Consider the following 111,636-nt stretch of genomic DNA (forward strand, 5'->3'; position numbering starts at 1 on the left):
TCGTGGCTGCGCGTCGAGGCCGACGCCGTGCTCGACGACCGCCTGGAGGCGCGCGAGGCCGTGCTCGCGGAGTACCCCGAGCTGCAGCCGATGTACGCCGCCGATGACGGCAACTGCGAGGTCTTTGCGCTGGAGAACGGCATTGCCACGTTCTGCTCGTTCACGGCCGACCCGTACACGATCCGCTGGTAGCGCCCCGCGTTACTCACCAAACGAGAAGAGCGCTGCGCCCGAGCCCGCCTCGCGCCACTCCCGCACACGTGCCATGCGCCGGCGTATCGTGGGCGAGAAGGGCTCGGGAAGTGCGTCCGGAAAGAACCAGCCCACCTCGAGGCTCTCGTCATCGGCCACCCGCGGCTCCACGCGCCCGCCCTCGGCAAGGCGGCACACAAACGTGAGGTCCAGGTACTGCGTGCGATCCCCGTTGGCGTAGACGGTCTCGTCGTGCTGCGCGCTCACGCTCGCGAGCGCAACCGGCACAACGTCGACGCCCGTCTCCTCCGCCACCTCGCGGGCCACGGTGTCCGCGGGCTCCTCGCCCGGCTCGTTGATGCCGCACACGAGCGCCCACATGCCGTTGTCCGAGCGCCTGCCCAGAAGGACGCGCCCTTCGTCGTCCTCAACGTACGCGGTCACGCCGATGAGCCAGAGCAGGTCGTGGCCAATCTTCTCGCGCAGGCTCAGAATGAAATCCGGAGTGGACATGCGCCTCTCCCCTAGCCCAGGCGGTTGCGGTCGTTGCGGCCGGGAAACTCGACGTGAATCTTGCCGCCCTTGACAAAGAACCAGATTGCCACCACCACAAAGACCACCGGCAGCAGGCTCAGCGCGCCCGCAACCACGCTCACCACAAACGAGATGACGAGCGAGATGACGGCGGCAACAAGAAAGAGAGCGAGAAGCGCGGCAAGAAGCTGTGGCATGTGACCTCCAAACGATCGATGCGGAGATTGTAGCAGCTGGGTGGCTCGGGGCCCGCGGGCCTCACAGCTCCGCGCGACTGCCCGCGTGCAGGTAGCTCACGCGCGTGCCGAGCGTGTCGCGAAGCAGGGCAAAGGCGTCGGTTCCGGTGCAGTGGAACGTGAGGTAGCGCGCGGGCCGGGCGGCAAGCTCGGACGCAAGGGCTCGTGTGAGCCGGGCATCCTCAACGGATCCGCCGCTTGGGTCCATGAGGTGGAAGCCGGCCACCACCGCGTCGAGCGGCGCGCCCGCGATCTTCTCGGCGGCGTCCATGATGTTGAGGATCCCGCCGTGCGAGCAACCAGAGAAGAGCACGTACCTGCCGTCCTCATGCACCAGAAGGCTTTGCTCGTGCGCAAAGGAGTCTGGCACAAACGCGCCGTCGGCACCGCGCATGAGCAGGCGTTTGTTTGACTGCGCAGAGGGGTGTTCGCGACATGGGGTCGAGAAGAGCGTAAGCCCGGGCGCCACCTCGCACGTTTCCCGCAGCGCGACAACGCGGGGCTCCTCCTCCAGCGCCGGGTCCAGCCCAATGGCATGGTGGCTCTCGAGCGTGCCGGAGACGTGTTCCTCAAAGGAGTGTTTGCGCACGTAGACCGGCACGTCTCGTCGCGCGTCCGCGCAGGCGTCGAGAAACGCACGCAGTCCGCCGCCGTGATCATAGTGCCCATGGGAGAGCACCGCGAGGTCGGCAGTGGTCACGTCCACGCCGAGCGCTCGCGCGTTGGAGAGGAAGGCATCGTCCGGGCCCATATCAAAGAGGATGCGGCGGCCGTCGGCGAGCTCGATCCATAGGGAGAGGCCGTGGCGCGCCACAAGACGGCTCGAGGGCGTGCAGTTCTCCATGAGCACCGTGACGCGCATGTTCTTCTCGCCTCCATGATGAGAAGTGACCGTCACATTTCATCATACGCCCACGGGGTTCTCGGCTGCGCTCGCCGATAGTTTGGGGCGCGCGCCAACCGACGGGTATAACGCCAGTAAGCGTTGCGTTTGCGGCAAGGGAGGTAACCATGTACTTCAAAAACATCCTGGTTCCCTACGACGAGTCCGATCACGCGAGAAGCGCCCTTCACATTGCGATTGGGCTGGCGGGCGCCTACCCCGAGGCAAAGGTGAGCGTGGTGACCGTCATCCCCTCCGCCTCGCTGCCCAACCCAACGCTCATGGGCGAGGGGCTTGAGATTCCGTACGCGATGGGCGATCCGGGCAGCTACGAGCGCATTATGGAGTCCGTGGTGCAGCGAACCTGCGAGGACATCCAAGAGATGGTGCGGCAGTCGATTGATGACGCGCAGTGCAGGGTGGTCGCCGACGCCGTTATCTCAAACTCGCCGGTAGAGGGCATTGCCGACTACGTTCAGCAGCACGACATCGACCTCGTGGTCATGGGCAGGCGAGGCCTGGGTGCCCTTCGCGGCATGCTCGGCAGCGTGAGCTTTGGCGTGCTGCGCTCCGTCGACGTGCCAGTGCTCACGGTGAAGTAGCTCGCTGAGCGCGATAACCCCCCGGCCCCGGACTCCACATGCGCGGGTCCGGGGTTTGTCGTGTCCGCGCGGAAAAAAGCCTTTCGTGTAGCGTACGTAAGTGCCTGAGAGAAAAACCGTCGCTCGTGTAGCGTCAATTGAGGGTGATCAGAGTCATTTGATTCGATTTATTATATCATCAACTGGGAAAACGAATCTGGGCTACTCGAGGTCACCCTCAAAGCACGCTACACGAAGGAGGCTTTTTCCGTCCAGCCACGTTCGGCGCTACACGTAAGCGCTTTTTCCGTTTGCGCTCGTTCGAAAACCCCGCGAAAGCGGGATCTAGCGCACGAGAGGCGTCACGCTGCCCTCGACGAGCGCACATGCGCAGCTCGCGACCTCCGCAAGAGGAACGCTCCTGTCCGAGAGCAGCCACCACCGATACAGCGAGAAGAGTCCGCCAAGGCCAAACGCCAGCAACATCTCAAGCTGATCGTCGGTAAGGTCTCCGCGGACAAAGCCACGCTCGGAGATCTGACGTGTCAGCGGCCGTGTAAGGTGGTCAAAGAGCAGCTCGGAAGGCACGTGCTCGTAGTAGCGCTGCCGAAGCGAGGCGTTTTGGCTCAGGCGCTCGGCAAGAATGTCGAAGAAGGCCTGGAGCGGACGAACGTCCTCGCCTGCCCCAGCGCGAACGCGCATTGCCAGCTCAACCTCGTCGAGCAGCTCCGAGACCACCTCCTCGGCAATGGCGTCAAGGAGCCCGTCAACCGTACCAAAGTGCTGGTAGAAGGTCTTGCGGTCTACGTCCGCCTCGCGCGCGATGGCGCTCACGGATATCTCCTCGAGGGGCATGACGGTGATCAGGCGGTCAAACGCGCCCATCATGGCGCGGCGGCTCCGACGAACGCGACGGTCCACAGGCCGCTCGCTCTTCTCGCCCTGCTGCATGCTCACTCCCCCACCCCACGTGACGCTCCGACAAGCTCATTATGGTTCAAAGCCGGCACCACCTGCACACTGAGCCCGCAACGGGAAAGAGGCGGCACCGCAGCCGGTGCCGCCTCTCGGGGGCTTCTCGTTGCGTGATCCGCTAGACGAGCGGGAGTCGTGCGAGGCCACTCTGAGCAGCGAGCTCGGCGCGCGCCGGGGAGAATCCCTTGTCCTCCTCGAGATGCTTGACCTGAGACTTCGAGTCCTTGGCGAAGAGAATCTCAAACAGGTCGCTGAACTTGCTGCCCATGGTTTCCTCCTTTTTCTTGCCCTCTCTACCCGGGCTGGCAGGGAGGCCTTTGCTATCCACTTTAGAAATCTACTCGAAACACATTAGAAACACGGCAGATTTCTCCGACAAGGCAACTCTTCACTGTTTCTCCATACTATGTTCATGATTTGGTAAAGCATGAACATGTTTTCCCTCACTCCCCCACGATTTTGTGGAGTAATACACGCACCTCTCGTCCTCCATGGAAGAGTCATTTCAGTAATTCCTCAGTTGTGGGTTTTTTCATAGATGGGTATAAGTGACGTCAGCTCGCCAACAGGCGGCTTAGGACGAACGGAAGGACGCAAGATGTCACTCACCCAGACGGTGGAGCGCACCGCTCTCTACAAGCTCATCGACTACGTGGACGAGGACCCCGAGGCCCGCATCCCCAAGATCATGGACGCCATCGACAAGTACACGCCGGCAAACGTCTTCCCCACCCAGCGCGCGGCGTTCAGGGCCGCCATCGACAGCCGCAGCAACTGGTACGAGCTCATCCTCAAGGCCTTCCACCTTAACCCCGAGGTGCGCCGCCGCCTGCTCAAGGCGCTTATCGTGGACGCCAACATTCTCGCCTGGCCCGAGCAGGAGAAGGCACGCGAGAAGTACCGCTGCAACATCCCCTGGGCAATCCTCCTGGACCCCACGAGCGCCTGCAACCTGCGCTGCACCGGCTGCTGGGCTGCCGAGTACGGCCATGCGCTCAACCTCTCCTTTGAGGACATCTGCTCGATCATCGACCAGGGCCGCGAGCTGGGCTGCCACATCTACATCTACACCGGCGGCGAGCCGCTCGTGCGCAAGGACGACCTCATCCGCATCTGCGAGAAGTACCCCGACTGCGTCTTTCTTTGCTTCACCAACGCCACCCTCATCGACGAGGCCTTCTGCCAGGACATGATTCGCGTTGCCAACTTTGTGCCCGCCATCAGCGCCGAGGGCAACGAGCACACCACCGACGCGCGCCGCGGTGACGGCACCTACGCCAAGATCGAGCGTGCGATGGACCTGCTGCGCGAGCACGAACTGCCCTTTGGCATCTCCGCGTGCTGGACGCGCGCCAACGCGGACGCCATCGCCACCGAGGAGAACATGGACTGGATGATCGAGAAGGGCGCGCTCTTCTGCTGGTACTTCCACTTCATGCCCGTGGGTCGCGCGGCGAGCGCCGAGCTCATGCCCACGCCCGAGCAGCGCGAGCGGATGTATCGCTTTGTGCGCGAGATGCGCGGGAAGAAGCCGCTCTTCACGATGGACTTCCAAAACGACGGCGAGTACGTGGGCGGCTGCATCGCCGGTGGCCGTCGCTACCTGCACATCAACGCCGCGGGCGACGTGGAGCCGTGCGTCTTCATCCACTACGCAAACGCCAACATCCACGAGGTCAGCCTGCTCGACGCGCTTCGCTCCCCGCTCTTCATGAAGTACTACGAGGGCCAGCCGTTCAACACCAACCACCTGCGACCGTGTCCCATGCTGGAGAACCCGGACGACCTGCCGCGCATGGTGGCGCAAACGGGCGCGCACTCCACGGACCTCGTGGAGAAGGAGTCGCCCGAAGAGCTTCGCGAGAAGACCGCGCCGGCCGCGGCGGCATGGGCGCCTGTGGCCGAGCGACTCTGGACGGACGAGGCCGACCCCGAGCACGCCAAGCGGACCAGCTGGCGCGAGGGCCAGGCCGAGACCGACGTCTCTCGCCTCGAGCGCCTCGGCCGCGACCTCACGACCCAGCCCGAGCCCGAGCTGTGATGATGACGGTTTCCCCTGTGATGACAGTTTCCCCTGTCACTTTTGTCATCTAGAGCTCAGCCAGCCATTCCAAGGCAAGGTCGAGCCAGCGGGCAAGGTGGGGCAGCGCGTCGCTTGCGTAGTGCGAGGTCTGCTCCGTGGCGAGCGAGAGGCCGTGACGGCCGGCGTGAAAGACGTGGCACTCGTGGTCGACGCCGTGAGCCGCGAGGGCCTCCGCCAGAAGGTAGGCGTTTCGGACGGGAACCGTCTCGTCAACGGACGTGTGCCAGAGGAAGGTGGGCGGCGTGACGCTGCTCACCAGCTCGTGCGCGCGACGAAGGGGCGAGCCCTCCGCGCAGATGCGCTCGGCGTAGGCGGGGTCGGGCGGCCATCCGGCCCCAAGGTCAACGACCGGGTAGCAGAGCACCTGCCAGGCGGCGCGCGCCTCCTCGGCACTCACGCCCGCGCGGGCGAGAAACCCGTCGTCTCGCGCAAGCGCCGTATACGTGGCGCACAGGTGCGCGCCCGCCGAGCAGCCGATGATCCCCAGGCGCGCCGCGTCCACGCGCCACCCGTCGGCGTGCGAGCGCACGAGCGCCAGCGCGCGGGCAAGGTCAATCTGTGGCGCGGGAAGAAGCGGCGTGGCTTCGGCGGGGTCGATTACCGTGTAATCCAGGACAAAGGCCTGGTACCCGCGGGCGAGAAGCGCAAGTGCGATCGGCTCTCCCTCGCGGTCGGAGCAAAACGCGTAGCCGCCGCCCGGACAGATCAGCGCGGCGGGCCTCCGACGCGCGGCCTGGTCCTCAATGTTGTCCTGCACGTAGGCCGTGAGCGTGGCAGCGCCGGTCCCGTAGCCGGAGCTGGGTAGCTCGATCTTCTCGACGCGCATGGCACCCTCCCGTTGTTGATGACAAAGGTGACAGGGCAGATGATGACAAAGGTGATGACAAAGGTGACAGGGCAGATTGTCACCATCAACAAGATGGTGACAATCTACCCTGTCACCTTTGTCATCACCTTTGTCATCACACCCCCGGCGGACCGTCGAGAAAAATTCCCCTTCTCGCTTGCACTGTGTATAGGTGAGTATATACTGTACTTATCGGGTATACACGGTATATCCGACGGGGAGGGGCGAAGACGTCCGCGCCTCCCCGGCCGCCGAGGGGGACGCCCCGGAGCGGCAAACCTCCCCGGGGACGCCCGGAGAGGCGAGAAGGAAGGACACCGACTTGGACATCATCATCTCGAACTCGAGCGGCAAGCCCATCTACGAGCAGATCACGGACCAGATCAAGGCCGCGATCGTCAAGGGCGAGCTCGCCGAGGGCGAGCAGCTCCCCAGCATCAGAGCCCTCGCCAACAGCCTGCGCGTGAGCGCCATCACCACCAAGCGCGCCTACGCGGACCTGGAGGCAACGGGGCTCATCGAGACGGTGCAGGGCAAGGGCAGCTTCGTCGCCGGCGGAAACGCCGACCTCATCCGCGAGGAGCAGATGAGGGAGGTCGAGGGGCTTCTCGCCAAGGCCGTCGAGCGCGGGCGGGCCTGCGGCCTCACCGACGCCGAGCTCACCGAGATGCTCGCCCTCGTACTGGAATGATGTGCAGGGGGCCATCCCCTTGCACGGGAAGGACGTCACCATGAGCGCACTCATCGAGGCGAAGGGCCTCACCAAGCACTACGAGGGGTTCTCCCTCGAAAACGTCAACCTCGCCGTGGAGGAGGGCGAGGTCGTGGGATTCATCGGCCAGAACGGCGCCGGCAAGTCCACCACCATCAAGGCCCTTCTCGGCCTCATCCGGCTCGACGGCGGCGAGGGCCAGATCCTCGGCACCCCGAGCGACGAGCTCTCCCGCGCCTCCGGCGCCGCCGTCAAGGAGCGCGTGGGCGTGGTCTTTGACACCGTCTCCCTCCCCGGCCACCTGCGCGTCTGTGACGTGGGCCGCATCTACCGGAGCGCCTACGCCTCTTGGGACGCGCACGCCTTCGACCGCCTCGCGCGCGAGCTCGACCTCGACCCCAAGAAGGCCGTGAAGGACCTCTCGCGCGGCATGGGCATGAAGCTCTCCCTGGCCTGCGCCCTCGCGCACGACCCGCAGGTCCTCATCCTCGACGAGGCCACTGCCGGCCTCGATCCGATGGCGCGCGACGAGGCGCTCGATCGCCTGCGCGACTTCGTGGCGCGCCCCGGCCGCGCGATCCTCATGAGCAGCCACATCACGAGCGACCTCGAGCGCATCGCCGACCGCATCGTCTGCATAGACGCCGGACACATCGTATTTGACCTGCCCAAGGACGTCATCACCGACGAGACGGGCATCGCGCGCTGCCGCGTAGCGGACTTCGAGCGCGTGGCCGCGAGCGGCGTCGTGCCCGAGCGCGAGCTGCGCTACCTGCGCCACGACTACGGCATCGACGTGCTCGTGCCCGACCGCTTTGCCTTTGCCGAGAACTTCCCCGAGATCCCTTGCGACCGCATGACCATCGACGACTACATGGCTCTCACCCTGAAGGGCGGTGTCCGATAATGAAGCGCGCCTACCTCATCGAGCTCACCATCTTCCGCGACTACGGCAAGCAGCTCCTGGCGCTCGGCTTTCTCGTTGCGGTGCTCGTGGGCTGCGGCATGCAGACCGTGCTCGCCGCCCCCTCGATCATCACCTGCATGTTCTTCATGATGGGCGCCATGGGCGCAGCCGCCTACGACGAGCAGAACGACTGGGGGCGCTTCCGCCTCACGATGCCGCTCTCCCGCCGCGACGTGGTGCTCGGCCGCTACGGCGCCATCGTGACGCTGGGCCTGGGCGGCATGGTGGTTGGCCTGCTCGCCGCGTTCGCAATCAGCGCCGTGGCCTCCGTCGTCGAGCTCCCCGGCGAGCTCTCGCAGGCGCTCACCCTGGACACGGGCACGCTCTCAGCAATGGCCTTCGCCACGACGTTCTGCCTGCTCATCGGCGTCGTTGTGGCCTCCGTCGTGACGCCGATCTACTTCCGCCTGGGCCAGACCAAGGCAACGCAGCTCCTGCCCACGATCATCGTCATGCTTTTCGTGCTGCCGGTGGTCTTCCTCGGCAACAGCGGGCTTCTCGACGGGGCGCTGCCGGGCGCCGAGCAGATCGCGGCGTTCCTCGCCTACATCGAGACCCCCGAGGGCCTGGCCGTGGGCTGCGCGGGTATGGTGGCGGCCGCCGTCGTTGTCCTCTGCACCTCCGCGGCACTCTCCCTCAGGCTCTACGAGACGCGCGAGCTCTAGAGCACAGGCACGGACGACAAGGGCGGGGCGCCGTGGGACCTTCCCCGCGGCGCCCCTCGCAAAAGATTGGAGACAGACATGCTGCGCGCCTACCTCGTTGACATGGCCGTCCTTCGGGACTACTCGCGAGCGCTGCTCGGTCTCGGGTTCTTCGTCGCCGTGTGCGTGAGTCTGGGCATGCGCACCACCGTGATGGTCCCGGGGCTCCTCACGATGATGTACCTCCTGCTCGGCGTGTCAGGGACGAACTCCTTCGACGACGCCAACGGCTGGGGGCGCCTTCGCCTCACGATGCCGCTCTCCCGCCGCGACGTGGTGCTCGCCCGCTACGGCGCCATCGTGACGTTCGGGCTCGGCGGCCTGGCCGCCGGGCTGGTGGCGGCACTCATCCTCGCGGCTATCGCGCTCGTCGTCCCGCTGCCGGGCGGGCTGTCCCCCGCCCTCGCGCTTTCCGGGGATGCCCTGCTGGGCATGCTCCTCTCCGCGGGGGCGCTCTTCGCCGTCGGGTCGCTCTGCGCGGCCGTGGAGACCCCGCTCTTCTTCCGCTTTGGCAACACCAGGGCGACACAGTACCTGCCGCTCGTGCCCCTCGTCGCGCTTCTCTGCCCCATCATCGTGCTGGGCGGGAGCGGCATGATCGACGAGAGCACGCTCACGGTCGAGGGCATCGCGGGGGCCCTGAGCCTCGTCTGGTCGCCCGCGGGCGCGGCGGCGTGCCTCGTCGGGCTGCTCGCGCTCTCGGCCGCCCTTCTCGGCCTCTCCGCCGCAATCTCGCTCAGGCTCTACGAGACACGCGAGCTCTAGGGGGAGGGCGCCATGGACCTCGACCTCACCACCCTCTTTGTGATCTTCCTGCTTCTCGTTGCCATCCCGCTGAGAAACGCGCGACGCCGGTACTGACGCCCCTGCCGCCCCGCGTGACACGGACGCCCGTGCCGCGCGGGGCGGCGTATCATGGAGGGACCATGGCACCGGGGGAAGGGAGTCCCGCCTCATGTCCTTCTCGCTCACTCGCAGGGGAGCGCTCGACCTTGCCGGCGCGCTTCTCGTACCGCTCACCCTCGCCGGCTGCTCGGGAGGGGGTGAGGCGCCCGACGCCGAGAAGGACGCCGTCGCCCGCGGGCTTGACGCCCTCGGCGAGGCCACGCCCGTCGAGCTCGCCCACGCCACGCAGTTCTCGCTGGACTCATACGACGGCGGCTACCGCCTCGCGACCCTCGCCAGCGGCGACCGCCTGCTCATCGTGCCCGAGAACGCCACCGCGCCCGAGGGCCTTCCCGACGAAGTGGCCGTGGTCCAGCAGCCGCTTGAAAACGTCTACCTGGTCTCCACCGGAATGATCTGCCTCGTGGACGCCATCGGGGCGCTCGGCGCAGTGGGCGTCTCATCCGTGCGCGCCGAGAACTCCCCCGCCCCCGCGTTCACCGAGCTCCTGGAGAGCGGCGAGATTGCCTACGGCGGAATCTACCGATCGCCGGACTACGAGCTCATCGCCGCCGCAGCCTGCCCGCTCGCCATCGAGAACACCAACATCGACCACGTGCCCGAGGTACGCGCCAAGCTCGAGGAGCTGGGCGTGGTCGTTCTCATGGAGCAGTCGAGCCGCGAGGAGGACATGCTCGGACGCCTGGAGTGGATCCGCCTCATGGGCACGGTCTTCGGGCGCGAGGACGAGGCGGCGGAGGTCTTCAAGGACGTCGCGGCGCGCGTTGAGGACGCCGCTGCCGAGGGGCCTCTCGGCAAGACCGTCACCTTCTTCTACATCAACGAGGACGGCGCCGCCGTGACGCGCCGCGCCGGTGACTACTTCGCCCAGATGATCGAGGCCGCGGGCGGCGAGTACGTGAGCTTTGCCGAGGAGGGCGCCGCCGACTCCTCCCCCACCACGGTCACGGTCGAGATGGAGGCCTTCTTCGCGGGCGCGCGCGACGCCGACGTCATCATCTACAACGGCACGATCGACGACGGCGTGACCAGCCTCGAGGCGCTCAGCGAGAAGAACTCGCTGCTCGCGGACTTCAAGGCCGTGCGCGAGGGCAACGTCTGGACCTGCGACGCCAACCTCTACCAGCAGATGACGAGCATGGCGGACATCATCGAGGACTTCCGCACGGCCTTCTCCGGCACCGGCGAGCCCACCACCTACATCTGGAAGCTGGGCTAGCGCGTGCGGGCGACGGGCGACAGGAATGGGCGGCCGCGGCGAGCGATTGCCTTCGACCTCGCCGTTCTTCTCGGCCTCGTCGCGCTCTTCGTGGCGAACCTGTGCCTCGGCAGCGTTGAGACCACGCCCGCGGAGGTGGCGCGCATCCTTGCCGCCGGGCCCGGGGACACCTCCACTGCGGCGCAGGTCATCTGGCAGATTCGTCTGCCGCGCGCCATCGAGGCGGTGCTCCTGGGAGGGGCGCTCTCGCTCTCCGGCTTTCTGCTGCAGACGTTCTTTGCCAACCCCATCGCCGACCCCTTTGTGCTGGGCGTCTCATCCGGGGCCAAGCTCGTGGTGGCCGTGATGATGATCGTGGTGCTGGGTGCCGGCCAGGTCATGAGCCCCGCGCTGTCCGTGGGCGCCGCGTTTGCGGGGTCGCTTCTCACCATGGGCTTTGTACTCGCCATCTCTCGGCGCGTGCGCTCGCAGAGCATGCTCATCGTGGCCGGCGTCATGGTGGGCTACATCTGCTCGGCCGTCACCAACTTTCTCGTGGCGTTTGCGGACGACCAGTCCATCGTCAACCTGGACAACTGGTCACGCGGGAGCTTCTCGGGTGCCACATGGTCTGACGTGGGAATTGTTGCCGTGGCCGTGGTTGGAATGGGCGCGGCGGTCTTTGCGCTCTCCAAGCCGCTCGGAGCCTATCAGCTTGGCGAGGCCCACGCTCAGAGCGTGGGCGTCAACGTGCGCACGCTGCGCATGCTGATCGTGCTCGTCTCAAGCCTGCTCTCGGCGTGCGTGGCGGCCTTTGCCGGGCCGGTATCGTTTGTGGGCATCGCGGCGCCGCATCTGGCCCGACGCGGCGTTGGGTCGTCGCGGCCGCTCCTCGTGACGCCCGCGTGCTTCCTCACGGGCGCGGTCTTCTGCTGCGGGTGCGACCTCATCGCGCGCACGCTCTTCTCGCCCGTTGAGCTCTCCGTGAGCGCCGTCACCGCCGTCTTTGGCGCGCCTATCGTGATCGCCCTCATGCTCCGCGGGAGGTCCGCACGATGACTGTCAATTGGGGACATGTTTTTTCTCTCAGAGATAATGGGACAGGTTTGCCACCGAGCCAGGACCAGGCGGGCCAAAACCTGTCCCAACTTTTCAGAGAGAAAAAACGCGTCCCGTTTTCGCTGGAGCTGCGGGGACTTGATGTGGGGCACGGGCGGCGGGCGCTCGTGCGAGACGTCTGCCTTGCCGTGCGACCGGGCCAGGTCGTGGCGCTCATCGGACCCAACGGATCCGGCAAGACCACGATCCTGCGCACCGTGGCGGGCCAGCTGCGCGCGCTCGGCGGCGTGGTGGAGCTCTTTGGGCGCGAGCTCGGGGATATCCCCGCCGCCGAGCGTGCCCGCACCATGTCCGTCATGCTCACCGGGCGCCCGGCAACCGAGCTTCTCACCTGCCGCGACGTGGTTGAGGCGGGCCGCTACCCCTTCACCGGCCGCCTGGGCGTCCTCGGCGAGAAGGACCATGAGGCCGTCACCGCCGCGATGGAGGCGACGGGCGTGCTCGACATCGCTGCGCGCGACTTTGCGCACGTGAGCGACGGTCAGCGGCAGCGCGTTCTTCTCGCCCGTGCGCTCTGCCAGGAGCCGCGCGTGTTGCTGCTCGATGAGCCCACCTCGTACCTGGACGTTCGCGCGCAGCTGGAGATGCTGCAGCTTCTGAGGCGCGAGGCGCGCGAGCGCGGCATCGCGGTGGTGGCGTCGCTGCACGAGATTGACCTCGCGCAGAAGGCCTCGGACCACGTGATCTGCATTCGCGACGGCCGCGTGGCGTTTCAGGGGCCGCCCGACGAGATATTCACCGCCGAGCGCGTGGCGGAGCTCTACGACCTTGCGCCCGGCAGCTACGAGCCGGCCTTTGGCAGCGTGGAGCTCGCGCGACCGGAGGGCGAGCCGAGGGTCTTTGTGATCGCGGGCGGCGGCTCTGGTGCGGCGTGCTTCCGGCGACTCGCCCGCGAGGGCGTGCCGTTTGCCACGGGCGTGCTGCACCGCCACGACGTCGACGGCCTGCTCGCCGCGCAGCTCGCGGCTCGCGTCATCTATGAGCGCGACTTCGAGCCCGTGAGCGAGCGTGCCGTGGAGGAGGCGCGCGAGGTCCTTCTCTCCTGCGAGCGCGTCATCTGCTGCGTGAGCGAGTTCGGCACCGTCAACGCCCGCAACGCCGAGCTTCTGCAATTTGGGGACGTGTTTTTTGATGCAGACAAAAAGGGACAGGCCTAGAACGCCCAATCCAAGGCGCCCGAGGCCTGTCCCAAAAACTCTGAGAGAAAAAACACGTCCCCTTTTAACAGGAGAGGTGCTGGGTCTGCTCGATCTCCATGATCTGGGCCACGCGGCGGGCGTGACGGCCGCCCTCAAACTCGGCGTCCATCCAGGCGTCCACGATCTGCTTGGCAACCTCGGGCCCCACGACGCGCGCGCCAAAGCAGATGATGTTGCTGTTGTTGTGGCGCTTCGAGAGCTCCGCCGAGTACGGCTCGGAGCACACGCACGCGCGAATGCCGTGCACCTTGTTGGCGGCCAGGCTGATGCCCACGCCCGTGCCGCAGATGAGAATGCCGCCGTCGACCTCGCCATCGGCCACGAGGCGCGCCACGCGATAGGCGCTCACGGCGTAGTCGAAGCTCTCCGGCGAGTTGGTCCCCACGTCAACGAGCTCAACGTCACCGCGCTCGTTGAGGTGCTCGATCACCTCGGCCTTGATGGCCAGGGCGGAGTGGTCGTTTCCAATCGCGAGCTTCATGTTTCCCCCTTGGACGGTCGCTGTTCCGGAGGGCCTGCCCTCCTCGCCTCCATTATGCGGCATCGCCGGCTCATGTCGAGTTCCCTTCATGCTTGGACTTCGTGACAGATTACCCTGTCACCTTTGTCAACCTTTGTCACCTACCGACACCGATGCCCCCGACGAGGAACGAGATTCCTCGCGTTGAGCCCTTGCCTGACACGGGCGTCTGTAGACGTTTTGGAGTAGCAAAACGTCCGGGAACCGCCCGCACCCCAAGTACGGGCAAGTTACGGACGGTTTGGGCGAGAAGAACGTCCGGCCGCCCCCCGTACTACTCCGCAAGGGTGTCGAGGGACTGCATCCAGGCGATGTAGACGCTCGGGTAGTGGCCGTAGAGCACCTGCACGGGGTTCACGTCGGCGAGAAGGTCGTGCACAAGCGAGACCACGCCACCAGCACTCGCCAGGTCGTCGGCCGTGGGAATCTCGCGCCCCAGGTCCTCCACCAGCTTGTCCACGTGCTCGCGGTCCTCGGGCACGTAGGGACACTCCACGCCCGTGTTGGCCTCGAAGACCTGGCACGCCTCCGCGTACTTCTCGGCAAATCCGTCGTCACCGTAGCCGGGAAGCCAGAGGTCGTGCCCGTAGCGCTCGTAACCCCAGGACGCCAGCGGCAGGCGCGGGACCATGTCGCTCGGGTTCATGATGTTGAAGATGTTGTCGTAGAGCGCGTCGTGCGCGGTGTCGAAGGTCGTGACCTCAGGCGTCGCAAAGGTGTAGCAGTAGATGCTCGAAAGCGGCGCCAGCACGCGCAGGCCCTGGGACATCTCGTCGGCGTACGCGGCGGCGATGTTGGCCGTGGCCGCCCCGCGAGAGTGGCCGGTGAAGAGCAGGCAGATGTCGTCCGTGCCACCAAGTCCCGCCTCCTCGGTGATGCGCGCCGCAAGCTCGTCCACGATCTCACGCGCGGCCTGGGCAAAGCCCTCGTGCGTGATCTCGTCCATGTCATAGGCGGCGGCGCTGCCCATGTTGAGGTCGCTCAGCCACTCGGATCCGTAGCTGCCGCGAATGGACACCAGAAAGAGGGTCTTCTCGGCACCGTCCGCGCTGGTCACGTGCTTGGTGGCAACCGAATAGGCAACCACGTCGTCCGTGCCAGCAATGAAGTCCACGATCTCGTCGAAGATCTCGCTGCGGTACTGGTAGGACGCCGTGGAGATCTCCTCAAAGCCCAGCGCTGCGAGTGCGGCCTCCATGTACGCCGGCGAGTTCGAGCCCGCCTGATAGTACGCGGACTCCGAGTTGGCCACGGCCGAGAGCACGGAGCACGTGGTGGCAAGCTCGTGGTTGTATGCGGTGGGGTCCTGGAAGAACCACTCGTCATCCCAGGCCACCTCAGTGGAGATGGTCTCCGCGCCGGTGGCCATGCTCGTGAAGTCAATGCGCGTGGTAAACGCACCCGTGCGCCCAGAGGACCCCTCGAGCTCCGCAAACTCGCTCGGCGGCTGGACCACGCCCTCGCCCAGCCGGCGCTGCTCGAGCCGGTGCCACACGCCAATAGCCAGCGCCACGCCGGCCACGATCACGACCGCCAGCAGGGCAAGAAGAACGCGCCGCCCCCAGTGCGGGCGCTTCTCGGCAGCCCCCTCCGTCACAGCTCATCATCCTCAAACGTGGCATCGGCAGCGCCCTCGAGGAACTCCTCGTCCACCTCGACGTTCGCCGCGCGCGCCGCACCGTCCACGCGCGCGGAGTCGTCCGGCGTGATGGTCATGGACTCAAATCGGTGCGCCATGTAATCGTTGTCGTAGCGCTCCGCGTAGAACTGCTCGACGGGCGTGGTCTGCGGGATGCCGGAGAGACGCTCAAACCAACAGTCCAGCGCCTCAAGCGTCATGACACCGTTCACCAGCATGAGGACGGCGCAGAGCGTGGTGAAGGAGTAGCGGATCTTCCAGGGGATGAGGTTGATGAGCTTGAGCATCCACGGCAGGCAGAGCTTGATCCACACAAAGCCGAGCACGCCCCACATGCACATGAAGAGGGCACTCGTGCGCCCGCCAAAGATCACGGCAATGGGGTCCGGGAAGAGGCCAAAGATCGTGGAGCCCGAGTAGTCCCATGCCACGGCGCCAAAGCCCATCTCCATGAACCAGGCCGTCGCCGCCTCAAAGAGGCCGCCGATCACAGCGGAGACCAGGAAGATGATCACCGGGTTGGCCTTGTAGAAGCGGTTGAGCGCCACCGTCATGAGCACGGCGCCAAAGCCGTAGATGGGCGAGAAGGGCCCAAAGAGCAGGCCGGCACGGTCCTGAATTTCTCCGGGGACCACCACCGCGAAGTGATAGACGGTCTCGATGATGAGGCCGAGGAAGCAGCAGATCACGAAGACCCAGAACAGGTTGAAGAAGTTGAGCTCAATGTAGCCCTTACCCTCGAGGTCGCGTCCGAGCATGCCCTCCTCGGCGGCCTCGCGGTCAACCATGTCCTGCATGCGCTTCTTGAGCGCGCGCTCCTGACGCAGCGACGGGTCCACGGTAACGGAGATCGCCACGAGGATGAGCAGCTGGATGGCATCGGAGATCAGTGTGGTGTCGATGCCCTGCAGCATGATCTTCAGCAGAATCTGAATGACCGAGGTGCCGATGAGCACGTGCGACCAGCGCACCGCGTTGCGCCGCTGGCTCTTGCGCAGCGAGTGGCCAAAGACGAGCAGGGCCATCGCGTTTCCTATGGTAACGAGGTAGCTGATGACGAGAAGGACCACGGGCAGCGTGGGGTCGGTGCCCACGATGATCATCGACGGGTCGGCCTGGAGCGCCCATGCCATGAGGGCGGCAAAGACGATGACCGCAAACGCGGTGAACACGCCGAGGACCGAACAGAGAATGCCAAAGAGGCGCATCACGAGCGGAATCTTGCGCTTCTCTGCGGGCTCGTTGCTAGTTGAGGGAGTGGGCGTAGCGTCTGGGATCATGGGGCTCCTTAAAGAGAGCGTCGATGGGCGTGGACCAGTTCAGTGTTACCTGAATGAGAGCAGGCTCAAAACAGGCTTTCCCCTCTCTCCGCCTCTTTCAATATCTAGTTGACTATCGAGGGAGGCAAGGAGCCTAAGCAACGAATACAGCTGGGTATACGCTCCCCAAGAGCAACATATGCCCCCCGCCTCCGCACAGCGCCCTACACTAATTGGTGTTTCTGCCCTCATCGAAAGGCGCGCATGAACATCCGACAACTCAAGTTCTTCTGCCTCGCGGCGAGCACCGGGACCTTCTCCGCAGCAGCCCAGAAGGAGGGGGTCACGGTACAGGCGGTCTCAAAGTCCATCCATGAGCTCGAGGAGGAGCTGGGCGGGCCGCTGTTTGCCCGCGCGGGAAAGGGAATGAGGCTGACCCCTCTCGGCGAGACGATCCTCGGGCCCGCACAAGAGGCCATGACGAGCTTTGAGCTCGTCGAGCGCGCGGCGCGCTCTTGGGACACTGCCGTCTGCGGGCGCAGCGACCTTCGCCTTGCACTGGTGACCCCACCCTTCTCGAAGCACGAGTTCATCTGCGGCGTAATCGCGCGTCTCATGACGCGCTCCCTCGGGATCAGCACGCAGCTCTCCATAAGCGTGGGAAGCAGGGCGTATGCCAACCTGATGGCAGGGGCGCTCGACGCGCTGTTCACCGTTGGCCGCCTGAGCGCCCCTCAGTGCTCGTGCGTGCAGATCGGCTCGGTCATGCCGGGGGTCTTTCTTGGCAGAAACCACCCGCTGCGCAAGAAGCCCATGCTCTCCTTTGCCGACCTCGAGCCCTATCCCGCGCTCTGGTCCGAGGAGGTTGATGGCTTCAACGACACCGTCCTCGTCACCTGCCGAAAGGCGGGGCTTGCGTCCCCCCTTGTACCCATCGACACAAACGAGGGGGTCGTTGACTTCCTGGAGAGTCAGAACGGCTTCATCATGGGCATCAACCTCAAGGCGCTGAGCATCAGGCCCTTTGCGATGATGCACGACGTGGACCCCGCAGACGCCCCCTCAATACCGGTGTGCCTCGTGACGCGCGCGGAGCAGCGACGAGCGGAGGTTGAGCGGCTGCGTCAGTTTACCAGCAGCGAGTTCTCCCTCATGAAGCGCCTGTTCAACGCCGACAAGACGATGTCCGGGTACTGAGTCGGGGCGGGGTTTGGTGGCAGGGGCAGCGAGCGGCAGGCCCGCCAGCATGACGAGGCCGAGCGCTCCTGCCAGTCGGGGCCTTCCCACCAAGCGAGAAACGGGAACAACACCTGTTGATGGACTTTAGTGAGACAATGGGGGAAACGTCTGTCCTGCGCGGAGGTTTCCTGCCATGACCAACATCGCAATCGTCACCGGGGCGTCATCCGGGCTGGGTGCCAAGATCGTGCAGCAGCTCGCCGAGGGCGCCTTCGGCCCGCTCGACCAGATCTGGTCCGTCTCGCGCCGTGCCGAGCGCACCTCCCCACGCGTGCGCCCCTTTGCGCTCGACCTCACGGATCCTGTCTCGTTTGACGTGCTTGAGCGGTCGCTTTCCGAGGCGCCCGGTGCGCGTGTGGCCCTTCTCGTCAACAACGCCGGCTTTGGGACGTTTGGCGACTTTGCGGACATGCCGGCGGCGGACAACGCCAACATGGTGCGCCTCCTCATGCTCGCGCCCGTGGAGCTCACGTATCGCACGCTGCCGTACATGGCCGCGGGCTCGCGCATCCTCAACGTGGCGAGCGTGGCCGCCTTCATGCCGCAGCCGGGCCTTGCCACGTACTCGGCGGCAAAGCGCTTTGTGCTGGACTTCTCGCGCGCGCTCGACGCCGAGCTTGGGAGCGTGGGCATCCACGTGACGGCACTCTGCCCCAAGTTCATGCGCACGGGCTTTCTTGACCACGCCGGGGCGGACGATGTGGCGGCGGACATGGCCGGTCTCACCGGATTTGAGGACGTGGAGCGCGTGGCTCGTCTCGCCCTCGGGGCGGCGCGAGAGGGACGCGCGCTCTGCATCCCGTCTGCGGACATGCGCGCGTTCTACGTTGCCGCAAAGCTGCTCCCCTACCCGCTCGTCCTCAACCTGGAGCGTGCGCTCATGAACCTCGGTGAAATGCGCGGCAGCAAGCGGGTACCCTAGAGGGGCAGGCGCGCCCCGGCGCATAACGAAAGGATGCACATGGACGTTCAGGCAATCATCGCACAGGTTTCCGCCGCCCTTGCGGAGGCTCCGGAGAAGGTCCAGGGCCTTCTCGCCGACCCCAAGGGCACCATCGAGGAGATCACCGGTCTCGAGCTTGGCGAGGGCGACCTCTCGCAGATCGTCGACGGCGTGAAGAGCGGCATCGCCGACGGCAGCCTCGACATCTCCAAGCTTGACCTCGGCAGCATCGACCTCGGCAGCATCGCCGGCAACCTGGGGGGCATGCTCGGAGGGCTGGGTGGCCTCTTTGGCAAGAGGAATTGACGTGCTCGCCCTACACCGAAAGGGGTCGTCATGAGCGATAGCCTCAAGAACGTCCGCGTGTTCACGCAGAGCGCCATCCGCCTGGAGGGAGCGCGCGGCACCGTCGTCTACTTCGACCCCTTTGCGCTTACGGAGGAGGAGGCCGTTCACGACGCGGACTACGTGCTCATCACGCATGCCCACTACGATCACTTCTCGCCCGAGGACTACGCCCGCGTGGCCGGCGAGAAGACCGTGGTCGTGGCGCCAGCGAGCATAGCCGGCGAGATTGCTGGGCTGGATGCGGCAGAGACCCACCTCATGGTTGCCGGCGAGAAGCTCGAGCTGCCGGGGCTTTGCGTGGAGGCCGTGCCTGCCTACAACGTGGAGCCCGAGCGCCTGGGCATGCACCCGCAGGAGAACGGCTGGCTCGGCTACGTGGTGACGCTCGACGGCGAGCCCACGCGCTACTACATCTCTGGCGACACGGACCAGAACCCCGACAACGAGGCCGTGCGCTGCGACGTGGCGCTCGTGCCGATCGGCGGCACCTACACCTGCGACCCGCGCCAGGCAGCAGCGTTTGTGAACGCGCTGCGCCCTGCCGCCGCGGTGCCCACCCACTACGGCAGCATCGTCGGCGCCTATGCCGACTTCGACGCCTTTGCCGCCGAGGTGGACCCCGCGATCGAGGTCGTAAAGAAGCTGGAGCGCTAGCCATGCTCGGCAAGCGAGAGACGCTTGCCCTGCTTGACCAGGATAATATCGCTTACGAGCTTTACGAGCACGAGGCGGTCTTCACTGTGGAGCAGGCGCATGCCGCGGGGATTCCCCATCAGGAGCTTGGCGCCAAGAACCTCTTTCTGCGCGACGACAAGCACCGCGCGTACTACCTCGTCTGCCTGCCGGACGAGAAGGACGTCTCGCTGCGAGAGATCCAGGAGCGTCTGGGCTCGCGCCGCCTCTCGTTTGCCAGCGAGAGAGACCTGGGAGAGATGCTCGGCCTCGTGCCGGGCTCCGTCACGCCCCTCGGTGCGTTGAACGATACCGAGGGGTGCGTGGAGGTCGTGATCGACCAGGAGCTCGTCGACGCCGGGCGCGTGACCGTGCACCCGTGCGACAACACCGCCACCGTGCTTCTCGCCACAAAGGACCTGATTGCGCTGCTGCGCGAGTACGGCCACACCGTACGCGTAGTCGACCTCTCCCCCTTTGCACGACGCAGGCTCACCGACGAGGACCTTCCCGCTCTCCTCGCCCTTTGCGAGAGCAACCCCGCGTACTACGAGCTCTACGGTGAACGGCCGACACTCGAGAACCTAGCCCAGGCGCTCCGCGAGCTCCCTCCCGGATGCCGCGCCGATCAGAAGGAGTTTCTCGGCTTCTTTGCGGAGGGGCTCGTTGCCGTCATGGACGTCATCCGCGGCTACCCCGATGAGCGAGCTGCCTACGTAGGATTTCTCATGGTCGACGGAACGTGGCATGGACGCGGGATTGGTTCCCAAGTCGTGCGGGATGAACTCCACCGGCTACGGACCAAGGGCTTCTCTCGCGTACGCCTGGCCTACATCCATGGCAACGAGCCGGCGCGAACGTTCTGGGCCAAACTCGGCTTTGAGCCTGCCGGAGCGCCCGTGAGCACGTCACACTACATCGCCATTCCCATGGAGCGCGAGCTCTAGCACCTTTTTCGGTTTTCTAGTTGGCGCCCGTCTACAAACAGGTAGACGGGCGCCTGGCGATTATTTCTCCTCTCGCTCCGCCCGAGCCTCCGCAATTGCGCGACGCGTGGGCTCGAGGGCGTCGGTCAGCTCCTCCTCGGTAGGCAGGCACGTGACGTAACTCGACGCAAAGAGCCCCTTGCCGTCGGCGAGCGCGGAGTACTTTGCCACCGTCCGATCGGAACTCGAGCAAAGGATGAGACCGATGGTCGGGTTGTCATCAGGGCCGGCGTACTTCTCGTTGAACAGGCGGACGTAGAAGTCCATCTGACCCACGTCCTTGGCGTTGAGCGGACGAGTCTTGAGCTCGATGAGCACGTAACACTTGAGCTTAATGTTGTAGAAGATAAGGTCGACGTAGTAGCTCGCCTGCTCGCCGTCGAGCCGATACTGTCGGCCCACGAAGGCAAAGCCGCGCCCCAGCTCCAGCATGAACTCCTGCAGCCGCGTCATGAGCGCCTGCTCGAGCTGGTGCTCGTCAAAGTCCGTACGACCGCCCAGGTCTAGGAAGTCCAAAACGTACGGGTCCTTGATGAAGTCGTCCGCAGCGGTCACCGGCTCGGAACGCTGAATCTCGGAGCGTATAAGCTCGCGCTTCTCGCCCTGCGAGGAAAGCAGACGCTCACGGTAGAACGTTGCAATCTGATGGTCGAGCTGGCGGACCGTCCAATGCTCCTCGGCGGCGGCATTCATGTAGAACTCGCGCTGCTCCTGGTTGGGAATACGCATCAACCTGCGGTAATGCGACCAGCTCAATTCTTGACACACTGTGTCAAGAATTGGAAAAGCTTGGTAGAACTTACGCATATTGGTGAGGTTGGTGTAGTCAAACCCCTTCCCGTACTCCGCCGTCAGCCTCTCGGCAAGATACCTCACCAGATGCTTCCCGTACTCCGCACGCTCGCCCGTCGCCCCCACGATCTGGCGCCCGATCTCCCAGTATGCCTCGACCATGGCGCTGTTGACGACACGCTCCACCTTGCCGCGCGCGGACTCCAACGTCTCGCGAACCGACACGTAGACCTGCTCGTCGTTCTTCTCGTCAAACTGCTTTATGGACTTCTCGGCCATAGCTAAACCCCCGTCTCACTCACGGCTTATTAACCTGCGCAGACTGTGAGCTCCGGACTTTGCGGGTGCCGGAAGATGGGCGTACCAACCCACCCGAGACAAACAAGTGTGACCAGTCCCCGTTACCCCTGATCACCTGCCGACACGTACCATTGGGGGCCTCCGTGCCGCTCTTGTCGCCCTCGTACCTTGCTGAGAGTATAGCACAGTTGGAAACGTTTGTTCGCTCGAATCCAATTTGATTTGGTGCGGCATAACTAACCCATCCAAGTTTGTATAACAGCCATATCCAGCATGAACAGACAGGGGCAGCCATGAAGACCATCGACAGCGCCGCGCTCGCCAAGATTCTCAACACGTGCATGCCATCGGAAGACATGGCTCGATTCCTTGCCGACAATCCCCCGTCACCGCACGTTCTCATCGAGCTTGTCCGCGACGCCCCTGTCCCACTGCTCACCAAGATCGAAGCCTTTGAGGCGCTCACCCCCTGCAGCCCGAGCGAGCCGGAAGACGCTCGCTCGGCCGTCTATCAACTAGCAGAGCACCGCCGCGCCTTCGAAGAGGCAACCACGATCAGCGACGACGAGTTCCTCTGCCTGCTCGACTGCTGCGAGCTCACCCCCGACGACGAGTGGGACGAGGACTTCTCTGGCGCGTTTGCCTCAATCGACGATGCTCTCGCCTGGATTGCCGCATACTACGACAAGCCGGACGACCTCGACCCCAGCATCCCCCACTGGTTCGTCCTCGAGAAGTGGCGCCAAGAGCGCGGCAACAACAGCAGGCGCACCTTCACCAACCCTTATACGTTCTACCTCATAGACGACGAGGTCTGCTACTTCGAGAAGAACCGCTTTGATGCCACCTGCCACCGCTGGCGACGCGAGCACGAACCGTTCAGTGACCTCAACCTTCGCACCCCGTACGCAGCAGGCGACGTCGTTGCCTTTCACTGCAGGCCCTTCACCGAAGAGTACGTCGCCGTTATCGTGGAGCCGGAACGAGAGGATGTCACGGACTGCTGCTGGCCCCAGGTTCTCTACCGCAACGCCAAGGGACACTTTGACCTTTGCGCCCTCAAGCACCTAGTCAGAGGTGAGGCCGCTCTCCACCGCTACTCTCCGCTCTACAACATCAGAAGGCTCGATGATCCGGCCAACGAAGCCAATGCCGATTCCGCGCTTCTCGAGGCTGCGGCCCTTCTCAACGGAAGCGCCGAGAAGGGCCGCGAGCTCTGGAACGCGCTCAACGACGTGCAGACGCAGGGAGGCGGCCGCATCAGCGACGAGGCACTGCGCCAGGCGCTCAGCTTCTGCAGCAGATCCGAATGAACTCCTGCTAGATAACCCCAATGTACTCCGTCTCCATCTCCGAGCGAAGCTTTTCTGCCCTGACCTCGGCAGCAACAAGGGCGGCGTTGTTAATCGCAAAGTCGAGGTCTATCTCGCCACGCGCCCACCGGGAGGCAACCTCAAGCAGGCGCAACTTGCCCTCAAGCGGCTCACGATAATACTCAAGATCCAGATAGTTGTGGCAGGCTCCAAAGGGGTCGTAGGCAAGAAAGGCCGGGTCCTCCGCAGTAAGCAGAGAGCCGGGCGTCAGCGACCAGCCCATCGCCGGCATGTACGAATCGTCCTTGGACCCCTCCGCGCGCCAGTTGGCAACGTACCTGTCGATCTTCTCGGCACGCTCCGCGCTGAGCACGTGGCCATGCTCGGCAAGCGTCGCGGAGTCCCAGAACTTCAGGTAGTCGAACACAAACGGCCGCGGGTCGCGCGCCGTGCGGTCGATAACGATGTCCCCGCGCTTGAACGGGATGGGGAGCTCGAGAAACGCACAGCATAGGTGCATGTCGACGTCATCGTAATCGGAGGGGTCGTGGTTGGCCCACGTGACGTCTAGCACGCGAAACCGCTCGTCAAGGGTGACATATCCCGAATCCCCTCCGTCAATTGCGCGCTTCGCGATGCAATAGCGATCAAATTCTGGCGCCCCCTCGAGATCATGACGCAGGCTGTCAACGCACTTGTCAAAACTCGAGAATGGGTCAGGCATCTCCTGAATCCAAAGCGAGTGCTCGTCCCTCCCATATCGAATAGCCGTCTCAGGGGTGAACCGAAATTCATGCGGCATGTAGACGCAACCCTCGCCGTCCATGAACTTCCTCAGCATGAGCTTCATGGTGAAGATGTACTCCCTCAGAAACTGATGCTCGCTCTTGTAGTCCCTTTTGAAGTAGGGATCCAATGCGGAGTGGCACACCGGACAGTCAGGCATCGTGTCCACGATCTCCTGCCAGGCCACAAGCTTCTCGTCGAGGGTCGCCGTATCCGAGAGATAGACGATGTATGCCGCCTCGGCAGCGGTGAACTCGTGCTTCTCGCCACGCAGGTAATCGGCGACGTCACGCGAGTTGAAGAACGAATAGATGTCCATGGGGCTCCTTCCCTCACACCTTGCTTGCGCCCAGCCTATCGCCGGACATGGGTCGAAATTGACGCACACAGCGCTCTATCCTGCAGGCTAAGTGCAGGCATCGAAGGAAAGCGAGAAGGACATGTGCGATGAGAAGCAGACGCCGGACCAGCACACGGAAGACAACGAGGACCACGACATCACCCTCAGTGTCCTCGTCCTGATGCCCGGCCGCTACGAAGAAGAGGCGGATAGGCATGGCTGGTGGAACTACTGGCGCTTGATGGTCGACTCCCTGCGCCGCGGTGGCTTTGACTCCTCGCTCTTTGAGGACATGGCCCTCTTTGCCATCGATGAGCTCATCGAACACGCACAAGAGGAGAGCCTCCCCAAGAGGAGCGCCCATCTCGTGGCCGTGATGAGGGAGTTTGCCGACGCCCCGCTCGACGAGTTCTCCGAAAGGGTCGCCGAGTACATCCGCGCCGCGCAGCTCCTCACGGAGGCAATCTGCATGCAGGCCGTCACGAACTGGGTTCCGGTTGACGGCGAGATCTCCGACAAGAAGATCGTTGTGCTCGACCAGGACAACAACGAGGTCATGATTGACCTCTACGACCCTGACGATATGCTCATGCCGCTGCTCCCCGCCGACTGGAGCCTCGACTGAAGCCGCAAAGGGCGCTCCCTTGTCGTTCTTTGACTTCCCCAACAAGCAGGAATCCAGCGCGAGAAACGGAGCAACGATGCTGGCAATCACGGGAAAGTTCGCCACCGCCGCGTGCTACGCCACTCAAATCGAGGACGCTGCCATTGAACAGGTCCGAACGTTATGTGACCAGGAATTTGCCCTTGGCTCTCACATCGCCATCATGCCGGACGCGCACCCTGGAATCGGATGCACCATCGGCACGACCATGACCATCATTGACAAAGCCGTACCTAACCTCGTGGGCGTAGACATCGGCTGCGGCATGTACACGGTGAGCCTGGGACACCAAGATCTTGACCTGCCGCGCATTGACGAAGCGTGTCACTATGTGCCCTCAGGCTGGAAGATCTGGGACGGGCGTCAGGAACGCTTTCCCCTCACCGTCCTGCGGTGCTATCGCTCACTAAAGGACACGAAGCGTCTCGAGCGGAGCCTCGGCACCCTCGGAGGCGGCAACCACTTTATTGAAATCGACCGCGCGAGCAGCGGCGAGCAGTACCTCGTGGTTCACTCCGGTAGCCGTAACCTCGGAACGCAGGTCGCTACCCATTACCAGAGCATCGCCATCGATCTCAATCGAGGCAAAGGCCAGCTCTTCAAACAGCGCGACGACCTCATTGCGCGCTACAAGGCCGAAGGACGCCGCGATGAGATAAAGCCTGCCCTCAAGGAACTGTACGGCACGTTCGAGGCAAAGCCCCTCACCGTCCCAGAAGAGCTCTGCTGGCTCTATGACGAGTGGCTGAATGACTACCTGCACGACATGGAGCTCTGCCAGCAGTTCGCCCGCCGCAATCGCGAGCTCATCGCTCAAGTGGTGCTGGAGCGGTCTGGCATCACGCCAGGTGAGTCGTTCCACACCACTCACAACTACATCGATACGTCCGAGCGCATCCTTCGCAAGGGCGCCATCGCCGCACACAAGGGTGAGCGAGTGCTGATTCCCATCAACATGCGCGATGGCAGCATCATCGCCACAGGGCGCGGCAACCCCAACTGGAACTGGTCAGCGCCACATGGCGCAGGTCGTCTTCTTTCCCGAACCGAGGCCCGGCAGCGCCTGAGCATGGAAGACTTCAAGGCGTCGATGGAGGGCATCTACACAACGTCCGTCCGCGAGGAAACGCTCGACGAGGCGCCCATGGCATATAAGTCAATTGACGACATCATCGGCCCAATCGCAGAATCGGTAGACATAGAAGCGGTAATTAAGCCCATATACAACTTTAAGGCATAGTGGTCCGACAGCGATGCCATCAGCGATCACTCCTTGTCATGGGACAGATATAATGCGACGTAACGAACTCCCCGTAGAGAGGTTGCGCCGCATGAACCCAAAGCAGCCAAAGAAGATGCTCATCATGGACATCCTCGAAATCTTGCGGAAGTACTCGGACACTGAGCACCGACTCAGCCAGAAGGACATCATCGACCTGCTGGAGAGCAAGTTCGGCATGAAGGCGGACCGCAAGGCCGTTGCCCGCAACATCGCCGACCTCATCGACGAGGGCTACGCGATTGGCTATCGCGAGGTTCCGCGCATAACGCGCGACCCCAAGACCGGCGAGGAGCGCTCGGCAAACATCGTCACCGACTACTACCTCGAGCGCGACTTCACGGACGCCGAGCTGCGCCTACTCATCGACGGCCTGCTGTTCTCCCGCCACATCTCGCCCTCGCAGCGCAAGGACCTGATCGGCAAGCTCGAGGACCTCTCAAGCGTGTACTTTAAGTCGCACATGACGCACGTGAACGCCATGCCCAAGGACCGCACGGACAACAAGCAGCTCTTCTACACCATCGAGCTGCTCGACGAGGCCATCAGCCACAAGCGGAAGGTCTCCTTCAAGTATCTCTCCATCGGCACGGACAAGAAGGCGCACCCGCGCTGCCGCCCCGACGGAACCGAGCGCGTCTACGTGTGCACGCCCTACCAGATGGCCGTCAACGAGGGAAAGTACTACCTCATCTGCAACTACGACAAGTACGACGACATCACCAACTACCGGATTGACCGCATCATGGACCTGGAGATACTTGACGAGCGGGGCAAGCCGTTCAGCTCTCTTGGCAAGGCTGGCGACAAGAACCTCGATCTTGGCAAGTACATGCGCGAGCACATCCACATGTACGCCGGCGGCACCGCACGCGTGACGTTTAGGATCGTGCGGCGCATGGCGGGCGACATCGTCGACATCTTTGGCGACGACGTGCGCTTCTTCAACGAGACGGACAATCACGTGGATGTCGAGGCCTACGTGAACGAGAGCGCCATGGTCCGCTTTGGCCGCAGCAACGCCCCAGACGTGGTGGTGCTATCGCCGCAGCATCTGGCGAACGAGATCGGCCGGCAGCTGCATGCGGCTGCGGAGGTGTATGAGTAGCAATTCAACCATAATCAAAGGAGCATCCACATGAAGGCCGATTTACAAACACAGCTAAACCCGGAACAATGCTGGCGAATCTACTCTCGTCTCGAAGAAATGTCGCTGAAGCTAGCGAAAACCGTCGGCATTGAAGAAAGAGAGCTCGAAAGATACTACGTACCCCTCTGTCAAAACGACGAAGATCCCGGCAACCTCAAGCGTGCAATTTACCCACAGGCCATTACCAAGAAAACTGCAATGAGACAATTTGTACGCTCTCTCCAAAACAGCGGAAGAAAAAGTCGCCTAATCGGACTCGACAAGGCCCTTGAAGAAGAGCTCGGCTCCAAAGCTCTGAATGATTATAACCCGGATGAAATAGCAGGAAAAACCTTTGAAAGGCTGAAGGAAGACATAGCGGAGACAGTCGTCGATTATAGAAACAACAGAGCTGGAAGCAATAAAAGCTCCAAAAATAAGTTAAACGCTACCAATATATCTAAAAAGGAAATGTTCCAAGAGTATGTGAGGGGGATTGCTTGTGCTGCAACGTTTTTAGTGGCCAATAATGGCTCCGGATTAAAATCAGTCAACAAAGCGATAGAGCTTTCATATTATGATTTATGGGACTATGAAATGAACGAGATTCCGAATGATATTCGCATATCAATAAAAGATATATGTAAAGCAATCAATAAAACATCAGACGGAAATAGTGCAGGTCTTGGGCCTGCCCTCGTCCGTGACTTTCTCAAAGAATGCGGCTGTGTCTGGCTGGCCAAACCCGATGTTCACGCAATCGAGATCTTCAAGAGACTTAAGATTCTCGATAAGAATAAAGACACAGCATATTACGGCAGCGTAAAGGGTGCCGACCAGTTTACTGAAAAGATTTTTAATTTCGCAAGGAGCCTCCGCGCAAATAGTACGATGAACCACTCATCGATAACGCCTTATAAACTCGATAAACTGGTATGGCTGTTGTGCACAGGTAACTTCTACCTTCACGAAAAGAAAACAGATATCCACGATCTGATTTCTGTGAATCTCCTGGGCTAGAAGCCTACTTTACTCTTTCAATTCCAAAAACCCGATTGCTCCCCTTGGTTAACCATGGGGAGCAATTATGGCATGCGAGTTCAATCATCGAGGCTTGTCATGAATTGTTCTACGTTGTCGAATGTTTCGCCTATCCCATGCTCTGCCTCAAAACGTGCCTCGAAATTTGATACATGTTTCTTCATTTCGCTAATTTGGAAGCACCCGAAATGGGCAGTGCTGTCACCGGCGGCGCTTTCCTCCCGCACGTCAACATCCGGCCTCCCTCCCAGCGCACGCTCTATCTGCTTGCGAGAGCGCTCCTGCTCCTTTAATGCCGCTTTGAGCTCTTTGCGGCGGGCGACCATGGTGCGGACGACTTCGACCTCGGAGGCGGGGATGTAGTCAGAAAGCACCCTGTCTCCCTCACGATGATTGAGGTAGTAGTACTCGCGCCCACGAATCATCCGAACACGAACGCTCCCCTTTGGAAGCGAGGCAAGCTCCTTCTCCATAAGGTGACCAAGTCGCAAGGAGCGAGCATATTCCTCTCTGAGAACATCTTCCAGGACCGACATAGGCGCCCCTCTGTTACCCTACTTTTTTCTTTTTGTCTACTATTGTAGGGTAACATAGATTGTGCTCAGACCCCATTAATCAAAGAGCCCCGCCCCACCTCCGGCCTCCCAACCAGCGTGAACACGTACACCTCCAGGCTCGGGTTGAGCTTGCCGAGCATGCGAAGAATCTCGTTCAGCGTCGATCCGGACGTGTTGACGTCGTCGACCACCAACACGCGGGCGCCATGTGCGGCGCACAGCTTCTCATACTGTTTGACCTGCTCTTTATTGAACTCAAGGAAGTTCATGATGTAGGGGCGGTACCTCATCTTGACCACCTTTGACAGCGAGAAGTACTCCCCCGCGCGGATTGACGGGAGAAGCTCGTTCTCAACGTAGGTCCTCATCTGGTGGTACCGGTTGTCATAGCCGCGATTGCTCGTGGGCGCGTAACGCCGGTCGAACTTCTCCCAGTCAAAGCCAATCTCCGAGGGAGGTCGCTTCACAAGCTCCAGCGAGACGCCCTCGACCTCATGTGAGGTCCACTCGTCGATCTGCTCGATCATCCTGTTGACGAGCGGGCTCCGCCCCGAGACGGGGTACACAAAGAAGTCGATCGTTGCCAGGTTTACCTGCTCGTTCAGCAGCGCAAGCGGCGCGTTGATGAACTTCCTGAGATAGCCCTCCGGAATGACGTTCTGCCCCAGCCCCTTGATGTCCTCGAGAAACGCCCGACGGTCGAGGGGATGAGAGTCCGGCCTGAACTCATAGCCAAACCAGTAGGCTCTTCCCTTGAACTCGTCCCGCACCAGCGTCGGCGCGCAAAGGTCGACGACGCTCATGAGACTCTCGATGTCCCAGTGGTACTGTTTGACGCCATTTTCCACCGTCACGCGAGCGGCGATGCGATAGTTGTTCCCCTGAGCAGCCATGAGCTCACCTTTCACCCGTCTCTTGACGTACAAAACTGAGGAGCTCCTGATAACCCTTTGACCCAGCGGCAACGCCCACGATGGCGTGGAGAAGGTCGCTCGCAGCGGGCCTGAACGCATACCCCTCCCCGCGGAGAAGCACGCCGAGAAGAAGCGCGCCAGCACGCTTGTTGCCGTCAACGAACGGGTGCTGGGTCACGACCTCGAAGCACAGGCGTGCCGCCTTCTCCTTTGGGGTCGGATAAAGCTCGACGCCGCCGAAGGTTTGCCAGGGCTGTACGAGCGCCGCGTCGAGCAAGCCCGCATCACGTACGCCCCGCGAGCCGCCAAACCGCTCGATAGCGCGCCCGTGCAGAGCCAAGGCAACCTCTCTGGAGAGCGGCCCCGTCATCCGGCCAGCTCCTCAAAGACGTCCACATACTCGTCCATGAAATCGTCCGCAACTTCGATGTAGTCGAAGTTCTTCTCGGCATCTGTGTCGAACATCGCCCGTTCTTCTCGCCAGTAAACCAAGTGCTTCAGGAGAGACGTTACTGAGAGACATGGGACAGAAACGACTCATGCAACCTCATATCCTGAACCGTAGACAGGACACCTTGCACAAAGGAGCAAACATGAATACATTCAACCTGGCAGCTTCTGCAGAGAGCGGGCAACCTCTCGACGTCCTCGACTTTGTCGACTCCCCCGCCGTTCGCGCCCACTGGGAGAAGATCGGCTGGAACCCGTCTCCCATCGAGGCGTCCTTCATCATCTGGAACAGCCATAAGCGCACGATTGCCGAGAAGCACGCCGCATGGCGCAGTCTCATCGAGACCACGCCGGACGCCATCTTTCCCAAGCACATGCTGTATCTCGCGGGCGGGAGCCTCCACGCGTTCCTTGAGGCGTACATGCGAATCGAGGAGCAGCTTCTGGACGACCTCCGCTCATCGGAACCCGGAGAGGCCTGTTGCTGGATCGTCCAGAAGCGCGAGGTCCGCTATAGGTACGACGCGTACGTGCGCCCGTCGTTCGAGAGGGCAATCCGCAAGCTGCGCGACTGCATCGACGAGGAGGACTGGGGGCTCAAGGACGACCGGTTCATCCTCACCAAGCGATACTTTGCCGACGACTCCGACGAAGAGGACTACGACAGCGACGTGAGCGTGCTGGTCTCGCCGGACCTGGAGCCCATTTCCTTTGTCGACGATCGATCGCCCCGTCTGACCCAAGAGGAGAAGGACATACTCTGTCCGGGCTTTGAGGATATGTGGTTCAACTTCACGCTTCCGTTCAAGCGGGGCGACATTCTTGTGCACCATTCCCGCATCTACGGTGACGAGAGCCACTTTGTCCTCGATCACGATGCGACGCTCGACCCGGCGCGGGATGACGACGCAAGGATTCTCCGGCTCCGGAAGGAGCGCGGCGACTACACGGACATGCTGGTCCGCGGGCACTGGGTTGACGAGGTGGACGGCGTCGTGTGGTTCCGCGGCGGCTTTCACGACCTTCTCTCGCTGGAGCCGTACGACGGGGAGCTCGGTGGCTTTGAGCGAAAGCTTGAGCCGCTGAGCCGCTTCTCCCGCGGGGAGATCGACCTCAAACGCTGCCTGCAGGAGTGCGAGGCACTGGACGCCCAGGCGCGCAAGGAGCTCGAAGTCGAGCCCAGGAAGACCCAGCTCGAGCATGTCCGCTGCATATACGGGACATGGTCGCCCGAGCTGCACGACGCCGTGCTGCCGCCCGAGCTTCTCGACCTTCTTGGGTGATCGCCTGGGCGCGGCTGGTCAGGAGGCGGACTGGACCAGCCACTCCTCGTAGGCCCGCTGCATGACGCAGGCCCTGCCCGCCTTGGAGCGCTCGCTCTCCTGCTGGGCCAGCGCAAGCTCGTAGAGCTCGCTTTGCTCGAAGGCACTCGTGTCCCACTGTCCCGCCTGGATGCGCGCCCACACGACGTCAGCGAGCCTTTCGAGGGAGCGAACCTCCTCGTCTGTTGCCGTAACGGAGAGCGGAGGATGGAGCTCGCCTGTGTCCTTCTCGGGCTCCACGTAGAAGTCGCCCATGGAGACGACCTCGTAGCCCTCAAACTGGGGCGAGGACTCCACGAGCAGCTTGTAGAACCTCAGCTGACGCTCGTAGTCATCGGAGACGTTGTAGCTAAAGCCGGTCTTGTAGTCGACGATGCGCACCGTCTTTGCCGCATCATCAATGAGAAGCAGGTCAAGATAACCAAAGAGTGGGGTTCCCGCAGCGGTTGAGGCGGACAGCTTGGCCTCCGTGACCCTTCTGTAGCCCCTTGCGCTCTCAAGGAGCCACGGCACAAAGCTCGTGCAGATTCGCTCGAAGCGCTGCTCGTAACGAGAGACATCCGCAGCGGAGAAGTCCATCCATCGGACCCTATGGCGATGGGCCGCCATGACCTCGTCCAGCGAGGCGCCCTCTGGCCCCATGACCCGATTAGCTATGTCCTCCATCATCGCGTGCACAATGCTGCCAAACTCAAGCTGAATCTGGGGAGCCTCGGGCAGTCGCAGAACCTGGCGCTCGGGGAACGAGAGGCTGTTCGTGCAGCCCTCCTTGTAGCAGACAAAGGCATTGAGGGCAGAGGCCGAGAGATGCCTCACGTCCTTGTTGGCGTCGAGCAGGGTAACGAGCTCAGGAGTGTCAAGCCGGTAGCTGTCATGCCACTCGGTTGCGACGGCCACGTCAAGGGCATGAGGATCCGGGTCGACCTCGCGGGCCTCGACCACACCCGAGAGCTCACGCAAGGTTGACCCGGCGGCGCGATAGAGCTCCAGATGGCGCTTTGCGCGCGTCAGGGCAACGAAGAGAAGGCGCAGTGCGTCATCCTCGTCCTTCTCGTCACCAATGAGCAGGTTTAAGGGGTAGAGGCTCCCTCCGTTGGCCCCCTTGTGCCAGGTGGCGTCGTCGGCGTCGACAAGATAGACGCAATCGAACTCAAGACCCTTGGAGCTATGGGCAGACGTTAGCCGCACGGCCCCGGGAGCACCGAGGCTGACGCTCGCCTCGATGGACACACCATACTTTTGAGCCGCCTCGAGCAAATCCTCAACGTCGGGCAGACGAAGCGCTCGGCCGAGACCACCTGCCTGCGCGAACTCTCCCTCCACAAAGTCGAGCAGGGCCCGCATGCCGGCGTTGAACTCCGCTGCCGCAAGCGGATCCTTCTCGCCCTGATGACGGTAGTGCGTCATCGGGCGCGCCGCCATCTTGAAGAGCAGCTCGCGCACTGGCGAGCTTGACGCCTCCGCGGCCCAGGTCATGAGTCTGTCGTATATGCCACGGATGCGCTCGTTTTGCGTGCGCTCCATGGCGAGCAGCCAGTCTCCATGGAACTCCCTGTGCGCGGCGAGGGCAAAGCGCACCGAGCTCGGATGGTCACCGCCCAGCTCGGGCGCGCACACAATCTGAGGCAGACAGCTCGAGGCAACCTGCGCCTGCCCCCGCGAGAGCGCGCAGACGCAGCGAACCAGCGCAAGCATGGTCTGCATGCGCTCGGATGCAAAGAGATCTTGCGTCTGACGGTACGAGAAGGGAACGCCCTCCGCAACGAGATACGGGATGAGCGCCTTCAGGACGGTGTGTTTGGGTGAGATAACCGCAATGGCCTCGTCGGGATCCTTGCAGGTATTGAGGTAGCCGCCATCGATGCGCTCGCGGATGTCACGCGCCAGGGCGGCATACTCCTCCGCCTTGCTCTGAAAGACGGTCTCGGAGAACTCGGTCTGGTCTCCTCGGGGGCAGTTGGCCCGAATCGCCTTGTCGTCGCTTGCCGCGAGGCGACGCTCAACCTGTACCGCCACTCTCTGGCCAAGCTCGACGATGTCCGGAGTGGAGCGGTAGTTGATCATGAGCACGACGCTCTGCGGGTGGTAGCGATCAACGAACTGGTTGATGCACTCGATGGTCGCGCCCTGGAAGCGCATGATGGCCTGGTCGTCATCACCTACCGCCATGACGTTGGGGCGCTCAAGACCCTCGCAGAGGAGCTCGACGATTCTCATCTGGGCACCATTGGTGTCCTGGAACTCGTCGACCTGAATGTAGGTATAGGTGTCCTGGAGCTCCTGGCGTAGATTGTCGTCATTCTCGACCGCCTTTACGAAGTTGGCAATCATGTCATCAAAGTCGTAAAGATGCTGGTTGTCGAGGGTCTCTTGGTAGCGCCGGGCAACCGCGCAGGCAGCAAGGAGCCGTTCGCTCCCCTTCCGGATGCGGAGGCGCCTCCCCTCTCGGTTGCTTCCCTCGAAGAACGCGTTTCGGACGCTTGTGTAGCCCGCGGTCTTCTCGTTCTCGTCCACGAGCTCGGTGCGTCGGACGGTGTCGCGAAGGCTCGTGATAAAGGGCGCGTAGATTCCAGGAGTGGTGACCACGGGACGCTTGAGCTCGTCAGGGGCGTCCCCGCAGGCGTGCTCGACCTCGGTCTCAAAGCGCTCCGCAACGCGCGCGCTCGCCGTCATGGCAGCAATGTCGCAAAGCGAGGAGTTTTGCTCAAGCCAGTCCGCGGCATGGATGTTCTGCTCGGCAATCTTGGACAGCGCCTCGTAGGAGATACCGCTACGCTTGACCTTTGAGACAAAGGCAAGCATCTCCCGCGAGAAGTGCGCAACGTCTCCCCTGCCGATGCTTGAGAGCGGAGACCCAAACGGCAGCGTCTTGAGCAGCTCGTCCATGATCTCCGCTTGTCGAAGGCTTGTGACGAGCTGGTCGGAGGCGGGGCGGGGAAAGCTTTCCGGATGAGCCGCGCGAACGCTGCTGGCAAACCCGTGGAAGGTACTCACCTGGATGCCGTATGCCTCTCTGCCAATGAGCTCGATCAGGCGGGAGCGCATGGCCTCGGCACCTGCCTCGGTGTACGTGAGGCAGAGGATGTTCTGGGGAGCGGCGTCGCGCTTGATGAGGATGTTTGCCGCCCTCAGGCTCAGGAGCTGAGTCTTGCCCGTGCCAGGGCCGGCAATCACCATCAGCGGGCCATCCAGGCACTCCACGGCACGGCGTTGCTCGGGATTGAGCTTCTCCAACGCAGTCTGGAGCTCGTCGGTCATCTTCATTCCTGGATCCCCTGTTCGCCGCACACCCGTCAAGTGTCTCCATCAGTCTACACACGAGAAGTACGAAAAGATGTGATGAGAAAACGACCCATAGATGCGAATATACTGGATGGTCCAAAAGGGGCTGTCCCCTTTTGGACCATTACCAGTTGCCAGACAAAGGAAAAGCTGTCGACATGCCCTCTGGCACGCGAGCTCGGGCGCAGACCCCGTCTTTGGCGCCGTGCCGGGCGAGCGCTACGCCGACAGCAGCGACGAGTTCACACCGCGCATCGTAAGCGAGCTGTAAAAGGGGGACGTGTTCTTCCTCTCAGAGTTTTCGGGACAGGCCTCGAGTGTTGCTTGAGGCCCGCCCCAGACTCTCTGAGCGGAAGAGCCCGTCCCCCCTGCGGCCTGTCCCGAAAACTCTGAGAGGAAGAACACGTCCCCCTTTTACAGCTCGCGGGCGAGGGAGTAGGCGGTGGCCATTGCGTCCTTGATGTTTCCGGGCTTCTCGGCGTCGCCGATCACGTGAACGCGCGCCCCGGCGGCCGTCAGAGCCTCGGCGAGCGAGCCGTCCGGACGGTAGCCAAGCGCGAGCACCATCGTGTCCGCGCCCTCGATGACGTGCTCCTCTCCGTCCTTCTCGTAGGAGATCGAGTCCTCCGTCACGCCGGTGACGCGTGCCTCCGTGAGCACGTGCACGCCCTTGCTCATCATGCGCGTGATGAGGGCGGCACGGCCGGCGGCACCCTCCGTCGGGTCAAGCGTGGGCCCCATCTCCACGAGCGTGATGTCTCGGTTACCCTTGGCAAGGTCGTTCACCAGCGGCGCAAGGTAGTCGGCCACCTCGCAGCCCACAGATCCTCCGCCCACGACCACGATCTTCTTGCCCGGGAACGCGCGGCCGGCAAGGATGTCGTCGGCGGTCACGGCCTGCTTGAAGGCGCCCGCCCAGGCGGGCACGATCGGCTCCGCACCCGTGGCCAGGACAACCTCGTAGCCCGCAAAGTCGCGCGCCACGTCCTCGGCCGTGAGGTGCCGTCCCAGCCGCACCTCCACGCCAGCCTGCTCGAGGCGGCGCGCCTGGAACTTGATGACGCGCGTGAGATCCTGCTTGGCGATGGGCACCGCGGCGATGCGCATGGTGCCGCCCGGCTCGTCCGCCGCGTCCACGAGAACCACGTGGTGCCCGCGGCGCGCCGCCACAAAAGCCGCCTCCATGCCCGCCGGGCCCGCTCCGACAACCAGCACGTCGCGTTTCTCGGCGGCAGGCTCCACCGCGCCGTCGTCATGCTCCACGTCCGGGTTCACCGTGCAGGCGATGGGCTTGCCAAACATGATGCCCGTGAGGCAGCGGAGGCACCCGATGCAGGGGCGGATGTCATCGGTCGCGCCCATGGCGGCCTTGTTGCAGAACTCGGCGTCACAGAGGTTGGCGCGACCCATCATGCAGGCGTCGGCCACGCCCTCCTCGAGAAGCTCCTCGGCAATCCAGGCCTCGTTGATGCGGCCAACCGTTGCCACCGGGATGCTCACGCAGCGCTTGATCTGGCGCGCCACCTCGGCGTGGCTGCCCTGGCGCGTGCCCGCGGCGGGAATTGCCGAGCCGCGCTTGATGGTGGTGCCGCCGGAGACGTGCAGCAGGTCAACGCCGGCGCGCTCGAGCGCGCGGGCCACGTGGCACATGTCGGTGATGGTGAGACCACCGTCAGAGTACTCGTCCCCGGAGATGCGCACGTCGATGATGAAGTCCTCGCCGCAGCGCTCGCGCACCTCGCGAACGACCTCCAGCGTGAGGCGCAGGCGCGCGTCGATGTCGCCGCCGTACTCGTCGGTGCGCTTGTTGTAGAGCGGCGAGAGGAAGCCGCCGAGAAGCCCGTGCGCGTGCGCGGCGTGAATCTCCACGCCGTCGGTGCCGGCGAGCCTCATGCGCTCGGCCGCGTCACCAAACTGGCGCACGAGCACGGCAAGCTCCTCACGCGTCACGGGGCGCGGCGCCTCGCGCGCGTAGTAGGGGCCAACGTTGGACGGGGCGATCAGCTGCGGCGTGCCGGGAATCGGGAAGGCCATGTAGGCGGGGTGGAAGAGCTGCGGCAGGATCTTTCCGCCGTGCTCGTGGACGGCGGCGGCGAGGCGCTCCCAGCCGGGGACGTAGGAGTCGTCGGCGATGCACATGTCGCCAGGGAGGTAGACGTAGGTGGGCTCAACGGTCACGACCTCGGTGACGATGAGGCCCACGCCTCCCTTGGCGCGCGCCGCGTAGTGGTCGATGAGGGCGTCGGTCACATAGCCGTGGTCGGCCAGGTTGGTCGAGACGGGCGGCATGAAGACGCGGTTTCTCACCTCCTGGGTGCCCACCTTGAGGGGCGAGAACAGCAGCGGGTACTTCTCGGAGCTCGACGCGTGGTGCTTCTTTGATGTCATGGCACTTCCTTCCTGGGCGCACGGGGCACGGAATGGTATTGCATCAACCATAGCGCTTGCGCCCAGCGCGCGGTCCCGGACCCACGAGCGAAACCGCCTACCGCGGCGGGCGGCCGCCTGCGAGCCCGCGGCCCGCCCCGTGAAAGAATGTGGGCAGCCGGGGTAAAGAAGCTACATTTGCACCCCCTTCCACAGAATCGAGATAGCATGCCACGCACCCTCACCCGCATCGCCGCTCTTCTCGCCAGCGCGGCGCTTGCCGTCCTTCTTGCCTGCGTCGTGCCCGGAAGAGCCCTAGCCCAGGCCGTCTCCAAGGTCGTTGACCCCAACACCTCCTCGCGGTGGGAGGAGGTCCTCGGCGGGGGCGCCGGCGGGGGCGGCTACTCCACCGACCAGGCCGGGCGCATCTGGGTCGACAAGTCCGTCTACGGTAGCACCGATGAGGCACGCTCGGCCGGGCTTAACGTCACGCTCGCCGACGAGCGGCACGGATTTGCGGTGGGGCTCTCAGCGCTCTCCTCCGCCGTGTCCGTGCGCCAGGAGGGCGGACCGGCGCATGACGTCGTGTTCGTGGTGAGCACCAACCGGGTCCTGTCCGACCTGTCCTTTGGCGGCCGGCACCAGGCCGCCTACCTCGCCGACGCGCTCAACACCTCCATCGCACGCCTCATGGCGCAAAACGACGGCTCGGCCACTCCAACGCGCGTCAGCGTGATTGGCTACGACTCTGACGTGGTCACGCTCATGCCGCTCGATGTCTACGAGCCGGACCAGGACGGCCACTACGTGCGCTTCTTGCCCGGCTCGGGCGGCGCCGCGGGCTCGCTCGAGGTGGTGGCTACCGCGAAAAGCGGGGCAGAGACCGCGGACGCCGCGCTCGGCAGCGGCTCCTATCTGCAGCGCGCCGTGCACCTGGCGGGCGAGTCCCTCGTGGGGGCGGCCGGTGACGCCGGAGCCGCCGAGCGCGAGCCCGTCCTCGTGGTGATGGGGGTCGAGACGCCGCCCATGGCGAGCGTGAGCCTCTTCGACCCGCCCACCTACACGGGGGACGCCGCCGGCTTCCTGGGCCCGCTGCCCGGAACCCGCGTGACGGGCTACGGCACCGACGCGCTTCTCGCCACGCTGCTCACCATGCGCCACGAGGCGAGCCGTGTGGACAAGGCATGGGGCGAGGGGCGCGGGCTCGCCTTCTACACCGTTGGCCTTGACACGAGCGAGACGGCCGCCTACCTGCTGGAGACCCCGCTCGAGCAGGCGGCCCACGAGCTGCCGGGCTCGGGGGCTGCCACCGGGCAGGACCTGCGTGACAACCTTAAGGAGGCGGCGCGGGCCTATGCCGAGGCGGCTGCCGTGGGCGAGAAGAGCGTAGAGCTCGACCTGTTTGGCTCGGGCAGGGGCGGGCTCACCCCAGCCAAGGTGACGCTTCCCGTCGAGGGGGGCCTGGTCCCAGCCGACGACCCGCTCGCGGTCTCTCCCGTTGACGACTACCTCCCCGCACGCAGCGCCCGGGCGCTCACCTGGGCGCTCGGCTCGGCCGTGGGACGCTCGCTCGGTGTCTCCTACACCGCTCCGGCCTCGGGAGGCCCAGGCGAGGACGCGCCGGGCGGCAGCCGCGTCCAGCTCACCGACCGGATTGGCGCGGGCATGCAGGTCACGCGCGTGGACGGCATCGTCTACGGGTCGCACCTGCTCAGCGGGGCGGGAGCTGCCCAGGCGGTGAAGGTCAGCCTCGAGGACCCGTACAACCCCGACGCCACCCACGAGTTCAGCTACCTCGTGGAGGCCATGAACGCGCGCTACAACCTGGGCAGCGAGACCTACGGACTCTTCTACCAGGCGCTCGTTGACGGCCAGTTCTCCTACGCGAGTGACGACGACTTCTCCAACCACGCCTCCTGGTACGTGAACGAGGCACACGAGATGGTCCCCTCGCAGGGCAGCTCGTACACCTTCGCCACCCAGGCAGAGGTCGACGCCGCGGCGGACGGCAACTGGCAGGAGCGCGCCGACGAGGACGTGCGCGGTCGCATCGAGGCCGCCCAGGCGGCGGGCGCCACCGCCGTGTGCGAGACCTACTTCTACATCGGCGACTACCGCAGTCAGTACAGCGGCGGTGACGTCACGCTCTACGACTTCGTGGTGATGGTGGAGACCAGCCTTGCGACGGGGCGGCAGGAGCTTCTGCTCTCCATCCCCGTGGAGGCCGTGCCCGCCCTGCGCGCGGACGTGAGCGTGCGAGCGGACGGCACCGCCACCATGCGGCTCGACGAAGCGCTCGAGACGACCCCGATCCGGCTCGCCTACCAGGTTGCCCCCACGCCCGCCGTTTCCGCGCTGCTCGAGCGCATGGAGGCCGGCGAGCTCGTGAGCGACGCGGAGCTCGAGGGCGCGCTCGGCGAGAAGGTCGCGCACGGCGGGCTCGCAACCCGTCTGATCTTTGCGAGCGACTTCACCGGCTCGGGAGACTCCGCCGAGGCGGGGGCGACCGCGAATGCCTGGGCCGCCCAGACGAACTCCTACTACGCCTTCACGCGTGACACGCCCCTGCTTGTGCGCCAGGGCAGCGCCTACGTGCCGCTCGCCACGATGCCCGTGGCCGGCGAGACGTACTACTTCGAGAGGACCACGTACTCGGCGAGCTTCCCCTCGCCTGACGACGAGGTGCCGGCGAGCGTCGAGCGGACGTACGCGCCCTACGTGATGGCGGAGGGCGCCGCACAGGCCGAGAGCCGCTTCGTGCTCCAAGACGGGCAGTGCGTGGCACTCGCCGGGACCCCGCGCTACGTCACGGCCGAGACGCTTGGCTCGGTGGAGAAGATCCCCAACGCCACCGCGAGCGCGCCCTACGTGGAGCGCCTCTCCGTGGAGGCGCCCGAGTCCGGGGGCGTCCACCTTGTGGCGAGCCTCGGAAACAACGGCGCGCTCGTCGTGCCGGCCGGGGTCGGGCTGGGCACGCTGCGCGTGAGCAAGGGCGTGGACGGCGGCGCGCCCGGCGCGAGCTTCGCCTTCACCGTCACGCTCCGGGACGCGGACGGCACGTCCCTCTCTGGGGAGGTGGGCTATCGCGTGGGCGACTCCGCGGAGACGGCCGTGCTCGACGACAGCGGGTCCTTCTCGGCAAAGCTCTCCGACGGACAGGAGCTCGTGGTCGAGGGGATACCCGAGGGCACGCGCTACCTCGTGCGGGAGGACGACTACTCCGCCTCCGGCTACCTCTCCCTGCAAACGGGCAGCGAGGGGACGATCGAGGCTGACGGTGAGGCGCTTGTCTCCTTCACCAACGTATGGAGCGCGGGCGGCCTGGGCATCGCCAGCGTGATGGCCGGCAACGACGCCGAGCCCGACCGTGCGGTCTCGTTCGAGGTGGTCGTGCGCGGCCTCTTTGCGGCGCACCCGGGCGAGGACGAGCTCACCTTCGAGGCAACGCGCCACGCGGGCGACCAAGTTAGCAAGGAGCGGCTCGTGTTCTCGCGCGTGGAGGGAGGGACCGACGGCGTGGCACGCGTCGAGGGACTCACGGGAGGGTCGGGGCTGCTCGTGTCCGGACTCCCGGAGGGAGCCTCGTACACGGTGAGCGAGCTTGACGCCGACGCGCTCGTCGCCGACGGCTACGTCATCTACGCGGGAAGCGCCGACGAGGTTGCGGCGGGCAGGGAGGCTACCTCCGCCGAGGGCACCGTCGCGGGCGGGGACGCCGTGAGCGCGGCCTACTTCGTGCACGTGCGCGAGAAGGACCCCGATCCGACGCCCGACCCGGACCCCGATCCGACGCCCGATCCGGACCCCGATCCGAGCCCGGGCACCGACCCGACGCCCACGCCCGACCCGACGCCGGAGCCGGAGCCTGATCCAGAGCCGGATCCCGAGCCGGAGCCTGATCCAGACCCAACACCGGAGCCTGACCCAGAGCCGAATCCCGAGCCGACACCGGACCCGGACCATGACCCGACTCCCGAGCCCGAGGGTGAGGAGGCCAACGGTCAGGCAGATGCCGAGCCCCTCCCCGAGTCCGGCGACGCGACAAGCTCCCCCGGGGTTCTTCTCGCCGTGGGGGCGTGCGGCGTGGCGCTCGTAGCCGCTGGCATCGTGGTCGCCAGGAGACGCGGCGGGCGATGAGCCCGCTGCCGGCGCCCTCGCCCTTTGGCTAGAAGCCCACCTCGATCTGGCGGATGCGCCCGTAGAGCCAGCGGTTGGTGGGGACGAGGATGCCGTGGCTCTCGGCAAGCCGGATGACGGTGCCGGAGAACTCCTCCACCTCGGTGGGCCTGCGGTTGATGCGGTCCTGCGCCATGGAGGGCAGGCCGTCCGGATCGAGGCCCGCCACGAGCTCGGCCATCTGCGCGAGGTCCGCCTCGGTAACGTCGACGCCCTCGGCGCGCGCCACGGCCAGGGCCTCGCGCATGGCGGCCACGAAGCAGCGGTTCTGCTCGCTGCCCGGCTCGCTCGCGGTGCCGTACGTGCCGCCAAAGGCCATGCAGGTCTGGTTGATGCCAACGTTGAGCATGAGCTTCACCCACATGCGGCGGCGGATGTCGGCCTCGACCACATGCGGGATGCCGGCGCGCGCGTAGAGGTCAGCGACGTCGTCCACCACGCCCGCCTCGGTCCCCGGTGCCGCGCCAAAGCGAATCTCGCCAGGGTGGGTGTAGGTCATCTCGCCGCCGATGAAGACGGCGTCCATGCCCTGCGCGACCGAGAGCACGGTGCGCCCCCAGCCAAAGCGCTCCGCCACGCGCTCCTCGCTCGTGACGCCGTTGAGCAGCGAGGCGATCGCCGTGCGCGGCCCGACGAGCCGCTCCATGGTTTCGAGCGCCCGGTCGAGCCCGGTCGCCTTGGTGGCAAGGATCACCAGGTCGACGGGGCCGGCCTCGCTCGCGGGCAGGGTTCGCACGCGCAGCGGCTCCCCGTTGACGGTCGGCACCTCCCCCGCGTGCCGCTCAAAGCGCTCGTCGTCCATCACGAACTCGACGACGCCCGGCCCGAGGTTCTTCTCGGCGATGGAGCCGTAGAGCATCCCCACCGCTCCGCGCCCGATGATGGCCACGCTCTCGATTGCCATGTGCGCCTCCCCGCCCCCGTCGTTCTTCTCGCCGGAATTGTAGCGCGAGGGAGAGGCTGCCGCACTAGTGCGACTCGCCCACGATCTTGAGGCCCACCACGCAGGCCACGAGCCCGACGATCAGCGCGATCTTGACCCAGGAGAACGGCTCGGTGCCCGTGACGATGCCGTAGCCCACCGTGAGCGCTGCCCCGATGCCCACCCACACGGCGTATGCGGTCCCGATGGGAATGGTGCGGACGGCGTGGCTGAGACCCAGCATGCTCGCGGCGAGCGCCGCAAAGAAGATGACGGTGGGAAGCGGTCGGGTGAAGCCCTCCGCGCGGTCGAGCGCCTGGGCCCACACGGCCTCCATCGCCCCCGACGCAACCAGCACGACCCAGTCCATGACGGCCCCTTTCTGCGGGATTCCCCGCGTCGCGCGCCGTCTTTTCGATCCTGGTACGGCTGCCCTCGTCAGGGGCCCGGTGGGCCGTCGAGCAGTGTAGCACGCCGCGAGCGGAAAGAGAGCTTACGCCGACCAGCGCCCGGCATGACCGCGCGCCTTGAAAAACTGGTCGTGCGACCCCGTTCCCACAAAGCGGACAAGGCCCTCGCCTCGGATAACGGCATAGATAAGTATCCAATCCCCCAGATCGGCAACGTGGCACTCGCGCGCGCCACTCCAATTTCCGCGGAGTGCGTGGTCACGATAGTCACGCACAAGAATCGTCCGAGACTGTTCGGTGTCCTCACAGACGAGCCGCATGACCTCCCCCAGCTCGTCCATGTCCCAGTGGCGCCGGGCGCATGCTTTCATGTCCCGCTTGAAGGCCCCGCTGACCGCCGCCTCAAGCATCTACGTCCATCTCGCTGAAGAGCCCGTCGACATCCGCGCGCTCCCACTCGTCCCCGCCCGAGCCAAGCCGACTCGTCAGCTCGACGCTCGGCTCAAAGAGGCGCTCCTCCACGAGCGACCACACCTCCGAGCCGCGCTCATAGGGGATGAGTTTTCCGTTGGCTGTCGTCTGCCAGCACGGAAGGGCATGCGTTGCCTCGCTGAGCTGGCCAACCGTTGGGAAGGAGTCAACAAAGCGAGCAGCCAGGTCAAGCAGGTCAAGGTCATCGGAGGAGAAGAGGTCGGTGACACTCAGCTCGTTGCTCGGGACAAAGAGCAGCCCCAGCCCGTCATCCTCGAGCTCGATGTCCCCCGACTGCTCGAGCGCACGCCGAATCCGTTGATGACCGTCAATGACCGGGCCGTGCGGAGCGCGCGCGTAGCTCAGCCCCAGGAGGGACACCCCGTCCCTCTCAAAGGACAGGAAGTCCGCCACGAAGCAGGCTTTGATGACGCGCGTGTAATAGGGATGTGCGCATAGCGCCGAGAGATAATTCATTGCCGCCGCAATGCGCCCTCGGTCGGGGACCGTGAACCCGCTTTCTGAGGAGGCGTCGCCCAGAGCGTCATGCTGGGGCGAGACGACATCGAGCGCGGCGGCCATTGACGCACGCTGGACGGCTGGAAGCAGCCTTCCTGCTTCCTCGAAGCAGCGACGCATGTACGCCGGGCTCTCGGCGAGTTCAAGCAGCCTGGCATTGGAGGGAGACGGCTCTTTGCCCCCCTCATAGCGCACGATGCTCGGCTCGCTGATGCCCAGCAAGATGCCCAGCGAGCGCTGCGAAATGCCATAGCGCTCCCTCACCGCACGTACCCTGTCCGACCAAGACTTAACTCCCATGCTACACTCCTATCATTTGATAGGAGTGTAGCATGGGGCTATAAGAGGCACCATGAGGGACAGACTCTACCCACTTTCTCCGCAGGCGTCGGAAACTCTGCGAGAGCTTGACCGCAAAACCGAACCAGGCGAACAGGCGGGAGCCCCGGACTAGACGACTTGATTTACTTTGGATGCGCAGAACGTGGCCATGGCGGAGCCGTATCCGTCACCCCCCTTGGTCGTGCCAGACCCAACCAGAACCTGGTACGGCAAGGAGGCGCGATGCGGGCGGGACGGGGCACGCCCCGCCTCCATTCCAATCTGTGGATTCGCCCGGGAGTCGGGCGGCGACCGCATCTTGGGCGGTTTTCCCTCAGAAATACTAGATGTGGTATCCCCGACCCGAAAGGATCGTCGTGCTTCTGAGCCTTCTCGCAATCGTTGTCGGCTTTGGCCTGCTCGTGGGCGGAGCCAACCTCCTCGTGGACGGCGCCTGCCGCCTCGCCGCGCGCTTCGGCATGCCCGAGCGCGTGGCCGGCCTCACCGTCGTCGCCATCGGCACCTCCCTGCCCGAGCTCGTCGTGAGCATCACCTCGGCCGCCGCTGGCCACGCCGACATGGCCTTCGGCAACGTGGTGGGCAGTTGCCTCGCCAACCTGCTGCTCATCCTCGGCCTCTCCGCCGTCATCGCCCCCGTCGCCCTCTCGCGCGGCACCATCCGCTTTGAGATCCCGGTGGGCGTGGCCGCCTGCGCGCTCCTCGCGCTGCTCGCCAACACCGGAGGCGAGGTCACCCAGCTCGAGGGCGTCGTGCTGCTCGCGGCCTTTGCGGCGTTTCTCGTGCGGACCACGCAGATGGGCCTGAAGGAGGGCGCGGACGAGAAGGACGCGGGCTCGCGGGAGGGCGCCGGGGAGCAGGCCGCGGGCGGACGGCGTCCGAGCGTCGCCTGGGCGCTGTGGCTCGTCGTCGTGGGCGCCGTCATGCTCAAGGTGGGCGCCGACCTCGTGGTGGACAACGCCACGCTCGTCGCCACCGCCGCCGGCATCTCCGAGCGCGTCATCGGCATCACCGTGGTGGCGCTCGGCACCTGCCTGCCCGAGCTCGTGACGAGCGTCGTGGCCGCGCTGCGCGGCAACTCCGACATCGCCGTGGGCAACGTCACCGGCTCCAACATCGCCAACCTGCTGCTCGTGATGGGCGGGCCCGCGCTCTTCTCGTCCATTCCCTACGACGCGGCCTACAACCTGGACCTCGCGCTCGTGGCCGTGTTCTCGCTCGCGCTCGTGGGCTTCTGCTACGTGGGCAGGCATCACGAGATGAGCCGCGTGAACGGCGTGATCTTCGTGGTGCTCTACGCCGCCTACATCGCGGCGTCCGTGCTGAGGTAGCGGACGCCGAGGGACATGAGGCGCATCGCCGTCACGGGGAGCCCGGGCGCGGCGTAGACGACGGGAACGCCCGCCCGCAAGGCTCCCGCAGGCAGTCCCGTTGCGCTACGCGCCCATGAGCGAGCCGTTGAAGTGGATGATGAGCAGCAGCATGGCCACGAGGCTCGCGGCAAAGAGCGCGCCGCCCGCGACCATGAGCGCCTTGGCCCAGCGCGGGACGGGCCGGAGCACGCTCTGGCCGCCTATCCCAATCATGAACATCAGAATCGACGCCCCAAGGCCCACCATGGCCAGGCCCTCGCCGGTCGCGAGCGCCGGGACGTCCGCGGGCGCCACGTTGGCGTAGTGGTAGCCGTGCAGGAGGCTCACGTCCCCGGTCGCGATCATGTAGGCGCCCGGCACGAGGCCCATGAGCGAGAGCAGCGCGCCCACCGCCGCACAGACCGCCATCGAGGCGCGCGGGCCCAGGCCGCCCAGGCCCGCCCCGGCGGCCGAAGTCACAAGCCCGCCGTTGTGCCGGGCGATGGTGACCAGCGTCCCCGCAATCCCCACCACGAGCAGAGTCACGCCCACGACCGTGGCCCAGTCCGGCAGGGCGCTCGGAATCATGAGCGCGATGGCCACGGCCAGGACCACCATCCAGACCCCCGTCTCTCGCGCGAGGAGGGGACGTTCCGACTCGGGGGTGGTGGCGTAGTGGTAGCCGTGCAGCAGGCGACAGTCCCCCGTCACGATCATGTACACACCGAGAAGGGCCGTAACCCCCGCGATGGCGACGCCGATGAAGCCCTCCATGACGACCTCCCAACCACAGCGCCCTTCACGCCCGCGGACGCCTGACCATGTGGTGAGAGGATTGTAGTCCCGCGCGAGCCGGGCGCAAGCGTCTTTTGGGCGAGAGGCCAGAGGGGGGCAAGCGGGCTAAGAGGGCCGGCGCACGGCGGGCGCGCAAGGGGTTGCCCTCAGACGTCTCGGCGATTCCCGACGTGAGGCGCCACGAGCGCCCTGACCTTCTCGAGCTCCCCCGGAGCGAGCTCGCGGCCGTCCACGAGCACCAGCTTGTTGTCCCCGCGCCTGAGGTAGAGGTAGTCCCCCATGGTCCCCCACTCCCTAAAGGAGGGCCAATAGCTCACGCCGTGACCGACCTGCGAGTCGACGGTCACGCCGTCGTCGTCGAAGGTGTAGCGCACCTCGCCGGAGCGGAAGGCGTCATCGACGAGCGTCTCCGCGCGCCTGAGCACGAAACGCTGAAACGCCCGCGCCCGCGCGCCGAGCACGATCGCCACACCCCCAAGGACGAGGTAGGCGACGCCGAGGACGTCCGACCCGGAGCCGAGAATCAGCGCTCCGATCGCGACGAGCAGCGCACCCAGAACGACGAGAACGGGCCCGCCGATGCGACGCCGTCGCACGTTGCCGGGGCTCTCCAGCGCAACTTCGATCGCCACGGCACGCCGCTCGTCGTTCAGGTCCATCTGATAAGAGACCATAGACACCTCCCGACTCGGATGGCCTTAGTATAGCCCGCGGGCCGTGGGCCGCCCTCTCGCCCAGGTGCTTCTCGCCGGCTTATGCAAAGCTTACTTGTCATTTTTTGCAAAGCGTACTATGCTTATCTTGCAAAGCGCGCTTGTCATTTTTGTAGCCGACGACCGAGGAGGCGATGCCGTGCGAACAAGGATCAAGGAGCTGCGTCGGGAGCGGAGGCTCTCGCAGGCCGATCTCGCCGACGCCGTGGGCACCACGCGCCAGACCATCACCTCCATCGAGGTGGGCAGGTACACGGCATCGCTGCCGCTCGCCCACAAGATAGCCCGCTACTTTGGGCTCACCATCGAGGAGGTCTTTGACTTTTCCGAGATAGACGAGGAGCTGTGATCAGCATGAGCAAGCTTGACACCCTTCGCAACGCGCTCGACCTCTTTCCTGGCGAGAAGGACCTCGCGCCCGGGCGCTCCCTCGACGCCATGCACGCGGACGCACGGCGGCGCCTGCGCCGCGAGACCGCCTCGGTGGCCGTCATCTGCGCCTCGATCGTCGCCCTGTGCGTCCTCGTGGCGACCGACGGCCTGCCCGCCCTGCGCGGCGACGCGCCCTCCTCGAGCTTTCTCGGGGGCTTCCTCATGGGGCTTTTCTGCGTCGCGGGGGTCGTCAGCGTCCGCCAGGTAGTGACGCTCAGGCGCGCGCTCGCAGACGACCGTGAGCTGCGCCGCTACTACGCGCGCGAGAACGACGAGCTCACGGCCCACATGGAGCGCGAGGTGGCGCGGACGTTCGTGCGGGCCATCCCCGCGCTCGCCGTGGTAGCGATCTTCGCCGGGGCACTCGTGAGCTTCGAGGCGATGGCTGCCGTGGCGGCGACGCTGGTGTTTCTCTCGTTGGCGCTTCTCGCCGTCAAGCTCTCGTACCGTGCGCGCTACCGCGCTGGGGCCGAGGCCGAGTAGCGCGGGCAACGGGCTCACGCGCCGGTGTAGGCATCCTCTGCGGAGTTGGAGAAGTCCTGCTCGGCGAGCCATGCGGCCTCCGCCTCCGTCTCGGGGAGGTCGATGCGCTCGATCTTGAAGACCGCCGGGCGCGTGCCGTCGTTGCAGCAGGCGATCATCACGCGCTCATCGTTGGTCCAGCCGTGCATGATGGAGCCGCCCTGCAACGCCGCGTAGATGTAGCGGCTGACGCAGTCCCACGCCTCGGCGCACGGGAAGGCCGGGTCGAGGTCGCGCCCGAAGTGCCAGAAGTCATCGCGTCCGTCCTCGCGCGAGAACAGGAACTCCTACCCCACCTCAAAGCACGGGCACGGCCCGCTCTTGGGGTCGGCCAGGCAGCGCTCCTGCAGGTCGGGGAAGCACTTCTTGTCCAGGACCGTCACCTTGCACTGATGCCTCATGGGGCCTCCCATTCGTTGACTTGTGCGAGTTATACCCACCGCGCCGGCAAGCGTACCGCTGCGCCCGCGCGCAACGAAGCGTTGCTTGGACCGGGGCCTCCGTTCGGCGATACTGGTGCCAGCAACCAAGCCGAAGGGAGGCCGACATGGCCATCAAGGACGTGCTGCCAAGCCTGCGCCGCGAGCGCGGGCTCACGCAGGAGGAGCTGGCTCGCAGGCTCTACATCACCCGTCAGGCCGTGAGCCGCTGGGAACGCGGAGAGACCTCGCCGGGAATCGACATGACCAAGCTCATCGCGCGCGAGCTCGACGTCCCCGTGACCGAGCTGCTGGAGATGCCCGAGCACTATTGCCAGAGCTGCGGCATGATGTTCACCGGCCCTGACCAGCTCGGGCACGACGCCGACGGCACCGAGAACCCCGACTTCTGCCGCTGGTGCTACGACGGCGGCTCTTACACCTACGAGACCACGATGGACGAGATGATCGAGGACTGCGCTCCGCGCATGGCCGAGGCGATGGGCTGGACCGTGGACGAGAGCGCGTCGCTTCTGGGCGCGGTGCTGCCCACCCTCGAGCGCTGGCGCGACGCGTAGGGCGACGGGGCGAGAAGGACGTCGGGTCGGCTACGCGCCGGCGAAGTAGGGGCACGCGCCCGCGAGGCACGCGCCGTTGCGGTCGGAGACCGCGCAGCGCGGCTCGGAGGCCGCGGGCGCGAGCTCCACGCCGAGCAGGCGCTCGAACCACGGAACCGCACCACGCACGACGATGCGGGCGTCGCGCTTGCAGCAGCGCGGGGCGCCCGCCTCGGCGATCGCCCGCAGCAGGTCGGAGACCATGAGCTGGCACTCGCTCCAACCCTCGGCCCTGAGCGGGGCGTTCTCCAGCAGGATCGCGAGCGCCATGCCGCACGAGGCTGCGGCGCCGCACACGCCCCAGCGCGCGCACGCCGCGCCGGGCACCGCCGCCGAGCGCGCCCGGAGCTCGGCGAGCTGGGCGGCGAGGTCCCCCTCGCCGCGCGCGTTGCGGACGCAGGTGACGAGCGCCGCCCCCGCCAGATAGTGGTGCACGGGCCCAAAAGCGTCACACTCCGGCGCAGCCATGAGCTCCTCAAGGAGGTCGGCGGGGCTCAGCGCGTCGCTCTTCTCGCAGATTCTTGTGGCCCAGGCGTATGCGTCCTGCTGGTCGCTCATTGCATCCCCCACATATTGATAACTATCGATATATTGCTGAGTGTATACTCTGCATCGACGTTTATCAATCTGTTGGGCAGGCGGGCGCGAAGGGGGCCACCATGGGCGTCACGTTGGGGGAAGCGGGCAATCGCAGGCCGCGCGTGGCGTTTGTGTGCACGCACAACTCATGCCGGAGCCAGATCGCCGAGGCGCTCTCCCGGGTGCTCGCCTCGGACGCGTTCGAGGCGTTCTCGGCCGGCACGCACCCCGCAGACGCCGTGAACCCCGACGCGCTGCGGCTCCTTCGCAACGTGCCGGGAGTCGACACGGCAAGGCTTCGTCCCAAGGCGCTCGACAAGCTGCCCCCGGTTGACGTCGTGGTCACGATGGGCTGCGGCGTCCAGTGCCCGATGCTGCCCTGCGCGCATCGCGAGGACTGGGGGCTCGAGGATCCAACAGGCAGGGGCGACGAGGCATTTCTCGCCACCATGGACGAGATTGAGCGCCGGGTGCGCGACCTTGCGGAACGCCTTGCGCATTGCGAAGTCGCCACAACGGACAAGAGCGACGGGCTCTCTGCGGACTTGCTCAAGGCGCTTGCGGACGAGAGGCGCCTCGACGTCCTGCGCGCGCTCTCCCAGGCCGACGAGCTCTGCGCCTGCAAGCTGCTCGAGCGCCTCGACATCAGCCAGCCCACGCTCTCCCACCACATGGCGCTGCTCGTCTCCGCGGGCCTCGTCAGCGCGGAGCGACGCGGCCGCTGGACGCACTACCGGCTTGAGCGCGGGCGCATGGCTCGGCTCGCCGCCGCGCTCGAAGAGCTTGCAAACGCGAAGCCGTCGAACCCGGACGCAGCCGTTCCCGCCTCCGCACGCAAGACTCTCTACCTCGTTGGCGGCCCGATGGGCGTCGGCAAGTCGACCGTCTGCCGCGAGCTCAGCCGCATGCTGCCGCGCTCGGTTCTTCTCGACGGGGACTGGTGCTGGCAGGCGGACCCCTTCCAGGTGACGCCCGAGACCAAGGCGGTGGTGCTCGACAACATCTGTCACGCGCTCGGCAACTTCCTGCGCTGCGACGCCTACGAGAACGTCGTCTTTGGCTGGGTGATGCACGAGCGAGCGATCGTCGAGGGGATTCTCGCGCGCCTGCCAATCGCCGAGTGCGGCGCGGCGGTGCGGTGGGTCTCGCTCGTGGCGAGCGAGGAGGAGCTGCGCAGGCGTATCGAGGGTGACGTGTCCGCCGGGCTGCGCAAGGCGAACGCGGTGGAGCGCGCCCTCGCCTACCTGCCCCTCTACCGGGAGCTTGGCTCCGAGCTCGTGGACACCACCGGGCGCTCGCCCCGCGAGGTGGCGGAGCTCGTCGCGGGCGGTGCGCGGAAGGGCCGCTAGGCCTCAGGAACCATGCGCGCGTCTGCCCACCATCCCGGCACCAGCTCGCCGAGCCGAGCCGTGCGTCGCGACTCGTAGTCGAGAAGCACCTCGACCTCCCGCGCCGCGGGGTCGAGCTGCATCATGAGCTCCCGGCACGCCCCGCACGGCATCCCGGCGCCCCCGCCCGGCATGACGGCGACGATCCTTCGTATCCGCGACTCCCCCGCCGTGACCATGGCCGCGATCGCCGAGCGCTCCGCGCACATCCCGAGCGAGCACGCCGTGTCGATGCAGACGCCCACGTAGACGCTGCCGGCCTCCGTGAGCAGCGCCGCCGCGACGGAGCCCGCCTCCACGAGCGGGGAGATCTCGCGGGGGCGCTGCACGCGCCGGGCAGCAAGGTAGAGGCGGTCCCAGGAGTCGTCGTAGCACGCGAGCGCCCGAGCCTCCAGCGCGCGCACGAAGCGGTCCTTGCCGTCGCAGTAGCCCTCGATGTCGTACGGAAAGCGCCGTGCGAGTGAGCGCTTGAGGGCGGCGTACTCGTCCCGCGCGTCCTCATGGGAGCGCAGGTAGTCGCAGAGCGCCAGGTGACGGACGATATTCTTCCTGTCGCCCGCGTCAAAGACATGGACCTGATGCGTGCGCTCGTCGCCGCCCTTGCGAAAGTAGCGCCGCCCCGAGATGCCGAACTCGCCGAGGCACTCATAGCCCAGCTCGCGCATGCGCGGCTCGACGGCGTCGACCTCCCCGAGGCTGCGCGCCGCCACGAGCACGTCCACGACCGGCTTGGCGGCTAGCCCCGGCACCGACGTGCTCCCGATGTGCCAGATTGCGAGCGTCGCCTCGCCGAGCGCGCCGCAAAGGCGGTCGCGCTCCTCCCGAAAGCGCTGCTGCCAGGACGGGTCGTAGTCAACGACGGTAACGTGTTGGGGCATGGAGGCACCTCTCTCGATCGACGATGCGCCTGTCGTGCGCGCGACCAATTATGCGCCTCTCCCAGACCAGTCCGTCCCCGCGCCACCGCCCCACGCGCTACACTGAGCACACGCCCGCACCACGCGAAGGAGGCACCATGCCGCGCACCCCCATCGCAAAGATGTCGCTTGCCAAGGTCTACCCGCTGCTCGTCCAGAAGGCAGAGCGCAGGGGTCGCACGCGCGAAGAGGTGGACGAGGTGGCCTGCTGGCTCACCGGATACGACGCCGCCGGCCTCGAGCGCCAGATCGCCGAGGGCGTTGACTACGAGACGTTCTTCTCGGAGGCCCCCGCACTGAACCCCAACCGCGCGCTCATCACCGGCAAGGTCTGCGGCGTGGACGTTGCCGCCATCGCCGACCCCGTGGAGCAGAACGCCCGCTACCTCGACAAGCTCGTCGACGAGCTCGCCCGCGGGCGCGCCATGGAGAAGATCCTGCGCTCGTAGCCGCCGAGAGTGTCTCCACGGCCCGATGGATGTCGCCCCTAGCCCCTGTGCCCCGCACCCATCCAGCTTTCGTCGAGCATCCACTCGACCGCGTTGGCATGACGGACACCCCGATAGTCCCCCACCCCAACGCGGTCGAGCGTCAGCACGGTCTTGGGATAGTTGTCCGCAATCGCCTCGAGCGGCGCGAACTCCCGTCTTCGCGTAGACTCGTCCAGCACCGTCTGCGAAACCTGGAAGTATTCCGGCCCGTCGTCTCCCACGGCAACGAAGTCGACCTCCGCCGTCCCGACCTTGCCAACGGAGACGGTGCGATAGCGCCTCAGCAACTCGAGATAGACTGCGTTCTCAAGGCGCCTGCCCAGGTCTCCTTGTTCCTTCCCCAGCAGCCAGAACCTAAACCCCAGGTCGCCCAGATAGTACTTCTCAAGCGTCTCGAGGTACTCCCTGCCCCTCAAATCGTACCGGCTCACCTTGAAGACGAGGTAGTTCTCCATGAGGGTATCGAGGTACGCCCCTACCGAGAGAGGCGAAATCCGCGTCCCCGCCGCTGTGAGCCCTGATGCGATGCGCTTGCGAGAGGTGATGTTCCCCACGTTGTCGGCAACAAACGACGACAGGTCCCTGAACGCCCTCATGTCCATGCGCGGGTGCCGTCGCGCAACGTCCTCAAGGATAATCGTGTTAAACACGCCACCAAGGTAGTCGGCCACCGTCTGGGCGTCTTCGAGCGTCGCCGCGAAGGGCATTCCGCCATAGGTGAGGTACCGGTCAAACGCGTCGTCCGGATTCCCCTTCTTACCCCAGGCCACATAGTATTCCGCAAACGAGAAGGGCAGCATGCGGAGCTCCACATAGCGGCCGGTAAGCAGCGTCGCCAACTCGCCGGAGAGGAAGAAGGCGTTAGACCCCGTGATGTACAGGTCAACATCATCTCGAACCGCCAGCCCGTCCACGACCCGCTCAAATTCTTCGACATGCTGGACCTCATCAAGAAACACGTAGTTAGTGCCCGCTCCAAGCCGCTGAACGACGTAGCGGTACAGTTCCCGCGCATCGAGGGGATAGTCCTCGTCCAGGCTCTCGAAGTTGATGCTCAAGATGTTTTTCTCTGAAACCCCCTGGGCAAGCAGCCGTCTGCGGAAGAGCTCGAACACGCTCGACTTTCCGCAACGCCTCAGGCCAGTGGTCACCTTGATGACATCGCGGTCCCTCCACCGGTCGAGCCATGAGAGATAAAGCGGTCGGTCTATGAGCTCGTTTTTCATGATGTGTCCAAACCGATTATCTGTTTTAGTCTCTTTATCATACTATGCAAAAACCGACTGATTTATCTCAACGGTTTTCTCATTTTTGAGAAAACCAGTTACCTGGTTCAGGAGGATTGTTGCCCGCGGGCGCGCCATGGAGAAGATCCTGCGCTCGTAGCCGCAGGACGCGTTTTCGCAGGTAGATGCCAACTCGCCCAACGGTCGATTGACGTGCGCGGCACCGCGGCGCAGCATCGTGGCTACGTTCCGACCCAGGAGGGAGACCACATGACAGACGACCCGGAATCGCACGGCCCCAAGGCCCCGCAGCTCGACGCGACCACCCTCGGCGCGTTTGTCGCCCGTGTCCGCGCCGAGCGCGGGCTCACGCAGCGACAGCTCGCCGAGCGCCTCTACGTGAGCGACAAGACCGTGAGTTCCTGGGAGCGCGGGCTCAGCCTGCCGAGCGTTCCGCTGCTCGTGCCGCTCGCCGGGGCCCTTGGCCTCTCCATCTCCGAGCTCATGGCCTGCGAGGAGGCCGCGCACGAGGAGAGCCTGGGGCGCGCCGAGGCCGACCGCCTCATCGCCGCCTCGCTCGACCTCTCGGGCGCCGCGCTCACCGGGCGGCAGCGGGCGCTGCGGTGCGCCGCCTTTGCGGCGACGGTCGCCGTCTGGGGCGCGCTCACGGCACGCGTGGTCTTCTCGCGCAATCTGGGCCTGCTCGTCTCGGGCCTCGCCGACCCTGCCGTCTCCGGAGGCCTCCTCATGCTCGTGGCGCTGGCGTGGTTCTCGTTCTTCTGCCATGAGACCCTGCCCGGATACTACGACGAGAACCGCATCTCCTTCGTGGCGCAGGGCCCCTTCCGCATGAACCTCGGCTGCCTCATGCGCGTCCACAACGGCAACTGGCCCGCCATCTGCCGCGCGGCCCGCTGGTCGGCCGCCGCGGCGGCGGTGCTGCTGCCGGCGCTCGAAAAACGGGCGCGCCGTGATGGACGCGAAGGTTCGGACCGCACGCGCGTCGCGCGCGATAAGCGGTGTCAGCCGAAGCGTGGACCGCGTGTTCTTCTCGCCCATAAAGCCCCTCCTGCCGGCTACGCCAGGTAGGACTCGAGCGCGGCGACCAGAAACTCCGTCGCGCCCTCGCCCACCGCCTCGTCGTAGTACGCGCGAAAGCGGTCGTCGGCGAGATACATCTGCGCGAGACTCCGGTGCGCCTCGCGCGAGTAGCGTCCCTCGCCCCAGTGCAGGGCGATCCAGCGCGCGTGCATCCGCGCGAGCTCTCGGGCCGGCTCGCCCGCCGGGTCGCCCGTTGCCATGGCGGCGCGCAGGCGCTCCTTGATTGCCTGCTCGAGCCGGTCCTTCTCGCCCCACTCGTCGCGGGAGAGCGAGGCCAGTCGCTCGTTCGCCGCGTCCACCGCATCGTCCCCGTAGCGCGCTCGCGCCTCGCGGCCGTACGCGCGCTCGTTCTCCTCGATCGCGTGACGCTTGAGCGCCTTGAACGCCTCTCGCTCGCCCATGTCCTCAATCCCTTCCGCCGTAGCAGCGTTCCCGATCACGTCAGAGAATAGCGCGTCTCTCGCATCTCGAAACCGGCTTGCCCTCTCTCGTAAACCTATCGTATACTAGGTTTTAGCGACCACAGGGGGGGAGGCATGGGGCGACCGGCCGGACCAACGAGCGACACCAAGCGCCTCATCTGCGAGCGCGCCCTCGAGGTGTTTGCCGAGAAGGGCTACGCCGCAGCAACGATGCGCGACGTTGCGGCCGCAGTGGGCCTGCGCGAGGCCTCGCTCTACAGCCACTTCCCCGGCAAGCAGGCCATCTTCGACGCGGCTGTGGAACACCAGCTCGACCGCCTGACGCAGGCGCTGCGCTCCCGGCGCGCCCTCGCCCACCCCGCCGACGACGCGAGCGCCTACCTCGCGGACGGGCCCGCGCTCGCCGAGGTGGTTCTCGCCAGCTACGAGCCCCTCTTCGCGGACGCCGGCATCACACGCCTGCGCCACGTGCTCGAGGGGGCGCGCCACACGGACCCCCGCTGCGACGAGCTCTACCGCACCGTCTTCGTGAAGCGCCCGCTCGAGCTGCAGCGCGCGATCTTCTCGCGCCTCGTCGACGCCGGCCTCTTCTCCCCCTGCGACGTCGACCTCGCAGCCCGCCAGTTCCACGGGCCCGTGTTCCTCGCGCTCTGCGAGGGCACGCCCTGGCCGCAGGCGCGCGGGCTCGTGGAGCGCCATCTCGTCGCGTTTCTCGCCCAGCACCGAGCGAAGGAGTGAGCATGAGCACCGCCGTCGTCTACTGCTCGCAGACCGGGTTCACCGAGAAGTACGCCCGCTGGCTCGCGGAGTCGCTCGGGACCAGGGCCGTCCCGTTCGCAGATCGCGCCTCGGCCGGCGTGGCCGCCGCGGAGACGGTCGTCTTTCTCAGCTGGTTCCACGCCGGAGGACTCAAGGGCGCGCGCTGGCTGCGCTCCGTCATGGACGCCCGGCCCGAGCGCCGCTACGTGGTCGTGGGCGTGGGAGCCTATCCCATGCCGAGCGACGAGTGGCCCAAGAGCGAGACCGACGCCGGCTTCGAGCACGCCTTCCCGCACGAACGCTACCCCCGCCTCGCACGCTTCTACTGCCAGGGCGGGTTTGACTTCGACCGCCTGTGCGCCCTCGACAAGCTGGCCATGCGCGCCTTCTTCCGCATGCAGGCCAAGGAGGCCGAGACCGACCCGCGCGCGGCCTTCGCGCTCGACGCCATGCGCGAGGGCTTCGACGGGACGCGGCGCGAGTACCTGCAGCCGGTGCTCGAGCACCTGCGGGGCTGAGCCGGGCAAGGGTCCACGACCGTCACGCGCCGTCGGCGAGCCTCAGGTAGAGCAGCGGGTAGGGTCTGCCGTCGTCGTCCGTGGACGTGCGGCGATAGGCCGAGAAGCCCAAGTGCTCGTAGAACCCCACCGCCTGCGGGTTCTGCTCGTTCACCGAGACCTCGCGCGCGCCGAGAAGCTCCGTCGCCCGCTCCATGAGCAGCCGACCCACGCCGTGCCCGCGCTCCTCGGGGTCCACGAAGAGCATCTCCACGAAGTCCCCGTCCATGCCGAGAAACCCGATCGGCGCGCCCGACCGGCGCGCGACGAGAAGGAGCGGCACGTGACCGATTGCGTCGGGCACCATCGGCCGCATCCGCCCCACCTCGCCGGGCAGGAGGAAGTCGTGCGTCGCGCGGACCGAGCGCTCCCAGACGTCGGCGAGCGCGCGCACCAGGGCCGCGGGGCGCTCGGGGGCCTCGGTGACGACCAGCCCCTCGCGCTCCAGGGCGAGAAGGGCCCGCTTGCACCAGATGCCGCCCGCGTAGCCGGTGAGCGCGCCGTGGGCGCCGAGCACGCGATGGCAGCCCACGATCACCGAGACCGGGTTGCGCCCCACCGCCGAGCCCACCGCCCGCGGTGAGGTGGCACGGCCCAGGCGGCCGCCCAGGCGGGCCGCCAGCTCGCCGTAGGTGACGGTCTGGCCGCTCCCCACGAGGCGCAGCTCGTCCCAGACGGCGCGCTGGAAGGGCGTGCCCGCAAGCGCGAGCGGCGGCACGGAACCGGGATGGCCGCCCGTGAAGTAGGAGTCCAGCCATGCGCGCACCCCATCAAAGACGGGCAGCCCGTCACAGGCGCGAGCATCCGGCGCCACGCCTGCGGCAAAATGCCGCTGCCCCTCGAACCAGAGCCCGGTGAGCGCGGAGCCGTCGCTCGCAAGCAGCATCTCCCCCAGCGGGGAGCGATAGACGGACGTGCGCCTCACGGCTGCTCGCCGAGCCCCGCCCGACGGCGCAGCTCGCCCATCAGGTTGTCGTTGCCAATCACCGAGACCGCGGCGTCGCCGTCCCGGGGCGCCTCTATGAAGACGCCGTCGAGCGCCGCCGTACACTTGTGGCCGGTGAACTGCTCGGACGAGCCCGTGTAGGGCCGCACGCCCGTCACGTGCCCGTACAGGATGATCGTGCGCCCCCAGCCAAAAACGATCTCCAGGCGGTCGCGGTAGAGCTCCACGCGGTTGCGCACCACCGCCGGCCACAGCACGACGGCGCCGGCGACGAGCAGCGCCGCCGGCACGCCGGCCGGCATCCCGGGCTGCAGCGCCAGAATCGCGGCCGCCGCGGCCACAAGACCAGAGAGCGCGCCGTACCACGGAGCCACCTTCCCGCGAAAGACAAGCTCGGGATTACCCCTGTAGATGCGCATGTCAGCTCACCTCGCACGGGACACCCGGCCGGCGCGGCCTCCAGCCCTTGAGCGCCATGAGGCCGAGAAACGCGGCGAGAACCACCACGGAGAGCGCGAGCAGCGCCACGGGGAAGAGCCAGAAGCCCACGCGCTCCGCCGCCACGCCAAAGAGCGGCGGCAACGTGAGGGCGCCCACGTAGGATGCCGCCATCTGCACGCCGATCACGGCCTGCGAGAGGTCGCGACCAAAGAGGCGCGGCGTGAGGTGCAGCATGTTGGGGTAGAGCGGGCTGTTGCCAAAGCCCACGAGAAAGAGCCCCACCGGCGCCGCGGCGAGCGGCAGCGGGGCCAGGAGCACGAGCACGGCCACGAAGGTGACCGCCTGCCCCAGCCCCACGAGCTGCTTGCTGGAAAGCCGGTTGGCCAGCACGCCGGAGAGGAAGCGCCCGGCCGTCACACCCACGTAGTAGACCGTCACCATGCCGGCGGCCTCGCCCGCCCCCATGCCGCGAGAGCTCACGAGATAGCTCGTGCACCAGGTGTTGCACACGCCCTCGATGGCCACGGACGCCATGAAGACGAGGCAGGCCAGGCGGATGTCGCGGCGGCGGACGAGCGCGAGCGGGCTCGCGGCGCGGGGCGCGGGGTCATCGTCCTTCTCTCCCGCCGGATCCTCATCCGCATGGCCGACGCGGGACCAGAGCGGCAGAATCGCAATGGTGGCTGCCATGATGGCCGCCTGGCAGGCCGCCGCCTCAAGATAGCCGTCGCGCCAGGTGCCCCCCGAGAGCGCAAGAGACATGAGGAACGGGCTCACCGTGATGCCCACGCCGTAGGCGCAGTGCAGGAAGTTCATGTGCGTGGCCTTGTAGTGCAGGGCGACGTAGTTGTTGAGCGCCGTGTCGATGGCGCCCGCGCCGAGGCCGAGGGGAATCGCCAGCAGGCAGAGCCACGGAAAGCTCGGCGCCACGGCAAAGCCAAGAAGTGCCGCCGCCGTGAGCGCGGTGGAGACGGCCGTCACGCGCCCGGTGCCAAAGCGGCCGATGAGCGCGGCGGACGAGAGGCTGGAGACAACCGTTCCGCAGCAGGTGACCATCGTGACGAGGCTGCCCCACGAGACGGGCACGCCGAGGTCCGCGTGGAGGGCCGGCCACGCCGCCCCAAAGAGCGAGTCCGGGATGCCCAGACCAACAAAGGCAACATAGATGACAACGAGAAGAACCACGGACATGGAGGCTCCCAAGCGGAAAGGACGTCACTTGACTGGAAACGTTTCCAGCACATGATAGCGGCAGCGTCGAAGCGGGTCAATCCGCTACGGCCGCCCCAAAGAGGAGGGCCCGTCGGGCATGGCAAACCGACGGGCCCCGCGAGGGAATATCAGGTTGGGTCGTGCAGGTGGGGCCAGGCGCCTACGCGTCCTCGTCCTCCTCGATGGGACGCAGGCTCTTCTTGTCCGGCGCGGCCTCGCTGTCGGGCGGGAGGATGGAGTTTAGGATGATCGCCATGACGGCGCAGGGCGTGATGGCGGAGGTGCCAAAGATCGTGGCCAGCCAATCCGGCATGCCGGGGCCGGTAAGCGAGCCGGAGACCTGGGCGATGCCAATGCCAAAGGCCACGGAGATGCCAAAGACGGTACAGGCACGCGGCGTGAGGCCGTCCTTCACCAGGATGCGGATGCCGTTCAGGGTGATGGTGCCAAAGACGCTGATGGTGGCGCCGCCGATCACCGGCTGCGGGATCATGAGCAGGATCGCGGAGAGCTTGGGGCACAGGCCCGCGGCAAGAAAGACTATTGCCGCCGTGCCAAAGACCCAGCGGTTGATGACCTTGTTGGAGACGATGATGCCCACGTTCTGGCCAAAGGCCGAGGTGGGCATGCCGCCCAGTACGGAGGAGATCATGCTCACGATGCCCTGCGCCTTGATGGCGCCACTGATCTCTCGCTCGGTGGGCATGCGGTCCATGCTGCCCGCGCAGGAGGCGGAGAGGTCGCCGATGAGCTGCACGTTCACCATCACGTACACCATGGCCAGCGTGATGCACGCCGCGGGGTTGAAGACGATCTCAAACGGGAAGAGCTCCGGCAGCGAGAACCACGCGGCGCCGGCCACCTCCTCGGCGCTCACCATGCCAAACGGGATGGAGACGAGCACGCCGATGATGATGCCAAAGAAGATGGACCCCAGCTTGAAGACGCCCGTGGCAAAGTTGGAGAGCGCAAAGACCACGGCAAAGGTGATGAGGCCCACGATCCAGTTCTGCACGCCGCCAAAGTCCGCCGCGCCCGAGCCACCGGCCATGTACGTGATGGCCGTGGGATAGAGCGAGACGCCAATGGTGAAGATCACCGTGCCCGTGACGAGCGGCGGAAAGAGCCCGCGCACCTTGGTGTAGAAGATGCCAAAGAGCACCGCCACCGCACCGCCGATGAGCTCGGCGCCCAGCAGCGTGGAGAAGCCAAACTCAATGCCCACCGCCTGGAAGGCCGGCAGAAACGCAAACGAGACGCCCGTCAGGATGGGGAGCCCCGAGCCAATGCGCCCAAAGAGCGGGAACTGCTGGAGCAGCGTGTCTATTGCCGAGAGGATGAGCGCCACCTGGATGATGGCGGTCTCCTGCGCCTCGGTGAAGTTGCACATGGTGGCGATGATCATCGCCGGCGTGATGACGCCGGCAAAGGAGGCGAGCACGTGCTGGAGCGAGGTGGGGATGAGGTCCTTGATCGGGGGGACGCCCTTGCGCCTGAAGAGGGCCTCGTTGAGTTCGTTCTCGACCTGCTGGGCGGGTGCTGCCATGCTGCCTCCCTCGTGCGGGCGACGGCGTGGCGGGCCGTCGCGCGGAGCTGTTGTGCAAAATATTATTCTGTTGACCAAATATTTTGTTTGGTTTTGTCGCTGAGCAGCGCAAACGGCGCTAATATGGTGGCGAGCGGTACTTATCAAAAGGAGTCACCATGATCGACGCAACCGAGGCGCGCGAGCTCACCGCCGCGGCCATCCCGGACCGCCAGCGAGCCGAGGCGGACACCCTCGCCCAGAACGCCATGAGCTGGGCGCTCAGAAACGCGGAGGCCCGCACGGACACCCGCATCCGCATGTACGCCAAGTACGGCAACAGCTCGCTCGCCGTCAAGTTTGCCCCCGGCATGTTCGACGGCAATGGCAACGGCAACTCGTTCTACAACGACCTCGTCGCAAACTCCAACACGGCGGTGGCCGACGCCATCACCTGCATCATCTATGGTCGCGATCAGGACCTCATCTCGCCCATCCAGTCCAAGCGCCTCCTCAACACCTTCAACGCCCGCCTCGTGAAGTTTGTGAGCACGCTGAGGAGACTCGGCTTTGGCGTGGAGGCCGGCGAGGACGAGTACGGCAACGCCAACCTCGACGACAGCACCATCATCGTGAGCTGGGAGTAGGGCCCGCACGCGGCGGGCCCTACGGGGGTGCGCATCTGGCGAGAAGTGCCTCGCCCCTACGCGTTCTTCTCGGCGGGCTCGCCCACCATGCCGTGCACGACCTCGATGGCCTTCTCCACGGCGTTCACGATGTTCTCGTAGCCGGTGCAGCGGCAGAGGTGCCCGGAGAGCTGCTTTCTGATCTCGTCGCGCGTGTAGGTCTTTCCGGAGCGGACCATCTCCTCGGCGCTCATGATGATGCCGGGGATGCAGAAGCCGCACTGCACGGCAAACTCGTCAACAAAGGCCTGCTGGACGGGGTCGAGCGAGCCGTCCGGCGCCTGGAGGCCCTCCACGGTGAGGATCTCCTTGCCCTGCGCCCAGTCCGTGAGGTAGAGGCAGGTGTCGGTGGCCACGCCGTCAACGAGCACCGTGCAGGCGCCGCACTCCCCCACCTCGCAGCCGCGCTTGACGCTCGTGAGGCCAAGGCGGTTGCGCAGCGTGTCGAGCAGGGACTCGCGCGGGTCGTAGCCCACCTGGACCTCGCGGCCGTTGACCGTGCACTTGAGAATCTTCATGTCCATTAGAGCCTCGCCCCTCCCCTCCGCGCGGCCTCGATGAGGGAGCGCTTTGACATCTCCTTGATGAGCTGGAGACGGAACTCCTTTGAGGCGCGCCAGCTGTCGCGCGGGTTCGTGCACGCCGCGGCGAGCTCGCCGATCTTCTCGGCCGCCTCCGCAACGCCCATGCCGCGCACCGCGTCCTCCGCCGCCAGGGCGCGCATGGGCGTGGGCCCGGCAACGCCGAAGGCGAGGCGGATGTCCTCGATGGTGGACGCGTCCGCAGCGAGCTTGACCAGGCAGCAGCAGCCCATGGTGGTGATCTCGAGGGCGCGGCGCTTGCCGTACTTGAAGTAGTGACCCGTGAAGCCCTCGTAGCGCTCGCGCGGGATGCGGATCTTTACCAGCACCTCATCGCGCTCCTTGTGCGAGCGCCCGGGGCCGGCGTACCACTCCTCGATGGGGATGGTGCGCTCGCCGCGCACGCTCCGCACGTCAAGAAGGGCGCCGTACGCAAAGAGCGTGGAGGCGGAGTCGGCCGAGGTCGCCGCCGTGCAGACGTTGCCGCCGATAGTGCCGGACGTGCGCAGCTGCGGGCCTCCCGGGGTGTCGCACGCCTCGCCGAGCGTGGGCACGGTTCCCTGGATGATGGGGCTCACCGTCACGTCGTGGAAGACCGTGAGGGGGCCAATCTCCACGGTGCCGTCCTCGGCGAGAGAGACGCCGGCGAGCTCGCCTCCGAGCTCGTGGATGGAGACGAGGTGCGCGGGCGTGCCCTTGCCCTCGCGCAGCTTCACCAGCACGTCGGTACCGCCGGCGATGATCACCGCGAGCGGGTCCTCGGCGAGGGCGCGGGCGGCATCGTCGACGCTTTGTGCCTCGTAGAGCGATTCGATGTCATACATCAGATGAGCCCCTCCCTCTTAAAGCCCTCGAAGAGACGCTGCGGCGTCATGGGCTCCACATAGAACTTGACGCCGGTGGCGTTGAGGATCGCGTCGCGGATCGCCGCCGCCGGGGAGATGACGGGCGTCTCGCCCACTGCCTTGTTGCCGTAGGGGCCCGTGGGGTCGGGCTTCTCGACAAAGTCCGCCTTGAGGTCGGGCACGTCCATCGACGTGGGGATCTTGTAGTCGAGCAGCGTGGAGTTGAGCACGCGGCCGGTCTTGGGGTCCACCTGGACCTCCTCGTAGAGGCCAAAGCCAATCCCCTGCGCCATGCCACCGTGAATCTGCTGCTCCACAAGCTTGGGGTTGATGAGCGTGCCCGAGTCGTGAACGTTGATGATCTTGTTGACGGTGACCTTGCCCAGGGGCATATCCACGGTCACGTCCGCAAAGGTGCACCCGCCGGCGATGGCGTTGGTGTGCACGTTCACGGTCTCGTGCGCGTGGAGCTGGTCGGCGCGGTCGAGGTTGTAGTAGGCCTCGAGCGCCAGCGTCTTGAGGTCGCAGACGGGGTGCCCCAGCGCGTCCAGCACGTGATGGTCGCGCAGCGTCAGCTCGCCCTGGGCGTTTGGGTACAGGAAGCGCGCGTAGTCCAGAATCTTCCTGCGCAGCGTGAGGCCGGCCTTCTTGACCGCGGTGCCCGAGACGTAGGTCTGGCGCGAGGCGTAGGCGCCCGAGTCGTACGGCGTGACGTCGGTGTCCTGGAAGGAGACGATGTGCACGTCCTCGGTGTCTACGCCTATGGCCTCGGCAGCCATCTGCGAGAAGACCGTGTCCGCGCCCTGGCCAATCTCCGTGGCGCCCATCTGGAGCTGCACCGTGCCGTCCTGGTTGAGCGTGAGCGCCGCCGTGGCGGTCTCCAGCGCAAAGGGCGCCACGGCCGTCTTGTACACGAAGAGGGCCACTCCCACGCCGTGGCGCACGGGCCCGGTCTGGTTGGCATACTCGGCGCGCTTCTTGTCCCACTCGATGTAGGCCTTGCCCTTCTCCACGCATTCGGGAATGGCGCAGGTGTGGGCCGCGATCACGCCGCCGGGGGTGAACTCGTCCACAAAGGCGTCCGTGTAGACGTTCTTGAGGCGAAACTCCACGCCGTCCCAGCCCATGTCGTAGGCGATATCGCCCATCAGGCACTCGGCCGCCCAGTTGCCCTCGGGCACGCCGTAGGCGCGCATGGCGCCGGTGTGCGGGCCGTTGGTGTAGGCGGTGAAGGCCTCGCTCCTCGTGGCAAACTCCTGACCGTGATAGAGCCAGCGGAAGGAGTTCACCGAGTTGAGCACGAGCGCGTGGCCGTGATGGCCGTAGCCGCCGGTGTTGGAGTAGGCAACAATGGAACGGGCGCGCAGGTTCATGTCGTCGTCAACGGAGGCCTCGACGTCAAAGCTCTTGGGCTGCCGTCCGCTCGTGTCCCAGAAGAGCTCCTCGCGTGAGATCTCCAGCTTGACGCAGCGCCCGCCGATCTGCTGGCAGATCCAGGCGTTGAGCGGCTCGTAGTGCACGTCCTGCTTGGTGCCAAAGCCGCCGCCAATGTAGGGCTTGATCACGCGCACCTGGCCCCAGGGAATGCCGAGCGCCTGACCGATGACGCGGCGCACCACGTGCGGAATCTGCGTGGACGTCACGCAGACGATCTTGCCGCCCTCCTCGTAGCAGTACGAGACGCAGGTCTCGATGTGCACCTGGGACTGCTCGCGCGACTCGATGTGCGCGGAGAAGTGATGGTAGCGCGGGTCGGCGAGAACCGCCTCCACGCTGTCATAGCCTTGCTCGGCGAGCTTCTCGTCGGGCGTCACGGCGAGCGAGTGCGCCAGGAGGTTGTCCGGGCAGCGCTCCTGCACGGGGTGCTCGGTCCCCGCGAGGGACTCCTGGGCGTCGTAGACGACGGGCCACTCCTCGTAGGTGACCTTCACCTTGCTCACGCCGCGCGCGCAGGCAACCGAGTCCTCGCCCACCACCACGGCGATGTTGTCACCGTAGATGCGCACGCGGTCGTCGAGGAGCTTGCGATCCGCGAGGTCGCGCTTCTCGGCCTTGGAGTCCGCGTACCACGGGTGGCCGGCCACCGGGAAGCAGATGTCCGGCACGTCAAAGCAGGTAAAGACCGCAACCACGCCGGGCTCCGCAAGCGCCTCGGACGTGTCTATTGAGACCACGCGACCGTTTCCAATGGTGGCGTGAACGAGCTTGGCCTCCAGGCACGGCTTGGGGCACAGGTCGTCGGTGAACATGGCCCGCCCCGTCACCTTGTCAAACGCGTCGACGCGTGGGACAGGCCGCCCGACCTCCCTCAGTTTCTCCATGGCGTCCTTCCTTTCCACAGGTCCTCAGGACACGCATACGAAACAATCACTAACAAAATGTTAGCCACGCAGACGCGATGTTAGACACAAAAGATCGTGAGCGGTATCTCTGCGCTGGTGGACGCAAGCGCACGTCAAGGGAGCTTAAAAACCGCCGCTGAACTGCTCGTTATTTACCGAGAAACGCAACGTGTCCAAAACGTGCCGGGTACGTTTTGGACACGGGGCATCAGTCGAGCGACACCTCGCGCCCGGCAACGAACTTGCGCTCGATGCGGCCACCCTCCTCCGCGAGGTAGACAAAGCGCTCCAGGCGCTCCCATACGGTGAGTTTGCGCGGGGTGCGGATGCCGGAGTCGTTGAGCACGAGCGCGTCGAGCTCGTAGCCCTCCGCGAAAGATCCCACGCGACCGAAGAAGGAACCGCCGCCCACCGTGGCGAGCCACAGTGCCTCCTGCGTGGTGAGCGGGGCGAGGCTCTGGTCAACCAGGCGCCAACGCAGCTTGGAGGCGGCAACGGCGTCCGCCATGCAGCGAAACATCGAAAGGCTGGCACCGCCCGCCACGTCCGTGCCCAGGCCCACGCTCATGCCAAGGTCCAGGTAGCGTCGCACCGGCGCGATGCCGCTTGCGAGCTGGGCGTTGCTCTGGGGGCAGTGCGCCACGTAGGTGCCCGTGCGGCGCAGCAGCTCCACCTCCTCGTCCGTTGAGTGGACGCAGTGCGCCATCACGGTCTTCTCGCCAAGAAGGCCAAAGTGGTCGTAGGCGTCCGCGTAGCAGCTCGACCACGGGCAGAGCTCCTTCACCCAGCTCACCTCGGAGGGGTTCTCCGAGAGGTGGCTCTGCACCGGCAGGTCGTACTTCTCGCGCAGGGCGCCGAGCTCTGCCATGAGGCCGTCGGTCACACTGGGGGTGAAGCGCGGGGTGATGATGGGATGCGTTCGCTCAAAGCGACCGCACACATCCTCCAACCAGCGTCGCGTTGCCTCAGCCGAGCGCGCGCTCGTCTCAACGAGGCGCTCCGGGGCGTTGCGGTCCATGTTGACCTTGCCCACGTACGTCACGAGCCCCGTTGCCTCAAGGCGTTCCATGAGGAGTTCGGTTGCCGGAACGTGGACCGTGCCAAAGACCACCGCGCGCGTGGTGGCGCAGCGGCGCAGGTCGCCCGCGAAGACGTCGTAGGCGCGCGCGGCGTAGTCCAGGTCCGCGTAGCGGGTCTCCTCGGGGAAGGTGTGGGTGTTCAGCCAGTCGAGCAGTTCGAGGTCCATCCCCAGGCCGCGGAAGGCGTACTGCGGGGCGTGGAGATGGATGTCGCAGAGCCCCGGGATGACAAGACGGCCCGTGCAGTCAACGAGCGGGGACGCGGCGTAGCGCTCGGGGAGCTCCTCGAAGACGCCGGCGCTCCTGCCGTCAACGCACACCAGGTAGCCACCCTCGACGCAGCGAACCTCACGAGGGCTCAGGCTGTAGCAGATGTCTCCCCTGAGGACAAACGACTCAGCTCCCATGGCTGCTCCCACCGTGTCCACGTTGTACCCGGTACGTTTTGGGGCAGGGGTGGGCACGCCCAGCGCACCCACCCCCAATCTCAACAGATCACAGATAAGATCTTGCGAGGACTACAGGGTGTCCTCGATGGCCTGGACCTCCTCGTCGGTGAGGAAGGAGTCGGCCTTGATCTGCTCGGCGTACTCGTTGATCTGATCCTGGACCTCGGCCGGGACCTTGTCGGAGAAGGTGCCGAGGTAGACGCCGCCGTTTTCCATGTTGGCCTCGATGGCGACGCCGCCACCGAAGGTGCCGGCCTCAATCTCGTCCATGGCCTGGCCGAACATCCAGTCGGTCACCGTGGAGGTGATGACGGTGGGCTGGCCCTCGCCGACGATGTCAGCGGGCTGCGCGATGTCGAAGTGCGTGTCCGCGCCGGCGGCCTCGAGGGCCTGGCGGGCGCCGTTGTCTACGGCGGAGGCGTCGCCCCACATGACGTCGACGCCATTGGAGTTGATCCACTGCTCGGTGAGCTTGGCGCCGAAGGAGGCGTCGCTGAAGCCGGCCTCAAAGTTGTAGTGGCCCTCGACGTCCGGGTTGACCTTCTGAGCGGCCGCTATGTAGGCGGCGTACTTGGTGAGCGTGGTGGGGATGCGCATGCCGCCGATGAAGCCGATGTGGTTGCTCTCGGTCATGAGGCCGGCCACAACGCCCGCGAGCGCACCGGTCTGCTTGAGGTTGACCTGCACCGTCTCGACGTTCTCCAGGGTCTCGTAGTCGGCGAGGTCCACGGCAGGGTCGGTGTTGGTCATGAGGAACTTGATGTTGGGATAGTTCTCGGCTGCCTCGGCCACGACGTCGCCCCACGCGGAGACAAACTCGTTGCCGGCGGCGATGATGAGGTCGCAGCCCACGTCGACGAGGGACTGCGCGGCGGTGCCGGCGTCGGCGGAGGCGGTGTTCTCCTTGGGCTCGAGCATCTCCCAGTTGTCGCGACCCTCGAGCGCGGCGACGAGGGAGTCGTAGTGGCCCTGGCCCCAGCCGCCGTCAAGGGCGGGACCGCTGATGACGAGGGCGACCTTGTAGGTCTTCTCGCCGTCCTCGCCCGTGCTCTCGCCGCCGCCGTCGCAGGCGGCAAGGCCCAGCGCGGCAGCACCGGCGGCACCGAGCTTGAGCGCGTTGCGACGCGTCATCGAGGGCCCTAGGGCGGACACGTTCTGCTTCTTCATTTCCCAACCTTCCCTTCCCCGCCGAGGCGGGTCCACGCGCCTTGCGGCGCCCTTCCCAGCTTGCTAGTCCCAGTAACCCTCGTGCACGGCCGCAGCCTCAACCTCGAGCTCGGGGAACGGCCCCACGACCTCGATATCCTTCTGGCCGGCGGCAAAGACGGTGCGGCACGGGAGGTCGAAGGTGGGGTTCTGCTCGTTGGAGCCCGTGAGCTCGAGCAGGCGGCGCTCCGTCATGGCGTACACCACGCGGCCCACGTTGGCCCAGTAGATGGCGCCGGCACACATGGAGCAGGGTTCGGCGGAGGTGTAGAGGGAGCAGTCCCAGAGGTAGGCCTTGTCATAGAGCTGCGAGGCGCGTTCGACCGTCTGCGTCTCGGCGTGGCCGGTGCACTTGTGCGTGTCAATCTCCACGTTCTCCTGCTCGAGGAGGATCTCGCCGTCGGGCGAGACGAGCAGAGCGCCAAACGGAGTGTTGCCGTGCTCGCGCGAGGCGCGGGAGATCTCGATCGTGCGCCTCAGGTACCTTACGTCATCCTCGTGCGTGAACTCCTTGCGTGCCACTGCAGCTCCTCTCAGAGAACCGATGGACGGGCTTGCGTTTCATGATACGAGGCGAATCACCGTGCGGCGCGCCTGACATCGCCGCACGGCACGAGAAGCGCGGCAAGCGGCTAACAAAAAGTCATGCGCCCTGCAAAATAATCTGCAGGGCGCATGCATCATCCGAAGTGCCTCAAAAGGGGACGGTCCCCTCTGGCTTACTGGAGACCGGCCTCGATGGCGTCAACCTCCTCATCGGTGATGAAGGTGCCGGCCTTGATCTGCTCGGCGTACTCGTTGATCTGCTCCTGGACCTCGGCCGGGACCTTGTCGGAGAAGGTACCGAGGTAGACGCCGCCGTTGTCCATGTTGCCGATGATGGCCTTGCCGCCGCCGTAGGTGCCGGCCTCGATCTCGTCCATGGCCTGGCCGATCATCCAGTCGGTCACCGTGGAGGTGATGACGGTGGGCTGGTCCTCGCCCACGATGTCGATCGGCTGCGCGATGTCGAAGTGGGTGTCCGCGCCGGCGGCCTCGAGGGCCTGGCGGGCGCCGTTGTCAACGGCGGAGGCGTCGCCCCACATGACGTCAACGTTGTTGGAGTTGATCCACTGCTCGGTGAGCTTGGTGCCGAAGGAGGCGTCGGTGAAGCCAGCCTCGAAGTTGTACTGGCCGGTGACACCCTCGTTGACCTTCTGCGCGGCCGCGAGGTAGGCGGAGTACTTGGTGGTGGTGGAGGGCAGGCGCATGCCGCCGATGAAGCCGATGGACTTCGTCTGCGTCATGAGGCCGGCCACCACGCCGGCCAGCGCGCCGGTCTGGACGAAGTCGGGAAGCACGGTCTCGACGTTGTCCATGACCTCGCAGTCGGTCATCTCGAGCTCGGGGTCGGTGTTGGTGATGAGGAAGTGCACGTTGGGGTGGGTCTCGGCGGCATCGGTGATGACCTCGGCCCACGTGGAGGCAAACTGGTTGCCGTTGCCCACGATGAGGTCAACGTCCATGTCAACGTAGGACTGGGCGGCGGTTGCCGCGTCGGCGTCGGCGGTGTTCTCCTTGGGCTCGAGCATCTCCCAGCTGGGGTGGCTCTCGATGGCGCGCTGGAGGGACTCGTAGTGGCCCTGGTCCCAGCCGCCGTCGGTGATGATGCCGCTCATGATCATGGCAACGCGATAGCTGCTCTTCTCCTCGCCGCCCTCATCGGTGGTGTCGTCACCGCCTTCGGGAGTCTGGCCGCCACCGTCACAGCCCGCGAGGGCGAGCGCCGCGGCGCCGCCGAGGCCGAGCCCGAGCGCGGTGCGCCTCGAGACCATCATGGAGTCGAGCTGGTTCTTGTTGTTCTCGCTCATACCTTGGTCCTTTCCTCGTGACCGTTGCGCCCAACGTCTTTGGGCGCATTCTGTGTCACCCCCCCACGGCCCCCGTTCCCTAAGGGAGACCGTGTTCCAATAACCAATGATAAAGCAAGACGGCCCGCAGGGCCCGACATATTGCGGAGCCTGCGGGCCGCCTGTGAAAGGGTGCCTGCCTAGCGCTGCTCGCGCAGGTACGGCTTGCCGCTCGCCTTGGGGCCGGCGCTCCTGGAGCCAAAGAAGATGAGCGCCACGATGGTGAAGACGTACGGGATCATCTTGAAGAACATGATGGGCGCAGCCTGGAACTGGGCCTGGAGCGCCACGCTCGTGCCGTCGAAGAAGCCGAAGAGCAGGCTCGCGGCAAGGACGCCAAAGGCGTTCCAGCGACCGAAGATCAGGGTCGCCAGGGCAATGAAGCCACGGCCCATGACGATGCCGTCCGTGTAGATGGGCGTGTAGCACAGCGTGAGGAAGGCGCCACCCGCGGCCGCGAGCGCGCCGCACACGACGCAGGCCACGTACTTCATGCGCACGACGTTGATGCCAAGGGTCTCGGCCGCCTGCGGGTTCTCGCCCACGGAGCGGAAGGAGAGGCCGGCGCGGAAGCGGCTGAAGAAGACCGCCACGCAGGGCACCAGAAGGAAGGCGAGGTACGCCACAGGCGTCTGGTTGAAGAGCGCGTCGCCGATGAAGGGTATCTGGGAGAGCCCGGGGATGGCGATGCTCGCCATCTGCTCGCCGGTGGCGTTGGCGGGGTTGGCGCCCACGAAGAGGTTGTAGCCAAAGAGTGCGATGGCGGGTGCGAGGATGTTGATCGCCATGCTGGTGACCACCTGGTCGGAGCAAAGCGTGACCGTGCAGAAGGCGTAGATCATGTTGACGGCGATGCCCGCGAGCATGGCAACGAGCAGGCCCATCCAGAGGTTGCCCGTGACCTTGGCAACGGCAAAGCCGACAAAGGCACCAACAGCCATGATGCCCTCGAGGCCAATGTTGACGAGGCCTCCGCGCTCGGAGAAGAGCTCGCCGAGGGATGCGAGGAGGATGGGCACGGCGCCCATCGCCATTGCCTTGAGAATCGTAGGCAGTGCAGTGATGAAGATATCCATTACGCGTTCGCCTCGACTTTCTTGCTCTTGGAGCCGATAGATGCGATGAAGGCCTTGATGGCGGGAAGCTTGATCATTGCCATACCCGCCACGGCGAAGATGATGATGAGGCCGCGCGTGATGTCGATGATGGCGGTGGGAACGCCGATGACGCTCTGCATCATCGTGCCGCCCGTGGAGAGGATGCCGAACAGAATTGCCACAACGATGGCGGCAATCGGGTTGAGCTGGGCAATGAGCGCGATGGCCACGCCGTCGAAGCCAAAGCCCGAGCCAAAGCCGTCAGCAAGACGGTAGGGCGCCTTGCCCAGAAGCTCGATCGAGCCGCCCATGCCGGCGATGGCACCGGAGATGACAAAGGAGAGCAGGACGAGCCTGCGCACCGGGAAGCCGTTGACGCGCGCCGCCGTCTGGTTCATGCCCGTGGCGCGGATCTTGAAGCCAAAGGAGGTGCGGAAGAGCACGTACCAGATGACGATGCCGAGGATGATCGCCATGAGCACGCCAATATGGGCGCTCAGGAGCTCGGGAAGTCGTCCGTCCTTGGGGATGGCGGGCGTCTTGGGCAGGCCCTGGTCGGAGAAGAGGTTCTTGAAGACGAACTCCATGAAGTACATGGCCACGTAGTTGAGCATGATCGTGGTGATCATCTCGTTGAGGCCGCGGGTGATCTTCATGATGCCCGGCAGGAGGCCCCAGATGCCGCCGACCACGATGCCGGCGATGAGGCCGAGCGCCAGGGCGGCGGGGCCGGTGAGGCCCAAGCCGAAGACGGTGAGCGCGGTGGCGCAGCCACCCATGATGAACTGGCCCTCGCCGCCGAGGTTGAAGACGCCGCACTTGTAGGCAAAGACGGCCGCGAGGCCCGTGAAGATCAGCGGGCAGGCGCGCTCGAGGGTCTTGCCGATCTTGGGCAGGTCGCCCAGCGAGCCCTGGAGCAGGGCGGCGTAGCCCTGCAGGGGGTTCTTGCCAAGACAGGCGATGATGATGGCGCCCACGATGAGGGCGAGAAGCACGGAGGCGACGGGCGTGAGGACCATGAGGGTCTTCTCGCGACGCTCCTCCGCGCTGAGCGTGTGCTTTGACTTGGTCACCTTGCTACCTCCTACTTCCCTGCCATGGCCAGCGAGATCTCCTTGATGGGCGGGTTGGCGCCGGGGTAGGTGCCCATGATCTCACCCTCAAAGAGAACGACGATGCGGTCCGAGAGCTTGAGGACCTCGTCAAAGTCGGCCGAGATGAGCAGCACCGCGCAGCCCGCGTCTCGCTGGGCCACGATCTGCTTGTGGATGAACTCGGTGGCGCCGATGTCAAGGCCACGCGTGGGATAGACGGCCACGAGCAGCGTGGGGGCGCCGTCGAGCTCGCGGGCGAGAATGACCTTCTGCTGGTTGCCGCCCGAGAGGCTACGCGCCGTCTGGTTGACGGAGGTGCAGCGGATGTCGTTCTCCTGGCGCTTCTCCTCGGCAAACTCGGCGATGGCACCCATCTTGAGCCACGCGCCGTGACCGGAGGAGAACCTGTCCGAGGTGGTCTGCTTGAGCACGAGGTTCTCGGCGACGGTCATGTCGCCCACGAGGCCCATCTTGTTGCGGTCCTCGGGAATGTTGCCCACTCCCGCGCCGATGAAGGCCTCGGGCGAGAAGAGCGCGATCTTGGCGCCGTCCGGGCCGGTAACTTCGCCGGACTCCGGGGAGATGAGGCCCGTGACGAGCTCGGCGAGCGGGGTCTGGCCGTTGCCGTCGATGCCCGCCACGCCCAAGATCTCGCCGCGGTGAATGGTGAGCGAGACGTCCTTGAGGCCGCCGTGCTTGACCTCGGGGTGGTAGGAGACGTTCTTGAGCGTGAGCTCGGGGGCACCCGCCTCCTCGACCTTCTCGTACACGCTCTCGGTGAACTTCTGTCCAATCATGAGGTCGGCGAGCTCCTGCTCGGTGGTGTCGGCAACGCGCACCGTCTCGACGGACTCGCCGCGGCGCAGCACCGTCACGCGGTCGGAGATCTGCATGACCTCGCGCATCTTGTGCGAGATGAAGATGATCGACTTGCCCTCGGAGGTGAGCGAGTTCATGATGTCAAAGAGGCCCTGCACCTCGAGGTCGGTGAGGACGGCCGTGGGCTCGTCGAGGATAAGCAGCTCGGCGCCGCGGAAGAGCACCTTCATGATCTCGACGCGCTGCTGCATGCCGATGGACATCTCGCCCACGCGCTCGTCGAGGTCGATCTCAAGGCCGTAGCGCTCCATGAGCTCCTCGACGGTCTTGCGGTCGTCTGCCTTCTGGAGCATCAGGGACTTGTGGCGCTTGTCGCCGAGGATGATGTTCTCGAGGCCCGTCATGTTCTCGATGAGCATGAAGTGCTGGTGCACCATTCCGATGCCCTGCGCGACGGCGTCGGCCGGGGAGGCGATCCTCACCTCTTTCCCGTTGATAGAGATGGTGCCCTCCGTCGGCTGGTAGAGGCCGATGAGGACGTTCATGAGCGTGGACTTGCCCGCGCCGTTCTCGCCGAGCAGCGTGTGCACCTCACCCCGCTCCACTTCCAGGTTCACGTTCTTGTTCGCGTAGAACGAACCGAAGCGTTTGCTGATGTTCGTCATTCTCAGCAACTCGGCCATACCTACCACCTTTCAGGGTCCTGTGCCGTCCCACCTAGCTATAGTACATGCGCCGCGCGATTTCGTCCCATCTTGCCACGCGACGGCAACCCTCGCCTCACCTTCTTGCATACGGCGTGTCTTCGAGCGGCAACCTTGTCTGGAGCCTGCCGGTGAGCGCGCGGTAGGCGTTCTGCACCGCCGGGGCAGTGGGAATCGTAGCGATCTCGCCGATGCCCTTGCCTCCGTAGGCAACCGGAAGCAGCTCGTCCTTCTCGACGTAGATGGCGTGGATGTTGGGGATGTCCGGGGCGCGGAAGAGGCCGAGCGTGCCAAACCTCACCTGCGGCACGCAGTCCTTGAGGTCAAAGCGCTCCGTGAGCGCGTAGCCCATGCCCATGAGCACCCCGCCCTCGATCTGGCCCTGGATGGCGATGGGGTTCACGACCTTGCCCGCGTCGTGCGCAGCGTAGACCTCGCTCACGCGGCCGTCGTCGTCCAGGATCACCACGTGCGTGGCAAAGCCGTAGCAGATGTGGCTCTTGGGGTTGGGCACGTCCGCGCCAAGCTTGTCGGTCCTCTCGAGGTACTCGTAGCCAAACTCGCAGCCCTCGAGCGCGCGGATGGCCGAGGACGGGTCCCTGGGGTGCAGGCCCTCGCCGGCGCGCAGGTGGGCGCCCCAGCCCTCGTAGGGCGTGCCGTCCAGGTACTCCGAGGTGATGCCGTCGCCCTTGGCGCGGACGGGCCCCTCGGGCGCGCCCTCGCCCGCCTCGACGCGCAGCATCGCGTCGCGCAGCAGGAAGGCGGCGCCACGCACGGCCTCGCCCGTCACCACGGTCTGGCGCGAGCCCGAGGTGGTGCCGGAGTCCGGCGCGGCCTCGGTGGAGCACTCGCCGTTGGCGACCTGCGCGCGCGGCAGGCCCGTGGCCTCTACGATGTCCTGGAGAAAGACGGTGTTGCAGCCCTGACCGATATCCGAGGTGGCGGCATAGGCAACGGCCACGCCGTCCTCCACGCGGATGAGGCAGCGCCCGGCGTCCGGCAGGCCAACGCCCACGCCGGCGTTCTTCATGGCACAGGCGATGCCCGCGTGACCGGGGTGGGCGTCGTAGGCGTCCTTGACGGCGAGCAGGGTCTCCTTAAGCGCCGTCGAGCAGTCGGCTATCTGGCCGTTGGGCAGCACCTCGCCCGGCTCGATGGCGTTGCGGAAGCGAATCTCCCACGGCGAGATGCCGACCTTCTCGGCGAGAAGGTCGACGAGGCACTCGAGCGCAAACTCGCTCTGGCACACGCCGAAGCCGCGAAACGCCCCCGCGGGCGGGTTGTTGGTGTACCAGCCGTAGCCGCGAATGTCGGTGTTCTGATAGCGGTAGGGGCCCACCGAGTGCGTGCAGGCGCGCTCGAGGACCGGGCCGCACAGGCTCGCGTAGGCGCCGGTGTCGAAGTTGATCTCGCAGTCGAGGCCGGTGAAGATGCCGTTCTCGTCGCAGCCGAGGGTGAAGGTGCCCTCCATGTAGTGGCGCTTTGGGTGAAAGTTGATGGACTCCTGGCGCGCGAGCTTGCACTTGACGGGGCGCTGGAAGCGATAGGCGGCAAGCGCGGCCAGATGCTGCACGGAGACGTCCTCCTTGCCGCCAAAGCCGCCGCCCACGAGCATGGTCTCCACGACCACGCGGTCCTGCTCGTCGTCCCAGCCAAACATGTGGGCGATCTCGTGGCGCGAGTCATAGGCGCCCTGGTCGGTGGACTGCACCCACACGCCGTTCTTGTACGGGTGGGCGACGGCGCACTCCGGCTCCAGGAACGCGTGCTCGGTGAAGGGCGTCGTGAAGGTCTGCGTCGCCGTGTGGGCGGAGCCCGCGAGCGCTGCGGCAGCGTCGCCGCGGGTCACGTGGCGCTGCTGGCAGATGTTGTTCTCGAGAACGACCTCGTTGCCAAAGGCGTGGTAGCTCTTGTGAAGGATGGGGGCGTCCTCGGCGCGGGCCTCGGAGATGGAGCGGACGGGCTCGAGCACCTCGTAGTCAACCTTCACGAGCTTCTTGGCCTTGGCGAGCGCCGCCTCGCTCTCCGCCACCACGAGGGCGATCGCGTCGCCCACGCAGCGGGTGACGTCGCCCTCGGCGATCATGACGTCCCAGTCCTGGATGATGTGACCCACCTGGTTGACCGGCACGTCACGCGCCGTGAGGACGCCCAGGACGCCCGGCACCGCCTCCGCCTTGGAGGTGTCAATGCGCAGAACGCGGGCGCGCGGGTGGGAGGAGCGCACCGCGCTCGCATAGGCGAGGTCGGGATAGTCGCGCTCGTCGATGTCGTCCGGGTACTTGCCAAAGCCCAGGACCTTGGGGCGAACGTCCACGCGGAATGCCCGCTCGCCCACGCCGTAGGCGTCGCCCCGCTCGAGGCCCTCCTCGATCTGGGCCTCTCCACGCAGCACCCTGGCGGCGAGCAGGATGCCCTCGATGATCTTCTTGTAGCCGGTGCAGCGGCAGACGTTGCCGCGGATGGCTCTCCTGACCTCGTCCTCGGTGGGGTCAGGAACGTGGTGGATAAGACCCGCGCCGCTCATGACCATGCCGGGAATGCAGAAGCCGCACTGCACGGCGCCCACGGCGCCGAAGGCGTAGACGAAGGCCTCCTGCTCCTCCTTGGGCAGACCCTCCACGGTCACGACGTCATGCCCCGCGGCCAGGCGCGTGGTGAGGACGCACGCCTTCGTGGCGCGGTCGTCCACGAGCACGGTGCAGGTCCCGCACGCCCCCTCGGAGCAACCGTCCTTGGCGCTCGTGATGTGGAGGTCGTCACGCAGGTAGCGAAGGAGCGGCTTGTCCTCGTGGGTGACGCGCTCCTCTCCGTTGACGGTGAAGCGGTACTCGGCGCTTGCGCTTGCAGCCATGGTTGTTCCTCCTACCTGCCCGCGAAGAGGCCAAAGGCATCGGCGATGGCGTCGCGCGGACACTTGGTGGCGCACATGCCGCACGAGATGCAGAGCGCGTGGTCAATGCGCGCGCAGCCGTCCGCCACTCGGATGGCGCCCACGGGGCAGGCGCGCTCGCACATGCCGCAGCCAATGCAACTCGTGGCACAGACCTTGCGCGCCACGGGGCCCGGGTCGGGGTTCACGCAGCGCACGGCGATGCGCTGGTCGGGGTCGATCATCTCAATCACGCCCCGTGGGCAGGAGCGCGCGCAGAGGCCGCAGCCGCGACAGGCCTCGCGGTCCACGACGGCAACGCCGCGCTCGCCGATGCTCACGGCGCCAAAGCGGCAGGCCTCGACGCAGGCCCCGCAGCCAACGCAGCCGTGCTCGCAGCACGGCCCGCCCTCGGTCGCGGGAGTTCCGCCGCCGCAGCGCACAAAGGCCACGGGACGCGGCTTGCGCGAGCGCTTCTCTCCCATGTCTCTCCCCTCTTTCCCTCAAGCCCGCAGGCTCTTATCGCCGTCCACCGCATCAGCCGTGTCCACTTTGTACCGGGCACAAAGTGGACACGGCGGGCTGGTCGTTACTTGGCGAGCAGGTACGTGTAGTTGTCGCGGACGGCGCAGATGGTGAGGCGCACGTCCTCGGGAAGGCCGCAGGCGGCGTCGCTCACGTCATAGACGCCCTCGCCGGAGGCGAGGCGCACGCGGAACGTACCATCGGGCAGCGGCAGGAAGCCGTGGTTCTCGCTCGCGTCCATGTCCTCGGCGCTCCAGAAGAGCGTGAGCTTGTCCTTGTAGGGACGGCCGCTCCACGGGCAGAAGACGGCGCAGTTGCCGCACTCGTTGCACATGCCGTCCACGTGAACGACCTGCTGCTGGGCGAGGCCGGGTACCTTGATCGCCACGTTGGCGCGGTTGGGGCAGACGTCGCAGCAGACCTCGCAGACGGTCGCGCAGCCCAGGCAGCGGCTCGTCGTGCAGCCGGCCACGTCAAGGCAGATCTCGCCCTTGCGCGCCATGATGGCGTCGAGCTTGTCGGCGCGGACGTTCTTCTCGGCATAGGCGTTGAAGTCAACGCCGGCCAGGTCGCGGGCCACGGCCTGCGCGTCGGCGATGGCCTCCACAAAGGTGGCGGGGCCTCGGCGGCAGTCGCCGGCGGCCCAGACGTGGTCCACGCCGGTGGCGGTGCCGGCCGGGCGGCCGCGACGGTCAACCTCGACGCCGGCGCCCTCGTAGAGCCCGCGCTCGATCTGCTCGCCCACGGCGCAGATGACGGCCGTCGCGGGAACCTGCGCGGTCTCGCCGGTGGGCTCGGGGCGACGGCGGCCGGAGCCGTCGGGCTCGCCGAGGCGCATGACGTCACAGGTGAGGACGCCGCCCTCCACGGCCTTGGGGGCAAGGAGCTCCATCAGCTCCACGCCCTCCTCGAGGGCAAGCTGCAGCTCCTCCTCGTCCGCCGGCATCTCCTTCTTGGTGCGACGGTAGACGATACGCACGTTCTCAACGCCCGCGGAGCGCTTTGCCACGCGCGCGGCGTCCATGGCGGTGTTGCCCGCGCCCACGATCACGACGTCGGTGCCGAGCTCCATGGGCTCGCCGGCCTTCTCCGCCCTCAGGAAGTCCAGGACGTCGATCTCCTCGCCGCGCTCGAGGCCCACACGGCCCGGCGCCCAGGCACCCGTGGCCACCACCACATCCGTGAAGCCCTCGTCGAAGAGCTGCCGGACGCTCGTGACCTCGCGGCCCATCTGAACCTGCGCACCAAAGGCGAGGCAGAGGGCAACGTCATGGTCGATGTCCTCGTGGGAGATGCGGAACTCGGGGATGACGTGGCGCGCCACGCCGCCGAGACTGTCCGTGCGCTCGATGATCGTGACCCTGGCGCCGGCGCGCGTGAGGAAGAACGCCGTGGCAAGGCCGGCCGGGCCGCCGCCGATCACGGCGACGTTCTTGTTGGCCGCCGCGGCGCTCTTGGCGGGGCCGGCGGCGCGGAGCTTGGCCACGACCTCCTCGAAGCCGCCGCGCGCGGCGTCAAGCTTGTGGCCGCGGATGCGGGCACCGTCGGGCTCGTAGAAGCTGCGCTCGCACTTGGCCCCGCAGGGGTGCGGGCAGAGGTTGCCGGTGATGTGCGGCAGGGCGTTGCGCTCCACGATGATCTGGAGCGCCTCGGCGAACTTGCCCTCGTCAACGCGGGAGAGGTAGGCCGGGATGTCCTGCTGGATGGGGCAGCCGGAACGGCACGGCGCCGTGAAGCAGCTCATGAGCGGGAGCTCGGCGTCGATCTTGTGCGGCTTGGCCGGCTTGATGGGCTTGCGGTAGTCCTTGCCGGAGGCAACGCGGGCGGCAAGCTCGGTCACGGCGTCCACGTCAACGACCTCGGAGCGCGGCGCGCCGGCAAGAAGGCCGGCGATCTGGTAGAAGCGCTCGTAGCCGCCGGGCTTGAGGACGTTGGTCGCCATGGTGATGGGCCAGATGCCGGCCGCGTAGAGGTCGCGGATGTTGCGGGCGTCCGCGCCGCCGGAGTAGGAGATGCGCAGGCGGCCGTCAAACTGGCGGGAGATGCGGCGCGCGAGCTCAACCGTGAGCGGGAAGAGCGAGCGGCCGGACATGTACATCTCCTCGCTCGGCAGCTCGCCGCGGGTCACGTCCACCGGGAAGGTGTTCGTGAGCTTGACGCCAAACGCGAGGCCCTTCTCGTCGCAGAGCTTGATCAGGCGCTCGAACATGGGCACGGCGTCTGCCCACTGCAGGTCCTCGCGGAAGTGCGTGTCGTCGAAGGCGATGTAGTCAAAGCCGAGCTCGTTCAGGCGCTCGCGCGCGAAGTCGTAGCCCAGGAGCGTGGGGTTGCACTTAATGTAGGTGTTCACGCCCTTCTCGGTGATGAGGTAGGTGGCGATGCGCTCGATCTCGTCGGGCGGGCAGCCGTGGAGCGTGGACTCGGTGACGGAGTTGGAGATCTGCGGAGAGACGGAGTTCACAAAGTCGGCGTCCACGTTCTGGAAGCGGTCGAGGTTGGCGAGCGCCCAGTCGCGGCACTCCGCCCAGACCTCGCTCCCGGAGGCGTCCTTCATGCCCTCGATGTACCTGTCGACCTTCTCGGACTTGATGCCGTCGAGGCTGTAGCCCACGGACATGTTGAAGACAAAGCCGTCCGGGTCGCCGAGGCCGTACTCGCGGGCGATGAGCTTGCAGGCCCACCAGGCCTTGACGTACTCGGCAAAGGCCTGCGGGACGGTGAGCTCGGTGGACCACTCGCAGTTGTAGCACTCGTCCTCGGCCACGATGCAGGGCTTGTTCACGCAGGCGGAGAGCTCCTCGCCGTCCATGACCTGGACGGTCTTGAGCTCAAAGAAGCGCGAGCCGGCCACGTAGGACGCAATGATGTTCTGCGCGAGCTGGGTGTTGGGGCCGGCGGCGGGGCCAAAGGGCGTCTCGATCCTCTCCTCGAAGATCCTCTCGGCGCCGCCCTTGTGGACGTAGGCCTTGCGCACCCCAAAGATGCTGCCCTGGGTCTCGTGCTCGGTCAGCACCCAATCCATGACCTGGGCAAACGGAATCGGCCTCATGACGTCGCTCATTGTTGCTCCTCTCCGATGTGACAAAGGGACTGTCCCTTTGTCACATTCCTGCCGGCGAGACCGCGCGCCGGCGTAGAAGTGACTCGGCCCCGCGGAGGCCGTCAGTTCCTAGTACGAGCGCTCGTTGAGCTCCCCCCAGAGCTTCTTTGACTGCTCGAGCGTCCAGGCGTTGATGCGCTCCTCGTCAAAGGCCACGAACTCGCGGTCCTTGTAGAGGACCTTGCCGTTGACGATCGTGGTGCGGCAGTTCTTGCCCATCATGCCAAAGAGCATGTGGCCGTCGATGTTCTCGTCCGAGAAAGGCGTGAAGACCGGGTAGTCCATAACGATGACGTCGGCCGCGGCGCCGGGCGCGAGCAGGCCGATCGTGCGCCCGAAGTACTCGCTCGCCATGGCGGGGTTGTTCTGGAAGAGCATCGTCATGGCCTCGACCCAGCCCACGTTGGGCATGGCCGCGTTGTGGCGCTGGATGATGAGGAAGACCTTGAGGCTCTCCAGCATGTCGTGCGTGTAGGCGTCCGTGCCCATGTGGACGGGGATGCCGCGACGGAAGAACTCGAGCACCGGCGCGCAGCCCACCGCGTTGCCCATGTTGGACTCGGGGTTGTTGACGATGTGGGTGCCGGTCTCCTTGATGATGTCCATCTCGGCGGGCGTGACGTGGATGCAGTGGCCGAGCATCGTGCGCGGGCCGAGAAGGTCGTGCTGCAGCAGGCGCTCGATCGGGGAGATGCCGCCGCGGTTGAGGCGGGAGTCCCAGACGTCGTTCATGCCCTCGCAGACGTGGATGTGGAAGCCGGTGAGGCCGTCATTGGCCTCGGCCATCTTGTCCATCGTCTCATCGGAGAGCGTGAAGGTGGCGTGGCCGCCGAACATCGCGGCGATCATTCCGGAGTCCTGCGTGGCCGCCCAGCGCGCAAACTCGGCGTTCTCGGCAATCGACTGGTCGCGCTTCTCCTCGCCGCGACGGTCGGAGGTCTCGTAGCACAGGCACGCGCGGATGCCCGTCTCCTCGCAGACGTCCTTGATGGCGAAGAGGGAGCCCGGGATCTCGCAGAAGCTCGCGTGGTGGTCAAAAATCGTGGTCACGCCGTCGCGCAGGCTGTCGAGCACGGTGGCGTAGGCGCTCGCGCGTGTGCCGTCGAGCGTGAGGTTGTCGTCGATCTTCCACCACTGCTGCTCGAGGTTCTCGAGGAAGTTGGTGGGGTTGCAGCCCTTGATGGAGAGGCCGCGGGCAAGGCCCGAGTAGATGTGGGTGTGGCAGTTCACGAGGCCCGGCATGATGACGCCGCCGTGTGCGTCAACGTAGTCGGCATCGGGGTTGGCGGCGCGCAGGGCGCTCTCGTCGCCCACCGCCGCAATCTTGTCGCCGTCGATCAGAACGGCACCATGCTCGAAGTAGGGGCTTGCAGGGTCGCGCGTGATGACGCGTCCGTTTCCCACGAGAATCATGTCTCTCCAATCGCCGTCGCATACCCGTGTGAGAAGACGCCAGACATGTCCTCGACATGCGTCGACATGCCCCCGGCGCCTTGTCAGTTCCTATTATGAGGTTGGGATTCTTACAAAATGTCTGCTTACAAGAAAATCTGTTAGACGGTAGGTTGAGAGGGGCGAACGGCATGTTCAGACGTTTCACCGCGGTTATAGTTAAGTTAAAATAACGGTCCTAGACCCACACAGGAGGACCCCATGGAGAGCACACAACTCGACTTCTATCGCCGCCTTGCCAAGGCAATCGCGCTGCAGTTTGGAAGCGGCTGCGAGGTGGTCGTTCACGACCTCAAGTCCGACCCCTCCCACCCCATCGTTGCCATAGAGAACGGCCACGTCACGGGCCGCAAGGTGGGCGACGGGCCCTCGCGCGTGGTGCTCGAGACCCTGCATGCGAGCAAGGGCCGCCACTTTGAGGACCGCATCGGCTACCTCACCAAGACGGCGGACGGCAAGATCTTGCGCTCCTCCACCATCTTCATCAACGACGACGAGGGCAACGCCGTGGGCATCCTCGCCATCAACTACGACATCACCCTCCTGCGCGCCACGCGCGGCCTGCTCTCTGAGCTCTGCGACACCGCGACCGAGTCCACCGAGCGCGAGCCCGAGCCCATCGTCCGCAACGTTGCCGACCTGCTCGACGACCTCATCGAGCAGAGCGTGGAGCTCGTGGGGACGCCCGTTGCCCTCATGACGCGCGAGGAGAAGGTCCAGGCCATCCGCTACCTCAACGACACCGGCGCCTTCCTCATCACCAAGTCCGGCTACAAGGTGTGCAAGTACTTCGGCATCTCCAAGTACACCCTCTACAGCTATCTCGACGAGGCCAAGAACGGCCCCAAGGAGGAGTAGGCGGCGGGCCAAGCAGTCCGGTTTTGGGCAAAACCTTTTATGCCCAATGCGCCCTTGCACGTTATTTCACCCCCGGCGAGAAGAGCGACCTGCGAAAACGTTGTCCCAAAGTCCCCAAGGGCCACTCAAACTCACGCACTTCTCGCGGCGATATAAAAAGTGTTGCCCAAAACCGGATGAAACCCTATGAAAACGACGCCTCTGCAAACGCAAGGACGCAGATTTGGGGTCGCAGCCTCTCCCCAGGCATAAAAAGTTTCAACCACCAGCGCGTGGGCGGGCAAGGAGCCCCCTCTCCGCTCATTCGGGGACATGCGCGAGGCTGCGCGGCCTATGCTACGACCTCGCACACGCCCTTTGGGGGCGCGAGGAACCCGACGCTAGTTGACCCCGCGGAAGCCGCGGCCAATGATCTCCGAGCTGCTCGTGACAGTGATGAAGGCGCCCGGGTCCGTCGCGCGCACAAAGAGCCGCAGCTTCATGGCCTCGCGGCGGGAGAGCACGCTGGTGAGGATCACGACGCGCCTGCCGGAGAACGCGCCCCAGCCAAACTGAAGCGTTGCCGTGCGGCCGAGCTTCTTGACGATGAACTCCTCCACGTCGCGCGGGCGCGAGCAGATGACCTGGCAGACCTTGCGCTGACGGATGGACTCGATGAAGCCGTCCACCACGAAGGTCTTGCCGATGAGCGCCAGCACGCAGTAGAGGCCCACGCGAGCGCCAAAGAGGCCAATCGCCGCCACCACAACGGCCACGTCCACGGCAAAGAGAGCCTTGCCGATCTCTATGTCCGTGTGCTTGCGCAAGATCATGGCCAGGATGTCCGTGCCGCCGGTGGACGCGCCGATGTCAAAGACGATGGCCGAGCCCACAGCAGGCAGCAGCACCGCAAAGCAGACGTCGAGCCAGAGGTCGCCGGTGATGGACTGGGTCACGGGGAAGAGCCACTCAAAGAGCGAGGTGTAGCCAGAGAGCGCAAAGGACGCAAAGGCGCTCCACAGCACCACCTTGCGGTCTAGGAAGATGACGCCCAGAAGCACCAGTACGGCGTTCAGAATCCACATGTAGACCGAGACGGGCAGAGCCGGGATCAACGCGTTGAAGAGGATCGCAAAGCCCGTGGTGCCGCCAAAAGCCAAGTGGTTGGGCGTCTTGAAGAGCACGAGCGCAACGGCGGTGAGGATGAGGCCCACGTTGAGCAGGACGAAGAACTGGGGGAAGCTGTAGGCCATGCGCTTCTGCGAGAGCTTCTCGCCGCGCGCCTCCTCGTCCTCCGTTACGACCTCTGAGACCGGCTCAACTGCCGCCTCGATCTGCTCGTCCATCGTGCTCCCCTCGCGCCGCGTGGCCCCTCGGCTCGGCAGTCTATCAGGTTCGTACGGCACAGTTGCCGAGAAGAACGGGCACTCCGCGGACGGTTTGGACCGGAAAAACGTCCACAGGCCGCCCGCACCTCAAACACGGGCAAGTTCCGGACGGTCTGGACCATCGGAACGTCCACAAGCTGCCCGTACTTTATGTAGGGGCAGGTTCCGGACTGTCTGGCGACAAGAACCGTCCGAATGTTGCCCCACCAGACGCGGCGGCGCCCCACGTGGCTAAGCAGGATCTTCCGCGAAGCGCAGTCCTGCGTGCCACGTGGGGCGCCGCGGCATCTGGTGCGGTCGCTAGCCCTCGAGCTTCTCGGCAAGCATCTTGTTGAACGCCTTGGGGTTGCCGGAGCCCTTGGCCGCCTTCATGCACTGGCCCACGAGGAACCCGAGCACCTTCTTGTTGCCGTCACGGTACTGCTGGACCTGGTCCGTGCAACGCGCGAGCACCTCGTCCACGATGGCGCCGAGCGCGTCCGCGTCCGTGGACTGGCGCATGCCGTGGGCGTCCACGTAGGCCGCCGGGTCCTCCTCGGTGCCGTTGATCGCGTCGAGCACCTCGCGTGCCTGGGCAAACGTGATCGCGTCCTCGGCGAGAAGCGCGGCGATTCCGCGGACCTGGGCCACCGTGAGCGCGTCGTAGCTCGGTGCGAGGTTCACCATCACGTTGGCCAGCGTGCCCACGACCTTCTCGCCTGCGCCCTCGAGGGCCCGCTCGAAGAAGGCTGCGACCTTCGGGTCGCCCGCAAGCTGGGCGGCATCGGCGCGCTTGAGGCCAAAGCTGGCCATATAGCGGTCGCGCTTGGCGTCCGGCAGCTCCGGGATGCGCGCACGGCAGCGCTCCACGAACTCGTCCGTGAGGTCGAAGGGAGCGAGGTCCGGGTCCGGGAAGAGGCGGTAGTCGTCCGCAGTCTCCTTGACGCGCATGACCACGGTGCGGCGGCGGCTCGGCTCCCAGTGACGCGTCTCCTGGTAGACGATGCCGCCCTCCTCGAGCACCTCGGCCTGACGGCAGATCTCGTACTCGAGCGCGTCGTGCAGGCTCTTGAACGAGTTGATGTTCTTCATCTCGGTCTTGGTGCCAAACCTGGTCTCGCCGCGGCGACGCAGCGATATGTTGCCGTCGCAGCGCATGGAGCCGCTCTCGAGCGAGCAGTCTGAGATGCCGAGCGTGAGGAAGGTCTGGCGCAGCTTCTCCATGAAGAGGCGCGCCTCCTCGGGCGTGCGCAGGTCGGGCTCGGTGACGAGCTCGATGAGCGGGGTGCCGCAGCGGTTGTAGTCGATGAGGCTCTCGGTGGCGGCGGTGATGCGGCCCTCCTCGCCGCCCACGTGCACCATCTTGGCGGCGTCCTCCTCCATGTGGATGCGCAGGATCCGGATGGGCGCCACGTAGGAGCCGTCGTCGTTCTTCTCGACGGTGGAGTCCGGGCGCTCCTTGGCGCCGGCGCCGGAGACCTCCAGGTCCAGGTGGCCGTGCATGCAGAACGCCACGGGGCCCTGCGTGGTCTGGAAGTTCTTGGCCATGTCCGGGTAGAAGTAGTGCTTGCGGTAGAACATGGAGTGGCGCTGGATCTCACAGTTGGTAGCCAGGCCCGCCATCACGATCGACTCGATGGCCTTCTCGTTGGGCACGGGCAGCGCGCCCGGCATGCCCAGGCAGACGGGGCAGACGTTGGTGTTGGGCGCATCGTCGTGGGAGAGACGGCAGTTGCAGAACATCTTGGTCTCGAGCGTGGTGAGCTCGGTGTGGACCTCGAGGCCGATCACGGCCTCCCAGTCCTTGAGGACCTCAGCGAGCTTCTTCATGCGAGCTCACCCCCCTTCCCGGCAAACGCGGGCGCAACGGGGGCCCCGCCGTCGGGCGAGAAGGACCGCTCGATCGCACGCGCAAACGTGAGCAGGCGGTCGTCGGCAAAGGCCGGACCCTGCAGCTGTGCGGACACGGGCAGGCCGCTCTGTGCGCCCAGGCCCAGCGGCACGGAGACGCCACCGTTGCCGACAATGTTGTTGGAGATCGTGAACAGGTCGGAGGCATACATCTGCGTGGGGTCGCTGAGCTCGCCGAACTTGAATGCCGTGCGCGGCGCGGCCGGCATGAGGATGACGTCGCACTGCTCGTAGGCGCGGGCGTAGTCCGCCGTGATGAGGGTCCGGACCTGCTGCGCCGGGTAGTAGTACTTGTCGTAGGTGCCGCTGGAGAGGAGGTAGGCGCCCAGCATCTGGCGGCGCTTGGCCTCCTCGCCAAAGCCGTGCGCGCGGGAGAGCGAGGTCTGCTCGGCCAGCGTGGCGCAGCCCTGCTCCTGGTAGCCGTAGCGCACGCCGTCAAAGCGCGCGAGGTTGGAGAAGGCCTCGCACGGCGCGATCACGTAGTAGGCGGCGATGGCGGAGGCGATGTTGGGGAGGTCCACCTCCACGAGCTCGGCGCCCTGGTCCTGCAGGGCGCGGCCGGCGGCGATGACGGCGTCACGGACCTCGTCGGTGAGGCCCGCGGCCTCCATGAGGGCGGGCACGATGCCCACGCGGCGCCCCTCGATGGAATCGTTCAGATGGGCGAGAAAATCGACGTCAACCAGCTGGCTCGTGGAGTCCCATGGGTCGCTCCCGCCCGCGGTGAGCGCGTTCATGGCCAGGGCCACGTCCTCGACGCTGCGGCCGAAGGGACCGGCCTGGTCGAGCGAGGAGCCAAAGGCCACCACGCCGTAGCGGCTGACCGCACCGTAGGTGGGCTTCATGCCCACCACGCCGCAGAGCGAGGCCGGCTGGCGGATGGAGCCGCCGGTGTCGGAGCCCAGGGAGACCGTGACCTCGCCAGCGGCGACGGCCGCGGCAGACCCGCCCGAGGAGCCGCCCGGGACGCGCGCGGTGTCCCAGGGGTTGGCCGTGGGGTGGAAGGCCGAGGACTCGGTGGAGCTGCCAAAGGCAAACTCGTCCATGTTGGTCTTGCCCACGGGCGTGGCTCCGGCGTCGAGCATGCGCTGGACGCAGGTGGCGGTGTAGGGGCTCTCGTAGTTGGCGAGCATGCGCGAGGCGCAGGTGGTGCGGGTGCCCACGAGGTTCATGTTGTCCTTGAAGGCAACGGGAACGCCGGCGAGGGGCCCGAGCTTCTCGCCCGCCGCGCGGGCCTTGTCGGTCTTCTCGGCAGCCTCGAGCGCGAGGTCGGCGGAGACCTGCAGGAACGCCTTGACCTCACCATCGCGCGCGCCCACAGCGTCGAGAGCGGCACGCGCGACCTCAACGGCGGTGAAGTCGCCGTTTGCGACGCCCGCCGCAATCTGGGCGGCAGAGAGCTGGTCGAAGCTGGCCATTAGCGGTCACCCCCCTGGTCGCCGAGGATGGACGGCACGCGGAAGCTGCGCTCGCGGCTGGCACCGGCGTTGGACAGCGCCACGTCCACGGGGAGGTGGCGGACCTCGTCATCGGGCACGTCCTGTGACATGACGTTGGACAGGTCCCCGATGGGATGGAACGTGGGCTCGACCCCCTCGAGGTCGTACTGGCGGATGGGCTCGAGCAGCGCCACGGCCTCGTTCATGTACGCGGTCATCTCGTCGAGCTCCGCGTCCGTGAGGGCGATCCGCGCGTAGTCGGCGATGCTGCCGACGTCTTCTCTAGAAAGCGGCATGGGTCCTCCTGTCGTTTGCTGGGGACATTCTACGACAGGGGCCGGGCGCGGGCGCGACGTGGAGACGCGGCCGCAACAAACGCCGGGGCACGGGCGGCACCGTCACGCTCCGGACCGACCGCTCGGGCACCACGGACGCGCTGCTCACGCTCGACGGGGAGACGATGCGCCTGCGGCAGGACAGCCTCGCCGGGGGCGCCGCACGCTACGCGCTCGTCGACGTCGACGCCTTCGCGCGCCTCTTCGGCCTCGACGCGACGGTAGACGAGAAGGACGGCGTCGTCGTGCTGTCCTAGGGAGACGCCCGGCGAGACGCATGGTCCCGCCGGGCGCCCCAGCCGTGCGCTGTGAGGTTCTTCTCGCCTAGCAGATCTTGACGACCCAACCCTCGGGGCCCTCGACCTCGCCGTCCTGGATGCCGGTCAGCGTCTCGCGCAGCTTGGCCATCACGGGGCCAACGTGCTCCATGCCGCCCTCGCCGAAGGTGACCTCGGTCTCGCCGCTCACGACCTTGCCGACGGGGCTGATCACGGCAGCGGTGCCGCACATGCCGCACTCCACGAAGGCACCCTCGGCCACCTCGGAGAACTTCACCGGGCGCTCCACCACGGTCATGCCGAGCAGGTCCTGCGCCACCTGCACGAGGCTGCGGCGCGTGATGGAGGGCAGGATGGAGTCCGTGGCGGACTGCGGCACCACGAGCGTGCCGTCCTTGTCCACGAACAGGAAGTTGGCGCCGCCGGACTCCTCCACGTAGGTGTGGGTCTGCGGGTCGAGGAACATGTTGTCCGCAAAGCCCTCGGCGTGCGCCTGGACGCTCGGGTAGAGACTCATGGCGTAGTTGAGGCCGGCCTTGATGGCGCCGGTGCCGTGGGGCGCGGCGCGGTCGTACTCGGGGACCTTCACGGCCACGGGCTTGACGCCGCCGGAGTAGTACGGGCCCACCGGCGTCACGAGAATGCGGAACTGGTACTCGTCGGCCGGCTTGACGCCGATGACCTCGCCGGTTGCCACCATGATCGGGCGCACGTAGAGCGTGGCGCCGGAGCCGAAGGGCGGCACCCAGGCCTCGTTGGCCTTGACGACCATCTTGACGGCCTCGACGAACTTGTCCTCCGGGAAGGGCGGCATCACGATGCGACACGCGGAGTCGGCCATGCGGGAGGCGTTGAGGTCCGGGCGGAAGCAGACGATGTCGCCGCTCTTGGTGGTGTAGGCCTTGAGGCCCTCGAAGACCTCCTGGCAGTAGTGGAAGATGCCCGCGCACTCGGAGAGCGTGAGGGTGTGGTCGGTGGTGAGGCCGCCCTCCTCCCAGGCACCGTCCTTGTAGTTGCAGACGTAGCTGTAGTCGGTGGGCTGGTAGGCAAAGCCGAGGCTGCCCCAGTCGATGTCCTTCTTCTCCACTGCCATGGTTGTTGCCCCCTCGTGCCGGGATTGTGTGCTGCGCACACGATAAACCCTCCGCGACGTGGCCGCGCCCACCTTTGCGAGGTTGTAACATTGCCCGGCGAGGCGGGGCGCACCGTCTTCTCGCCGCGCGGTTGCCCCCTCTCAAACCTTCATTTCATGCCTCAGAAGCGAGATTTGAGCGGCGTTAAGCTTTCTGAACCCTCCCAAACCCACATTCTGACGAGAAAAACGTGGGTTTGGGAGGGGTGACGGGCGCCGCGGGAGGGGTGGCGGGCGCGCGGCAGCGTACAATCGAGCCGAGAAAATCGTCGAGAAGAAGAGGCCCGCCATGCGCATGTTCCGCAACGACTACTCCGAGGGCGCCGCTCCCGAGATCCTGGCCGCGCTCGCGGCAACCAACGACGAGCAGACCGTTGGCTACACCGAGGGCGACCCCCACTGCGAGCGGGCGCGCGAGCTCATTCGCGCCGCCTGCGGCCGCGACGACGTGGACGTGGAGTTCTGCGTGGGCGGCACCTCCGCCAACGTCATCGGCGTGACCGGCCTCCTGCGCGAGTGGGAGGGCGCCGTCTGCACCAAGGACGCCCACATCAACGTGCACGAGACGGGCGCCGTCGCCGCGTGCGGCCGCACCGTGCTGCCCACCGACGACTCCGACGGCTTCCTCTCCCCCGAGGCGGCCGAGCGCGTGTGGCGCTTCCAGAACTCGTGCGGGCGCCACATGACGCGCCCCGGCTGCGTCTACATCTCCGACACCACCGAGCTCGGCGGCGTGTGGGACCTCGAGCGCTTCGACGCCATCTGCGACTGGGCCGACTCCCACGACCTGCCCGTCTTCCTCGACGGGGCGCGCCTGGGCAGCGCCCTCACCTCCCCCGCCGCGGGCGGCCTCACGCTGGAGCACATCGCCCGCCGCTGCGGGGCCTTTTACATCGGCGGCACCAAGAACGGCCTGCTCTTCGGCGAGGCCATGGTCATCGCCCACCCGCGCCTGCGCGAGGCCTTCCCGTTCCTGCAGAAGGAGCGCTGCGGGCTTCTGGCCAAGGGGCGCCTGCTCGGCGTGCAGTTTGAGACGGCCTTCGAGCCTGCGGCGGACGGCGGCGAGACGCTCTACTGGAGGCTGGCGAGAAACGCCAACGAGTGCGCGCTGCGGCTGCGCGCGGGGCTCGTGGAGCTTGGCTTCAAGCCCTACGGTGACTCTGCCTCCAACCAGCAGTTCTTTGTCGTGACGCCCGCCCAGCGCGACGCCCTCGAGGCGGCCTGCGGCTGCGAGACCTTCTACGAGCTCAGCGACGAGCAGGTGGTCGTGCGCTTTGTGTGCTCCTGGGCCACCGGCGAGAAGGACGTGGACGAGCTGATTGCCCTGGCCGGCACGCTCGCGTAGGCCACGCCCGGCCCACACCCGCCTCACGAAGGGCCCCGCCGCGACTCGTCCGCGACGGGGCCCCTTTCCTACCCTATGTGCTGGACCTCGTTCCAGCCCGCGCTACCTCGCTGCGCGACGCCTGGAGAGGAGGACGAAAGCTTTGTTTTATTACAGCCTTTTCGCTATCTGTTCTTAATGTCCCAATATGCTCAAATGCTGCTCGCGTCCTTTCTGATAAAACTATTCCGCCCCTTTTACTTTCCGATCAGGCTTTTACGCCTTGTGAGCAGGAAAGCCAGCAGACCAATCAATCCAGCCAGAGAGACGCTGGCGATTCCAACCGAGACATACACAAGGGTTTTCAAATGGGAAATCTCTGTGCTGCCCATAGCAGCCGGCGTTTCCGCTGTCCGGACAATCCCGGCGTTCAATTCGGTGCCGTTGGTGAGGGTAACGATCAGTTCGCCGTTTTCATTGATGGAAACGCCGGAGATACCAACGCCGTCCTCGCCCTTTACCTTGCCGAGATTGTTCTCGGTGCCATCGGTGAGGGTGATAATCAGCTCGCCGTTTTCGTTGAGCTTGATGTCGGCAATTCCAACGCCATCCGCACCGTTTTTACCGTTTGTGCCGTTCTTGCCGTTTGCGCCATTTGTACCTGCGGCCTTAATGCCGGTATCGGTGGTTCCGATCCACCAGTTGCCATTACTGCCAACATAGGGGGTCAGGCCATCTGTACCGTCTTTACCATCCTGGCCATCTTTACCGTCGGAGCCATTGGAACCGTTTGAACCGTCTGTGCCGCTGGCTTTAATGCCGGTATCGGTGGTTCCGATCCACCAGTTGCCATTATCGCCTATGTAGGGAGTATCGCCATCTTCACCGGGATCGCCTTTGTCGCCCTTATCGCCTTTGATGCCTTGCAGGGCAGACAGGGCAATCAGGTTTTGCCAATCGCTGTCGGCGTCATATTTCCATTGGATGTAGCCGCCCTCAACGCGAAGCTCCACCTGTTTGCCGTCTGCACCATCCGAACCGGTAATATCGGAGAGGGCAACCAGGTCTTTCCATTCCGTTTCGCCCTTGTACCGCCACTGGATGCTGGTACCGTTATTTTGTAGTTCCACCTCGCGGCCATCTTCACCGGGATCGCCTTTGTCGCCCTTATCGCCTTTGATGCCTTGCAGGGCAGACAGGGCAATCAGGTTTTGCCAATCGCTGTCGGCGTCATACTTCCATTGGATGTAGCCGCCCTCAACGCGAAGCTCCACCTGTTTGCCGTCTGCACCATCCGAACCGGTAATATCGGAGAGGGCAACCAGGTCTTTCCATTCCGTTTCGCCCTTGTACCGCCACTGGATCTGGCGGGTTTCCTCATTGGTGCGAAGTTCCACCTCGCGGCCATCTTCACCGGGATCGCCCTTCAGGTCGGAGAGGGCCAATAGGTTCGTCCACTGGCTATCGGTATCATATTTCCACTGGATATAGCCGCTGTCCACACGGAGCTGAACTTCTCTACCGTCTGCACCGTCGCCGCCGGTGATAGCGTCCAACGCCACCAGGTCACGCCATGCGTCATCGTCCTCGCCCGCATACCGCCACTGGATATGGGTGTCGTTGGTGCGAAGCTCCACCTCCCGGCCATCCTGGCCGCCGGAGCCGCTCACCAGCTGAACGTCACCCAAATTTCGGATGGAAGCAACACCGTCATTCACGGTGATCGGCACATCCACCGTCGGACTGGCAAAATCGGTGCTTCTACTGTTTTTCTGTTCGGTGTAAAGCCGCAGGGTGTAGTCGCCGTCGGTAACGCCGGTGAGAGGAATGTCGACCGTGCCGCTGGAGGCGGAACTCTCCTTCAAATTGGCCAGGGTGTTGTAATAGAGAATATTGTTGTCTCCGTCGGCGGTGAGGACGCAGGCAAGATACAGGTTTTCGCCGGTGGTAGCAACATAGCCAAAGGAGAGCTTTTCGCCGGTCTGGCTTGCCTGTGTGGGATTGGCAGTCATGGATAGCGCCAGGCTGCCGTCAAAAATGGTGTATTTATATTGCTCATAGTTTTCCAACACCAACGGATAGGGGTTACCGCCAATCACTGCCTTTTTGGCATCTTTTGCAAGGTAGAAAGCATTGGAAATATCCAGATAGAAGGCTGGGCGCACACCGCAGTAATAGCGGGCATAATAAGAATCAACGCTACCATCATTAGCATTCACTGCATAAACAAGATCAGTGCCATCTGGATCTGTTGTACGAAGCCAATAATACTCGAGAAGGTCTATCTCCTCGGCCTTGAGGATCTCGGCGTTGCCAATGCTATCCGCTTCGAATTTCGAGAGGGGCCAGAAGGGCTGGTTTTCCGCAGGATTGCCGGTAATTTCATCTGCCACCGTCAGGGTGCGGGGCACGATAAGGGAGCTTTCTTTGCCGGCCAATGTCAGATTGCTGGCGAAATCCGCCATTTGTTCCTGCAACTCGCTGCCCATATACTCCTGGTCGGTTGAGCTTTGCAGTGGGCTCGAGGGGCTCTCAAACAGAGTGACGGTGTTCTCAGGGCCGGGTACCGAGCCATTTGCTCCCTGACCCACGACATACCACCACTGGCCGCCGAAGGCAACATACTTCAGCTCCGTGGTAGCCGGGTTCGGCTTCTTCGTCAAAGCGGACGCCTTCACATACATTGCGGGGCGGCAATAACGTTCAAAAAATGAGTCTTCTTCAATGATTGAATTCGTAAAACCATCGTAGGCATATACCATCTCGCCCACCGCGGTACGGGTATAATAGTCTAATCCTGTTTTAAAAGTTAGCACAGAAGGAGGAAGGATTTCCAGCTCAGCCTTGCTGAGCGGCCACAGGATTTGGTTCTTGGGGGAGTTGCCCGAAATGCCGTCCAGCGTTTCGCGGACAACGATGTTCGAGTTCCCGCGCAAATTCTCTGCGCCGTCGCTCTCATTTATAGCCTCGTATAACTTGCTGTCAATATAATCTGTACTTTCGCCGCTTGATGCAAACGCAGTACGCCCAAACACATTATCCAAGGCAAACAGGGTATAGCAACCCTCCGGAGCTTTGACGCCTTCCGTTTCAGTGCCGATGATGTACCACTCATACCCGGCAAACAACACCGTGTCTCCAATGTTATACTGGCTTGCGGCGAAGGCCGCCGTGCCCATGCCCGGCATCAGCCCGATTAGCATGCACAGGCAGAGCAGTGCGGCAACGAGTCTTTTCTTCGAGCTGTTGTGCCCCTTGGTCTTCATTTTTCTCAGTTCCCTTCGCCGTTGCCAACGCTGTCGGTTAGAGATGGAGCCTTGCCGGCTCGACCGTGTCCTGGTGGAAAGCCTCTGTCCTTGCCACTCCCAGCATCTTTGGGCCCCTTGGGCGTGATGACTAGGTTCGTCGCTGGGTATTGCGCCCATTTCAATCAAATGGGCGTGCCCACGCGCGGTTTATTGCCCGTATCCAAACACCTATTGACGGAGCCATAGCGAGCACTGGGGCGATGAGGGCAGGGAGCTAGTGAAAATATTAATGCCTGACCCTGCAGAATGCGCTTCATGAGTCAACCTCCTCAAGCCGATGCGGGGCGATCCCGCCGAGGTGCGAAAACGTTGGCATCATTATCCCGTGAGGGCCCTGAGGTGTGTATCACCCGTTTCGTTGGCGAAATGGGTGATACCCATCGTGCCCCTCTAGAATCGCACCCACCACTGCAGCATCCCCCAGCTTGAGGCAGACCAAGGCATCTCGCGCCATCTAGCGCAGCATGTAGTGCTCAAGCCCCTTGCGGCTCCCCACGCCGAGCTTCTCCATGGCGTGAGAAAGGTGCCGCTTTGCGGTGTTGATGGAGACGCCCAGGTGGTCGGCGATCTCTTGGTTGGTCCACCCTCGGGCCGCGAGCATCGCGGAGGCGAACTCCGTGGTGGTCAGGTTGTCCGCCACCTCCTCGCCCGTCACGGGGTTGTGGACGAGCCTCCAGCCGGCGGAAAAGCGGTAGGTGATGTCGATGATGCGCCGGAAGTCGTCCGGCCACCCGCGCTTGATGACCGCCTCGAGCATGCCGCCGAGGAGGCCGTGGTGCTCGCCGAAGGGCTCGATGAGGCCGTCGGGTCGGGCGAGGTCCCACGCAGTCAGCAGGTGCGCGCGGGCAGCACCCACGTCCCTCATGCCGACGTAGCCCATGACGCAGGCGAGGTGCAGGTAGGTGTTGGTGATGGGCCGCGCCTCGCCCTGGACGGCGAGCGCCGCCTCGGCGACGCCCACGCACCGGCCGTGCTCGCCCACGAGGTACGCCTGGTGCGCCAGCACGTAGAGGGCGAAGGGCCGCAGGCCCTCCGGGAGGAGCCCGACGCAATCCTCGAGGGGCGGGACGCGCTCGGGGAGCGGCAGGTGGAGAAGGGTGCGCGCCGTGGTGACGAAGAACGAGGCGACGGCTGAGGCCAGGGGGTCGGCGTCGTCGAGGCCCTCCCCCACCGCGGCCCGGGCGGTGCCGAGCGCCGCGCGGGCGTCGTCGGCCTGGCCGAGCGAGAGGCTCGCGTAACCGAGGACGAGGCTCGCGGAGAGGAGCACAGAGAGGTCGTCGCTCGTCAGGAGCGGGCGCGCCGCGGCGGCGGCCGCCTCGGCCTGGCCGGTGAAGTAGAGGAGCTCGGCGCGGGCAACGTCGCGAGCCGGCCCCTCCGGCATCGACTCGACGAGCTCACGGCACCTCCCCGGCTCGAACGCCGAGCTCAGGAGCGGCATGGGGTCGCACAGGGGGTGTCGCGCGGTCACGGCGCCCACCCCCTAGAGGATGAAGCCGAGATAGCTGTCCACGACCTCGTCAGCGGCGGAGAGGTCCTGCCCGAGCGAGCAGCCCGAGTAGCCGATGGCATGGAGCCCGGCGGAGTGCGCCGAGGCTATCCCCGCCGGCGAGTCCTCCACCGCCAAGGCCTCCCCCGCGCCCACGCCCAGGAGGTCGAGCGCGCGCAGGTAGGGGTCTGGGTGCGGCTTGCGCCTCTCGACCATGTCACCCGTCACCACCACGTCGAAGAGGTCGAGCGCGCGCAGGCGGTCGAGGGCGGTGAGCACGCAGCGCGCGACCGTCGTCGAGACGAGCGCCACGGCGACCCCGCGGCCGCGCAGGGACGAGACGAGCTCGCGAGCGCCCGGCTCGAGGGCGAGCGGGGCCTGGGAGTAGGTCCGGTAGCAGCCGTCGCGGCGGCGCTCGTACTCCTCGATATCGTAGGGGGACCCGTAGCGCTCCAGGATCGGCGGGATGACCACGCGGTCGTCCCCGCCGGCTATGGAGAGGAGCTCCTCGTCGCTCACGGGCGCGTCGAGCTCCACCAGCACCTCGCGGACTAGCGCGAGGTTGTGCCGCTCGGTGTCGCACAGTGTCCCGTCGAAGTCAAACAGGACCGCCCCCAGGGTCTCCGGCCTTGCCATGGCACCCCCTCCCCTCGTCTCGTCCCGCTAGTGTAGCAGAGGGGGCGCCGAGGCAGCCTTCCCCCGCGCAGGCTAGCCCGCCAGGCGGCCTGCGAAGTCCGCGAGCGTGCCGGGGATGTCGATCTGCTGCGGGCACACTGCCGCGCAGCTTCCGCAGCCTATGCAGGCAGTCGGGCGCTTGTCCTCGGGCAGCGCGGAGAGGGCCATCGGGGCGATGAAGTCGCCCTTGCCGGTGACCACGAGCTGGTTGTAGAGCGAAAGCAGGTGCGGGATGTCGAGCCCCATCGGGCAGTGGCTCGTACAGTAGTGGCACGCCGTGCACGGCACGGTCCCTTGCGCGCCCATCTCGTGGGCGATGTCCATGAGGGCGGCGAGCTCCTCCTCGGACAGCGGGCGCTCCTCGGAGTAGGTCTGGACGTTCTCCTTCAGCTGCTCGAAGTCGGACATGCCTGAGAGCGTCACCGTGACCTCGGGGATGCCCTGCAGGAAGCGGAACGCCCAGGCAACGGGGCGCTCGTCGGGGCGCAGGGCGGCGAGGCGCGCCTCGTCCTTCTCGCCAAGGCGCGCGAGCTTGCCGCCGCGGACCGGCTCCATGACCCACACGGGGATGCCCCACTTGCGCAGGAGGTCGACCTTGCCGCGAGCGTCCTGGAACTCCCAGTCGAGGTAGTTGAGCTGAATCTGGCAGAACTCCATCTCCTTGCCGTAAGCCTCGAGGAAGCGCTCCATCACCGGGATGGCGCCGTGCGCGGAGAAGCCCAGGTGGCGGATGCGGCCCGCACGCTTCTGCTCAAGCAGGTAGTCAAGGATGCCGTTGGCGGGGTCGAGGTAGCCGTCTACGTTCATCTCGCACACGTTGTGGAAGAGGTAGAAGTCGAAGTAGCCGGCGCCGGTCTTCTCGAGCTGGCGCTCGAAGATCTCCTTGACCTTGCCCATGTTGGAGAGGTCGTAGCCGGGGAACTTGTCGGCGAGGCAGAAGGAGTCGCGCGGGTGGCGTGCGAGCGCGCGGCCCAGGACGACCTCCGAGTTGCCCGCGTGGTAGCCCCACGCCGTGTCGAAGTAGTTGACGCCGTGCTCGATGGCGTAGTCGACCATCTCGTCCACGGCGGCCTGGTTGGGCTGCGCGTCGTCCCCGTCCACGCACGGCAGGCGCATCGCGCCGAAGCCCAGCCGAGAAAGGCGCTCCCCCTTGAAGTCACGGTACAGCATGCGGGTCCCCTCTCCATAAGCGACGCCATGTCACCACCAGTATACCGCGCCACCCGTCTCCCGGTAAGAGAACCCGCCGCCGCGCCAGACACCGGGGCCCGGCCTTCTAAGCAGGATCTTCCGCGAAGCGCAGTCCTGCGTGAAGGTCGGGCCCTGGCGTCTGGCGGGGCGGTCCCACGCGCGAGACGTTCTTCTCGCTATGCGTCCTTCATGATGATGTCGCGCACAATACCCGAGACGCGGTCGCACGCATCAAGGCAGAGCTCCATGCGGTCAAAGATACGCAGCCAGGTGACCGCGTACTTGCCGCTCGCGTCCTCCTCGTCGGAGAAGAGGCGGCGCAGCGCCTTCTGGTAGACGGTGTCGCCCTCGTCCTCCACGGTACCGATCTCGATGGCCTTCTCGAGCACAACGCGGTCCTTCTTGTAGTCGGGCAGGTGGTCGATCATCTCCTGCATCTCGCGCACCGCGTGAAGCGTGAGCTCGGAGATCTGCTTGGCCTCAAGGCGCAGGTCGCCAATGTTGAAGAGGTCCAGGCGCACCGCAACGCCGTACATGGAGTCCATCACGTCGTCCATGGCAAGCGCCAGGCTGGAGATGTCCTCGCGGTCGATGGGGGTGATGAAGGAGGTGTAGAGCTTGGCCATGATGGCCTTGACGCGCTCATCGCAGGTGGACTCGTAGACCTTCATCTGCGGGATGCTGCTCGTGGACTCGGGGAAGTCGCAGATGATCGTGTTGTACTCCTCCGCCGCCTCGACGATGAGCGCGGAGAACTCCCTGAGCATGGTGTAGAACTCGTCTTCCTTCTTGATGCGGGGCATGTGGACTCCTTTACGTATGAGCTGGGAGAAGAACGTGCGGCCGGGCGCGCGGCCCAAAACTAGAACAGGACGAGGAAGAGCTTGGCGAGCAGGTAGCCGATGATGCCGCAGCCCGGAAACGTGAAGACCCAGGTGAGGACCATCTCCTTGGCGACGCCCCAGTTGACGGACTTGGGGTCCTTGGCGGCGCCGGCGCCCATGATCGCGGCAGTCTTGGTGTGCGTGGTGGAGACGGGAAGGCCCGTCAGGGTAGCGATGAGCAGGCTCGCGGTGGCGCTGACGGAGGCGGCAAAGCCCTGGTACTTATCCAGGCGCACCATCTCCATGCCAACCTTCTTGATGATCTTCTTGCCGCCCACGGCGGTGCCGATGGCCATGACCGCGGCGCAGAGCACCATGATCCAGAGCGGAAAGCCGCCCATCTCGCCCACCGTCATGTTGAGGGAGAGCGCGATGGCGAGCATGGCGGTGGACATGAACTTCTGGCCGTCCTGTGCGCCGTGCATGAGGGCCACGCCGGCGGCGCCGAGCACCTGCATGCGGCCAAAGAAGTTGTTGGCCGTGCGACGGTCGGCGTTCTTGCAGGCAATGGGGATGACCTTGGAGATCGCCCAGCCGGCAAGAAAGCCCAGCACCGTGGAGAGCACAAGGCCGTAGACGACCTTGATCCACTCGCCGCCGTTCACGCCGTCGAGGCCGCCCGAAACCGCGAGCGCGGCGCCCGTGAGGCCCGCGATGAGCGCGTGGCTCTCGGAGGTGGGGATGCCAAAGAGCCAGGCGCCCACGCCCCAGGCGACGATACCGACGGTGGCGGCGGCAAGCGCAATGAGCGCCGCGTGGGTATCTCCGCCAAAGTCCACCATGCCAGAGATGGTGTCCGCAACGGCCGTGGAGATGAACGACATGGCCACGAGGCCCACAAAGTTGCAGATGACGCTCATCAGGATGGCGGAGTCGACGTCGATCGAGCGCGTGCCCACCGGCTCGGCGATGGCGTTTGCCGCGTCGGTGGCGCCGTTGACGAAGATGGTCCCCATCACGAGGAGCATGACGATGATCAGAAAGGGATTGCTCGACAGAACGCCGAGAAACTGCTCAAAGCTAATCAAGGGCGGACTCGCTTCCTTTGGAGGCCGGTCGGGGCGGCCATTTGTCACAGCTTTGTAAACGCTCGATAAGGATAGCGTAAACGCGCGCACGTCAAATGCGAGAAGGGCGAGAAAGACGGGTCCGTTTGCCGTCCCTTACATTGCGCTTACATTTTGTGAACGATGCCGCACGCAAAAGGCCGCCGGGCGAGAAACCCGACGGCCTGCACTTACGCTGGAGCCAGCTACCAGACTCGAACTGGTGACCCCCGCTTTACGAGAGCGGTGCTCTACCAACTGAGCTAAGCTGGCGTAAGCGGCTAACTACTATACGAGAAGCGCGGCGCGCACGCAAGCCTGTTTTTTACAGCAGGCGCAGCACGCCGCGGACGAGACGCTCGAAGTCGTCCGCGTGCTCCCCCGCCGCGGCGAGCACGGTCTCGTGACTGACCGCCGGAGCGCCGGACTCGTTGGCGGCAAGCGTGAGCCCGAGCACGTTCATACCGAGCGCCCGCGCCATGACGACCTCACACACCGTGGACATGCCCACATAGGAGACGCCGAGCGTCCGCAGCGCCGCCACCTCGGCCGGGGTCTCGAAGCAGGGGCCGAGCACCCCGGCATAGACTCCCTCCTCAACGGCGATGCCAAGGTCGTCCGCCACGCCGCGCGCGATGGTGCGCAGGTACGGCGAGTAGGCGTCGTTCATGTCCACGAAGGGGCTCTCCACGTCGCGCAGGCCGTCCCACTCGGCGAGCGGGTTGCGTCCGGTGAGGTTGACCTGGTCCGTGAGAATTCCCAGGCCCGTGTGCGCCCGCCCGGGCACGGCGCCCGTGGCGCACGCAAAGACGATGTCGCGACAGCCCAGGTGGTGCGCGTGACGCACGAGAGCGGTCACCTCGGCGGCGGAGTAGCCCTGGTAGAGGTGAATGCGGCCGGGGTAGACCACCACGGGCACGTCGTCGATCGTGCCGATGGTTGCCTCAAAGCGGTGCCCCGCCACCGGGCGCGCCGAGAGCGGGAAGCCGTCAATGTCACGGTAGTCTATGCGACGCACGGGACGCACAAGCGAGCCAAGGTGACCCAGCCCGCTCCCCAGCACGATGGCCACGGGATGCTCCACGCTCGGCTTGCACGCCCTCACGGTATCCTCGGTTACCACGCAGACCCCCTCCTTCTCGAGCTTTTCGGCAAAGACGCCGTCGCCCGGTACCAGCTTTCCTGAGTAGGTTCCATCGTAGACGAGTCCGACGCCACATGAGGGACTCTTTGCCTTGAGCACGGCCAGCGAGACCGGTGAGCGTCGCAGCGCCTCAAGGCACCTCTGCGCGCCGCGCTCAAAGTCCCCCGTCACGTCGCGCCCGTCGGAAAGAAAGACGCGCCCCTCGCGCTGCTCCGCGGGCGGCCGGGGCACGGGGAGCCCCGAGGCCGTCTCGGGGCACACGCGCAGGACGTCGACCTTTCTCGCCAGCTCGCGAACCTCGTCAGCGGGCTTGGACCCCCCGTCATAGCGAACGGGGGCTCCAAGCAGGCAGGCGCTTATCGCCACGCGCACGGTCACGCCCCCCTACTCAACCAGAGAGCCGATCTGGATCGTGGCGCGGGAGAGCAGGGAGTCGGTGTAGGCGCCCCACTCCTCGCTGAGCTGCGTCGAGGCGTCCTTGTAGGCGCTCTGGGCAACGCTGTAGGCGGCGCTCGCCGCGGCGTAGGTGGCCGCGTCGTTTGAGATCTCGTAGCCGGAGAGCGTGGCGTAGTAGGTGCCGTCCGTGCGGGCCCAGTCGTTGGCCTCGCTGTCCCACTCGTCGCCGAGAAGACCGATCACGTAGCTCGCGTACTCCTCGGTGGGCTCGTCCTCCTCGCCCTCGGCGGGCTCGGACGGCGCCGTGGGCTGCTCGGGGAGCGTGACCGTGGTGACCTCGTCCTCGAGCTTGGTCACCAGGACGTTGTCGGTCAGGATGTCCTTGACCGCCTCCTCGTCCAGGCCAACCTGCTCGGCGATGGCGGCAAAGTCGTTGGTACCCACCGTCGAGGTAGCGTAGTCGGAGAGCTCCTCGTCGCTCACGGTGATGCCTCGCGCAGCGGCGTCGTCGAGGATGAGCTTGTTCTGCACGTAGGCCAGCACGTCCGAGGCAGCGGGCACGGTGTAGGTGCCGTCGTCGTTCGCCGGGAGGTTGGAGCTGCCCTGGACCTCCTCGAGCACCTCGCGCGCCGTCACGTTGGTCGACTGGCCGTCGAAGGAGTACGTCGCAATGGTGCTGTCGAGCTCGCTCGCGGAGAGCGCGGTGCGGCCGTTCAGCGCCACCCCGCTCGGGCCGCCGAGCAGGAAGTGCCCGGCCAGCACGCCCAGAATCACCGCCACGACGCAGATGACCACCCATGCGGCGACCGGCAGGGCGCGCAGGCCCGCGGCGCTCTTCTCGGCGTCCCTCTCGATGTCCTTCTCGGCGTTCATCTCGATGTCCTTCTCGTCCATGCGCCTTCCCTTGGCCAAAGGCCCGCCGCGGGGCGGGCCAGACGTTTCTTCTTCAGGTAATTCTATGCGCCGCCCGACGTCTCCTCGCGGGCGCCACATACCTATGAGAGAGCTTGAAGGATCTCCCCCGAGAGGGCCTTGACGTAGCCGGCGCCGTTCTCGGCGTCAAAGCTCACGCGCGCCGCCAGGGCCTTCTTGGTCTCGTCGGAGGAGGCGCCGCGGGCAAGCTCGAGAAGCGCCACGAGCATGTCGCGGTACTCGGCGTCTCCGTGGTAGCACTGGATGGCCTCGTCGAGCAGCGGCCAGGCCATGTTGGAGCGCTCGGGCGAGCTCGCCGCAAGGCGGGAGAGAAGGATGAACGCCGCCAGGCGCACCGTCGCGGAGCCGTCGTCAAAAAGCGACGCCTCGGCGCCGTCAAAGGCGTCCACGACCTTCTCCGGGTGCTCGATGGCAATCGCGGAGAGGGCGTCCAGGGCCTCCCAGCGCGTCTGCGCCTCGGGACGATAGAGCGCGTCGACGAGCGCGTCCACATACGGGATCACGATGCCCGCGTTTGCGCGCGCGGTGAGGGCGATCTGGTGAGCGACCTCCTGGCGACGGCGCCTGCTCGCACCGGAGAGCTCCTCGATGAGGCCCGCGATCTGCGAGCTTTCGGCTGCTGCCATGAATAAGACCTCCTTGTTACTCGCAGAACCCGTCGACCACGGCCGTGCCGCTCTTGGGGTCCTGGTGAATCTCAATAAAGCCGAGCTTCGACGCCTCTCGAAGCAGCGACGTGAACGAACGATACCCGTAGCTCGCCTCTGAGAACTGCGGGCGCTTGCGCTTCATCGTGTCCTTGAGGCGCGAGGCGAGGATGAAGCTGTCGCTCTCGCGCTGCAGCGCGTCGATCGTCTCAAAGAGCAGCTGGTAGCACTCCTGCTTCTCACGCGGGACCTTGGCAGAGAAGTCCGGGATGCCCGCGCCGCGGGTGATGTCCTCGTAGAAGATGAACTCGTCGCAGACCTCCGTGAGCAGGCTGCTCGTGGCCTCCTTCATGCCCACGCCGATGACGGTCTTGCCAAACTCCTTGAGCTTTGAGACGAGCGGCGAGAAGTCCGAGTCTCCGGAGAGGATGGCAAAGGTGTCGATGTGGTCCTTCGTGAGGCAGATCTCCATGGCGTCCACGGCGAGGCGGATGTCGGCCGAGTTCTTGCCTGTATAGGCGCGGTCCGGGATCTCTATGAGCTCGATGCCCAGCTCGTGCAGGGGCGTGATGGCGTCCGAGAAGCGCTGCCAGTCACAGTAGGCGCGCTTGGCCGTGATGCGGCCCTTGTCCACAAGGCGCTCGAGGATGAGCTTGACGTCGGGCAGGGGCCCCGGCTCCTGGTGGCCGCGGCGGTTGCGCTTCCCGGTGCCCAGGGCGAGGTTCTCAAAGTCGATGAGCACCGCAATGGAGCTCTGCGGCATGTCGGTATCGTTCAAAACTGATGTGTCTCCTTATGGGAATTGGGGGGCAGTCCCCAATTAACGGAAATGCTCGATGCTAGTGGTGGCAGTGGCACTCATGGCCGTCACCGTGGTCGTGGTGGTGGCCGCCGCAGCACTCGTGGTCCTCGCCGTGGTCGTGGCCGCAGGCGCACTCGTGGTCGTGCTCGTCGTCGCCCTGGTCGAGCAGGGACCAGTCAAGGCCCGCCGCGGCGCAGGTGGCCTCCTCCTGGTAGAGCAGGGTAAGCGCCTGGGTGCCCATGCGCGCGCCGCCAATCTGGCAGAGCATGTCAAAGAGCGTGAAGGCGGTCTCGGCGCCCGGGAGCGTGATGTCGAGGTCCTCGGAGCGCTGCAGGGCGAGCGCGATGTCCTTGCGCAGGTGCTCGGCCATGAAGCCGGGCTTGTAGTCGCCGGCGAGCGACTTGGGCGCCAGGGTCTTGGAGGCGCCGGAGCCGCCCGTCCCGCTCGCCATCACCTCGAGCACGCGGTCCACGTCGATGCCGGACTGCTCCGCGAGCGCGATGGCGTCCGCGTAGCCCACCATGCAGGAGGCAAGGCTCACCTGGTTGCAGAGCTTGGCCGTCTGGCCGCCGCCGGCAACGTCAAAGAAGAAGCGCTTTGCCGAGAAGGTCTTGAGCACGGGGAGCACGGGCGCCGCGGCCTCCTCGGAGATGCCCATGATGAGCGTGAGGGTGCCGTCGATCGCGCCCTGCTCGCCGCCCGTGACGGGGCAGTCAAAGGCGTGCTTGTCCTCGACCTCGGCGGCGTCGTGGATGTCGCGCGCGAGCTGCGGGGAGCTCGTGGTGAGGTCGATGAGCCAGGCGCCCTTCTTGGCGGTGCGGATCAGGCCGTCGGTGGCAAGGTAGACGTCCTCCACATCCGTGGGGTAGCCCACCATCGTAAAGACAACGTCAGCGTCCGCGGCGGCCTCGGCGGGGCTGTCCGCCCAGCGCGCCCCCTTGGCGAGAAGCCCCTCGGCCTTCTCGCGCGTGCGGTTGTAGACCGTGACGTCATAGCCGGCATCGAGGATGTGCCCGGCAATGGGCGCGCCCATGATGCCGGTACCGATGAAGGCGATCTTCTTGATCTGCAAGGTCATTCCTTTCCACATGCATGGTTGATGACAAAAGTGACAGGGTAGTTTGTCAGGTTCTTGCGTGGGAACCCCAATCGAGGCAAGCCTGCCAAGAACCTGACAAACTACCCTGTCACTTTTGTCATGTGTCTACTGCCCGCGGACCTTACGGGCAATGCGGTCGGTAAACGAGAGGCTCTCGCGCCGATCCTTGCCCCAGAAGAGCAGCGCCACCATGCCCGGGCCCACGTGCGCGCCGATGACCGGACCCACGGAGCTGTAGATGATGGGCACGTCGGAGCAGCCGGGCTCGCGGCGCACCTGGTCGGCGAGCCAGCGCGCGTCCTTCTCGGCATCGGCGGAGACGATGGCCATGGGGAGCTTCTCGTCCCCGCCCTCGGCGCCGAGGTAGTTGGCCTTGAAGTCCGCGAGGATGGCGCGCAGGGCCTTCTTGCGGCCGCGGCACATGCCGCGCAGCGTGAGGGCACCGTTGGTGTCGTAGGAGAGCTCGGGCTTGATGTCGAGCTTGCCGCCCACCGTGGCCGCCGCCGGCGGGATGCGCCCGCCACGGGCCAGGGCATCGAAGGAGTCCAGCGTGAAGTAGCCGTGGACGTAGTAGCGCGCCTCCTCGGCCCAGGCGACGAGCTCCTTGGCCGTGAGGCCGTTTGCCGCCTGGTGCACTGCCTCGATGGCAAGAAGCTCGGCGGCAGCCGACGGGCACACGTTGTCGATCACATAGATCTCAAAGTCGGGGTGGCTCTCGCGCACCATCTCCGCCGCCTGACGCGCCGCGTCCACGCTCGAGGAGAGGCCGCGCGTGAAGGCGAGGTAGACCGTCGGGGTGCCCTCATCGGCAGCGCGCTCGAAGACCTCGAGGTAGTGGCCGGGCGTCACGGCCGAGGTGGTGGCAACCTCACCGGCGCGCATGCGGTCGTAGAACTCCTTGGCCGACATCGTCTGCCAGAGGTCGTCGGCATACTCCGTGCCGCTCATCACATAGGTGAAGTTCACGATCTCCACGCCCAGGGCGCGCGCGACCTCCGGCGCAAAGTCGGCGCAGGAGTCCACGATGATCCTCACGTTGGACTTGCGGTGATAAGCGCGGCCCAGGCGCGCAGCCTCCTGCGACGCCTGGGCGTTGTCGGCCCCCTCCTGAGCGGGGACCGCCTGCTCTATGTTCTTGTCGGTATCGCTACTGCTCATTCTCTTCCTCGATCTTGGGCTTGATAATTCCGTACCCGCCATTCTTGCGGTGATAGATCACGTTGACAAGCCCCGTGGTGGCATTTGTGAAGACATAGAAGTCGTGGCCGATGAGGTCGGTCTGGACGAGCGCCTCCTCCTCGGTCATGGGGAGCAGGTCGACGTACTTCTCGCGAACGAGCTGATCGTCCTCGGTCTCGTCCGGCGCGGGCTCAATGAGGGCCGCCAGGTCCTCCTGGGTGACGGTGCCGCCCTTTGCGGCCGCCACGCGCTGGCGCCGGTCAATGACGCGGGTCTTGTACTTGCGCAGCTGGCGGGTGACCTTGTCGGCGGCGTCGTCGATGGCGGTGTACATGTCGTCCGAGCTTGCGACCACGCGAACCACGTTGTCGCGGACAAAGACGGTGACCTCGCAGGCCTTGCGCTCCGGGTTGGAGGGGTTCTTGTCAACACGGAGAACCACGTCACAGGTCATGGGCTTGATGTCGAATACCTTGAGGGCATCGCCCACCTTCTCCTCCACGTGCTCGCGCAGGGAGTCGGAGACGCTCACCTTGCGGCCCGAGATCTTGATGTCCACCATGCGAACCTCCTTACGGTTGAACGTGGGTGCGCGCCTTTGCGACTGCGCCCCTACGACACTGATACCCACTTCCGTGGGTGGCAGTCCACCACGAGGCACCAAAAATGCACGCGAGCGGGCGCTCCTACTCGGCGGGCGTAGCGTCGCCGGCGTAGGTGCCGTCTGCCATGGGGTCGGCCGTTCCGTCGGCCGCGCCGCCCTCTGCGCCGTACTCCGCATCGTCGGCCGTGCCGTCCTCCGTGCCCTCGGCCGCGCCGTCCTCAGCCGGAGCCTCGCCGTCCTCGGCAGGCTCCTCCTCGGTCTCGGGCGCGGGAGCCACGATGCCGGTCACCTTGGTCGTGTCTGTGAGCGTTGGGAGGTCGCCCACCCAGTTAACGCGCAGCAGGTCGCCCACGCCGTTGGTCTGGACCTCCTCGAGCGCGGCCTGGACGGGGGCCTGAAGCTCGGCGGACGCGACGGCGATGCTCGTGGGCGCGGGGTCGTCGAGCGTGCCCGCAAAGGTGATGCCGTCATAGGCGGTGGCAAGGTACGCCCCGGAGTAGGCGTCGCACGCCACGTAGCTCACCGTGCCGGCGAGAAGGGCGTCGAAGGCCTCGTTGAGGTTGGAGAAGGTCGTCTCCACGGCGCCGGTGCCCAGCTCGGCGAGGGCGCGCTGCGAGACGGAGCCCTGCTGGACGCCCACGCTCGCCCCGGAGAGCGCCGAGGCGTCGATGGGCGCGGCCGCCCCCTGTGCGGTGAAGATGCCCGTGGCGCCCTGGGCGTAGTTTCCCACGAGCGTGGCGCCCCACGAGTTGTCCGCGGTGACGCCCATGACCACGTCGCAGCTCTCCTGGAGGGCGGCGGCCACGTCGGTCACCGAGACAAACGAGACGCTGCCCAGGCCAAGCTCGTCCGCGAGGGCGTGCGCGAGGTCAACGTCGAGCCCCGTGCGCGAGCCATCGGAGCCCGTGACGGCGAGCGGGGCGCTCTCGATAGCGGGAATGCCCACCGTGAGGGTCCCGGGCTGCTTGAGCGCGGAGTCGTCCACGGCGGGGACGAGCTCGGCCATGCGGGCCGCGCGGGCGTCCGCCACGGAGGTGGTCATGAGAAAGTCGTCGAGGTCGACGGGGCCAATCGAGCAGGCCCCGAGCCCAAGCGCAACGCCCATCGCCGCGCCTGCGGCAACGAGCGACCTGATGTGGATGTGCGGCATGCTGTCCCTCTCCCCAAGGTTTAGGCAGTTGCGTCTCTCCCAGCTGACCTGGTCTTTGCCCCCACACCCGCGCACTGGAGACGTCGCTTGCGGCGCCGCGGCGCCTCCACTCTTGCCCCTCTCGCCCGCGAGGCCGGATGCCTCATGCGTATGACGGGCGGTACGACTTACCTCTAGGACGAGCCATGATCGCTCGGGCGCGCACGCCCGGGCTTACGTGGATCCCTTTGCCCTCGTCTGGCATGGACTTGGGCAACGCGCAGCATCGCCCGCAACCACAGACCTGGTCGAGACTTTTTAAGTATACCTGCCGAGCCCGGCACGTGCGCCCACTTTGTACCGGGTACGTTTTGGACAGACGCGGGCTACCACACGCGAGCCAGGACGCAGGCGGTCACGGACGCGGCGCCCCGGGCGAGAAGCGCACCCGTCGCCTCGTTGAGCGACGCCCCGGTGGTGGCAACGTCATCGAGCAGCAGCAGGCGCGCGCCACGGACGTCCTCGCAGGTGCGCATGGTTCCGGCGAGGTTTGCCGCGCGGTCCTCCTTTCCCAGATCGCGCTGGTCTCGGGCGGCTCCGCGGACGAGCACGTCGGCGAGCGGGAGCCCGGACATGCCGGCGAGCTCGCGCGAGACGAGCTCCATGTGGTCAAAGCCGCGCCGTGCGTAGGCGCTTGCGGTAGCGGGAACAAAGCAGATGCCGTCAACGTCTGCCGCCGAGAAGCGCGGCGCGTCGTCGGGCGCCGGCCAGGCGGAGGCCTCCTCGAGCGCCGTGAGCATGACCGCCGCCATCACGGGGGCCAGGCGCAGCTCGTGGGCGTCCTTGAGGCAGGTGACCATGCGGGCGGCGGTGCCGCGAAAGCCCAGTGCGGCGACCGTGGCGCGCGGCGTCCAGGTGCCGTCGCACTCCGTGCAGGTGAGAAAGCCGTACGGCGCGCCGCAGACCGGGCACGCCAGGCGCTGCTCAACCCACGGGAGCGCGGCGCGGCACTCGTCGCAGATAAGCTCGCCGGGCTGGTCGCAGCTCACACAGCGCGTGGGCCAGAGGACCTCCGCAAGCTCGCCCGCCGCGGCGCGGGCAAGACGTTCGATGCGCATGCGACCCCCTTCCTGTGGCGGATGGGGGTCGCGTAGGTGGAACGAGTGTAGCACGCGGGGTGCACGGGATACGAGTGGAGCGACGTGCCGAGAAAAACCGGCTGCTGTACCAGGCCGCGCCGACCCTTGGATCAGTGCGCCGAGAAAACCCGGCCGCTGTACCACTTTCCCGAAGGCGCGCCGAGAGAATCCGTCCTCTGTACACCGCGCGGGTCCCCCCGGACAGCCGCCCCCGTCACAGAGGGCCGTTTTTCTCGGCAGCGGGGCCGGCAAGTTGGTACAGTCGGCGGCATTTCTCGGCGTGAGAGCGAGCGGATGGTACACTCGGCGGCATTTCTCGGCAACGCACGAGGCGCACCGGTACAGAGGCGGGTATTTCTCGGCGTGCCATTGCAAGAGTGGTACAGAGGACGGGTTTTCTCGGCAACGGTGGGCTCGGAGCACAGGGAGGGCCCCGGCAGCGCCGTGCTACCATGCGAGAAAGTCGACGAGAGGAGCGGGCATGCAGGCAGAGGGTCACCGCGCGGCGCTCATAAACGCCGACCCACCGGCAAGCGAGAAAATCACCCGCTGCCTGCTCGACGACCTCGCCGAGGCGTTGCCCGTCTACGCGCGCCTGGCAGACGTCAGCGTCCCGGAGCTCTTCCAGGCACCGCCCGACAAGAACCTCCCCCGCTGCGACGCGGCGCTTCTCGCCTACGCCCTTCAAGACCCCGCCCCTGCGCACGATGCCGCAACAAGAATCGCACCCGGGACGCGCGTCTATGCCCTCACGCACCTCGAGGGCCGTGCGGGCACCGAGGCGGCAACGTCCTTCTCGCAGCTTGAGGCGCTCTGCGAGGCGGCGGGCGCACGCTGGATGGGAGGCCTCGTTGTCTGCGGCGACGAGCTGGTGCTCCCCGCGGCGGGCTCCCCGCGCATGGGATGGAGGCGCCGCTGGGTCTCCGAGCCCCTTGACCAGCTCATCATTGCCCTTCTCGCCGGCACGGACGCCGGCACCCTCACAGCCCGGCCCGGAGCGCTCCTCTGGACGTGCCGGCACATCTTCCCTGGCCGACGGAGCTAGCCGCCGCCCACCAACAACGGACAACACACGGACGTTCTGCGGGCAGAGACCGTCTAGAACTCGCCCCAGCGAGAAGAACGGGCGGGGTGTGGACGTTCTGGAGACCCAAACCGTCCACACCCCGCCCCATTTTTGGAAGCGGGCGGCTCCCGGACGTTTTAGCCCGGAAACCGTCCGATTGTTGCCCCTTACAGCCCAAAGAAGCCGCAGGCGTTTCTCCACAGCGCGTCATAGGTTGCCTTGCGGCTGCTGCGACCGGCCTTCTCGCGCACGTCTGCTAGGGCCGCCGCCGTGAAGGCGACCATCGCGGGCTCGCACTCCTCGCCGCGCAGGGGAACCGGCGCCATGTAGGGGCTGTCGGTCTCCGTGAGCAGCTTGCGCTCGGCGCAGAAGGTGGCCGCCTCGCGAATGTCCTCGGAGCGGGTGAAGGTGAGCGCGCCGCCAAAGGCGATGTGGCAGCCCATGCTCGTGAAGTTCTCCATGACCTTGAGGCCGGCGGTAAAGCAGTGCAGGTCGCAGCCCTTCTCGGGCACGCCCTCGTCGCGCAGGATGCGCGCCGCGTCAACGTAGGCGTTGGCGATCATGTCGCCGGCGGTGGCGCGGATGTGCAGCTCCGCGGGCAGCTCGAGCTCGTGGGCGAGGCGCAGGTGATAGCGGAAGACCTCCTCCTGGACCTCGCGGGGCACCCTGCTGTAGGGCCCGAGGTCCAGGCCGAACTCGCCCACGCCCACGCAGCGGGGACTGGCGAGAAGCTCGGCGAGGCGGGCCTTGGCGTCGTCGTCAAAGACCTCGGCGCCGTAGGGGTGCGCGCCGGCCACGATGTGGATGTTGTCGAGCAGGTCGGGAGCGTCCACGCCCTCAAAGGCAGGCGGCACGAAGCCCTTCTCGGCGCACTCGGCGAGGCACGCGCGAGCGAGCTCGACCTCCTCGTCCAGCCAGGAGAGGAACGCGCCCACGCTCTCCCACCGGCGCGGGATGTCGTCGATGGGGTCCACGGGCACGACGAGCAGACGCACACCCGCGAGCGCCGCGCGCGTGAGAGCCACGGCCGGGTCGTGCTCGCGGAAGCTCGTGAGGTGGCCGTGTGTGTCCGCCAGCGGGGCCAGCGGCGCGGGCAGCGGGCAGACCTGGCCCTTGTGGTCGTGGAAGAGCTCGCCGTCGGCGAGCGAGAGGTCATCGAGTGCGATCAGCTTGGACATGGTTGCTCCTAGGAAAGCGCGTTGGAAAGAAGGGCGAAGTCGGCCGGGGCGAGCGTCTCGGCGCGACAGGTCGGCGATATCCCGCAGGCCGCAAAGGCCGCGTCGAGCGCGTCCTTGGCAAAGCCGGAGGCGGACATGGAGTTGCGGATGGTCTTGCGGCGCTGCGCGAACGCGGCGTCGATCACGTTGGCGGTGGCGGCAAGGCGCTCACGCGAGAGCGGCTCGCCCGTTGCCGGGTCGAGCATTGGGGCGCGCTCGATGCGCACCACCGCGGAGTTCACGTGCGGGGGCGGCATGAAGTTGCCGGGACCCACCTCAAAGCGGCCGCTCACGCGCCCGTAGAGCGCGAGCTTGGCCGTGTAGGCGCCGTAGGTGCGGTTGCCCGGCTCCGCGCAGATGCGGTCGGCCACCTCGGCCTGCACCATCACGACGGCGCGTCGCAGCGCCGGCATGGTCTGGAAGAACGCAAGGATGATGGTGGCGGCCACGTTGTAGGGCAGGTTGGAGACCAGCATGGTGGGCTCGCCGCCCGCGGCCCCCGCGATCTCCTCCGGCGTCACGCGCAGGGCGTCGCCCATGATGAACGAGAAGTTCGCGTGCGCCGCGGCGTGCGCGGAGAGGACCGCCTCGAGCTCACGGTCCATCTCGATGGAGACCACGCGACCCGCCTCGGCGAGAAGTGCCAGCGTGAGCGTGCCGATGCCCGGCCCCACCTCGAGCACCGTCTCCTTGGGGCCAGGCTCCGCCAGCGCCATGATCTTCTCGATCACGGCGTTGTTCACCAGGAAGTTCTGGCCGAGGCTGTGCTTGGTGGCAAGGCCGTACGCCTCGAGAAGCGCGCGCGTGGCACCCGGGCTTGCGAGAGGAGATCCGCCCACGCTTGCCTACTTCTTGGTGTCCAGGCGCGGGAAGAGCGCGTCGCCCTTGGTCACGGCCACGCCGCCGGCAAGGCCGCCCCACGCACAGGCCGCGCGCAGGTCGTCCGTGGCGGCCTCGCCCTCGAGCGACATGCGGCGCAGGACCTCGGCCGAGGTCTCGGGCATGAACGGCGCGAGCAGGTGCGCGGAGATGCGAATGGACTCGAGCAGGCTCACGATGATCTGGGCGAGCTCGCCGGCACGCTCCGGGTCCTTGGCCACGGCCCAGGGCGCGGAGTCCTCGATGTAGTGGTTGGCGGCGTGGACGAGCTCCATGACCACGTCCTTGGCGCCGGCGTAGTCGAAGACCTCCATGCGGCTCGCATAGCGGTCGTAGATGCCCTCGGCAACGCCCTTGAGCGTGCCGTCCTCCTGCGCCCAGCCCTCGGCCAACTCGGGCGTCTTGCCGTCGAAGTACTTGGCGCTCATGTTGAGGGCGCGGGAGACCAGGTTGCCCCAGCTGTTGGCCAGGTCGGCGTTGTAGACCTGCTCCATGCGCTCGAAGGAGATGGCCGAGTCGTCGCCGTGGACCACGTCGGTCATGAAGTAGTAGCGGTAGCCCTCGACGCCCAGCAGGTTGATGACGTCGCGCGGGGCGATGGCGTTGCCGCGGGACTTGGACATCTTCTCGGCCTGGCCGGTCTCGGGGTTGCGCACCGTGAGGAAGCCGTGCACGAAGACGTGCTCGGGCAGGGCCTCGTCGATGGCCATGAGCATGGCGGGCCAGAGGATGCAGTGGAAGCGGATGATGTCCTTGCCGATGAGGTGGCACTGGGCGGGCCAGCGGCGGGCGAGCTCGGCGCGGGACTCGGCGTCGTCCAGGCTGTAGCCCACGGCGGTCATGTAGTTGAGCAGGGCGTCAAACCACACGTAGGTGACGTGCTTGTCGTCAAAGGGCACCTTGATGCCCCAGTCGAAGGT

The 111,636-nt window shown here is 65.8% G+C and carries 104 protein-coding genes, 1 tRNA gene and 1 riboswitch (2 of these 106 only partly in view); of the genes, 36 read left to right on the top strand and 69 right to left on the bottom strand.

Annotation, left to right across the window (positions count from 1 at the left end; translation table 11 throughout):
* Positions 1-192: the 3' end of a pyridoxamine 5'-phosphate oxidase family protein gene (locus QUW25_RS00540; protein WP_289510283.1), read on the top strand. The gene continues 207 nt to the left of window position 1, outside the view; the window shows 192 of its 399 coding nt (coding positions 208-399); the start codon falls outside the window, past its left edge; it ends in the stop codon at positions 190-192.
* 9 nt (positions 193-201) lie between these two features.
* Here the strand turns inward: QUW25_RS00540 and QUW25_RS00545 are convergent, their stop codons facing one another.
* The 3 genes from QUW25_RS00545 to QUW25_RS00555 all read right to left on the bottom strand — a co-directional run bounded on the left by QUW25_RS00545 (position 202) and on the right by QUW25_RS00555 (position 1,824).
* Positions 202-705, bottom strand: a complete 504-nt coding sequence (locus QUW25_RS00545; protein ID WP_289510284.1) for an NUDIX hydrolase — start codon at positions 703-705, stop codon at positions 202-204.
* A gap of 11 nt (positions 706-716) precedes the next feature.
* Positions 717-923 carry a hypothetical protein gene (locus tag QUW25_RS00550; protein ID WP_289510285.1) on the bottom strand — a complete coding sequence of 69 codons (207 nt, stop codon included), beginning with the start codon at positions 921-923 and terminating at the stop codon, positions 717-719.
* Between the two features lie 61 nt (positions 924-984).
* Positions 985-1,824, bottom strand: a complete 840-nt coding sequence (locus QUW25_RS00555; protein ID WP_289510286.1) for an MBL fold metallo-hydrolase — start codon at positions 1,822-1,824, stop codon at positions 985-987.
* Between the two features lie 149 nt (positions 1,825-1,973).
* Here QUW25_RS00555 and QUW25_RS00560 point away from each other — a divergent pair, with 149 nt between their 5' ends.
* Positions 1,974-2,447 carry a universal stress protein gene (locus QUW25_RS00560; protein ID WP_289510287.1) on the top strand — a complete coding sequence of 158 codons (474 nt, stop codon included), beginning with the start codon at positions 1,974-1,976 and terminating at the stop codon, positions 2,445-2,447.
* A gap of 324 nt (positions 2,448-2,771) precedes the next feature.
* Here the strand turns inward: QUW25_RS00560 and QUW25_RS00565 are convergent, their stop codons facing one another.
* Positions 2,772-3,377 carry a TetR/AcrR family transcriptional regulator gene (locus QUW25_RS00565; RefSeq protein ID WP_289510288.1) on the bottom strand — a complete coding sequence of 202 codons (606 nt, stop codon included), beginning with the start codon at positions 3,375-3,377 and terminating at the stop codon, positions 2,772-2,774.
* Positions 3,378-3,519: 142 nt separating this feature from the next.
* Complete coding sequence (locus QUW25_RS00570) at positions 3,520-3,669, bottom strand: hypothetical protein (RefSeq protein ID WP_289510289.1); 150 nt, start codon at positions 3,667-3,669, stop codon at positions 3,520-3,522.
* Between the two features lie 330 nt (positions 3,670-3,999).
* Between QUW25_RS00570 and QUW25_RS00575 the strand changes: the two genes are divergently transcribed.
* Positions 4,000-5,442, top strand: coding sequence for a radical SAM protein (locus QUW25_RS00575; protein WP_289510290.1), 1,443 nt, complete (start codon positions 4,000-4,002; stop codon positions 5,440-5,442).
* A 49-nt stretch (positions 5,443-5,491) separates the two neighbouring features.
* On the opposite strand, the gene QUW25_RS00580 is transcribed toward QUW25_RS00575, so the two are convergent.
* Positions 5,492-6,310: an alpha/beta hydrolase gene (locus QUW25_RS00580; protein ID WP_289510291.1), complete on the bottom strand. Its 819-nt coding sequence runs from the start codon at positions 6,308-6,310 to the stop codon at positions 5,492-5,494.
* Positions 6,311-6,653: 343 nt separating this feature from the next.
* Here QUW25_RS00580 and QUW25_RS00585 point away from each other — a divergent pair, with 343 nt between their 5' ends.
* The 7 genes from QUW25_RS00585 (at position 6,654) to QUW25_RS00615 (ending at position 13,094) form a co-directional block, all read left to right on the top strand.
* Positions 6,654-7,022 (top strand): GntR family transcriptional regulator, encoded by a 369-nt coding sequence (locus QUW25_RS00585; protein WP_289510233.1) that lies wholly within the window; start codon positions 6,654-6,656, stop codon positions 7,020-7,022.
* 40 nt (positions 7,023-7,062) lie between these two features.
* Entirely contained in the window at positions 7,063-7,950 is an 888-nt protein-coding gene (locus QUW25_RS00590; RefSeq protein ID WP_289510292.1) for an ABC transporter ATP-binding protein, read from the top strand.
* A complete protein-coding gene (locus tag QUW25_RS00595; protein ID WP_289510293.1) occupies positions 7,950-8,675 on the top strand; it encodes an ABC-2 transporter permease in 726 nt (241 codons plus the stop codon). The genes QUW25_RS00590 and QUW25_RS00595 overlap by 1 nt, the downstream gene beginning before the upstream one ends.
* Positions 8,676-8,753: 78 nt before the next feature.
* Positions 8,754-9,479, top strand: a complete 726-nt coding sequence (locus QUW25_RS00600) for an ABC-2 transporter permease (RefSeq protein ID WP_289510294.1) — start codon at positions 8,754-8,756, stop codon at positions 9,477-9,479.
* Positions 9,480-9,669: 190 nt separating this feature from the next.
* On the top strand, positions 9,670-10,839 hold the full coding sequence (locus QUW25_RS00605; protein ID WP_289510295.1) for an ABC transporter substrate-binding protein: 1,170 nt from the start codon (positions 9,670-9,672) through the stop codon (positions 10,837-10,839).
* A 3-nt stretch (positions 10,840-10,842) separates the two neighbouring features.
* Positions 10,843-11,877 carry a FecCD family ABC transporter permease gene (locus QUW25_RS00610; RefSeq protein WP_289510296.1) on the top strand — a complete coding sequence of 345 codons (1,035 nt, stop codon included), beginning with the start codon at positions 10,843-10,845 and terminating at the stop codon, positions 11,875-11,877.
* Positions 11,878-12,020: 143 nt separating this feature from the next.
* The gene (locus QUW25_RS00615) at positions 12,021-13,094 is read left to right on the top strand and encodes an ABC transporter ATP-binding protein (RefSeq protein WP_289510297.1); all 1,074 of its coding nucleotides are present in this window, start codon (positions 12,021-12,023) and stop codon (positions 13,092-13,094) included.
* Between the two features lie 64 nt (positions 13,095-13,158).
* On the opposite strand, the gene rpiB is transcribed toward QUW25_RS00615, so the two are convergent.
* From rpiB to QUW25_RS00630, 3 genes are all read right to left on the bottom strand, one after another.
* Positions 13,159-13,617, bottom strand: a complete 459-nt coding sequence (gene rpiB / locus QUW25_RS00620) for a ribose 5-phosphate isomerase B (RefSeq protein WP_289510298.1) — start codon at positions 13,615-13,617, stop codon at positions 13,159-13,161.
* A gap of 313 nt (positions 13,618-13,930) precedes the next feature.
* Complete coding sequence (locus QUW25_RS00625; RefSeq protein WP_289510299.1) at positions 13,931-15,253, bottom strand: lipase family protein; 1,323 nt, start codon at positions 15,251-15,253, stop codon at positions 13,931-13,933.
* Positions 15,250-16,575, bottom strand: a complete 1,326-nt coding sequence (locus QUW25_RS00630) for a putative ABC transporter permease (RefSeq protein ID WP_289510300.1) — start codon at positions 16,573-16,575, stop codon at positions 15,250-15,252. Before QUW25_RS00630 ends, QUW25_RS00625 begins: the two co-directional genes overlap by 4 nt.
* A gap of 243 nt (positions 16,576-16,818) precedes the next feature.
* On the opposite strand from QUW25_RS00630, the gene QUW25_RS00635 reads away from it, so the two are divergent.
* The 5 genes from QUW25_RS00635 (at position 16,819) to QUW25_RS00655 (ending at position 20,703) form a co-directional block, all read left to right on the top strand.
* A complete protein-coding gene (locus QUW25_RS00635) occupies positions 16,819-17,751 on the top strand; it encodes a LysR family transcriptional regulator (protein WP_289510301.1) in 933 nt (310 codons plus the stop codon).
* Positions 17,752-17,926: 175 nt separating this feature from the next.
* A complete protein-coding gene (locus tag QUW25_RS00640) occupies positions 17,927-18,715 on the top strand; it encodes an SDR family NAD(P)-dependent oxidoreductase (RefSeq protein ID WP_289510302.1) in 789 nt (262 codons plus the stop codon).
* Between the two features lie 39 nt (positions 18,716-18,754).
* Positions 18,755-19,042, top strand: a complete 288-nt coding sequence (locus tag QUW25_RS00645; RefSeq protein ID WP_289510303.1) for a hypothetical protein — start codon at positions 18,755-18,757, stop codon at positions 19,040-19,042.
* Positions 19,043-19,072: 30 nt separating this feature from the next.
* On the top strand, positions 19,073-19,738 hold the full coding sequence (locus QUW25_RS00650; RefSeq protein WP_289510304.1) for an MBL fold metallo-hydrolase: 666 nt from the start codon (positions 19,073-19,075) through the stop codon (positions 19,736-19,738).
* Positions 19,739-19,740: 2 nt separating this feature from the next.
* Positions 19,741-20,703 carry a GNAT family N-acetyltransferase gene (locus tag QUW25_RS00655; protein ID WP_289510305.1) on the top strand — a complete coding sequence of 321 codons (963 nt, stop codon included), beginning with the start codon at positions 19,741-19,743 and terminating at the stop codon, positions 20,701-20,703.
* A 60-nt stretch (positions 20,704-20,763) separates the two neighbouring features.
* Here the strand turns inward: QUW25_RS00655 and QUW25_RS00660 are convergent, their stop codons facing one another.
* Positions 20,764-21,813, bottom strand: coding sequence for a PDDEXK nuclease domain-containing protein (locus tag QUW25_RS00660; protein WP_289510306.1), 1,050 nt, complete (start codon positions 21,811-21,813; stop codon positions 20,764-20,766).
* A 314-nt stretch (positions 21,814-22,127) separates the two neighbouring features.
* Between QUW25_RS00660 and QUW25_RS00665 the strand changes: the two genes are divergently transcribed.
* Positions 22,128-23,147 carry a hypothetical protein gene (locus tag QUW25_RS00665; protein WP_289510307.1) on the top strand — a complete coding sequence of 340 codons (1,020 nt, stop codon included), beginning with the start codon at positions 22,128-22,130 and terminating at the stop codon, positions 23,145-23,147.
* A 7-nt stretch (positions 23,148-23,154) separates the two neighbouring features.
* Here QUW25_RS00665 and QUW25_RS00670 read toward each other — a convergent pair whose 3' ends face one another.
* The gene (locus tag QUW25_RS00670; RefSeq protein ID WP_289510308.1) at positions 23,155-24,252 is read right to left on the bottom strand and encodes a hypothetical protein; all 1,098 of its coding nucleotides are present in this window, start codon (positions 24,250-24,252) and stop codon (positions 23,155-23,157) included.
* Between the two features lie 121 nt (positions 24,253-24,373).
* Between QUW25_RS00670 and QUW25_RS00675 the strand changes: the two genes are divergently transcribed.
* From QUW25_RS00675 to QUW25_RS00690, 4 genes are all read left to right on the top strand, one after another.
* The gene (locus QUW25_RS00675; RefSeq protein ID WP_289510309.1) at positions 24,374-24,898 is read left to right on the top strand and encodes a hypothetical protein; all 525 of its coding nucleotides are present in this window, start codon (positions 24,374-24,376) and stop codon (positions 24,896-24,898) included.
* Between the two features lie 19 nt (positions 24,899-24,917).
* Positions 24,918-26,177, top strand: a complete 1,260-nt coding sequence (locus QUW25_RS00680; RefSeq protein WP_289510310.1) for an RtcB family protein — start codon at positions 24,918-24,920, stop codon at positions 26,175-26,177.
* Between the two features lie 124 nt (positions 26,178-26,301).
* Positions 26,302-27,324, top strand: a complete 1,023-nt coding sequence (locus QUW25_RS00685) for a helix-turn-helix transcriptional regulator (protein ID WP_289510311.1) — start codon at positions 26,302-26,304, stop codon at positions 27,322-27,324.
* A 30-nt stretch (positions 27,325-27,354) separates the two neighbouring features.
* Positions 27,355-28,365: a hypothetical protein gene (locus QUW25_RS00690; RefSeq protein WP_289510312.1), complete on the top strand. Its 1,011-nt coding sequence runs from the start codon at positions 27,355-27,357 to the stop codon at positions 28,363-28,365.
* Positions 28,366-28,445: 80 nt separating this feature from the next.
* Here QUW25_RS00690 and QUW25_RS00695 read toward each other — a convergent pair whose 3' ends face one another.
* The 3 genes from QUW25_RS00695 to QUW25_RS00705 all read right to left on the bottom strand — a co-directional run bounded on the left by QUW25_RS00695 (position 28,446) and on the right by QUW25_RS00705 (position 30,227).
* A complete protein-coding gene (locus tag QUW25_RS00695) occupies positions 28,446-28,922 on the bottom strand; it encodes a hypothetical protein (protein WP_289510313.1) in 477 nt (158 codons plus the stop codon).
* 65 nt (positions 28,923-28,987) lie between these two features.
* Positions 28,988-29,836, bottom strand: a complete 849-nt coding sequence (locus QUW25_RS00700; RefSeq protein WP_289510314.1) for a phosphoribosyltransferase — start codon at positions 29,834-29,836, stop codon at positions 28,988-28,990.
* 4 nt (positions 29,837-29,840) lie between these two features.
* Positions 29,841-30,227 (bottom strand): type II toxin-antitoxin system death-on-curing family toxin, encoded by a 387-nt coding sequence (locus QUW25_RS00705; protein ID WP_289510315.1) that lies wholly within the window; start codon positions 30,225-30,227, stop codon positions 29,841-29,843.
* A 223-nt stretch (positions 30,228-30,450) separates the two neighbouring features.
* Here QUW25_RS00705 and QUW25_RS00710 point away from each other — a divergent pair, with 223 nt between their 5' ends.
* Positions 30,451-31,590: a hypothetical protein gene (locus QUW25_RS00710; protein WP_289510316.1), complete on the top strand. Its 1,140-nt coding sequence runs from the start codon at positions 30,451-30,453 to the stop codon at positions 31,588-31,590.
* 18 nt (positions 31,591-31,608) lie between these two features.
* On the opposite strand, the gene QUW25_RS00715 is transcribed toward QUW25_RS00710, so the two are convergent.
* Together QUW25_RS00715 and QUW25_RS00720 are read right to left on the bottom strand one after the other, a co-directional pair.
* Positions 31,609-34,887 (bottom strand): ATP-dependent helicase, encoded by a 3,279-nt coding sequence (locus QUW25_RS00715; RefSeq protein WP_289510317.1) that lies wholly within the window; start codon positions 34,885-34,887, stop codon positions 31,609-31,611.
* A 438-nt stretch (positions 34,888-35,325) separates the two neighbouring features.
* Positions 35,326-37,299 (bottom strand): FAD-dependent oxidoreductase, encoded by a 1,974-nt coding sequence (locus QUW25_RS00720; protein ID WP_289510318.1) that lies wholly within the window; start codon positions 37,297-37,299, stop codon positions 35,326-35,328.
* Between the two features lie 207 nt (positions 37,300-37,506).
* On the opposite strand from QUW25_RS00720, the gene QUW25_RS00725 reads away from it, so the two are divergent.
* Positions 37,507-41,415: a DUF7601 domain-containing protein gene (locus QUW25_RS00725; protein WP_289510319.1), complete on the top strand. Its 3,909-nt coding sequence runs from the start codon at positions 37,507-37,509 to the stop codon at positions 41,413-41,415.
* 28 nt (positions 41,416-41,443) lie between these two features.
* Here the strand turns inward: QUW25_RS00725 and QUW25_RS00730 are convergent, their stop codons facing one another.
* The 4 genes from QUW25_RS00730 to QUW25_RS00745 form a co-directional block, all read right to left on the bottom strand.
* Positions 41,444-42,358 (bottom strand): ketopantoate reductase family protein, encoded by a 915-nt coding sequence (locus QUW25_RS00730; protein ID WP_289510320.1) that lies wholly within the window; start codon positions 42,356-42,358, stop codon positions 41,444-41,446.
* 64 nt (positions 42,359-42,422) lie between these two features.
* Positions 42,423-42,746: a DMT family transporter gene (locus tag QUW25_RS00735; RefSeq protein WP_289510321.1), complete on the bottom strand. Its 324-nt coding sequence runs from the start codon at positions 42,744-42,746 to the stop codon at positions 42,423-42,425.
* A gap of 30 nt (positions 42,747-42,776) precedes the next feature.
* Positions 42,777-42,837: riboswitch (guanidine-III (ykkC-III) riboswitch) on the bottom strand.
* A 32-nt stretch (positions 42,838-42,869) separates the two neighbouring features.
* Complete coding sequence (locus QUW25_RS00740; RefSeq protein ID WP_289510322.1) at positions 42,870-43,196, bottom strand: type II toxin-antitoxin system RelE/ParE family toxin; 327 nt, start codon at positions 43,194-43,196, stop codon at positions 42,870-42,872.
* The gene (locus QUW25_RS00745) at positions 43,189-44,076 is read right to left on the bottom strand and encodes a type II toxin-antitoxin system antitoxin SocA domain-containing protein (protein ID WP_289510323.1); all 888 of its coding nucleotides are present in this window, start codon (positions 44,074-44,076) and stop codon (positions 43,189-43,191) included. Before QUW25_RS00745 ends, QUW25_RS00740 begins: the two co-directional genes overlap by 8 nt.
* A 398-nt stretch (positions 44,077-44,474) precedes the next feature.
* On the opposite strand from QUW25_RS00745, the gene QUW25_RS00750 reads away from it, so the two are divergent.
* A complete protein-coding gene (locus tag QUW25_RS00750; protein WP_289510324.1) occupies positions 44,475-45,446 on the top strand; it encodes a calcium/sodium antiporter in 972 nt (323 codons plus the stop codon).
* Positions 45,447-45,551: 105 nt separating this feature from the next.
* On the opposite strand, the gene QUW25_RS00755 is transcribed toward QUW25_RS00750, so the two are convergent.
* Both QUW25_RS00755 and QUW25_RS00760 read right to left on the bottom strand, forming a co-directional pair.
* Positions 45,552-46,241 (bottom strand): hypothetical protein, encoded by a 690-nt coding sequence (locus QUW25_RS00755; RefSeq protein ID WP_289510325.1) that lies wholly within the window; start codon positions 46,239-46,241, stop codon positions 45,552-45,554.
* Between the two features lie 167 nt (positions 46,242-46,408).
* Positions 46,409-46,936: a YcxB family protein gene (locus tag QUW25_RS00760; protein WP_289510326.1), complete on the bottom strand. Its 528-nt coding sequence runs from the start codon at positions 46,934-46,936 to the stop codon at positions 46,409-46,411.
* A gap of 178 nt (positions 46,937-47,114) precedes the next feature.
* Here QUW25_RS00760 and QUW25_RS00765 point away from each other — a divergent pair, with 178 nt between their 5' ends.
* Both QUW25_RS00765 and QUW25_RS00770 read left to right on the top strand, forming a co-directional pair.
* Entirely contained in the window at positions 47,115-47,324 is a 210-nt protein-coding gene (locus tag QUW25_RS00765; RefSeq protein ID WP_289510327.1) for a helix-turn-helix transcriptional regulator, read from the top strand.
* Positions 47,325-47,329: 5 nt separating this feature from the next.
* The gene (locus QUW25_RS00770) at positions 47,330-47,890 is read left to right on the top strand and encodes a hypothetical protein (RefSeq protein ID WP_289510328.1); all 561 of its coding nucleotides are present in this window, start codon (positions 47,330-47,332) and stop codon (positions 47,888-47,890) included.
* A 14-nt stretch (positions 47,891-47,904) separates the two neighbouring features.
* Here QUW25_RS00770 and QUW25_RS00775 read toward each other — a convergent pair whose 3' ends face one another.
* A complete protein-coding gene (locus QUW25_RS00775; protein WP_289510484.1) occupies positions 47,905-48,210 on the bottom strand; it encodes a TIGR04076 family protein in 306 nt (101 codons plus the stop codon).
* 266 nt (positions 48,211-48,476) lie between these two features.
* Here QUW25_RS00775 and QUW25_RS00780 point away from each other — a divergent pair, with 266 nt between their 5' ends.
* Positions 48,477-48,926, top strand: coding sequence for a zinc ribbon domain-containing protein (locus QUW25_RS00780; protein WP_289510329.1), 450 nt, complete (start codon positions 48,477-48,479; stop codon positions 48,924-48,926).
* 30 nt (positions 48,927-48,956) lie between these two features.
* Here QUW25_RS00780 and QUW25_RS00785 read toward each other — a convergent pair whose 3' ends face one another.
* Entirely contained in the window at positions 48,957-49,523 is a 567-nt protein-coding gene (locus QUW25_RS00785; protein WP_289510330.1) for a DUF5714 domain-containing protein, read from the bottom strand.
* A 101-nt stretch (positions 49,524-49,624) separates the two neighbouring features.
* On the opposite strand from QUW25_RS00785, the gene QUW25_RS00790 reads away from it, so the two are divergent.
* Positions 49,625-50,893, top strand: coding sequence for a metalloregulator ArsR/SmtB family transcription factor (locus QUW25_RS00790; RefSeq protein WP_289510331.1), 1,269 nt, complete (start codon positions 49,625-49,627; stop codon positions 50,891-50,893).
* On the opposite strand, the gene QUW25_RS00795 is transcribed toward QUW25_RS00790, so the two are convergent.
* Positions 50,890-51,810 (bottom strand): GrpB family protein, encoded by a 921-nt coding sequence (locus QUW25_RS00795; RefSeq protein ID WP_289510332.1) that lies wholly within the window; start codon positions 51,808-51,810, stop codon positions 50,890-50,892. The two genes, QUW25_RS00790 and QUW25_RS00795, sit on opposite strands and share 4 nt — an antisense overlap.
* A gap of 137 nt (positions 51,811-51,947) precedes the next feature.
* On the opposite strand from QUW25_RS00795, the gene QUW25_RS00800 reads away from it, so the two are divergent.
* The gene (locus tag QUW25_RS00800; protein WP_289510333.1) at positions 51,948-52,298 is read left to right on the top strand and encodes a DUF2200 domain-containing protein; all 351 of its coding nucleotides are present in this window, start codon (positions 51,948-51,950) and stop codon (positions 52,296-52,298) included.
* 38 nt (positions 52,299-52,336) lie between these two features.
* On the opposite strand, the gene QUW25_RS00805 is transcribed toward QUW25_RS00800, so the two are convergent.
* Positions 52,337-53,566, bottom strand: a complete 1,230-nt coding sequence (locus QUW25_RS00805; protein ID WP_289510334.1) for an ATP-binding protein — start codon at positions 53,564-53,566, stop codon at positions 52,337-52,339.
* A 270-nt stretch (positions 53,567-53,836) separates the two neighbouring features.
* Between QUW25_RS00805 and QUW25_RS00810 the strand changes: the two genes are divergently transcribed.
* Positions 53,837-54,655, top strand: coding sequence for a helix-turn-helix domain-containing protein (locus QUW25_RS00810; RefSeq protein ID WP_289510335.1), 819 nt, complete (start codon positions 53,837-53,839; stop codon positions 54,653-54,655).
* Here the strand turns inward: QUW25_RS00810 and QUW25_RS00815 are convergent.
* On the bottom strand, positions 54,643-55,068 hold the full coding sequence (locus tag QUW25_RS00815) for a TipAS antibiotic-recognition domain-containing protein (RefSeq protein WP_289510336.1): 426 nt from the start codon (positions 55,066-55,068) through the stop codon (positions 54,643-54,645). The two genes, QUW25_RS00810 and QUW25_RS00815, sit on opposite strands and share 13 nt — an antisense overlap.
* 135 nt (positions 55,069-55,203) lie before the next feature.
* Here QUW25_RS00815 and QUW25_RS00820 point away from each other — a divergent pair, with 135 nt between their 5' ends.
* Positions 55,204-55,827: a TetR/AcrR family transcriptional regulator gene (locus tag QUW25_RS00820; protein WP_289510337.1), complete on the top strand. Its 624-nt coding sequence runs from the start codon at positions 55,204-55,206 to the stop codon at positions 55,825-55,827.
* A gap of 2 nt (positions 55,828-55,829) precedes the next feature.
* A complete protein-coding gene (locus QUW25_RS00825) occupies positions 55,830-56,366 on the top strand; it encodes a flavodoxin domain-containing protein (protein WP_289510338.1) in 537 nt (178 codons plus the stop codon).
* 22 nt (positions 56,367-56,388) lie between these two features.
* Here the strand turns inward: QUW25_RS00825 and QUW25_RS00830 are convergent, their stop codons facing one another.
* From QUW25_RS00830 to QUW25_RS00845, 4 genes are all read right to left on the bottom strand, one after another.
* Entirely contained in the window at positions 56,389-57,330 is a 942-nt protein-coding gene (locus QUW25_RS00830; protein ID WP_289510339.1) for a GNAT family N-acetyltransferase, read from the bottom strand.
* Positions 57,327-57,770, bottom strand: a complete 444-nt coding sequence (locus tag QUW25_RS00835; protein ID WP_289510340.1) for a hypothetical protein — start codon at positions 57,768-57,770, stop codon at positions 57,327-57,329. The genes QUW25_RS00830 and QUW25_RS00835 overlap by 4 nt, the downstream gene beginning before the upstream one ends.
* Before the next feature lies 1 nt (position 57,771).
* On the bottom strand, positions 57,772-58,983 hold the full coding sequence (locus tag QUW25_RS00840; protein ID WP_289510341.1) for an MFS transporter: 1,212 nt from the start codon (positions 58,981-58,983) through the stop codon (positions 57,772-57,774).
* A gap of 181 nt (positions 58,984-59,164) precedes the next feature.
* Positions 59,165-60,550, bottom strand: a complete 1,386-nt coding sequence (locus QUW25_RS00845) for a uracil-xanthine permease family protein (RefSeq protein WP_289510342.1) — start codon at positions 60,548-60,550, stop codon at positions 59,165-59,167.
* Between the two features lie 158 nt (positions 60,551-60,708).
* On the opposite strand from QUW25_RS00845, the gene QUW25_RS00850 reads away from it, so the two are divergent.
* Positions 60,709-61,176: a hypothetical protein gene (locus tag QUW25_RS00850; RefSeq protein WP_289510343.1), complete on the top strand. Its 468-nt coding sequence runs from the start codon at positions 60,709-60,711 to the stop codon at positions 61,174-61,176.
* 56 nt (positions 61,177-61,232) lie between these two features.
* On the opposite strand, the gene xdhC is transcribed toward QUW25_RS00850, so the two are convergent.
* The 14 genes from xdhC to ssnA all read right to left on the bottom strand — a co-directional run bounded on the left by xdhC (position 61,233) and on the right by ssnA (position 81,230).
* Positions 61,233-61,739: a xanthine dehydrogenase subunit XdhC gene (gene xdhC / locus QUW25_RS00855; RefSeq protein WP_289510344.1), complete on the bottom strand. Its 507-nt coding sequence runs from the start codon at positions 61,737-61,739 to the stop codon at positions 61,233-61,235.
* Complete coding sequence (xdhB, locus tag QUW25_RS00860) at positions 61,739-62,620, bottom strand: xanthine dehydrogenase subunit XdhB (protein WP_289510345.1); 882 nt, start codon at positions 62,618-62,620, stop codon at positions 61,739-61,741. Before xdhB ends, xdhC begins: the two co-directional genes overlap by 1 nt.
* Entirely contained in the window at positions 62,620-64,962 is a 2,343-nt protein-coding gene (xdhA, locus tag QUW25_RS00865; protein WP_289510346.1) for a xanthine dehydrogenase subunit XdhA, read from the bottom strand. The genes xdhB and xdhA overlap by 1 nt, the downstream gene beginning before the upstream one ends.
* Before the next feature lie 229 nt (positions 64,963-65,191).
* Positions 65,192-66,469, bottom strand: coding sequence for an amidohydrolase family protein (locus QUW25_RS00870; protein ID WP_289510347.1), 1,278 nt, complete (start codon positions 66,467-66,469; stop codon positions 65,192-65,194).
* Between the two features lie 111 nt (positions 66,470-66,580).
* Positions 66,581-67,678, bottom strand: a complete 1,098-nt coding sequence (locus QUW25_RS00875) for a BMP family lipoprotein (RefSeq protein WP_289510348.1) — start codon at positions 67,676-67,678, stop codon at positions 66,581-66,583.
* A gap of 63 nt (positions 67,679-67,741) precedes the next feature.
* Positions 67,742-68,239: a nucleoside deaminase gene (locus tag QUW25_RS00880; RefSeq protein WP_289510349.1), complete on the bottom strand. Its 498-nt coding sequence runs from the start codon at positions 68,237-68,239 to the stop codon at positions 67,742-67,744.
* 197 nt (positions 68,240-68,436) lie between these two features.
* Positions 68,437-69,567: a BMP family lipoprotein gene (locus QUW25_RS00885; RefSeq protein WP_289510350.1), complete on the bottom strand. Its 1,131-nt coding sequence runs from the start codon at positions 69,565-69,567 to the stop codon at positions 68,437-68,439.
* Between the two features lie 179 nt (positions 69,568-69,746).
* The gene (locus QUW25_RS00890; protein WP_289510351.1) at positions 69,747-70,682 is read right to left on the bottom strand and encodes an ABC transporter permease; all 936 of its coding nucleotides are present in this window, start codon (positions 70,680-70,682) and stop codon (positions 69,747-69,749) included.
* A complete protein-coding gene (locus QUW25_RS00895) occupies positions 70,682-71,776 on the bottom strand; it encodes an ABC transporter permease (protein WP_289510352.1) in 1,095 nt (364 codons plus the stop codon). The genes QUW25_RS00890 and QUW25_RS00895 overlap by 1 nt, the downstream gene beginning before the upstream one ends.
* 11 nt (positions 71,777-71,787) lie before the next feature.
* Entirely contained in the window at positions 71,788-73,299 is a 1,512-nt protein-coding gene (locus tag QUW25_RS00900; RefSeq protein ID WP_289510353.1) for an ABC transporter ATP-binding protein, read from the bottom strand.
* A gap of 97 nt (positions 73,300-73,396) precedes the next feature.
* Entirely contained in the window at positions 73,397-76,174 is a 2,778-nt protein-coding gene (xdh, locus tag QUW25_RS00905; RefSeq protein WP_289510354.1) for a selenium-dependent xanthine dehydrogenase, read from the bottom strand.
* A gap of 11 nt (positions 76,175-76,185) precedes the next feature.
* Positions 76,186-76,677 carry a 4Fe-4S binding protein gene (locus tag QUW25_RS00910; RefSeq protein WP_289510355.1) on the bottom strand — a complete coding sequence of 164 codons (492 nt, stop codon included), beginning with the start codon at positions 76,675-76,677 and terminating at the stop codon, positions 76,186-76,188.
* A 104-nt stretch (positions 76,678-76,781) separates the two neighbouring features.
* Positions 76,782-79,778, bottom strand: coding sequence for a putative selenate reductase subunit YgfK (gene ygfK / locus QUW25_RS00915; RefSeq protein WP_289510356.1), 2,997 nt, complete (start codon positions 79,776-79,778; stop codon positions 76,782-76,784).
* Between the two features lie 108 nt (positions 79,779-79,886).
* Positions 79,887-81,230 (bottom strand): putative aminohydrolase SsnA, encoded by a 1,344-nt coding sequence (gene ssnA / locus QUW25_RS00920; RefSeq protein WP_289510357.1) that lies wholly within the window; start codon positions 81,228-81,230, stop codon positions 79,887-79,889.
* A 240-nt stretch (positions 81,231-81,470) separates the two neighbouring features.
* On the opposite strand from ssnA, the gene QUW25_RS00925 reads away from it, so the two are divergent.
* Positions 81,471-82,127, top strand: a complete 657-nt coding sequence (locus tag QUW25_RS00925; protein WP_289510358.1) for a helix-turn-helix transcriptional regulator — start codon at positions 81,471-81,473, stop codon at positions 82,125-82,127.
* Between the two features lie 380 nt (positions 82,128-82,507).
* On the opposite strand, the gene QUW25_RS00930 is transcribed toward QUW25_RS00925, so the two are convergent.
* The 4 genes from QUW25_RS00930 to gatC form a co-directional block, all read right to left on the bottom strand.
* Positions 82,508-83,452: a YitT family protein gene (locus QUW25_RS00930; RefSeq protein ID WP_289510359.1), complete on the bottom strand. Its 945-nt coding sequence runs from the start codon at positions 83,450-83,452 to the stop codon at positions 82,508-82,510.
* 342 nt (positions 83,453-83,794) lie between these two features.
* The gene (gatB, locus tag QUW25_RS00935) at positions 83,795-85,303 is read right to left on the bottom strand and encodes an Asp-tRNA(Asn)/Glu-tRNA(Gln) amidotransferase subunit GatB (protein ID WP_289510360.1); all 1,509 of its coding nucleotides are present in this window, start codon (positions 85,301-85,303) and stop codon (positions 83,795-83,797) included.
* Positions 85,300-86,802: an Asp-tRNA(Asn)/Glu-tRNA(Gln) amidotransferase subunit GatA gene (gatA, locus tag QUW25_RS00940; RefSeq protein WP_289510361.1), complete on the bottom strand. Its 1,503-nt coding sequence runs from the start codon at positions 86,800-86,802 to the stop codon at positions 85,300-85,302. Before gatA ends, gatB begins: the two co-directional genes overlap by 4 nt.
* The gene (gene gatC / locus QUW25_RS00945; protein WP_289510362.1) at positions 86,802-87,119 is read right to left on the bottom strand and encodes an Asp-tRNA(Asn)/Glu-tRNA(Gln) amidotransferase subunit GatC; all 318 of its coding nucleotides are present in this window, start codon (positions 87,117-87,119) and stop codon (positions 86,802-86,804) included. Before gatC ends, gatA begins: the two co-directional genes overlap by 1 nt.
* Positions 87,120-87,283: 164 nt before the next feature.
* On the opposite strand from gatC, the gene QUW25_RS00950 reads away from it, so the two are divergent.
* Complete coding sequence (locus QUW25_RS00950; RefSeq protein ID WP_289510363.1) at positions 87,284-87,415, top strand: hypothetical protein; 132 nt, start codon at positions 87,284-87,286, stop codon at positions 87,413-87,415.
* 67 nt (positions 87,416-87,482) lie between these two features.
* Here QUW25_RS00950 and QUW25_RS00955 read toward each other — a convergent pair whose 3' ends face one another.
* Entirely contained in the window at positions 87,483-88,529 is a 1,047-nt protein-coding gene (locus QUW25_RS00955) for a branched-chain amino acid aminotransferase (RefSeq protein ID WP_289510364.1), read from the bottom strand.
* 328 nt (positions 88,530-88,857) lie between these two features.
* Between QUW25_RS00955 and QUW25_RS00960 the strand changes: the two genes are divergently transcribed.
* Entirely contained in the window at positions 88,858-89,913 is a 1,056-nt protein-coding gene (locus QUW25_RS00960) for a threonine aldolase family protein (protein WP_289510365.1), read from the top strand.
* A 236-nt stretch (positions 89,914-90,149) separates the two neighbouring features.
* On the opposite strand, the gene QUW25_RS00965 is transcribed toward QUW25_RS00960, so the two are convergent.
* The 16 genes from QUW25_RS00965 to QUW25_RS01040 all read right to left on the bottom strand — a co-directional run bounded on the left by QUW25_RS00965 (position 90,150) and on the right by QUW25_RS01040 (position 107,533).
* Positions 90,150-93,158 (bottom strand): hypothetical protein, encoded by a 3,009-nt coding sequence (locus QUW25_RS00965; RefSeq protein WP_289510366.1) that lies wholly within the window; start codon positions 93,156-93,158, stop codon positions 90,150-90,152.
* A gap of 496 nt (positions 93,159-93,654) precedes the next feature.
* Entirely contained in the window at positions 93,655-94,668 is a 1,014-nt protein-coding gene (locus QUW25_RS00970) for a helix-turn-helix transcriptional regulator (protein ID WP_289510367.1), read from the bottom strand.
* Positions 94,669-94,680: 12 nt separating this feature from the next.
* Positions 94,681-95,322 carry an HAD family hydrolase gene (locus QUW25_RS00975; RefSeq protein ID WP_289510368.1) on the bottom strand — a complete coding sequence of 214 codons (642 nt, stop codon included), beginning with the start codon at positions 95,320-95,322 and terminating at the stop codon, positions 94,681-94,683.
* 72 nt (positions 95,323-95,394) lie between these two features.
* The gene (locus tag QUW25_RS00980) at positions 95,395-96,531 is read right to left on the bottom strand and encodes an aldo/keto reductase (RefSeq protein WP_289510369.1); all 1,137 of its coding nucleotides are present in this window, start codon (positions 96,529-96,531) and stop codon (positions 95,395-95,397) included.
* 197 nt (positions 96,532-96,728) lie between these two features.
* Positions 96,729-97,355 carry a DUF47 domain-containing protein gene (locus tag QUW25_RS00985; RefSeq protein WP_289510370.1) on the bottom strand — a complete coding sequence of 209 codons (627 nt, stop codon included), beginning with the start codon at positions 97,353-97,355 and terminating at the stop codon, positions 96,729-96,731.
* A 59-nt stretch (positions 97,356-97,414) separates the two neighbouring features.
* Positions 97,415-98,464: an inorganic phosphate transporter gene (locus QUW25_RS00990; protein WP_289510371.1), complete on the bottom strand. Its 1,050-nt coding sequence runs from the start codon at positions 98,462-98,464 to the stop codon at positions 97,415-97,417.
* Between the two features lie 215 nt (positions 98,465-98,679).
* Positions 98,680-98,755, bottom strand: a tRNA-Thr gene (locus QUW25_RS00995).
* A gap of 52 nt (positions 98,756-98,807) precedes the next feature.
* A complete protein-coding gene (locus QUW25_RS01000) occupies positions 98,808-99,998 on the bottom strand; it encodes a purine-nucleoside phosphorylase (RefSeq protein WP_436317674.1) in 1,191 nt (396 codons plus the stop codon).
* A gap of 12 nt (positions 99,999-100,010) precedes the next feature.
* Positions 100,011-100,916 (bottom strand): hypothetical protein, encoded by a 906-nt coding sequence (locus tag QUW25_RS01005; RefSeq protein WP_289510373.1) that lies wholly within the window; start codon positions 100,914-100,916, stop codon positions 100,011-100,013.
* Positions 100,917-101,017: 101 nt separating this feature from the next.
* Entirely contained in the window at positions 101,018-101,581 is a 564-nt protein-coding gene (locus QUW25_RS01010; protein ID WP_289510374.1) for a hypothetical protein, read from the bottom strand.
* Between the two features lie 16 nt (positions 101,582-101,597).
* Entirely contained in the window at positions 101,598-102,365 is a 768-nt protein-coding gene (locus QUW25_RS01015; RefSeq protein ID WP_354003613.1) for an NYN domain-containing protein, read from the bottom strand.
* A gap of 76 nt (positions 102,366-102,441) precedes the next feature.
* Positions 102,442-103,482, bottom strand: a complete 1,041-nt coding sequence (locus QUW25_RS01020; RefSeq protein ID WP_289510376.1) for an NAD(P)-dependent oxidoreductase — start codon at positions 103,480-103,482, stop codon at positions 102,442-102,444.
* Between the two features lie 126 nt (positions 103,483-103,608).
* Positions 103,609-104,661: a DegV family protein gene (locus tag QUW25_RS01025; protein ID WP_289510377.1), complete on the bottom strand. Its 1,053-nt coding sequence runs from the start codon at positions 104,659-104,661 to the stop codon at positions 103,609-103,611.
* Positions 104,651-105,244: a ribosome hibernation-promoting factor, HPF/YfiA family gene (hpf, locus tag QUW25_RS01030; RefSeq protein ID WP_289510378.1), complete on the bottom strand. Its 594-nt coding sequence runs from the start codon at positions 105,242-105,244 to the stop codon at positions 104,651-104,653. The genes QUW25_RS01025 and hpf overlap by 11 nt, the downstream gene beginning before the upstream one ends.
* Positions 105,245-105,368: 124 nt before the next feature.
* Entirely contained in the window at positions 105,369-106,436 is a 1,068-nt protein-coding gene (locus QUW25_RS01035) for a substrate-binding periplasmic protein (protein ID WP_289510379.1), read from the bottom strand.
* A gap of 365 nt (positions 106,437-106,801) precedes the next feature.
* Positions 106,802-107,533, bottom strand: a complete 732-nt coding sequence (locus QUW25_RS01040; protein WP_289510380.1) for a ComF family protein — start codon at positions 107,531-107,533, stop codon at positions 106,802-106,804.
* A 502-nt stretch (positions 107,534-108,035) separates the two neighbouring features.
* Between QUW25_RS01040 and QUW25_RS01045 the strand changes: the two genes are divergently transcribed.
* The gene (locus tag QUW25_RS01045) at positions 108,036-108,599 is read left to right on the top strand and encodes a hypothetical protein (protein ID WP_289510381.1); all 564 of its coding nucleotides are present in this window, start codon (positions 108,036-108,038) and stop codon (positions 108,597-108,599) included.
* 188 nt (positions 108,600-108,787) lie between these two features.
* Here the strand turns inward: QUW25_RS01045 and QUW25_RS01050 are convergent, their stop codons facing one another.
* The 3 genes in view from QUW25_RS01050 to metG are tightly spaced (at most 8 nt apart) and all read right to left on the bottom strand, a layout consistent with a single transcriptional unit that may run on beyond the window.
* Positions 108,788-109,798, bottom strand: coding sequence for a TatD family hydrolase (locus tag QUW25_RS01050; protein WP_289510382.1), 1,011 nt, complete (start codon positions 109,796-109,798; stop codon positions 108,788-108,790).
* 8 nt (positions 109,799-109,806) lie between these two features.
* Positions 109,807-110,676 (bottom strand): 16S rRNA (adenine(1518)-N(6)/adenine(1519)-N(6))-dimethyltransferase RsmA, encoded by an 870-nt coding sequence (gene rsmA, locus QUW25_RS01055; protein ID WP_289510383.1) that lies wholly within the window; start codon positions 110,674-110,676, stop codon positions 109,807-109,809.
* Between the two features lie 6 nt (positions 110,677-110,682).
* Positions 110,683-111,636, bottom strand: partial view of a methionine--tRNA ligase gene (gene metG, locus QUW25_RS01060; RefSeq protein ID WP_289510384.1) — the 3' portion only. It continues 654 nt past the right edge of the window; the window shows 954 of its 1,608 coding nt (coding positions 655-1,608); its start codon lies beyond the right edge, outside the window; its stop codon occupies positions 110,683-110,685.

It is taken from the genome of Thermophilibacter provencensis (genome assembly GCF_030372065.1).
Classification (GTDB): domain Bacteria; phylum Actinomycetota; class Coriobacteriia; order Coriobacteriales; family Atopobiaceae; genus Thermophilibacter; species Thermophilibacter provencensis_A.

Excerpts from the sequence above, each read along its gene's own strand:
- QUW25_RS00545 (WP_289510284.1), bottom strand. The coding sequence starts at position 705 with ATGTCCACTCCGGATTTCATTCTGAGCCTGCGCGAGAAGATTGGCCAC.
- QUW25_RS00550 (WP_289510285.1), bottom strand. The coding sequence starts at position 923 with ATGCCACAGCTTCTTGCCGCGCTTCTCGCTCTCTTTCTTGTTGCCGCC.
- QUW25_RS00555 (WP_289510286.1), bottom strand. The coding sequence starts at position 1,824 with ATGCGCGTCACGGTGCTCATGGAGAACTGCACGCCCTCGAGCCGTCTT.
- QUW25_RS00560 (WP_289510287.1), top strand. The coding sequence starts at position 1,974 with ATGTACTTCAAAAACATCCTGGTTCCCTACGACGAGTCCGATCACGCG.
- QUW25_RS00565 (WP_289510288.1), bottom strand. The coding sequence starts at position 3,377 with ATGCAGCAGGGCGAGAAGAGCGAGCGGCCTGTGGACCGTCGCGTTCGT.
- QUW25_RS00570 (WP_289510289.1), bottom strand. The coding sequence starts at position 3,669 with ATGGGCAGCAAGTTCAGCGACCTGTTTGAGATTCTCTTCGCCAAGGAC.
- QUW25_RS00575 (WP_289510290.1), top strand. The coding sequence starts at position 4,000 with ATGTCACTCACCCAGACGGTGGAGCGCACCGCTCTCTACAAGCTCATC.
- QUW25_RS00580 (WP_289510291.1), bottom strand. The coding sequence starts at position 6,310 with ATGCGCGTCGAGAAGATCGAGCTACCCAGCTCCGGCTACGGGACCGGC.
- QUW25_RS00590 (WP_289510292.1), top strand. The coding sequence starts at position 7,063 with ATGAGCGCACTCATCGAGGCGAAGGGCCTCACCAAGCACTACGAGGGG.
- QUW25_RS00595 (WP_289510293.1), top strand. The coding sequence starts at position 7,950 with ATGAAGCGCGCCTACCTCATCGAGCTCACCATCTTCCGCGACTACGGC.
- QUW25_RS00600 (WP_289510294.1), top strand. The coding sequence starts at position 8,754 with ATGCTGCGCGCCTACCTCGTTGACATGGCCGTCCTTCGGGACTACTCG.
- QUW25_RS00605 (WP_289510295.1), top strand. The coding sequence starts at position 9,670 with ATGTCCTTCTCGCTCACTCGCAGGGGAGCGCTCGACCTTGCCGGCGCG.
- rpiB (WP_289510298.1), bottom strand. The coding sequence starts at position 13,617 with ATGAAGCTCGCGATTGGAAACGACCACTCCGCCCTGGCCATCAAGGCC.
- QUW25_RS00630 (WP_289510300.1), bottom strand. The coding sequence starts at position 16,575 with ATGATCCCAGACGCTACGCCCACTCCCTCAACTAGCAACGAGCCCGCA.
- QUW25_RS00635 (WP_289510301.1), top strand. The coding sequence starts at position 16,819 with ATGAACATCCGACAACTCAAGTTCTTCTGCCTCGCGGCGAGCACCGGG.
- QUW25_RS00640 (WP_289510302.1), top strand. The coding sequence starts at position 17,927 with ATGACCAACATCGCAATCGTCACCGGGGCGTCATCCGGGCTGGGTGCC.
- QUW25_RS00645 (WP_289510303.1), top strand. The coding sequence starts at position 18,755 with ATGGACGTTCAGGCAATCATCGCACAGGTTTCCGCCGCCCTTGCGGAG.
- QUW25_RS00650 (WP_289510304.1), top strand. The coding sequence starts at position 19,073 with ATGAGCGATAGCCTCAAGAACGTCCGCGTGTTCACGCAGAGCGCCATC.
- QUW25_RS00655 (WP_289510305.1), top strand. The coding sequence starts at position 19,741 with ATGCTCGGCAAGCGAGAGACGCTTGCCCTGCTTGACCAGGATAATATC.
- QUW25_RS00660 (WP_289510306.1), bottom strand. The coding sequence starts at position 21,813 with ATGGCCGAGAAGTCCATAAAGCAGTTTGACGAGAAGAACGACGAGCAG.
- QUW25_RS00665 (WP_289510307.1), top strand. The coding sequence starts at position 22,128 with ATGAAGACCATCGACAGCGCCGCGCTCGCCAAGATTCTCAACACGTGC.
- QUW25_RS00670 (WP_289510308.1), bottom strand. The coding sequence starts at position 24,252 with ATGGACATCTATTCGTTCTTCAACTCGCGTGACGTCGCCGATTACCTG.
- QUW25_RS00675 (WP_289510309.1), top strand. The coding sequence starts at position 24,374 with ATGTGCGATGAGAAGCAGACGCCGGACCAGCACACGGAAGACAACGAG.
- QUW25_RS00685 (WP_289510311.1), top strand. The coding sequence starts at position 26,302 with ATGGACATCCTCGAAATCTTGCGGAAGTACTCGGACACTGAGCACCGA.
- QUW25_RS00690 (WP_289510312.1), top strand. The coding sequence starts at position 27,355 with ATGAAGGCCGATTTACAAACACAGCTAAACCCGGAACAATGCTGGCGA.
- QUW25_RS00695 (WP_289510313.1), bottom strand. The coding sequence starts at position 28,922 with ATGTCGGTCCTGGAAGATGTTCTCAGAGAGGAATATGCTCGCTCCTTG.
- QUW25_RS00700 (WP_289510314.1), bottom strand. The coding sequence starts at position 29,836 with ATGGCTGCTCAGGGGAACAACTATCGCATCGCCGCTCGCGTGACGGTG.
- QUW25_RS00705 (WP_289510315.1), bottom strand. The coding sequence starts at position 30,227 with ATGACGGGGCCGCTCTCCAGAGAGGTTGCCTTGGCTCTGCACGGGCGC.
- QUW25_RS00710 (WP_289510316.1), top strand. The coding sequence starts at position 30,451 with ATGAATACATTCAACCTGGCAGCTTCTGCAGAGAGCGGGCAACCTCTC.
- QUW25_RS00715 (WP_289510317.1), bottom strand. The coding sequence starts at position 34,887 with ATGACCGACGAGCTCCAGACTGCGTTGGAGAAGCTCAATCCCGAGCAA.
- QUW25_RS00720 (WP_289510318.1), bottom strand. The coding sequence starts at position 37,299 with ATGACATCAAAGAAGCACCACGCGTCGAGCTCCGAGAAGTACCCGCTG.
- QUW25_RS00725 (WP_289510319.1), top strand. The coding sequence starts at position 37,507 with ATGCCACGCACCCTCACCCGCATCGCCGCTCTTCTCGCCAGCGCGGCG.
- QUW25_RS00730 (WP_289510320.1), bottom strand. The coding sequence starts at position 42,358 with ATGGCAATCGAGAGCGTGGCCATCATCGGGCGCGGAGCGGTGGGGATG.
- QUW25_RS00735 (WP_289510321.1), bottom strand. The coding sequence starts at position 42,746 with ATGGACTGGGTCGTGCTGGTTGCGTCGGGGGCGATGGAGGCCGTGTGG.
- QUW25_RS00740 (WP_289510322.1), bottom strand. The coding sequence starts at position 43,196 with ATGCTTGAGGCGGCGGTCAGCGGGGCCTTCAAGCGGGACATGAAAGCA.
- QUW25_RS00745 (WP_289510323.1), bottom strand. The coding sequence starts at position 44,076 with ATGGGAGTTAAGTCTTGGTCGGACAGGGTACGTGCGGTGAGGGAGCGC.
- QUW25_RS00755 (WP_289510325.1), bottom strand. The coding sequence starts at position 46,241 with ATGGAGGGCTTCATCGGCGTCGCCATCGCGGGGGTTACGGCCCTTCTC.
- QUW25_RS00760 (WP_289510326.1), bottom strand. The coding sequence starts at position 46,936 with ATGGTCTCTTATCAGATGGACCTGAACGACGAGCGGCGTGCCGTGGCG.
- QUW25_RS00770 (WP_289510328.1), top strand. The coding sequence starts at position 47,330 with ATGAGCAAGCTTGACACCCTTCGCAACGCGCTCGACCTCTTTCCTGGC.
- QUW25_RS00780 (WP_289510329.1), top strand. The coding sequence starts at position 48,477 with ATGGCCATCAAGGACGTGCTGCCAAGCCTGCGCCGCGAGCGCGGGCTC.
- QUW25_RS00785 (WP_289510330.1), bottom strand. The coding sequence starts at position 49,523 with ATGAGCGACCAGCAGGACGCATACGCCTGGGCCACAAGAATCTGCGAG.
- QUW25_RS00790 (WP_289510331.1), top strand. The coding sequence starts at position 49,625 with ATGGGCGTCACGTTGGGGGAAGCGGGCAATCGCAGGCCGCGCGTGGCG.
- QUW25_RS00795 (WP_289510332.1), bottom strand. The coding sequence starts at position 51,810 with ATGCCCCAACACGTTACCGTCGTTGACTACGACCCGTCCTGGCAGCAG.
- QUW25_RS00800 (WP_289510333.1), top strand. The coding sequence starts at position 51,948 with ATGCCGCGCACCCCCATCGCAAAGATGTCGCTTGCCAAGGTCTACCCG.
- QUW25_RS00805 (WP_289510334.1), bottom strand. The coding sequence starts at position 53,566 with ATGAAAAACGAGCTCATAGACCGACCGCTTTATCTCTCATGGCTCGAC.
- QUW25_RS00810 (WP_289510335.1), top strand. The coding sequence starts at position 53,837 with ATGACAGACGACCCGGAATCGCACGGCCCCAAGGCCCCGCAGCTCGAC.
- QUW25_RS00815 (WP_289510336.1), bottom strand. The coding sequence starts at position 55,068 with ATGGGCGAGCGAGAGGCGTTCAAGGCGCTCAAGCGTCACGCGATCGAG.
- QUW25_RS00820 (WP_289510337.1), top strand. The coding sequence starts at position 55,204 with ATGGGGCGACCGGCCGGACCAACGAGCGACACCAAGCGCCTCATCTGC.
- QUW25_RS00825 (WP_289510338.1), top strand. The coding sequence starts at position 55,830 with ATGAGCACCGCCGTCGTCTACTGCTCGCAGACCGGGTTCACCGAGAAG.
- QUW25_RS00835 (WP_289510340.1), bottom strand. The coding sequence starts at position 57,770 with ATGCGCATCTACAGGGGTAATCCCGAGCTTGTCTTTCGCGGGAAGGTG.
- QUW25_RS00840 (WP_289510341.1), bottom strand. The coding sequence starts at position 58,983 with ATGTCCGTGGTTCTTCTCGTTGTCATCTATGTTGCCTTTGTTGGTCTG.
- QUW25_RS00845 (WP_289510342.1), bottom strand. The coding sequence starts at position 60,550 with ATGGCAGCACCCGCCCAGCAGGTCGAGAACGAACTCAACGAGGCCCTC.
- QUW25_RS00850 (WP_289510343.1), top strand. The coding sequence starts at position 60,709 with ATGATCGACGCAACCGAGGCGCGCGAGCTCACCGCCGCGGCCATCCCG.
- xdhC (WP_289510344.1), bottom strand. The coding sequence starts at position 61,739 with ATGGACATGAAGATTCTCAAGTGCACGGTCAACGGCCGCGAGGTCCAG.
- xdhB (WP_289510345.1), bottom strand. The coding sequence starts at position 62,620 with ATGTATGACATCGAATCGCTCTACGAGGCACAAAGCGTCGACGATGCC.
- xdhA (WP_289510346.1), bottom strand. The coding sequence starts at position 64,962 with ATGGAGAAACTGAGGGAGGTCGGGCGGCCTGTCCCACGCGTCGACGCG.
- QUW25_RS00870 (WP_289510347.1), bottom strand. The coding sequence starts at position 66,469 with ATGGGAGCTGAGTCGTTTGTCCTCAGGGGAGACATCTGCTACAGCCTG.
- QUW25_RS00875 (WP_289510348.1), bottom strand. The coding sequence starts at position 67,678 with ATGAAGAAGCAGAACGTGTCCGCCCTAGGGCCCTCGATGACGCGTCGC.
- QUW25_RS00885 (WP_289510350.1), bottom strand. The coding sequence starts at position 69,567 with ATGAGCGAGAACAACAAGAACCAGCTCGACTCCATGATGGTCTCGAGG.
- QUW25_RS00890 (WP_289510351.1), bottom strand. The coding sequence starts at position 70,682 with ATGGATATCTTCATCACTGCACTGCCTACGATTCTCAAGGCAATGGCG.
- QUW25_RS00900 (WP_289510353.1), bottom strand. The coding sequence starts at position 73,299 with ATGGCCGAGTTGCTGAGAATGACGAACATCAGCAAACGCTTCGGTTCG.
- xdh (WP_289510354.1), bottom strand. The coding sequence starts at position 76,174 with ATGGCTGCAAGCGCAAGCGCCGAGTACCGCTTCACCGTCAACGGAGAG.
- QUW25_RS00910 (WP_289510355.1), bottom strand. The coding sequence starts at position 76,677 with ATGGGAGAGAAGCGCTCGCGCAAGCCGCGTCCCGTGGCCTTTGTGCGC.
- ygfK (WP_289510356.1), bottom strand. The coding sequence starts at position 79,778 with ATGAGCGACGTCATGAGGCCGATTCCGTTTGCCCAGGTCATGGATTGG.
- ssnA (WP_289510357.1), bottom strand. The coding sequence starts at position 81,230 with ATGATTCTCGTGGGAAACGGACGCGTCATCACGCGCGACCCTGCAAGC.
- QUW25_RS00925 (WP_289510358.1), top strand. The coding sequence starts at position 81,471 with ATGGAGAGCACACAACTCGACTTCTATCGCCGCCTTGCCAAGGCAATC.
- QUW25_RS00930 (WP_289510359.1), bottom strand. The coding sequence starts at position 83,452 with ATGGACGAGCAGATCGAGGCGGCAGTTGAGCCGGTCTCAGAGGTCGTA.
- gatB (WP_289510360.1), bottom strand. The coding sequence starts at position 85,303 with ATGAAGAAGCTCGCTGAGGTCCTCAAGGACTGGGAGGCCGTGATCGGC.
- gatA (WP_289510361.1), bottom strand. The coding sequence starts at position 86,802 with ATGGCCAGCTTCGACCAGCTCTCTGCCGCCCAGATTGCGGCGGGCGTC.
- gatC (WP_289510362.1), bottom strand. The coding sequence starts at position 87,119 with ATGCCGCTTTCTAGAGAAGACGTCGGCAGCATCGCCGACTACGCGCGG.
- QUW25_RS00950 (WP_289510363.1), top strand. The coding sequence starts at position 87,284 with ATGCGCCTGCGGCAGGACAGCCTCGCCGGGGGCGCCGCACGCTACGCG.
- QUW25_RS00955 (WP_289510364.1), bottom strand. The coding sequence starts at position 88,529 with ATGGCAGTGGAGAAGAAGGACATCGACTGGGGCAGCCTCGGCTTTGCC.
- QUW25_RS00960 (WP_289510365.1), top strand. The coding sequence starts at position 88,858 with ATGCGCATGTTCCGCAACGACTACTCCGAGGGCGCCGCTCCCGAGATC.
- QUW25_RS00965 (WP_289510366.1), bottom strand. The coding sequence starts at position 93,158 with ATGAAGACCAAGGGGCACAACAGCTCGAAGAAAAGACTCGTTGCCGCA.
- QUW25_RS00975 (WP_289510368.1), bottom strand. The coding sequence starts at position 95,322 with ATGGCAAGGCCGGAGACCCTGGGGGCGGTCCTGTTTGACTTCGACGGG.
- QUW25_RS00980 (WP_289510369.1), bottom strand. The coding sequence starts at position 96,531 with ATGCTGTACCGTGACTTCAAGGGGGAGCGCCTTTCTCGGCTGGGCTTC.
- QUW25_RS00985 (WP_289510370.1), bottom strand. The coding sequence starts at position 97,355 with ATGCCCCGCATCAAGAAGGAAGACGAGTTCTACACCATGCTCAGGGAG.
- QUW25_RS01005 (WP_289510373.1), bottom strand. The coding sequence starts at position 100,916 with ATGGACGAGAAGGACATCGAGATGAACGCCGAGAAGGACATCGAGAGG.
- QUW25_RS01010 (WP_289510374.1), bottom strand. The coding sequence starts at position 101,581 with ATGGCAGCAGCCGAAAGCTCGCAGATCGCGGGCCTCATCGAGGAGCTC.
- QUW25_RS01015 (WP_354003613.1), bottom strand. The coding sequence starts at position 102,365 with ATGCCGCAGAGCTCCATTGCGGTGCTCATCGACTTTGAGAACCTCGCC.
- QUW25_RS01020 (WP_289510376.1), bottom strand. The coding sequence starts at position 103,482 with ATGACCTTGCAGATCAAGAAGATCGCCTTCATCGGTACCGGCATCATG.
- QUW25_RS01025 (WP_289510377.1), bottom strand. The coding sequence starts at position 104,661 with ATGAGCAGTAGCGATACCGACAAGAACATAGAGCAGGCGGTCCCCGCT.
- hpf (WP_289510378.1), bottom strand. The coding sequence starts at position 105,244 with ATGGTGGACATCAAGATCTCGGGCCGCAAGGTGAGCGTCTCCGACTCC.
- QUW25_RS01035 (WP_289510379.1), bottom strand. The coding sequence starts at position 106,436 with ATGCCGCACATCCACATCAGGTCGCTCGTTGCCGCAGGCGCGGCGATG.
- QUW25_RS01040 (WP_289510380.1), bottom strand. The coding sequence starts at position 107,533 with ATGCGCATCGAACGTCTTGCCCGCGCCGCGGCGGGCGAGCTTGCGGAG.
- QUW25_RS01045 (WP_289510381.1), top strand. The coding sequence starts at position 108,036 with ATGCAGGCAGAGGGTCACCGCGCGGCGCTCATAAACGCCGACCCACCG.
- QUW25_RS01050 (WP_289510382.1), bottom strand. The coding sequence starts at position 109,798 with ATGTCCAAGCTGATCGCACTCGATGACCTCTCGCTCGCCGACGGCGAG.